The sequence below is a fragment of the Pseudomonas sp. Irchel s3f19 genome, from assembly GCF_900187555.1.
GTDB classification, from domain to species: domain Bacteria; phylum Pseudomonadota; class Gammaproteobacteria; order Pseudomonadales; family Pseudomonadaceae; genus Aquipseudomonas; species Aquipseudomonas capeferrum.
Genome location: NZ_FYDW01000001.1, coordinates 644,803 through 760,145, shown reverse-complemented (window position 1 = coordinate 760,145; position 115,343 = coordinate 644,803). Strand labels below are relative to the sequence as shown.

General features: G+C 62.2%; 103 protein-coding genes, 5 tRNA genes and 1 pseudogene (2 of these 109 only partly in view). 79 read left to right on the top strand and 30 right to left on the bottom strand.

What is annotated here, in order from left to right; all coding sequences use genetic code 11:
* On the top strand, positions 1-97 hold the 3' end of the coding sequence (locus CKW22_RS03445; RefSeq protein ID WP_033699602.1) for an NAD(P)H nitroreductase. The gene continues 461 nt to the left of window position 1, outside the view; only the last 97 of its 558 coding nucleotides appear in the window; its start codon lies off the left edge, out of view; it ends in the stop codon at positions 95-97.
* A gap of 39 nt (positions 98-136) precedes the next feature.
* Here the strand turns inward: CKW22_RS03445 and CKW22_RS03440 are convergent, their stop codons facing one another.
* The 5 genes from CKW22_RS03440 to CKW22_RS03420 form a co-directional block, all read right to left on the bottom strand.
* Entirely contained in the window at positions 137-1,474 is a 1,338-nt protein-coding gene (locus CKW22_RS03440; protein ID WP_033699601.1) for a HAMP domain-containing sensor histidine kinase, read from the bottom strand.
* 60 nt (positions 1,475-1,534) lie between these two features.
* Complete coding sequence (locus tag CKW22_RS03435; RefSeq protein ID WP_033699600.1) at positions 1,535-1,951, bottom strand: Spy/CpxP family protein refolding chaperone; 417 nt, start codon at positions 1,949-1,951, stop codon at positions 1,535-1,537.
* A 141-nt stretch (positions 1,952-2,092) separates the two neighbouring features.
* The gene (locus tag CKW22_RS03430) at positions 2,093-2,770 is read right to left on the bottom strand and encodes a response regulator transcription factor (protein ID WP_033699599.1); all 678 of its coding nucleotides are present in this window, start codon (positions 2,768-2,770) and stop codon (positions 2,093-2,095) included.
* A 145-nt stretch (positions 2,771-2,915) separates the two neighbouring features.
* Positions 2,916-3,215, bottom strand: a complete 300-nt coding sequence (locus tag CKW22_RS03425) for a YciI family protein (RefSeq protein WP_033699597.1) — start codon at positions 3,213-3,215, stop codon at positions 2,916-2,918.
* Position 3,216: 1 nt separating this feature from the next.
* Positions 3,217-3,810 (bottom strand): septation protein A, encoded by a 594-nt coding sequence (locus CKW22_RS03420; RefSeq protein WP_033699595.1) that lies wholly within the window; start codon positions 3,808-3,810, stop codon positions 3,217-3,219.
* Positions 3,811-3,877: 67 nt separating this feature from the next.
* Here CKW22_RS03420 and CKW22_RS03415 point away from each other — a divergent pair, with 67 nt between their 5' ends.
* From CKW22_RS03415 to CKW22_RS03390, 6 genes are all read left to right on the top strand, one after another.
* Positions 3,878-4,738 carry a PHP domain-containing protein gene (locus CKW22_RS03415; RefSeq protein ID WP_095063753.1) on the top strand — a complete coding sequence of 287 codons (861 nt, stop codon included), beginning with the start codon at positions 3,878-3,880 and terminating at the stop codon, positions 4,736-4,738.
* Between the two features lie 13 nt (positions 4,739-4,751).
* A complete protein-coding gene (locus tag CKW22_RS03410) occupies positions 4,752-5,381 on the top strand; it encodes an L-threonylcarbamoyladenylate synthase (protein ID WP_033700191.1) in 630 nt (209 codons plus the stop codon).
* Positions 5,382-5,473: 92 nt separating this feature from the next.
* Positions 5,474-6,232: a ScpA family protein gene (locus CKW22_RS03405; protein WP_162181148.1), complete on the top strand. Its 759-nt coding sequence runs from the start codon at positions 5,474-5,476 to the stop codon at positions 6,230-6,232.
* The gene (scpB, locus tag CKW22_RS03400) at positions 6,219-7,004 is read left to right on the top strand and encodes an SMC-Scp complex subunit ScpB (RefSeq protein WP_033699591.1); all 786 of its coding nucleotides are present in this window, start codon (positions 6,219-6,221) and stop codon (positions 7,002-7,004) included. Before CKW22_RS03405 ends, scpB begins: the two co-directional genes overlap by 14 nt.
* Before the next feature lie 275 nt (positions 7,005-7,279).
* Positions 7,280-8,410, top strand: coding sequence for a 23S rRNA pseudouridine(2605) synthase RluB (gene rluB, locus CKW22_RS03395; protein ID WP_033699590.1), 1,131 nt, complete (start codon positions 7,280-7,282; stop codon positions 8,408-8,410).
* Positions 8,411-9,052: 642 nt separating this feature from the next.
* On the top strand, positions 9,053-10,474 hold the full coding sequence (locus tag CKW22_RS03390; RefSeq protein WP_077068546.1) for an amino acid permease: 1,422 nt from the start codon (positions 9,053-9,055) through the stop codon (positions 10,472-10,474).
* A gap of 78 nt (positions 10,475-10,552) precedes the next feature.
* Here the strand turns inward: CKW22_RS03390 and CKW22_RS03385 are convergent, their stop codons facing one another.
* Positions 10,553-11,437, bottom strand: coding sequence for a LysR substrate-binding domain-containing protein (locus tag CKW22_RS03385; protein WP_033699588.1), 885 nt, complete (start codon positions 11,435-11,437; stop codon positions 10,553-10,555).
* A 151-nt stretch (positions 11,438-11,588) separates the two neighbouring features.
* Between CKW22_RS03385 and CKW22_RS03380 the strand changes: the two genes are divergently transcribed.
* Complete coding sequence (locus CKW22_RS03380) at positions 11,589-14,609, top strand: FAD-binding and (Fe-S)-binding domain-containing protein (RefSeq protein WP_095063752.1); 3,021 nt, start codon at positions 11,589-11,591, stop codon at positions 14,607-14,609.
* Positions 14,610-14,668: 59 nt separating this feature from the next.
* On the opposite strand, the gene CKW22_RS03375 is transcribed toward CKW22_RS03380, so the two are convergent.
* From CKW22_RS03375 to phhA, 6 genes are all read right to left on the bottom strand, one after another.
* Positions 14,669-15,871, bottom strand: a complete 1,203-nt coding sequence (locus CKW22_RS03375; RefSeq protein ID WP_047583456.1) for an MFS transporter — start codon at positions 15,869-15,871, stop codon at positions 14,669-14,671.
* Between the two features lie 103 nt (positions 15,872-15,974).
* Complete coding sequence (locus CKW22_RS03370) at positions 15,975-19,463, bottom strand: deaminase domain-containing protein (RefSeq protein ID WP_143500695.1); 3,489 nt, start codon at positions 19,461-19,463, stop codon at positions 15,975-15,977.
* A gap of 90 nt (positions 19,464-19,553) precedes the next feature.
* Complete coding sequence (locus CKW22_RS03365) at positions 19,554-20,174, bottom strand: hypothetical protein (RefSeq protein ID WP_095063750.1); 621 nt, start codon at positions 20,172-20,174, stop codon at positions 19,554-19,556.
* Between the two features lie 151 nt (positions 20,175-20,325).
* Entirely contained in the window at positions 20,326-20,454 is a 129-nt protein-coding gene (locus tag CKW22_RS27750) for a hypothetical protein (RefSeq protein WP_077068497.1), read from the bottom strand.
* A 232-nt stretch (positions 20,455-20,686) separates the two neighbouring features.
* Entirely contained in the window at positions 20,687-21,043 is a 357-nt protein-coding gene (locus tag CKW22_RS03360; RefSeq protein ID WP_033699581.1) for a 4a-hydroxytetrahydrobiopterin dehydratase, read from the bottom strand.
* Between the two features lie 37 nt (positions 21,044-21,080).
* Complete coding sequence (phhA, locus tag CKW22_RS03355; protein WP_095063749.1) at positions 21,081-21,869, bottom strand: phenylalanine 4-monooxygenase; 789 nt, start codon at positions 21,867-21,869, stop codon at positions 21,081-21,083.
* A 251-nt stretch (positions 21,870-22,120) separates the two neighbouring features.
* Here phhA and CKW22_RS03350 point away from each other — a divergent pair, with 251 nt between their 5' ends.
* A complete protein-coding gene (locus tag CKW22_RS03350) occupies positions 22,121-23,680 on the top strand; it encodes a sigma-54-dependent phenylalanine hydroxylase transcriptional regulator PhhR (protein ID WP_033699577.1) in 1,560 nt (519 codons plus the stop codon).
* 80 nt (positions 23,681-23,760) lie between these two features.
* On the opposite strand, the gene CKW22_RS03345 is transcribed toward CKW22_RS03350, so the two are convergent.
* Positions 23,761-24,015: a DUF2790 domain-containing protein gene (locus tag CKW22_RS03345; RefSeq protein ID WP_095063748.1), complete on the bottom strand. Its 255-nt coding sequence runs from the start codon at positions 24,013-24,015 to the stop codon at positions 23,761-23,763.
* Positions 24,016-24,131: 116 nt separating this feature from the next.
* A complete protein-coding gene (locus tag CKW22_RS27210; RefSeq protein ID WP_143500693.1) occupies positions 24,132-24,389 on the bottom strand; it encodes a hypothetical protein in 258 nt (85 codons plus the stop codon).
* Between the two features lie 32 nt (positions 24,390-24,421).
* Between CKW22_RS27210 and acs the strand changes: the two genes are divergently transcribed.
* The 13 genes from acs to astE all read left to right on the top strand — a co-directional run bounded on the left by acs (position 24,422) and on the right by astE (position 38,933).
* Positions 24,422-26,383, top strand: coding sequence for an acetate--CoA ligase (gene acs / locus CKW22_RS03340; RefSeq protein WP_033699574.1), 1,962 nt, complete (start codon positions 24,422-24,424; stop codon positions 26,381-26,383).
* Between the two features lie 499 nt (positions 26,384-26,882).
* Positions 26,883-27,668 (top strand): ABC transporter substrate-binding protein, encoded by a 786-nt coding sequence (locus CKW22_RS03335; RefSeq protein ID WP_033699573.1) that lies wholly within the window; start codon positions 26,883-26,885, stop codon positions 27,666-27,668.
* Positions 27,669-27,756: 88 nt separating this feature from the next.
* Positions 27,757-28,446, top strand: a complete 690-nt coding sequence (locus tag CKW22_RS03330) for an ABC transporter permease (RefSeq protein ID WP_033699572.1) — start codon at positions 27,757-27,759, stop codon at positions 28,444-28,446.
* Positions 28,443-29,141: an ABC transporter permease gene (locus CKW22_RS03325; protein ID WP_033699570.1), complete on the top strand. Its 699-nt coding sequence runs from the start codon at positions 28,443-28,445 to the stop codon at positions 29,139-29,141. Before CKW22_RS03330 ends, CKW22_RS03325 begins: the two co-directional genes overlap by 4 nt.
* 22 nt (positions 29,142-29,163) lie before the next feature.
* The gene (locus CKW22_RS03320) at positions 29,164-29,928 is read left to right on the top strand and encodes an ABC transporter ATP-binding protein (RefSeq protein ID WP_033699569.1); all 765 of its coding nucleotides are present in this window, start codon (positions 29,164-29,166) and stop codon (positions 29,926-29,928) included.
* A 102-nt stretch (positions 29,929-30,030) separates the two neighbouring features.
* Positions 30,031-31,011 carry a transcriptional regulator ArgR gene (gene argR, locus CKW22_RS03315; RefSeq protein WP_095063747.1) on the top strand — a complete coding sequence of 327 codons (981 nt, stop codon included), beginning with the start codon at positions 30,031-30,033 and terminating at the stop codon, positions 31,009-31,011.
* Between the two features lie 264 nt (positions 31,012-31,275).
* Positions 31,276-32,496, top strand: coding sequence for an acetylornithine transaminase (locus tag CKW22_RS03305; protein ID WP_033699566.1), 1,221 nt, complete (start codon positions 31,276-31,278; stop codon positions 32,494-32,496).
* Positions 32,497-32,638: 142 nt separating this feature from the next.
* Positions 32,639-33,658, top strand: coding sequence for an arginine/ornithine succinyltransferase subunit alpha (gene aruF, locus CKW22_RS03300; RefSeq protein WP_047583454.1), 1,020 nt, complete (start codon positions 32,639-32,641; stop codon positions 33,656-33,658).
* An 86-nt stretch (positions 33,659-33,744) separates the two neighbouring features.
* Positions 33,745-34,773 (top strand): arginine N-succinyltransferase, encoded by a 1,029-nt coding sequence (gene astA / locus CKW22_RS03295; RefSeq protein ID WP_033699564.1) that lies wholly within the window; start codon positions 33,745-33,747, stop codon positions 34,771-34,773.
* A complete protein-coding gene (gene astD / locus CKW22_RS03290) occupies positions 34,774-36,237 on the top strand; it encodes a succinylglutamate-semialdehyde dehydrogenase (protein ID WP_095063746.1) in 1,464 nt (487 codons plus the stop codon). It begins immediately after the preceding gene.
* Between the two features lie 23 nt (positions 36,238-36,260).
* Positions 36,261-37,610, top strand: a complete 1,350-nt coding sequence (gene astB / locus CKW22_RS03285; RefSeq protein ID WP_033699562.1) for an N-succinylarginine dihydrolase — start codon at positions 36,261-36,263, stop codon at positions 37,608-37,610.
* A gap of 14 nt (positions 37,611-37,624) precedes the next feature.
* Complete coding sequence (locus tag CKW22_RS03280) at positions 37,625-37,915, top strand: topoisomerase II (protein WP_033699561.1); 291 nt, start codon at positions 37,625-37,627, stop codon at positions 37,913-37,915.
* Between the two features lie 10 nt (positions 37,916-37,925).
* Positions 37,926-38,933: a succinylglutamate desuccinylase gene (astE, locus tag CKW22_RS03275; protein ID WP_033699560.1), complete on the top strand. Its 1,008-nt coding sequence runs from the start codon at positions 37,926-37,928 to the stop codon at positions 38,931-38,933.
* 5 nt (positions 38,934-38,938) lie between these two features.
* Here astE and CKW22_RS03270 read toward each other — a convergent pair whose 3' ends face one another.
* Positions 38,939-39,775 (bottom strand): hypothetical protein, encoded by an 837-nt coding sequence (locus CKW22_RS03270; protein ID WP_095063745.1) that lies wholly within the window; start codon positions 39,773-39,775, stop codon positions 38,939-38,941.
* Positions 39,776-40,199: 424 nt separating this feature from the next.
* Between CKW22_RS03270 and alaS the strand changes: the two genes are divergently transcribed.
* From alaS to mgtE, 8 genes are all read left to right on the top strand, one after another.
* Positions 40,200-42,824, top strand: coding sequence for an alanine--tRNA ligase (gene alaS, locus CKW22_RS03265; protein WP_156310963.1), 2,625 nt, complete (start codon positions 40,200-40,202; stop codon positions 42,822-42,824).
* A gap of 83 nt (positions 42,825-42,907) precedes the next feature.
* A complete protein-coding gene (locus tag CKW22_RS03260) occupies positions 42,908-44,143 on the top strand; it encodes an aspartate kinase (RefSeq protein ID WP_033699557.1) in 1,236 nt (411 codons plus the stop codon).
* 163 nt (positions 44,144-44,306) lie between these two features.
* On the top strand, positions 44,307-44,495 hold the full coding sequence (gene csrA, locus CKW22_RS03255; protein WP_003254503.1) for a carbon storage regulator CsrA: 189 nt from the start codon (positions 44,307-44,309) through the stop codon (positions 44,493-44,495).
* A gap of 72 nt (positions 44,496-44,567) precedes the next feature.
* Positions 44,568-44,658 (top strand) — tRNA-Ser (locus CKW22_RS03250).
* 107 nt (positions 44,659-44,765) lie between these two features.
* A tRNA-Arg gene (locus tag CKW22_RS03245) sits at positions 44,766-44,842 on the top strand.
* A 72-nt stretch (positions 44,843-44,914) separates the two neighbouring features.
* Positions 44,915-44,991, top strand: a tRNA-Arg gene (locus CKW22_RS03240).
* Between the two features lie 73 nt (positions 44,992-45,064).
* Positions 45,065-45,141, top strand: a tRNA-Arg gene (locus CKW22_RS03235).
* Positions 45,142-45,542: 401 nt separating this feature from the next.
* A complete protein-coding gene (mgtE, locus tag CKW22_RS03230) occupies positions 45,543-46,985 on the top strand; it encodes a magnesium transporter (protein ID WP_033699555.1) in 1,443 nt (480 codons plus the stop codon).
* A gap of 96 nt (positions 46,986-47,081) precedes the next feature.
* Here the strand turns inward: mgtE and CKW22_RS03225 are convergent, their stop codons facing one another.
* Positions 47,082-47,408, bottom strand: a complete 327-nt coding sequence (locus CKW22_RS03225; protein WP_033699552.1) for an Arc family DNA-binding protein — start codon at positions 47,406-47,408, stop codon at positions 47,082-47,084.
* Between the two features lie 72 nt (positions 47,409-47,480).
* Between CKW22_RS03225 and CKW22_RS03220 the strand changes: the two genes are divergently transcribed.
* The 3 genes from CKW22_RS03220 to CKW22_RS03210 all read left to right on the top strand — a co-directional run bounded on the left by CKW22_RS03220 (position 47,481) and on the right by CKW22_RS03210 (position 48,550).
* On the top strand, positions 47,481-47,744 hold the full coding sequence (locus tag CKW22_RS03220; RefSeq protein WP_077068496.1) for a hypothetical protein: 264 nt from the start codon (positions 47,481-47,483) through the stop codon (positions 47,742-47,744).
* A gap of 12 nt (positions 47,745-47,756) precedes the next feature.
* On the top strand, positions 47,757-48,386 hold the full coding sequence (gene phnN, locus CKW22_RS03215) for a phosphonate metabolism protein/1,5-bisphosphokinase (PRPP-forming) PhnN (RefSeq protein WP_033699550.1): 630 nt from the start codon (positions 47,757-47,759) through the stop codon (positions 48,384-48,386).
* 87 nt (positions 48,387-48,473) lie between these two features.
* Positions 48,474-48,550, top strand: a tRNA-Arg gene (locus tag CKW22_RS03210).
* Positions 48,551-48,574: 24 nt separating this feature from the next.
* Here CKW22_RS03210 and CKW22_RS03205 read toward each other — a convergent pair.
* The 5 genes from CKW22_RS03205 to CKW22_RS03185 all read right to left on the bottom strand — a co-directional run bounded on the left by CKW22_RS03205 (position 48,575) and on the right by CKW22_RS03185 (position 52,931).
* Positions 48,575-48,901: an AzlD domain-containing protein gene (locus CKW22_RS03205; RefSeq protein WP_033699548.1), complete on the bottom strand. Its 327-nt coding sequence runs from the start codon at positions 48,899-48,901 to the stop codon at positions 48,575-48,577.
* Positions 48,898-49,641, bottom strand: a complete 744-nt coding sequence (locus tag CKW22_RS03200; protein ID WP_095063743.1) for an AzlC family ABC transporter permease — start codon at positions 49,639-49,641, stop codon at positions 48,898-48,900. The genes CKW22_RS03205 and CKW22_RS03200 overlap by 4 nt, the downstream gene beginning before the upstream one ends.
* A gap of 128 nt (positions 49,642-49,769) precedes the next feature.
* Positions 49,770-50,714: a dihydrodipicolinate synthase family protein gene (locus CKW22_RS03195; protein WP_371856380.1), complete on the bottom strand. Its 945-nt coding sequence runs from the start codon at positions 50,712-50,714 to the stop codon at positions 49,770-49,772.
* A gap of 37 nt (positions 50,715-50,751) precedes the next feature.
* A complete protein-coding gene (gene abaF, locus CKW22_RS03190; protein WP_033699544.1) occupies positions 50,752-52,125 on the bottom strand; it encodes a fosfomycin efflux MFS transporter AbaF in 1,374 nt (457 codons plus the stop codon).
* Positions 52,126-52,310: 185 nt separating this feature from the next.
* On the bottom strand, positions 52,311-52,931 hold the full coding sequence (locus tag CKW22_RS03185) for a GntR family transcriptional regulator (protein ID WP_095063785.1): 621 nt from the start codon (positions 52,929-52,931) through the stop codon (positions 52,311-52,313).
* Positions 52,932-53,210: 279 nt separating this feature from the next.
* Here CKW22_RS03185 and CKW22_RS03180 point away from each other — a divergent pair, with 279 nt between their 5' ends.
* Entirely contained in the window at positions 53,211-54,245 is a 1,035-nt protein-coding gene (locus CKW22_RS03180) for a sensor domain-containing diguanylate cyclase (protein ID WP_052040681.1), read from the top strand.
* Positions 54,246-54,317: 72 nt separating this feature from the next.
* On the opposite strand, the gene lpdA is transcribed toward CKW22_RS03180, so the two are convergent.
* From lpdA to CKW22_RS03160, 4 genes are read right to left on the bottom strand one after another with little or no spacing between them, the layout of a single operon-like run.
* Entirely contained in the window at positions 54,318-55,697 is a 1,380-nt protein-coding gene (gene lpdA / locus CKW22_RS03175; protein ID WP_095063741.1) for a dihydrolipoyl dehydrogenase, read from the bottom strand.
* A gap of 2 nt (positions 55,698-55,699) precedes the next feature.
* Positions 55,700-56,986 (bottom strand): dihydrolipoamide acetyltransferase family protein, encoded by a 1,287-nt coding sequence (locus CKW22_RS03170; protein ID WP_033699540.1) that lies wholly within the window; start codon positions 56,984-56,986, stop codon positions 55,700-55,702.
* A complete protein-coding gene (locus CKW22_RS03165) occupies positions 56,987-58,045 on the bottom strand; it encodes an alpha-ketoacid dehydrogenase subunit beta (RefSeq protein ID WP_095063740.1) in 1,059 nt (352 codons plus the stop codon).
* 1 nt (position 58,046) lies between these two features.
* Entirely contained in the window at positions 58,047-59,279 is a 1,233-nt protein-coding gene (locus CKW22_RS03160) for a 3-methyl-2-oxobutanoate dehydrogenase (2-methylpropanoyl-transferring) subunit alpha (RefSeq protein ID WP_047583445.1), read from the bottom strand.
* 197 nt (positions 59,280-59,476) lie between these two features.
* On the opposite strand from CKW22_RS03160, the gene bkdR reads away from it, so the two are divergent.
* From bkdR to CKW22_RS03145, 3 genes are all read left to right on the top strand, one after another.
* Positions 59,477-59,962 (top strand): Bkd operon transcriptional regulator BkdR, encoded by a 486-nt coding sequence (gene bkdR / locus CKW22_RS03155; protein WP_027593063.1) that lies wholly within the window; start codon positions 59,477-59,479, stop codon positions 59,960-59,962.
* A 291-nt stretch (positions 59,963-60,253) separates the two neighbouring features.
* Positions 60,254-61,495, top strand: coding sequence for a glutamine synthetase family protein (locus CKW22_RS03150; protein WP_177447935.1), 1,242 nt, complete (start codon positions 60,254-60,256; stop codon positions 61,493-61,495).
* Between the two features lie 127 nt (positions 61,496-61,622).
* A complete protein-coding gene (locus CKW22_RS03145) occupies positions 61,623-62,963 on the top strand; it encodes an MFS transporter (RefSeq protein ID WP_033699534.1) in 1,341 nt (446 codons plus the stop codon).
* A gap of 72 nt (positions 62,964-63,035) precedes the next feature.
* Here CKW22_RS03145 and CKW22_RS03140 read toward each other — a convergent pair whose 3' ends face one another.
* The 5 genes from CKW22_RS03140 to flgA all read right to left on the bottom strand — a co-directional run bounded on the left by CKW22_RS03140 (position 63,036) and on the right by flgA (position 66,364).
* Entirely contained in the window at positions 63,036-63,614 is a 579-nt protein-coding gene (locus tag CKW22_RS03140) for a hypothetical protein (protein ID WP_095063738.1), read from the bottom strand.
* 185 nt (positions 63,615-63,799) lie between these two features.
* On the bottom strand, positions 63,800-64,543 hold the full coding sequence (locus CKW22_RS03135) for a flagellar brake protein (RefSeq protein ID WP_033699532.1): 744 nt from the start codon (positions 64,541-64,543) through the stop codon (positions 63,800-63,802).
* A gap of 79 nt (positions 64,544-64,622) precedes the next feature.
* Positions 64,623-65,090, bottom strand: coding sequence for a flagella synthesis protein FlgN (locus CKW22_RS03130; RefSeq protein ID WP_033699531.1), 468 nt, complete (start codon positions 65,088-65,090; stop codon positions 64,623-64,625).
* A gap of 50 nt (positions 65,091-65,140) precedes the next feature.
* Positions 65,141-65,455 carry a flagellar biosynthesis anti-sigma factor FlgM gene (flgM, locus tag CKW22_RS03125; RefSeq protein ID WP_033699529.1) on the bottom strand — a complete coding sequence of 105 codons (315 nt, stop codon included), beginning with the start codon at positions 65,453-65,455 and terminating at the stop codon, positions 65,141-65,143.
* A gap of 156 nt (positions 65,456-65,611) precedes the next feature.
* Positions 65,612-66,364 carry a flagellar basal body P-ring formation chaperone FlgA gene (gene flgA / locus CKW22_RS03120; protein WP_033699528.1) on the bottom strand — a complete coding sequence of 251 codons (753 nt, stop codon included), beginning with the start codon at positions 66,362-66,364 and terminating at the stop codon, positions 65,612-65,614.
* A 77-nt stretch (positions 66,365-66,441) separates the two neighbouring features.
* Between flgA and CKW22_RS03115 the strand changes: the two genes are divergently transcribed.
* From CKW22_RS03115 to fliI, 42 genes and pseudogenes are all read left to right on the top strand, one after another.
* Entirely contained in the window at positions 66,442-67,371 is a 930-nt protein-coding gene (locus CKW22_RS03115; RefSeq protein ID WP_033699526.1) for a chemotaxis protein CheV, read from the top strand.
* Positions 67,372-67,422: 51 nt separating this feature from the next.
* A complete protein-coding gene (gene cheR / locus CKW22_RS03110) occupies positions 67,423-68,250 on the top strand; it encodes a protein-glutamate O-methyltransferase CheR (RefSeq protein ID WP_047583440.1) in 828 nt (275 codons plus the stop codon).
* 488 nt (positions 68,251-68,738) lie between these two features.
* Positions 68,739-69,146 (top strand): flagellar basal body rod protein FlgB, encoded by a 408-nt coding sequence (gene flgB, locus CKW22_RS03105; RefSeq protein ID WP_033699522.1) that lies wholly within the window; start codon positions 68,739-68,741, stop codon positions 69,144-69,146.
* 2 nt (positions 69,147-69,148) lie between these two features.
* Entirely contained in the window at positions 69,149-69,592 is a 444-nt protein-coding gene (gene flgC / locus CKW22_RS03100) for a flagellar basal body rod protein FlgC (RefSeq protein WP_095063737.1), read from the top strand.
* Positions 69,593-69,604: 12 nt separating this feature from the next.
* Positions 69,605-70,306, top strand: a complete 702-nt coding sequence (gene flgD, locus CKW22_RS03095; RefSeq protein ID WP_095063736.1) for a flagellar hook assembly protein FlgD — start codon at positions 69,605-69,607, stop codon at positions 70,304-70,306.
* Between the two features lie 27 nt (positions 70,307-70,333).
* A complete protein-coding gene (gene flgE / locus CKW22_RS03090; RefSeq protein WP_095063735.1) occupies positions 70,334-71,656 on the top strand; it encodes a flagellar hook protein FlgE in 1,323 nt (440 codons plus the stop codon).
* A 60-nt stretch (positions 71,657-71,716) separates the two neighbouring features.
* Positions 71,717-71,908: a hypothetical protein gene (locus CKW22_RS27745; RefSeq protein ID WP_077068494.1), complete on the top strand. Its 192-nt coding sequence runs from the start codon at positions 71,717-71,719 to the stop codon at positions 71,906-71,908.
* A gap of 158 nt (positions 71,909-72,066) precedes the next feature.
* Positions 72,067-72,807, top strand: a complete 741-nt coding sequence (locus tag CKW22_RS03080; protein WP_033699512.1) for a flagellar basal body rod protein FlgF — start codon at positions 72,067-72,069, stop codon at positions 72,805-72,807.
* Between the two features lie 46 nt (positions 72,808-72,853).
* On the top strand, positions 72,854-73,639 hold the full coding sequence (gene flgG, locus CKW22_RS03075; RefSeq protein ID WP_033699511.1) for a flagellar basal-body rod protein FlgG: 786 nt from the start codon (positions 72,854-72,856) through the stop codon (positions 73,637-73,639).
* A 48-nt stretch (positions 73,640-73,687) separates the two neighbouring features.
* Entirely contained in the window at positions 73,688-74,383 is a 696-nt protein-coding gene (flgH, locus tag CKW22_RS03070) for a flagellar basal body L-ring protein FlgH (protein ID WP_033699509.1), read from the top strand.
* A gap of 12 nt (positions 74,384-74,395) precedes the next feature.
* On the top strand, positions 74,396-75,505 hold the full coding sequence (locus tag CKW22_RS03065; protein WP_033700185.1) for a flagellar basal body P-ring protein FlgI: 1,110 nt from the start codon (positions 74,396-74,398) through the stop codon (positions 75,503-75,505).
* 9 nt (positions 75,506-75,514) lie between these two features.
* The gene (gene flgJ / locus CKW22_RS03060; protein ID WP_047583436.1) at positions 75,515-76,669 is read left to right on the top strand and encodes a flagellar assembly peptidoglycan hydrolase FlgJ; all 1,155 of its coding nucleotides are present in this window, start codon (positions 75,515-75,517) and stop codon (positions 76,667-76,669) included.
* A gap of 12 nt (positions 76,670-76,681) precedes the next feature.
* Positions 76,682-78,724, top strand: a complete 2,043-nt coding sequence (gene flgK, locus CKW22_RS03055; protein ID WP_095063734.1) for a flagellar hook-associated protein FlgK — start codon at positions 76,682-76,684, stop codon at positions 78,722-78,724.
* A 13-nt stretch (positions 78,725-78,737) separates the two neighbouring features.
* The gene (locus CKW22_RS03050; RefSeq protein ID WP_033699504.1) at positions 78,738-80,300 is read left to right on the top strand and encodes a flagellar hook-associated protein 3; all 1,563 of its coding nucleotides are present in this window, start codon (positions 78,738-78,740) and stop codon (positions 80,298-80,300) included.
* A gap of 210 nt (positions 80,301-80,510) precedes the next feature.
* Positions 80,511-80,776: pseudogene (locus tag CKW22_RS03045) on the top strand (MFS transporter); the annotation flags it as partial.
* 363 nt (positions 80,777-81,139) lie between these two features.
* Complete coding sequence (locus tag CKW22_RS03040; protein WP_095063733.1) at positions 81,140-82,069, top strand: ketoacyl-ACP synthase III; 930 nt, start codon at positions 81,140-81,142, stop codon at positions 82,067-82,069.
* 305 nt (positions 82,070-82,374) lie between these two features.
* A complete protein-coding gene (locus CKW22_RS03035) occupies positions 82,375-83,817 on the top strand; it encodes a flagellin (RefSeq protein ID WP_095063732.1) in 1,443 nt (480 codons plus the stop codon).
* A 76-nt stretch (positions 83,818-83,893) separates the two neighbouring features.
* Positions 83,894-84,247: a flagellar protein FlaG gene (locus tag CKW22_RS03030; protein ID WP_033699500.1), complete on the top strand. Its 354-nt coding sequence runs from the start codon at positions 83,894-83,896 to the stop codon at positions 84,245-84,247.
* Positions 84,248-84,330: 83 nt separating this feature from the next.
* A complete protein-coding gene (fliD, locus tag CKW22_RS03025; RefSeq protein ID WP_095063731.1) occupies positions 84,331-85,716 on the top strand; it encodes a flagellar filament capping protein FliD in 1,386 nt (461 codons plus the stop codon).
* Between the two features lie 128 nt (positions 85,717-85,844).
* Positions 85,845-86,246 (top strand): flagellar export chaperone FliS, encoded by a 402-nt coding sequence (fliS, locus tag CKW22_RS03020; RefSeq protein WP_033699497.1) that lies wholly within the window; start codon positions 85,845-85,847, stop codon positions 86,244-86,246.
* Between the two features lie 15 nt (positions 86,247-86,261).
* Positions 86,262-86,555 carry a hypothetical protein gene (locus CKW22_RS03015; protein WP_033699495.1) on the top strand — a complete coding sequence of 98 codons (294 nt, stop codon included), beginning with the start codon at positions 86,262-86,264 and terminating at the stop codon, positions 86,553-86,555.
* Positions 86,556-86,723: 168 nt separating this feature from the next.
* On the top strand, positions 86,724-88,199 hold the full coding sequence (gene fleQ / locus CKW22_RS03010; protein WP_033699493.1) for a transcriptional regulator FleQ: 1,476 nt from the start codon (positions 86,724-86,726) through the stop codon (positions 88,197-88,199).
* A gap of 239 nt (positions 88,200-88,438) precedes the next feature.
* Entirely contained in the window at positions 88,439-89,209 is a 771-nt protein-coding gene (rfbF, locus tag CKW22_RS03005; RefSeq protein WP_033699490.1) for a glucose-1-phosphate cytidylyltransferase, read from the top strand.
* Positions 89,200-90,267, top strand: a complete 1,068-nt coding sequence (gene rfbG, locus CKW22_RS03000; protein WP_095063730.1) for a CDP-glucose 4,6-dehydratase — start codon at positions 89,200-89,202, stop codon at positions 90,265-90,267. The genes rfbF and rfbG overlap by 10 nt, the downstream gene beginning before the upstream one ends.
* Entirely contained in the window at positions 90,260-91,585 is a 1,326-nt protein-coding gene (rfbH, locus tag CKW22_RS02995) for a lipopolysaccharide biosynthesis protein RfbH (protein WP_095063729.1), read from the top strand. Before rfbG ends, rfbH begins: the two co-directional genes overlap by 8 nt.
* Entirely contained in the window at positions 91,585-93,114 is a 1,530-nt protein-coding gene (locus CKW22_RS02990) for an N-acetylneuraminate synthase family protein (RefSeq protein WP_095063728.1), read from the top strand. Before rfbH ends, CKW22_RS02990 begins: the two co-directional genes overlap by 1 nt.
* A 1-nt stretch (position 93,115) precedes the next feature.
* A complete protein-coding gene (locus tag CKW22_RS02985) occupies positions 93,116-94,945 on the top strand; it encodes a thiamine pyrophosphate-binding protein (RefSeq protein ID WP_033699484.1) in 1,830 nt (609 codons plus the stop codon).
* Positions 94,945-95,580, top strand: coding sequence for an HAD family hydrolase (locus tag CKW22_RS02980; protein ID WP_033699482.1), 636 nt, complete (start codon positions 94,945-94,947; stop codon positions 95,578-95,580). The genes CKW22_RS02985 and CKW22_RS02980 overlap by 1 nt, the downstream gene beginning before the upstream one ends.
* Positions 95,577-96,611 (top strand): class I SAM-dependent methyltransferase, encoded by a 1,035-nt coding sequence (locus CKW22_RS02975; RefSeq protein WP_256577278.1) that lies wholly within the window; start codon positions 95,577-95,579, stop codon positions 96,609-96,611. Before CKW22_RS02980 ends, CKW22_RS02975 begins: the two co-directional genes overlap by 4 nt.
* Entirely contained in the window at positions 96,598-97,641 is a 1,044-nt protein-coding gene (locus CKW22_RS02970; protein ID WP_095063726.1) for an NAD-dependent epimerase/dehydratase family protein, read from the top strand. Before CKW22_RS02975 ends, CKW22_RS02970 begins: the two co-directional genes overlap by 14 nt.
* The gene (locus CKW22_RS02965; protein ID WP_095063725.1) at positions 97,638-98,981 is read left to right on the top strand and encodes a polysaccharide pyruvyl transferase family protein; all 1,344 of its coding nucleotides are present in this window, start codon (positions 97,638-97,640) and stop codon (positions 98,979-98,981) included. The genes CKW22_RS02970 and CKW22_RS02965 overlap by 4 nt, the downstream gene beginning before the upstream one ends.
* 160 nt (positions 98,982-99,141) lie before the next feature.
* Positions 99,142-100,224: a class I SAM-dependent methyltransferase gene (locus tag CKW22_RS02960; RefSeq protein WP_256577277.1), complete on the top strand. Its 1,083-nt coding sequence runs from the start codon at positions 99,142-99,144 to the stop codon at positions 100,222-100,224.
* Positions 100,225-100,229: 5 nt separating this feature from the next.
* The gene (locus CKW22_RS02955; protein ID WP_241380841.1) at positions 100,230-101,171 is read left to right on the top strand and encodes an FkbM family methyltransferase; all 942 of its coding nucleotides are present in this window, start codon (positions 100,230-100,232) and stop codon (positions 101,169-101,171) included.
* Positions 101,168-102,574 carry a glycosyltransferase family A protein gene (locus CKW22_RS02950; protein WP_095063724.1) on the top strand — a complete coding sequence of 469 codons (1,407 nt, stop codon included), beginning with the start codon at positions 101,168-101,170 and terminating at the stop codon, positions 102,572-102,574. The genes CKW22_RS02955 and CKW22_RS02950 overlap by 4 nt, the downstream gene beginning before the upstream one ends.
* Before the next feature lie 79 nt (positions 102,575-102,653).
* Complete coding sequence (locus CKW22_RS02945; RefSeq protein WP_095063723.1) at positions 102,654-107,516, top strand: glycosyltransferase; 4,863 nt, start codon at positions 102,654-102,656, stop codon at positions 107,514-107,516.
* A 133-nt stretch (positions 107,517-107,649) separates the two neighbouring features.
* The gene (locus tag CKW22_RS02940; RefSeq protein WP_033699472.1) at positions 107,650-108,870 is read left to right on the top strand and encodes a PAS domain-containing sensor histidine kinase; all 1,221 of its coding nucleotides are present in this window, start codon (positions 107,650-107,652) and stop codon (positions 108,868-108,870) included.
* Complete coding sequence (locus CKW22_RS02935) at positions 108,867-110,231, top strand: sigma-54 dependent transcriptional regulator (protein WP_033699471.1); 1,365 nt, start codon at positions 108,867-108,869, stop codon at positions 110,229-110,231. The genes CKW22_RS02940 and CKW22_RS02935 overlap by 4 nt, the downstream gene beginning before the upstream one ends.
* 258 nt (positions 110,232-110,489) lie before the next feature.
* Entirely contained in the window at positions 110,490-110,822 is a 333-nt protein-coding gene (gene fliE, locus CKW22_RS02930) for a flagellar hook-basal body complex protein FliE (protein WP_095063722.1), read from the top strand.
* 15 nt (positions 110,823-110,837) lie between these two features.
* The gene (gene fliF / locus CKW22_RS02925) at positions 110,838-112,616 is read left to right on the top strand and encodes a flagellar basal-body MS-ring/collar protein FliF (RefSeq protein WP_033699468.1); all 1,779 of its coding nucleotides are present in this window, start codon (positions 110,838-110,840) and stop codon (positions 112,614-112,616) included.
* Positions 112,609-113,628: a flagellar motor switch protein FliG gene (gene fliG, locus CKW22_RS02920; protein WP_027593031.1), complete on the top strand. Its 1,020-nt coding sequence runs from the start codon at positions 112,609-112,611 to the stop codon at positions 113,626-113,628. The genes fliF and fliG overlap by 8 nt, the downstream gene beginning before the upstream one ends.
* Positions 113,629-113,798: 170 nt before the next feature.
* Positions 113,799-114,569, top strand: coding sequence for a flagellar assembly protein FliH (fliH, locus tag CKW22_RS02910; RefSeq protein ID WP_047583665.1), 771 nt, complete (start codon positions 113,799-113,801; stop codon positions 114,567-114,569).
* Positions 114,559-115,343, top strand: partial view of a flagellar protein export ATPase FliI gene (gene fliI, locus CKW22_RS02905; RefSeq protein WP_033699466.1) — the 5' portion only. It continues 574 nt past the right edge of the window; 785 of the gene's 1,359 nt are visible here — the first part of the coding sequence; the start codon lies at positions 114,559-114,561; its stop codon lies off the right edge, out of view. Before fliH ends, fliI begins: the two co-directional genes overlap by 11 nt.

Here is a 115,343-nt window from a genome sequence, read left to right as displayed (position 1 = left end):
GTTGATCGGTTACCTGTATGTCGGCACGCCGGTGAACGAGCCGCGTACGGCGCCAGTGCTGGAGACTGCTGATTTCGTCAGTGCCTGGGGTGAGTAACCGCTGAGAATGCTGGGGCGCGTAGCGGCCCCGGCAATCTCAAACCATAACCTCCGTTACAGGTAACTCCAGCCTGGCCACAAACCCGCCCTGCGGATGATTCGCCAATACCAGGCTGCCGCCATGGCGCTCCGCCGCCTTGCGCGCAATCGCCAGCCCCAGCCCATGCCCAGCTGCTTGCTGCCCCGGCGCACGGAAGAACGGCTCACCCAGCTGCGCGAGGTACTCTACCGCTACCCCAGGCCCATGGTCGCGTACTGTCAACACGATACGGTCCTGCTCACGCTCGGCGCTGATTTCGATCGGCTGCCCGGCCGGGTTGAAGCGCAAGGCATTGCGCAGCAGGTTGTCCACGGCGCGCTCGATCAGTGTTGGCCAACCCTGCAAGGTCAGCCCTGCTTGCGCCTGCAGCCGCACCTCCTGCTCCGGTGCGCTGAGCAACGCATCCTTGCGCACGCCGCCCAGCAAGGCGTTGAGGTCGACCGGCTCGGCGTGGGCCTGCTCGGCATCGACGCGGGCCAGGGCGAGGATTTCGCTGATCAGGTCTTCGAGCCGGTCGCATTCACGGGTTAGCCGTGGCCACAAGGCCTGGCGCTGCTCGGGCTCGGCACGCTCGGCCAATGCCAGGGCAATGCGCAGCCGTGCCAACGGTGAGCGCAGTTCATGAGACACATCGCGCAGCAACTGGCGCTGGCTGCCGATCGTACTCTGCAGGCGGGCGCCCATCTTGTTGAAGTCGTTGGCCAGTACCCCGAACTCATCGCGGCGGGCGGCCAGGCGGGCCAGGCTGTTCTGCTGGTAGCTGGTTTGGCCGAGGTCGTGCACGGCGCTGCGCAGGCGGCTCAAAGGGCGGGTGATGGACAGGGTCACCAGCAGGCTGAACAGGGTCAGCACCACCAGGGCGATGCCCAGCGCACTGAGCGGCCAGAGCAGGCTCTCGCGGTGCCAGGCGTCCAGCTCAGGGTGGGGGATGCGGTAGATCAGCAGGTAGGTTTCACCACTGTAGGGGCTGGTGTATTCCTCGGTCAGACGGCGCCACGGCAGGCGCCGCTCGTCATTGTGCTGGCGTGCCTCGAACGCGGCGGCGCGGCGTGGGAAGGTACCAGGCACGACGGCGTCGCCGCTGTCGTCGAGCACCTGCACGTCGATCTTGAAGCGTTGCTTGCGGCGTTCGAGAAAGTGCTGCGCCGAGTCCATGCCTTCCTGTTCGTAGTGCTTGGCCCAGTGGCTGGCCAGGGTGTTGAGGCCCGGGTGGCGGCTGAGGATCCAGGCGTCCTGGTTGAGCATGTGGCCGAGCAGGATCGACAGGCCCGCAACCAGGGTAATGGCCAGCCAAAAGCTGGCCAGGATGCGCCAGAACAGTGAACGCAAGTGCACCTCCTGCAAACGGGAAAAGCCCGGCCCGCAGGGGTGCGGGCCGGGCGTGGGGCGGACAGCTTACTGGGCCTTGCCGCCTTTTTCAGCTTTCCAGGCCTGGAACTCTTGCCATTCGGCTTTCTTCGCGGCGCGTTCTTTTTGCAGCTCGTCGAACTGCTTCTGTTGCTCAGGCTTGAGCAGGCCGCGGACCTGGCTGTCGGTCTTGTCGCGGCTGGCCTTGAGTTCGTCCTTCATGGCCTTCTGGTCGGCGGCCGGCAGCTTGGACAGGTAGCGCTCGGTGATGTCGCGGCGTTGCTTCATCTGCTCGCCCATCAGCTTGCCAATCTGCTGGCGCTGGTCGCGGCTCAGGTCCAGTTGGGCGAAAGGCGCATCACCGCGATGATGCGGGCCGTCGTGACGCGGGCCGCCTTCAGGCATGGCCATGGCCACGGTCGGCAGGGCGGCGGCGAACATCAGGGCGATAAGGGTCTTGCGCATGGTGTCTCTCCTTTCATAGGCCGGTGGTTACCGGATGAGCACAGTCTACGCAGCTGACCGTCAAGGGCGGTCAGGGGAGGGTAAAGGCTGGGTAAAGATGAGTTGCCGAGCGTGTTGGGGCTGCGAGGCGGCCCCGGCACGTCACAGGCTGTAGTAATAGCCGCGGCTGCGCAGCGCAACGATGCGTGGGCGCCCATCGGCATGCGGCCCGATCTTCTTGCGCAGGTTGCTGACATGCATGTCCAGGCTGCGGTCGTACAGGGTCAGCTTGCGGCCCAGGCCGATCTGCGCCAGTTCCTGCTTGTCCAGCGGCTCGCCCGGCTGGCGCAGCAGGGCTTCGAGGATGCGGCTTTCGGACAGGGTCAGGGTCATCTCGCGGCCATCGATGCTGGCCACGCCACGTGCCGGGCTGTAGACCAGGTCGCCGATCTCTACCTGGGTGGTGGTGGCTGCCGGGTGGCTGCGGCGCAACACGGCGCGCAGGCGGGCCGTGAGCTCGCGCGGGTCGCAGGGTTTGGCCAGGTAATCGTCGGCGCCGAGCTCAAGGCCGAGGATGCGGTCCAGGGGTTCGCCCCGTGCCGAGAGCATCAGCACAGGCAGGTCGGCATGTTCGCTGCGCAATTGCTTGAGCAGTTCCAGGCCGCTGCCGTCTGGGAGCATCACATCCAGCACCACGGCGGCCGGGGCATGTTCGGCCAGGGCCTGGCGTGCGCTCAGGCCATCGTGGCAGGCGCGGACGGTAAACCCTTCCTGGGTCAGCCAGCTGCCGAGCAGCTCGCACAGCTCCTGGTCATCATCAATCAGTAACAGCTCGCTCATGACTCACTCAATTCAACCATTGACGGCGAGTATTCGGCCCGCCAGTGGCAAAGATACCGCAGACTGATGGCAAGCGTATAACCGCCAGTACCGCGCGGCCCTGTGGGTGCGGCTTTACCCGCGAAAAGGGCCGCGCGGTGTCGGGTCAAGGCAGGACTTGCTTGAAGGGTTTGACGATGACGTTGTCGTACACGCCCGCAGCAATATACGGGTCGGCATCGGCCCAGGCCTGTGCCGCAGCCAGGGAGTCGAACTCGGCCACGATCAGGCTGCCGCTGAAACCGGCTTCACCTGGGTCGTTGCTGTCGATGGCCGGATGTGGGCCTGCCAGCACCACGCGGCCTTCGGCCTTGAGCTGCTGCAGGCGCTCGATGTGTGCCGGGCGGGCAGCCAGGCGCTTTTCCAGGGAGTTTGCGACGTCGCTGGCGATGATGGCGTAGAGCATGTCAATCCTTGGGTTTGGAGGTAGTAGGGTCGTCGTGCAGGTGGCGTGACAGGTACACACCCTGGGCCACCAGGAAGATCACGGTCATGCCCAGGCTGCCGAACACCTTGAAGTCGACCCAGAAGGCCTGGAAGGTGAAGGCGACGAACAGGTTGGCCGCACCGCAGACCAGGAAGAAGCAGATCCAGGCCAGGTTCAGGCGGGCCCAGATGGCATCGGGCAGGGTCAGGGCGTGGCCCATGATGCGCTTGATCAGCACTCGGTCGCCGATGAAGTGGCTGCCGGCGAAGGCCAGGGCGAACAGCCAGTTGACCACCGGCGCTTTCCATTTGAGGAAGGTTTCGCTGTGGAAGGTCAGGGTCAGGCCGCCGAACACCAGGCAGGCGATCAGGGTCAGCCATTGGCCCTTTTCCAGCTTGCGCTGGCGCAGGAACAGGGCACCGTAGACCACCAGGGAGCTGACGATGAGCATGGCCGTGGCGCTGTAGATACCGCCGAATTCGAAGCTGTGGCCGGCAACCTCCAGAGGCCGCGGGTCGAGCTTGTAGACGATGAAGAACAGTAGCAACGGGATGAAATCGATGAATTGTTTCACAATGGCAGCCAGAATCGGGATGTGACGGCATAATAACAAACATCGATTCCAGCGAAAGCGCTCCTCCATGAATGTTGATCTGCACTGTCACAGCACGGCCTCCGACGGCGCCCTGTCGCCCACGGTCCTGGTCGCCCGGGCCCATGAGCACGGGGTGCAAACGCTGGCACTCACCGACCACGACACCCTCGAAGGGCTGGCCGAAGCGCGCCAGGCCTGCCGCGAGCGCGGCATGCACTGGGTCAGCGGGGTAGAGCTGTCGTGCACGTGGGGTGGGGCGACCATCCATGTGCTGGGGTATGACTTCCCCCTCGACGCACCGCCGTTGCTCGAAGCCATCGAAGCCCTGCACCGTGGCCGCTGGCTGCGTGCCGAGGAAATCGACAAACGGCTGGCGGCCAAGGGCATGCCCGGCGCGCTTGAGGGTGCCAGGGCCGTGCAGCAAGCGTTGGGCGACAGTGGCAACGCCCCGGCGCGCCCGCACTTTGCCGAGTTTCTGGTGCGTGCCGGTCACGTCAAGGATCGCGGCGAAGCGTTCCGCAAGTGGCTGGGCGCCGGCAAGCTGGGTGACGTCAAGCAGCACTGGCCGACCCTGGATGAAACTGTCTCCACGCTGCGCCAGTCCAACGCTTGGGTAAGCTTGGCGCATCCGATGCATTACGATCTGACCCGCAGCAAGCGCAGACGGCTGATTGCCGACTATATTCAGGCAGGCGGGCAGGCGCTTGAGGTGGTCAACGGGATGATGCCGGCCGAGCAGGTGGGCACGATGTCCATCCTCACCCGTGAGTTCGGCCTGCTGGCAAGCGCTGGCAGTGACTTCCACGGCCCCGGCACCTGGGGCGAAATCGGTGCCTACCGGCCTTTGCCCGAGGACCTGCCACCTCTGTGGCGCCGATTCAGCCATGAACAGCCTTTGGCGGTATGAACAGGAAGACTACGTGAGCCAATTTTTCCAGATACATCCGGAGAATCCGCAGCAGCGGCTGATCCGCCAGGCGGTGGAGATCATCCGCAAGGGCGGGGTGGTGGTCTATCCGACCGATTCGGCCTATGCGCTGGGTTGCCAGATTGGCGACAAGGGCGCGGTGGAGCGCGTACGGCGCCTGCGTGGCCTGGACAAGACCCACAACTTCACCCTGATGTGCTGCGACATGTCGCAACTGGGGCTGTATGCCAAGGTCGACACCGTCACCTTCCGCCTGCTCAAGGCGCATGTGCCGGGGCCGTACACCTTCATTCTCAACGGCACCCGTGAAGTGCCGCGCCTGCTGCTGCACGAGAAACGCCGCACCATCGGCCTGCGCGTGCCGGACCACGCCATCACCCTGGCGCTGCTGGCTGAACTGGGCGAGCCACTGATGAGTGTCAGCCTCATCCTGCCGGGCGACGACCAGCCGATGACCGACCCCTACGCGATCCGTGAGCGGCTGGAGCATCATGTGGACCTGGTGATCGACGGCGGTTTCGGTGATCTCAAGGCATCGACCATCATCGACCTGTCCGGCGACGAGCCCGAGCTGATCCGCGAAGGTTGTGGCGACCCCACGCCATTCATGGTCAATGCGTGAGCCAGGTGGAGGCGCCCGAGGCGCCGGCCGAGGAGGCCGAGTCGCCTCAACAGTTGCAACTGGCCCTGGTCTATGGCGAAGCCCTGACCGAGATGCCGGTAGACCTGTACATCCCGCCGGATGCGCTTGAAGTCATTCTCGAGGCGTTCGAAGGCCCGCTGGACCTGCTGCTGTACCTGATCCGCAAGCAGAACATCGATATCCTCGACATCCCGGTGGCGGAGATCACCCGCCAGTACATGGGCTATGTCGAGCTGATGAAGAGCGTGCGCCTGGAACTGGCAGCCGAGTACCTGGTCATGGCGGCCATGCTGGCCGAGATCAAGTCGCGCATGTTGCTGCCCCGCTCGGCCGAGATCGAGGAGGAAGAGGGCGACCCGCGCGCCGAGCTGATCCGCCGCTTGCAGGAATACGAGCGCTTCAAGGCCGCTGCAGAAGGGATCGATACACTGCCACGGGTGGGTCGCGACATTGTCGTGCCGCGCCTGGAAGCACCGCAGGCCAAAGTGCGCAAGCTGCTGCCCCAGGTGAGCCTGGAGGAGCTGCTGGTATCGATGGCCGAGGTGATGCGCCGCAATGACCTGTTCGAAAGCCACCAGATCACCCGCGAAACGCTGTCTACCCGTGAGCGCATGAGCCAAGTACTCGAACGCCTCAAGGGCGGGGCCTTCGTGCCCTTCGTCGAGCTGTTCGGTGCAGAAGAGGGCAAGTTGGGCGTGGTGGTGACGTTCATGGCGATTCTTGAGCTGGTGAAGGAATCACTGGTCGAACTGGTGCAGAATGAGCCTTTCGCCGCGATCCACGTCCGGCTTCGCGCCGAGTTTGTTGAAGAACCTGATGAACCTGAATGAACCCCGCGACCTGGCGTCGCTGATCGAAGCTTTTTTGCTCGCTTCGGGCAAGCCGCAATCCCTTGAGCGCTTGTACGAGCTGTTCGAGGAGGCCGAGCGCCCGGAGCCCAAGGTGTTCAAGAAGGCCCTGGAAGTGCTCGGCAAGTCCTGCAGCGGGCGTGCCTTCGAGCTCAAGGAAGTAGCCACCGGCTATCGCCTGCAGATCCGCGAAACCTTTGCCCCTTGGGTTGGGCGCCTGTGGGAGGAGCGGCCGCAGCGCTATTCCCGTGCGCTGCTCGAAACCATGGCGCTGATTGCCTACCGCCAGCCCATCACCCGTGGCGAGATCGAGGACGTGCGCGGCGTGGCGGTGAACAGCAATATCATCAAGACCTTGATGGAGCGCGAGTGGATTCGCATCGTGGGTTATCGCGAAGTGCCGGGGCGGCCGGCGATGTTCGCCACCACCAAGGCATTTCTCGACCACTTCAATCTCAAGAGCCTTGAGGAGCTGCCGGCATTGGCCGAACTGCGCGAGATGGAACCGGAGCCGTTGCTCGACCCAGATGACGCGCCAGTACCTGCGCACCTGCAGGCGCTGGCCGATGCCAGCCTTGGCGAGGGCGAAGCCGAGGCCGAGGTGCCGAAGGATGAGACCAGCTTCCGCAGCCTGCTGGTGGAGCTGGATGCGATGGAAGAGGGGCTGAAGACCGATTTCGATGATTTGCGTGAAGAAGAGGACGTGGTTGAACCCGAGGCTTCACTGGAGGACGAGGGCAAGTTGCAGACCTGAGGCTTATGCTGGCAGTACCGGCCTCTTCGCGGGGGCAAGCCCGCTCCTACAGGTTGGCCGCTCACCGTCAGAGCCCACAAACCGGTGGGAGCGGGCTTGCCCCGCGAAGAGGCCCGCACTGACAGCGCAAAACCACTGGGCAGAAAACCCTGCCGGCCCCCGCAAAACCCACTACGCTCGAGTGCGTTCCTGATACTAACCGCGTATGATGCGCGGCCCTTTGGCGCGTTCGTCGCCAAGACCCCTTTTTCATTCCTACACCGGGAGGTGCCCAGATGAGTGAGCAAGACCTGCAAAACACCGAAATTACCCCTCCATCCGGCGAAAAGCTGCAGAAAGTACTGGCGCGCATTGGCGTCGGTTCGCGCCGTGACGTCGAGGCCTGGATCAGCCAGGGCCGCATCAAGGTCAATGGCGTGGCCGCCACCCTCGGCCAGCGCGTCGACCTGCACGACGCCATCGCTGTCGATGGCAAGCTGATCAAGCGCGAAGAAGCCGCCGAGGCCACCCGCCGGGTAATCATGTACAACAAGCCCGACGGCGAGATCTGCACCCGTGACGACCCGGAAGGCCGCCCGACGGTGTTCGACCGCCTGCCGCGGCCGAAAGAAGGGCGCTGGATCAACATCGGCCGCCTGGACATCAACACCACCGGCCTGTTGCTGTTCACCACCGACGGTGAGTTGGCCAACCGCCTGATGCACCCTTCCTACGAGATGGACCGTGAGTACGCGGTACGTGTGCGGGGCGAGGTCGACGACGAGATGCTCGATCGCCTCAAGGCTGGCGTGATGCTCGAAGACGGCCCGGCCAAGTTCACCGACATCCAGAAGGCACCGGGCGGCGAAGGCTTCAACCACTGGTACCACTGCGTGGTGATGGAAGGCCGTAACCGTGAAGTGCGTCGCCTGTGGGAGTCGCAGGGCATGGTGGTCAGCCGCCTGAAGCGCGTGCGCTTCGGCCCGGTGTTCCTCAACTCGGACCTGCCGATGGGCCGCTGGCGGGAAATGACCCAGGGTGAAATCGACATCCTGGCCGCTGAAGTGGGCCTGCAGCCAGTTGCGCTGCCGACCTTGAACCTCAAGGCCAAGGACAAGATGGAGCGCATGCAGCGCAAGTCGAGCCGTCCGATGGGCCGTGGCGAGCGCGTGCGCAACCTGCGCCCTGCCAGCGAAGGGGCTACCGAGCGCCCAGCACGCCAACCGCGTGACAGCGCTGGTGAGCGCCCAGCCCGCCAACCGCGTGATACCACCGGTGAGCGCCCTGCGCGCCAGTCGCGTGACGACGCGCGTAAAGGCAACCGTGGCAGCGCGGTGGCCGAGCGCCCGAGCGAGATGCGCAAGCGTACCGCCAAGCCAGACGGCGACAAGCCGGCAGGCCGTGGTCGCGGCAAGCCGCGCGGTTGATCTGCAGCGCTAGATAAGAACCAGCCTCCGGGCTGGTTTTTTTTGCTTTGGATTCAGCGGGGGCACCTTAGGCTGTCGCCAAGATATTGAACAAAAAGAATTTTTCTGATGACTGGCAAGTTTTCAAACCGACCTGTAAAGAAATTTATACGGATGCAGGCAAAATACGCCCTGAATTTAGATTTCCCCTACCTGTGTAAACATAACTTGCCGCACCCGCGCGGCGAGGCACCCCTGTCGCTCACTCCCCCTATTGCCCAAACCCCCGCCGCACGCTGATATAGCGGCCATTGCCGTGTGCAAAAGCCCGCCCAGAGAGGCGTGCTGACAAAACAACAAATGGAGGCGCCATGTACGCCGATCACTTCGCCTTTCAAGGCTTTCACCACAGGAACGCTGCGTTTTTCCCCGGGGAAATGACGCAACGCGTTGACGCCTGCGCGCTTGCAGGGGTATACAGTGCGCCGCGTTTTACCTGTGACCCTCTTGCGTACCGCGCACTCTTGATCACACCCGGCTGACCCGCCCTGGCGGCGCCCGCGTTCAAGAAACCCAAGGTAACCACCTTGCCCATTCCGCTGCGCCACGAGCGCGGTGGGTCCGATTTCGTCACAGATAAAAACAATGCAGGTGACTTCGTTCATGAGTGGACAAAACATGCATTCAGGCGAGCTAAAGCGGGGCCTGAAGAACCGCCATATCCAGTTGATCGCCCTCGGCGGAGCGATTGGTACCGGCCTGTTCCTGGGTTCGGCAGGCGTGATGAAATCCGCCGGCCCGTCGATGATTCTTGGCTATGCCATCTGCGGCTTCATCGCCTTCATGATCATGCGCCAGCTGGGCGAGATGATCGTCGAAGAGCCGGTGGCCGGTTCGTTCAGCCACTTTGCCCACAAGTACTGGGGCGGCTTCGCCGGCTTCATGTCGGGCTGGAACTGTTGGGTGCTGTACATCCTGGTGGGCATGTCGGAGCTGACGGCGGTCGGCAAGTACATCCACTACTGGTGGCCAGAGATCCCGACCTGGGTCACGGCGGCGGGCTTCTTCCTGCTGATCAACTTCATCAACCTGATGAACGTGAAAGTCTTCGGCGAGGCAGAATTCTGGTTCGCCATCATCAAGGTCGTGGCCATCGTCGGCATGATCGGCCTGGGTGCGTACCTGCTGACCAGCGGTAGCGGTGGCCCCGAGGCGTCGGTTACCAACCTGTGGGCGCACGGCGGCTTCTTCCCGCATGGCGTCAGCGGCCTGGTGATGGCGTTGGCGTTCATCATGTTCTCCTTCGGTGGCCTGGAAATGCTCGGCTTCACCGCAGCCGAGGCCGACAAGCCGAGGACCGTGATTCCCAAGGCCATCAACCAGGTCATCTACCGCATCCTGATCTTCTACATCGGTGCGCTGGTCGTGCTGCTGTCGCTGACCCCGTGGGACAACCTGGTCGCCAGCATCGACGCCTCTGGCGGCAGCTACGGCAGCAGCCCGTTCGTTCAGGTGTTCTCCCTGCTGGGTAGCGATGTGGCCGCCCACCTGCTGAACTTCGTGGTCCTGACCGCAGCGCTGTCGGTGTACAACAGCGGTACCTACTGCAACGCCCGCATGCTGCTGGGCATGGCCGAGCAAGGTGACGCCCCGGCGGCCCTGGCCAAGGTCGACAAGCGCGGTGTGCCGGTGCGGTCGATCCTGGTGTCGGCTGCGGTGACCCTGATTGCAGTGCTGCTCAACTACTTCATTCCGCAGAATGCGCTGGAGCTGTTGATGTCGCTGGTCGTGGCGACCTTGGTGATCAACTGGGCGATGATCAGCTACTCGCACCTGAAATTCCGCCAGCACCTCGACCGCACTGGCCAGAAGCCGCTGTTCAAGGCGCTGTGGTACCCCTACGGCAACTACCTCTGCCTGGCGTTCGTGGTGCTGATCCTCGGCATCATGCTGCAGATTCCGGGTATCAATATTTCGGTGTATGCGATCCCGGTGTGGTTGTTGGTGATGTTCATCTTCTACATCCTCAAGCCCAAGCGTGATGCACAGGCCAATGGCACCGCTGCCGGTACTGTTGCCAAGTAAGCGCTGCAGGCGATAACGCAAACCCGATGTCAGGTCATTGGCATCGGGTTTTTTGTTGCCAATAAAGCAGTCAAAAACTCAGATCTGCTCGAGCAACCAGCTGCGAAACGCCCGCAACGACGGCAGCGCTTCATTGCGCGGCGGGTAGATCAGGTAATAGCTGCGCTGGCTGGCAAATGCTGCGCCGGGGCTGAACAGCTCGCCCTTGGCCAGCTCCTCTTGCACCAGAATCCGCGGCACCAGGCCAATGCCGATGCCGGCCCGCACCGCCTGGATCAGGTGTGAGGTCAGCTCGAAACTCGGCCCCAGGCGCATCGCCCGGTGCGGCAGCTGGTGATGCGAGAACCACTCGCCCCAGGCATGCGGGTTGTTGGCGACATTGAGCAGCACTTCCTCGCTAACCCGGGCGGGGCTCCAGCCATGCGGGTCGACGGCTGCCTCTGGCGGCAGGATCACCAGCAGCTCCTCGGCATGCAGGCGGTGGCAGATCAGCCCTGGCAGGTCGTGGCTCGCCACCCCGATGGCCGCATCAATCTCGCTGGTGTCGAAGTTGATCGCTTCGATCCGTGAATGGATATGCACCAACATGCCCGGGTGGGCGCTGTAGAACGCATGCAGCCGCGGCAGCAACCATTTCGAGCCGAAGGTGGGCAGGGTGGCCAAGCGCAGCGTGCCGACGCCCGACTGGTAGGCCAGCGCCTGCAGCGTGGCGCTGCGGATGCGCCCCAATGCCTCGCTCAGCTCGCGCTGGTACAGCCGGCCGACGTCGGTCAATTGCACCTGGCGGCCCTCGCGGCGAAACAGCGTCAGCCCCAATTGCTGCTCCAGCGCCTGCACCTGGCGACTGACGGCGCTCTGGGTCAGTGACAGTTCGGCGGCGGCGCGGGTGTAGCTTTCATGCCGCGCGGCGGCTTCGAATGCCAGCAGCAGTGACATGGACGGTGTCAGGTGGCGGTAATTCATTCATAAAAGTCATCGATAGCGGCAGGATTATCCGTTTGCCCCTGGCGCGAAAGTACAGGAACATTGACCTATTCGTCATCAGGTGTGAAACGACTCATGCCGGCGTGACAGGATTTCCGTGAATTAGCCCATATCAAGAGGCCATCCTTCGATGATCGCCCAGCTGCCGACCAGTGCACCGTCCGCGAACTACCCAGAATTCCTCGAAGCCCTGCGCAACAGCGGCTTCCGTGGCCAGATCAGTGCCGATTACGCTACCCGTACGGTGCTGGCCACCGACAACTCGATTTACCAGCGCCTGCCCCAGGCGGCGGTGTTCCCGCGTGACGCCGATGACGTGGCGCGGGTCGCCGCTCTGATGGGAGAGGCGCGCTTTGCGCAGGTCAAGCTGACCCCGCGTGGCGGCGGCACCGGCACCAACGGCCAGTCGCTGACCGACGGCATCGTAGTCGACCTGTCGCGGCACATGAACAGCATCCTCGAAATCAACGTCGAACAGCGTTGGGTACGGGTCCAGGCCGGTGTGGTCAAGGACCAGCTCAATGCCGCGCTCAAGCCCCATGGGCTGTTCTTCGCGCCTGAACTGTCCACCTCCAACCGCGCCACGGTCGGCGGCATGATCAACACCGACGCCAGCGGCCAGGGCAGCTGCACCTACGGCAAGACCCGCGATCACGTGCTCGAATTGCACAGCGTACTGCTCGGCGGCGAACGCCTGCACAGCCTGCCCATCGATGACGCCGCGCTGGACCAGGCCTGCGCCGCGCCGGGGCGGGTTGGCGAAGTCTATCGGGTGGCCCGCGAAATCCAGGAAACCCAGGCCGAGCTGATCGAAAGCACCTTCCCCAAGCTCAACCGCTGCCTGACCGGTTACGACCTGGCGCACCTGCGCGACGAGCAGGGGCGCTTCAACCTCAACAGCGTGCTGTGCGGTGCCGAAGGGTCGCTGGGTTACGTGGTCGAAGCCAAGCTCAATGTACTGCCGATCCCGAAATACGCGGTACTGGTCAACGTCCGCTACACCAGCTTCATGGATGCCCTGCGTGACGCCAATGCCTTGATGGCGCACAAACCCTTGTCGATCGAAACCGTCGACTCCAAGGTACTGATGCTGGCGATGAAGGACATCGTCTGGCACAGCGTCGCCGAATATTTCCCCGCCGACCCCGAGCGCCCGACCTTGGGTATCAACCTGGTGGAGTTCTGTGGCGATCAGCCTGACGAGGTCAATGCGCGGGTGCAGGCGTTCATCCAGCACCTGCAAAGCGATACCAGCGTCGAGCGCCTTGGGCACACCCTGGCCGAGGGCGCCGAGGCCGTCACCCGCGTCTACACCATGCGCAAACGCTCGGTGGGCCTGCTTGGCAACGTCGAGGGCGAGGTGCGCCCGCAGCCATTCGTCGAAGACACGGCAGTACCGCCAGAGCAACTGGCCGACTATATTGCCGACTTCCGCGCGCTGCTCGACGGCCATGGCCTGGCCTATGGCATGTTCGGCCACGTCGACGCCGGCGTGCTGCACGTGCGCCCGGCGCTGGACATGAAAGACCCGGCTCAGGCCGCACTGGTCAAGCCGATTTCCGATGCCGTGGCGGCACTGACCCAGCGCTATGGCGGGCTGCTTTGGGGTGAGCACGGCAAGGGCCTGCGTTCGGAGTACGTGCCCGATTACTTTGGCGAACTGTACCCGGCGTTGCAGCGCCTCAAGGGTGCATTCGACCCACGCAACCAGCTCAACCCCGGCAAGATCTGCACACCGCCAGACAGCGCCGAAGGCCTGACCAAGGTCGATGGCGTGACCTTGCGCGGTGACCTCGACCGCACCATCGACGAGCGCGTCTGGCAGAACTTCAGCAGCGCCGTGCACTGCAACGGCAACGGCGCCTGCTACAACTACGACCCCAACGACGCCATGTGCCCGTCGTGGAAGGCCACCCGTGAGCGTCAGCACTCACCCAAGGGCCGTGCCTCGTTGATGCGTGAATGGTTGCGCCTGCAAGGTGCAGCGGATATCGATGTACTGGCGGCAGCGCGCAACAAGGTGTCCTGGCTCAAGGGCCTGCCGGCGCGGCTGCGCAACAACCGCGGGCGCGACCAGGGGCAGGCAGACTTCTCGCACGAGGTCTACGATGCCATGGCCGGTTGCCTGGCGTGCAAGTCGTGCGCGGGGCAGTGCCCAATCAAGGTCAATGTGCCGGACTTCCGCTCGCGTTTCCTCGAGCTCTACCACGGCCGCTACCAGCGCCCGCTGCGTGATTACCTGATTGGCTCGCTGGAGTTCACCATCCCGTACCTGGCGCATGCGCCGGGGCTGTACAACGCGGTAATGGGCTCGAAGTGGGTCAGCAGGCTGCTGGCCGACAAGGTCGGCATGGTCGACAGCCCGTTGATCAGCCGTTTCAACTTCCAGGCCACCTTGACCCGCTGCCGCGTCGGCGTGGCCAGTGTGCCGGCCCTGCGCGAGCTGACGCCGGCCCAGCGTGAGCGCAGCATCGTGCTGGTGCAGGATGCCTTCACCCGTTACTTCGAGACGCCGCTGCTGGCTGCCTTCATCGACCTGGCTCACCGCCTGGGCCACCGGGTATTCCTGGCGCCATACAGTGCCAACGGCAAGCCCTTGCATGTGCAGGGCTTCCTGGGGGCCTTCGCCAAGGCGGCGATCCGCAACGGTACCCAGCTCAAGGCCCTGGCCGATTGCGGCGTGCCGCTGGTGGGGCTGGACCCGGCCATGACCCTGGTGTACCGCCAGGAGTACCAGAAGGTGCCGGGCCTGGAAGGCTGCCCGAACGTACTGTTGCCGCAGGAGTGGCTGATGGATGTGCTGCCCGAGCAGGCGCCGACCGCACCCGGCAATTTCCGCTTGATGGCCCACTGCACCGAGAAAACCAACGTACCGGCCAGCACCCGGCAGTGGGAGCAGGTGTTCGCACGCCTGGGCCTGAAGCTGGTGACCGAGGCTACCGGTTGCTGCGGCATGTCCGGCACCTACGGGCATGAAGCGCGTAACCAGGCGACTTCACGGACCATCTTCGAGCAGTCCTGGGCGACCAAGCTGGACAAGGAAGGCGAGGCGCTGGCGACAGGTTACTCGTGCCGCAGCCAGGTCAAGCGCATGACCGAGCGGCAGATGCGTCATCCGCTGGAAGTGGTGTTGCAGTGCGCACAGCGGTAAACCTGTAAGGCCCTCTTCGCGGTGTTACCCGCGAAGAGGGCAGTCCAGGCCTTGCAAGCTCAAGCATCCTGGGCCTGTTTGCGGCCATGTCGCGCCTGCCGATACAGGTACAGGCTCAACACCAGCCCGCACCCCGAAGCCCCCGCCGCAAACAAGAACATCGAAGCAAACCCGAACCCCGCCGCCACCGCGCCCACCAACGGCCCGGTAATGCCCAGCGACAAATCGATGAACAGCGAATACGCACCTACCGCCGCCCCGCGGTTGGCCGCCGACACCTGGTTCACCGCCTCGACCCCTAGTGCCGGGAACACCAGCGAGAAGCCAAAACCACTGAGCGCCGCCCCGGCCAATGCCAGCTCGGCGCTGGGCGCCAGCCACAGCATCAGCAGGCCAAGCGTCTCCACCGCCAGGCAGGCGATCGCCACCCTGAAGCCGCCCAGCCGGTTGATCAGGTTGCCGAACAGCAGCCGCGCACAGATGAAACTGGCCCCGAACAGGCTCAGGGTCAGTGCCGCATTCGCCCAGCCACGGCTGGCGTAGTACAGGGTGATGAAGGTGGCGATGGTGCCAAAGCCGATCGAGCCCAGTGCCAGCCCCGAGCCATGCGGGAACACTTTGCCCAGCACCCGCAGGAACGGCAGGCGCACCCCGCTGACCACTGGCGCGGCGCGCTTCGGCCAGGCCAGCAGCAGGCCGAGCACGCACAACAGGATGATGCTTGCGCCCATGCTCCACAGCCCCAGGCTCTTGACCATCAGCACACCCAGTGGGGCGCCGATGGCCAGCGCGCCGTAGCTGGCGATGCCGTTCCAGGAAATCACCTTGGCCGTGTTTTCGGCGCCAACTCGGCCGATCCCCCAACCAATCGCGCCAGAACCCACCAGGCTTTCGGCGCTGCCCAGCACCAGGCGGCCGACCAGCAGGCAGGTCAAACTCAGCCAGGGCAAGTGGGTGAGGAAGGCGCAGGCCAGCATGAATACGCCGCTGAGCCCGCATCCGGCCAAGCCGTACATCACTGCCTTCTTGCTGCCGAGGTTATCGATGATGCGGCTGGCCGTAGGGCGGCTGAGCAATGTGGCCAGGTACTGCACACTGATCACCAGGCCGGCGATCACGGTGCTGAAGCCCAGGTCGTTATGCACATAACCCGGCAGCACGGCCAGGGGGATGCCGATATTCAGGTAGCCGATGAACGTGAAAAGGACGATGGACACCACCTGCGCGGTGATCGCAAGGTGTGACGTGGATTTGGCGGGCATGGCAGATCCATTGGGCTAGACGGGCGAGAACGGTGTAATCATATCCACCCTGGCCCGGCCTGTGGGCAGGTCTTTGATGAACAAGCCTGCCCACGGCGCACGGTTACTCCTTGTAGTCCACCAGCCAGCTGACACTGAAGGATGCCTTGCCGTAGTCCAGTCGCAGCCGCGGCAGCACGTAGCCTCCGCATGAGCGGCAGGTACTGAACAGGGTGAAGACGTCGATGCTGCGCACGCTGGCGTGCGTGGCAAGCAGGTCGTCGTTGAGCACTGTGGCGATCAAGCGTTCGGAGTCCAGGTGCCTATGATGCTCGACGATATTCAAGTGGTCGGGGCGACGCAATGTGGGCAGCTCAGTAAAGCGGGGGGACGGTGGCTGGCCCTCCATGCGCGCGCGTGCATCGATGTAGGTCACGCGTGTGTGCGGTTCGGCTGGCGGTGTTGGTATGCCTACCTTGCGGTTTTTCCAGCCACCGGACAGCGAAAAGTAGACCCGGCGGCTGCCATCTTCCAGTGTCGCGGTGGCGAAAGCCAGGTTAGCACCAGGCAAGTGTCGGCGAAGTTGCAGCGCGCCAGCTTCGCTGAGTAGTTCGGCCACGCTCATCGGCATGAAGGGTGCGTCGGTGCCGGTGGCGGGCAGCAAGGTGTTGAGGACAAGGGCTACGTGATCCTGCTCAGTCAGCGCGGCTTGGCGCAGTGGCCGCCAGGCGGGAATGATTTCCCGGTTCAGACCTGCCAGGTTGAGCTTGGCGACACCGGTGAGGGCATCCTGGGCGGTGGGAGCCGTGAGAATGCTCTTGGCGTATTCCGGCAGCATGCGCGCCTCGGCGGCATCGAGTACTTCCTTGAACACGCTGGGCGCGGGCGGGTGGCTGGCGCGGCTGTGTTCAAGCCAGTCGCGCAGGAGGGCGGTCAGGTTGTCGATGTCACGCTGCAGATTGGGGCGAGTCGCGACGATCCGGTAGGTTTCGCTGACCTGCAGATAACGTTCGATCATCTTGTCGTCGCACACCCGCGACAGGGTTTGTCGCGTGCTGGAGGGTGGCGTGGGCAGGTCACCTGGCCGCAATGTACCGGCTGCAAGCGCGTTCAACTGGCGTGCTTGCCAGGGCGATATCACCCACTGCGCTGCATAGAAGACGCCGACATCGGCCTCGACGATTATCCAGTCGCGGCTTTGCCACGCGATGATTGCCGCCCTCAACGTGCGGCGGTCGGGCACGGTTCTGGCCAGCCCGCCCAGGCGCACCGGTGGGCAGACGCGGGCGATCAGTTGCACTTGGGCGGCTGAAAACGTTTCGGGCAAGCCAAACCAGAATTCCGCCAAAGGGTCGGCAGTGATGCGTCGGTGGTAAACCGGGGGGGTGATGATGCCCAGGCGAACCCGAGCCTCCAGTGCCTTTATCGGGGCGAGCGGTTTGGACGACTGGCCGGTGTAGTTCACCACCTTGCCCTCATGCACCATGGCCTGTGTCCAGGCGTCAAACCGGCTGTCGCCTCCGTGCATGCGTATGGGCGCAGGCTCGATACGCACATGCTGGAAAGCATGGCTTACCTGCTGGCCGAACAGGGGGGTATGCGCTTCGTTGGCGGCCGGGGAGAAGCTCAAGGCGATATGCCTGTCACCTTCGTTACGGTACGGCGCGTTTTGCAGGGTTGGGGCAGGTGCAGACGACAACTTCTGGTTGTCGATGCGGCGAAGCGTGTTGCTGAGTTCGCCGGGGTGATGGCGATAGATAGCGCCGTTGATGAGTGTATCCACGTGGCCATCGCTCCTGGCAATTGACAGGGGGCGGGGATGGCCTTGCCACGCCAAAGGTGCATCCGGCGGTGTCAGGCGGTCGCGCATGAACTGGCCGGGGGTCAGGCCGGGCGGGGGCGGCTGATCGAGCCTGAAGTTGTCCGGCCAAGTGGCATGAGTGGGAAGTTCAGGCTGACTGTGCCAGCGCCTGGGCCCAACGGTTCGGGCATAAACCGCAGGCGGCAATTCGGATAACTCGGACCAGCGCCTGGCTGATTTGACCAGCCCTAGGCGCATCGCCTGAGCGGCTTGGCTGTTGGCAGCGGACAGGCGCGCCAGTGGGTTGGCTGCGCGGCGGATCGCACGGGTTGCCGAGCCTGCGCCGGCTGCCAGGTCCAGTATGCAACTCACTGCATCTTGCCCGTTCTGGGCATCGATGCACGCAGCCCCCGGCACAGTGTGTTTGATCAGCTTCCACAGGTAACCCCAGTTGCTGGTTTGGCGCTTTTCGGCAAGAAATGCCTCGTGTCGCGTGGCGCCTTTGCTGACGGCATGCAACGCTGCGCTGTTACCTAGCCCGACGTATTGGACGTAGGCGTTGGTCAGAGCCTCCAGTCTGTGCTGCGCCGGCGCTTGGATGATGGTGCTCAGGCTGGAATGGAACGTGGCGACATCCCAGGTAGGGGGCGCTTCGTTATAGGCCTGATAGGGCAGTGTCACGATGTCCGAGAGGCGGTGGGCGGCAGCCGAGGGGATGGCGCGCTCGTGCCATGTCAAGCGCTGCGGGAACAGTTCCAGCAACGTGTGGTCGTGTTCACCTTGCAACAAAACCAGCATGCCCAGTGTGCCTACCTCTTGCTGCCAGTGTTCCTCGGGGCTGTCACCATAGGGCGGGACCGGGTCAGGTTGCCGATAACGTGGCCAGGTCGCGGCGTAACAGGTCCACGGGCCTTCGCGCAGTGCCTGCAGATAATCTTCCGGTAGATGCCTGAGCAGCCGTTGCATCAGGCCTTCATGGAGTATTCGGGCTGAGGCCAGCCAGCGGTCAAATGCCTCTTCGAACCATTGCGTGACGTCTGGTAGGCCTTTCGCGCTGTAGCGGGTTTGTAGATCGAGATACGCTTCAAGGTGAAGCTGGCCATCGGCATTGTGCCCGGCCGGGTCGATGTTGGCCGCCTCCAGCAACCTGCACGCTTCGGCAATGCGGTCTGGCCGCTGCTGCAGTTGCGCCACATCCCAGGCAATCAGGTAGTGATCGTAGACCGTGCGCCATTGCTGGGCCGACCACGGCGGCATGTACGCGATGTGACCTTGCAGCGGCCCCCACTGGGCGAGCGTGTCGCGCAGGGCTTCACTGCTGCCAGCGGAGTCTTCGACGGTCTGGCTGAGTATCTGCTCTGCCTGTTCATGGCTCAGCGGGCGCTGCAGGTCGCGCAGCAGCATGACCCCTTGGCGCAGAATGGCCCAGTTCAGGTCGGGTCGATAAGGTATCGCTGTGGGGGTGTCGTCGAGCAGCAGTTCGGGGGCGAAATGGCGCAGCAGTAACTCGGCGGCCAGTTCAGCAACGGCGGGGCGGCAGCCGAGGCTTGCCTGCACACTGTTGGTCAGGTCCAGGCGTATGTCGGCATAGGGCAGCCTCTGGTTCTGCGGGTTGAACAGTTCGAAGTCCAATACATAGCCGGCACGTCGCGCATGCGGTGGGTAGAGCCAATCGGTCATGGCCTGCTCGGCAAGGTCACGGCTGTTGATTGCCTCGGGCAATTGCAGGGCTTGTGCCAGGCGAGCGGCCCACTGGCTGAAAGCTTGGGCGTGCAGCAATGCATCCAGTACATGGGCGACGGGGGCATTCAATGCTGCACCCGGCAAGGTGACTTTGCCGTATTGGTTGGGCTCATGGCCGGCTTCGCGTTCACGCAGGGTCGGGGGGCGATAGCGCAGCCCCTAGTAGTAGACGTCTGCCTCAAGTGTCGCGAAAAGGTGCTCGGCTGGGTTGGTGCCTGCCGGGGTGGCCAGCAGGTGGTGTGACAAGGCATTGAGGTCCAGGGCATGCGCCAGTTCCACTGTCGTTACCGGCGCAAGGGGTGGCGGGGCCTCGTCGGGCAGGTCGTTGTGAAGCAGCAGGGTCGCCATGAGGAAGGCGTCACGGCGCTTGTGGCAAAGGTGCCTGGCCCAGAGTGTCTGGGCCAGGCTGCAGCTTTGATAGGCAGCGGCACCCGATGGGCCAGTAAGGTCGTCGGGAAGTGCCCGTGCCACCAAGGTTCTGAAAAAATAGGCACACTCGCCGGTGGCCAAGGGTGTGGCTGGCGGGCGTTTGAAAAAGGCGTTGAGGTGGCTCGCGGCTGCCTGGCTGGCAAATGCCTGGTTCAGGGCCTTGCGCAACTCATGGTCCTGGAGCTGACGCGGAAACAGGTCGTCGAAGTCGAATGCCCGGTCAAAGTGCAGGCTCAGCGAAGTCTTCAGGTCGAGGGGGCCGGACGTATCATTCGCCAGCAGGATGTCCTGGGCAGTGATCGCCTCTATGCGGCGGCGGTACTCGTCGGGAGCGGGGGAGGGTGAATGCATGGTGCAATCTCCGGTAAGGGAGCCGCAACGATGCATAGCCTGGCAGGTGAGCGGGGGGTAGCAGGCTACTGCCTGAGGCTGAACGGTGTGAAAACGTGTTGACCGCGGTGGCCCGCAGGTCAGCCGTTTTCACACAGTTGTGATGCGCGGTTTATTCCTGATCAGCGCTGGATTGATCGTCACCATCCTGGTCGACGGCAGGCGTCGGCTCGGCGTGGACGGAAACGGTTTGCTCTTCTGGGTTCAGGCTTGGGAAGGGAAGATTCGGGATTTCATGCATCTCGTCGTTCCTCGCAAGTGTGAGTGAAAAGGCTGCGCCAGGCGCGTTTAGGGCTTCGGAAAGCTGGGGCAGGATACAGCAGTCTGGATGACAGTTTGAACTTTTTCCCGTTCGCTTGTCGGGTTTACGGGCGAATAACGGACATTTGTCCTACAAAAAAAACGGGGCCGCTGTGCCCCCCTTCGCGCCGGAACGCCGTATAGGGGGGGCACAGCGGCCCCGTCTTCAGGTGTTACTTGCGGCCTTCAGCCGACTCGGCAACCTTGTCGGTACGCGCGCACATGATGAAGTCGTTGCGGTGCAGGCCCTTGATCGAGTGGCTCCACCAGGTCACGGTGACTTTGCCCCACTCGGTCAGCAGGCCAGGGTGATGGCCTTCGGCTTCAGCGATTGCACCCACGGCGTTGGTAAAGTCCAGGGCATGCTTGAAGTTCTTGAACTTGAACACGCGCTCCAGCTCCATGTGGCCGTCGCGCACTTCGATGTTCCAGTCCGGGATTTCGCGAATCAGCTCCGCCAGTTCCTCGTCGCTGACTTTCGGTGCATCGGCGCGGCAGGCTTCGCAATGGGCTTGGTTCAAGGCATTCATGATTACTTTTCCGGTTCGAGTTGTTATCAGGGTGGCTTCAGGCAGCAACCTTGGGTGGAAACTTGGGGGCGTGCAGGCCCAGCTGCATGGCCTGCTGAACCATGCCCATGATGTCTTCATGGGCCAGGTCGAACAGCCGCTTGAGGTTGGGCAAGACGAAATACAGCGGCTGCAGGATGTCGATGCGGTACGGCGTGCGCATCGCCCCTATCGGGTCGAACGCCTGGTGTTCCGGTTCATTCGACAGGCTGTAGACCGTTTCTTTCGGCGAGGAAAGGATGCCGCCGCCATAGATCTTCTGACCTTGCGGGGTCTCCATCAGGCCGAACTCGATAGTCATCCAGTACAGGCGTGCCAGGTACACGCGCTGCTCTTTGCTCGCGGCCAGGCCGAGTTTGCCATAGGTGTGGGTGAACTCGGCGAACCAGGGGTTGGTCAGCAGCGGGCAGTGGCCGAAGATCTCGTGGAAGATGTCCGGTTCCTGCAGGTAGTCCAGTTCTTGCGGGGTGCGGATGAACGTGGCAACCGGGAAGCGCTTGCTGGCCAGCAATTCGAAGAAGGTCTGGAAGGGGATCAGTGCCGGTACGCGGGCGACCTGCCAGCCAGTGGTGGCGCCCAGCACCTTGTTGACCTCGCCCAGTTGCGGGATGCGGTCGTGGGGCAGCTTGAGCTGGTCGATGCCGTCCAGGTATTCCTGGCACGCACGGCCTTCGATGACTTTCAGCTGACGGGTGATCAGCGTATTCCACACCGCATGCTCTTGCTGCGGGTAGTCGATAAAACCATGCGCATCGGGCTCGCGTGCCACGTATTGCGTCTGTTTCATGTGGCTCTCCTGGTGAGGGCTTTTCTTGTTATGTGCTTACCCTAGGAATATCCCCTCATCCGGCAATTTGCACCGGGGCGCGTGCTTCTGTCAGGTGATGGGTTGGCGGCTATTCGTAACGAAAATTTTACAAAACGACGCGAGTGACGGAAAATCCGGGGCATAGGGCTGATGGTTTACCTGTTTTTGTCAGCTTATCTTTACGAATTTTCCGCGCCCAGGTGAAAAACATCGGCGCTTAGAGAGCTCTCATGCGTATCAAAGTGCATTGCCAGAACCGCATCGGCATCCTTCGCGACATCCTCAACCTGTTGGTGGAGTACGGCATCAACGTGCTGCGCGGCGAGGTGGGGGGGGATCATGGCAATGCCATCTACCTGCACTGCCCGAACCTGATCAACCTGCAGTTCCAGGCCCTGCGGCCGAAATTCGAGGCCATTGCCGGAGTGTTCGGCGTCAAGCGCGTGGGGCTGATGCCCAGTGAGCGTCGGCACATGGAACTGAATGCGTTACTGGGCGCGTTGGACTTCCCCGTGCTGTCGATCGACATGGGCGGCAGCATCGTTGCCGCCAACCGCACGGCGGCGCAGTTGCTCGGGGTGCGGGTCGATGAGGTGCCGGGCATGCCGCTGGCGCGTTATGTCGAAGACTTCGACCTGCCCGAACTGGTGCGGGCCAACAAGTCGCGCATCAATGGTTTGCGGGTCAAGGTCAAGGGCGACGTGTTTCTCGCCGATATCGCGCCGTTGCAATCCGAGCATGACGACAGCGAGGCGCTGGCCGGCGCGGTGCTGACTTTGCACCGCGCCGACCGTATCGGTGAGCGCATCTATAACGTGCGCAAGCAGGAGTTGCGCGGCTTTGACAGTATCTTCCAGAGCTCGCGGGTGATGGCGGCGGTGGTGCGTGAGGCGCGGCGCATGGCGCCCCTGGATGCACCCTTGCTGATCGAAGGCGAGACGGGCACCGGTAAAGAGCTGCTGGCGCGCGCCTGCCACTTGGCCAGCCCGCGTGGGCAGTCGCCGCTGATGGCGCTCAATTGCGCGGGGTTGCCCGAGTCGATGGCCGAGACCGAGCTGTTCGGCTACGGCCCGGGTGCCTTCGAAGGGGCGCGGGCCGAAGGCAAGCTGGGGCTGCTGGAGTTGACGGCTGGCGGTACGCTGTTTCTCGATGGGGTCGGGGAGATGAGCCCGCGGCTGCAGGTAAAGCTGCTGCGTTTTCTGCAGGACGGTTGCTTTCGCCGGGTAGGCAGTGATGAAGAGGTGTACCTGGATGTGCGGGTCATTTGCGCGACCCAGGTGGACTTGTCCGAGTTGTGCGCACGCGGCGAGTTCCGCCAGGACCTGTATCACCGCCTCAATGTGTTGTCTTTGCACATCCCGCCCTTGCGTGAGTGCATGGATGGGCTGGAAGGGCTGGTGCAGCACTTTCTCGATCAGGCCAGCCGACAAATTGGCTGTGCGTTGCCACGCCTACTGCCGGCAGCGATGGATAAACTCAGCCAGTACCACTGGCCCGGTAATGTACGGCAACTGGAAAACGTATTGTTCCAGGCGGTTTCGTTATGTGAAGGCGGCGTGGTTAAAAGCGAGCATATTCGTTTGCCGGATTATGGCGTGCGTCAACCGCTGGGGGAGTTTTCCCTGGAAGGGGACCTTTCGCAGATTGTCGGGCGCTTTGAAAAGGCCGTACTGGAAAGTTTGATGGGGGAATTTACAAGTAGCCGCGCATTGGGCAAACGATTGGGTGTTTCGCACACGACCATTGCCAACAAGTTGCGCGATTATTCGCTGGGCAAGACGCCAGAATAATAGTCGTCGATGTAAGTTTGAATGGCGTGTGGCAGCGGGTTTACCCGCGAAGGGCCCCAGCGGGGCCCTGATCTCAAGGGTTAGCCGTTAGAGCAGCCATTCCCCATCACGCGGTATTCAAGAATGTGCGTCTGGCCCTTGGAGTCCTCGTAGGTCATGCGGGCGGGCACGACTTCACAGACGTTGGGCACTTCGCTCATGGAGATGACGCGGGCAATGTCCAGGTGCTGCGAATATCTGTACTGTTCAACCGGAATCTGCTCGGCATCGTTTGCTTCGCCGGCCATTGCCGCGCCGCAAAGACTGCCAAGTACCAATACCAGTAAAGCTTTCATTTTCTATTTACCTGTCTAAGGTCGTGAGGGGGTGCGCGGCGTGTGTAACGCCGCACGTGCTGCGGGTTTTAACTATCGAAGTAGAGGGGGATTAACGCTTGCCTTCGTGGGGGCTGTTACCAGAAGTTAATCGCCTTGCCGTTGTTGGCGAGATGAATTTTAGGGGGGCGGCTTGCGCTGAAACAGTAGGCCTTTTGATAAAGTGTTTTGACAGAATCTGTAACAATCACCCCAAAAGCACCCTGCTTTTTTCGGGCCAGGGCTACGAGCCGCGAGCTAGAGCGCTCTGCTCGTACGTCAGTACCAAATTCGGCCGCTTTACTACCAACGTCGAATGGCTTTTGTCGCTCTGGTACAGTTACAAACGGTTCCATACAAAAACAACTATTACACCGAGGTAACACAGATGAGTGCGGCTCCACTGTATCCCGTTCGTCCCGAGGTTGCGGCCACTACCCTGACCGACGAGGCCACCTACAAGGCCATGTACCAGCAATCGGTGATCAACCCGGACGGCTTCTGGCGCGAGCAGGCCCAGCGTCTGGACTGGATCAAGCCGTTTACCAAGGTCAAGCAGACCTCCTTCGATGACCACCATGTCGATATCAAGTGGTTTGCCGATGGCACTCTGAACGTTTCCTCCAACTGCCTGGACCGTCACCTTGAAGAGCGTGGCGACCAGTTGGCGATCATCTGGGAGGGCGATGACCCTTCCGAGCACCGCAACATCACCTACCGCGAGCTCCACGAGCAGGTCTGCAAGTTTGCCAACGCCTTGCGTGGCCAGGACGTGCACCGCGGCGACGTGGTGACCATCTACATGCCGATGATCCCCGAGGCCGTGGTCGCCATGCTGGCCTGTGCCCGCATCGGTGCAATCCACTCGGTGGTATTCGGCGGCTTCTCCCCCGAGGCGCTGGCCGGCCGAATCATCGACTGCAAGTCCAAGGTGGTGATCACCGCCGACGAAGGTTTGCGCGGCGGCCGTCGTACCCCGCTCAAGGGCAACGTCGACCTGGCCCTGACCAACCCTGAAACCAACAGTGTGCAGAAGATCATCGTGTGCAAGCGCACCGGTGGCGAGATTGCCTGGCACCAGCACCGCGACATCTGGTACGAAGACCTGATGAAAGTGGCTTCCAGCCACTGCGCGCCGAAAGAAATGGGTGCCGAGGAAGCGCTGTTCATCCTTTATACCTCCGGCTCCACCGGCAAGCCCAAGGGCGTGCTGCACACCACGGGGGGTTACCTGGTGTATGCCGCGCTGACCCATGAGCGGGTGTTCGACTACCGCCCGGGTGAGGTCTACTGGTGCACCGCAGACGTGGGCTGGGTCACCGGCCACAGCTACATCGTCTACGGCCCGCTGGCCAACGGCGCAACCACCTTGCTGTTCGAGGGTGTGCCGAACTACCCGGACATCACCCGGGTGTCGAAAATCATCGACAAGCACAAGGTCAACATCCTCTACACCGCGCCTACCGCGATTCGCGCCATGATGGCCGAAGGGCAGGCGGCCGTTGACGGCGCCGATGGTTCCAGCCTGCGCCTGCTGGGTTCGGTCGGCGAGCCAATCAACCCCGAGGCATGGAACTGGTACTACAAGGCGGTCGGCAAAGAGCGTTGCCCGATCGTCGATACCTGGTGGCAGACCGAAACTGGCGGCATCCTGATCAGCCCGTTGCCAGGCGCCACCGGCCTCAAGCCGGGTTCGGCAACCCGTCCGTTCTTCGGTGTGGTGCCGGCGCTGGTGGACAACCTGGGCAACCTCATTGATGGCGCCGCCGAAGGCAACCTGGTGATCCTCGATTCCTGGCCGGGCCAGTCGCGTTCGCTGTATGGCGATCACGACCGTTTCGTCGACACCTACTTCAAGACCTTCCGTGGCATGTACTTCACCGGTGACGGCGCGCGCCGCGACGAGGATGGTTACTACTGGATCACCGGCCGTGTGGATGACGTGCTCAACGTGTCCGGCCACCGCATGGGCACTGCCGAAATCGAAAGTGCCATGGTTGCCCACGCCAAGGTTGCCGAGGCGGCCGTGGTGGGTGTGCCGCACGACATCAAGGGGCAGGGCATCTATGTCTATGTCACCCTCAATGCCGGCGTGGAGCCCAGCGAGCAACTGCGCCTGGAGCTGAAAAACTGGGTGCGCAAGGAGATCGGGCCGATTGCTTCGCCGGACGTGATCCAGTGGGCGCCTGGGCTGCCGAAGACCCGCTCGGGCAAGATCATGCGGCGTATCCTGCGCAAGATCGCCACGGCGGAGTACGGCTCATTGGGGGATATCTCGACCCTGGCCGACCCGGGTGTGGTGCAGCATCTGATCGACACGCACAAAGCGATGAACCTGGCTTCGGCGTGATGCGCAGGGGGTTGTAGCACGCCCCCCCTCAGGCCCTGATAAAAACCCCGCTCGGGCAACCGGCGGGGTTTTTGCTTTACTGTTACCCGACATTCATCGGTAACTCTTCTGTCACCTTGGGTGATCGCAAACGGGGCGCGAGGAAACAGTTCGGCCCACTTTCGGTGCATTTTTGCAGGCATTTTTGCCTGGGTGGTACGCTGCACTTGCCGTGACACAAGGCTTTGCCAATAATAGGCCCAGTATTTGCTAGTTCAATGGGTTCTAATTCTTGCGCTCTTGCATATCTTGCAATGGCTGTCAACATCGCCCGCAGCGGTTTCAAGCGCTTCTGTAAGTAGTTGTCGCTTTGAAGAAATATCGACTACCGGGCTGTCGTTAAAATGCCACTCACTCGCTCGTGGTCTCCGACCGACCCTGCGCGGCTCGCGTTGTACCCATTCGCATATCGGGCAGCCGTTACCTGCCTTGTATTGCCCCGTACCGATGGAGTTACCTGATGAAGAAGCTCGCACTGCTTGGCGCCCTGGCGCTGTCCGTGTTTTCCCTTGTGTCGCAGGCCGATGAAAAACCATTGAAAATCGGTATCGAAGCCGCCTACCCACCCTTTGCCTTCAAGCAGCCCGACGGCAGCATTGCCGGTTTCGACTACGACATCGGCAATGCCCTGTGTGAAGAGATGAAAGCCAAGTGCACCTGGGTCGAGCAAGAGTTCGACGGCCTGATCCCGGCACTGAAGGTGCGCAAGATCGACGCGATTCTGTCGTCCATGTCGATTACCGAAGACCGCAAGAAGTCGGTCGACTTCACCAACCGCTACTACCTGACCCCAGCACGCCTGGTGATGAAGGAAGGCACCACGGTCAGCGACAGCCTGGGCGAACTGCAGGGCAAGAAGATCGGCGTGCAGCGCGGCTCGATCCATGACCGCTTCGCCAAGGAAGTGCTGGGCGCCAAAGGTGCCACCGTGGTTCCTTACGGCACCCAGAACGAAATCTACCTGGATGTGGCTGCCGGCCGCCTCGATGGCACGGTGGCTGACGCCACCCTGCTGGAAGACGGCTTCCTGAAAACTGACGCAGGCAAAGGCTTCGCCTTCGTTGGCCCAGCGTTCACCGACGCCAAGTACTTCGGCGACGGCATCGGCATTGCCGTGCGCAAGGGTGACAAGGCCAACGTCGACCGCATCAACGCGGCCATCGACGCCATCCGTGCCAATGGCAAGTACAAAGAAATCGAGAAGAAGTACTTCAACTTCGACATCTACGGTCCAGACTCGAACTAAGACGTCGGGTTTCACCTGTGCAATGGTGCAAACAGCAGAGGCTCTGAGGTTTGCACCATTTTTCATTCTTTAGGTCGAGGACCTCATCATGTTGAAAGGCTACGGGGCAGTCATCCTCGACGGGGCGTGGCTGACGCTGCAGCTCGCCCTGTCGTCGATGGCCCTGGCCATCGTGCTCGGCCTGATTGGCGTGGCGCTGCGCTTGTCGCCGGTGCGCTGGCTGGCCTGGTTGGGCGATATGTATGCCACGGTGATCCGTGGTATTCCGGATTTGGTACTGATCCTGCTGATCTTCTACGGTGGGCAGGACATCATCAACCGGGTAGCGCCGCTGTTTGGCTACGAAGACTACATCGACCTGAACCCGCTGGCTGCGGGCATCGGCACCTTGGGCTTCATCTTTGGCGCGTACCTGTCGGAAACCTTCCGTGGCGCCTTCCTCGGCATCCCCAAGGGCCAGGCCGAAGCCGGCGTGGCCTATGGCATGAGCAACCTTCAGGTGTTCTTCCGCATCCAGGTGCCACAGATGATCCGCCTGGCCATTCCGGGCTTCACCAACAACTGGCTGGTGCTGACCAAGGCCACGGCGCTGATCTCGGTGGTCGGCCTGCAGGACATGATGTTCAAAGCCAAGCAGGCGGCTGACGCCACCCGCGAACCCTTCACCTTCTTTCTGGCGGTGGCGGCCATGTACCTGGTACTGACCAGTGTCTCGCTGCTGGCCTTGAAGTATCTTGAAAAACGCTACTCGGTGGGCGTCAAGGTGGTTGAACTATGATCTTCGACTACAACGTGGTGTGGGAGGCCATGCCGCTGTACCTCGGCGGGCTGCTGACCACCCTCAAGCTGCTGGCGCTGTCGCTGTTCTTCGGCCTGCTTGCAGCGGTTCCGCTGGGCTTGATGCGGGTGTCCAAGCAGCCGCTGGTTAACCTCAGTGCCTGGCTGTACACCTATGTGATTCGCGGCACGCCGATGCTGGTGCAGCTGTTTCTGATCTACTACGGCCTGGCCCAGTTCGAAGCGGTGCGCGCGAGTATCTTCTGGCCGATGCTGTCCAGTGCCACCTTCTGCGCCTGCCTGGCCTTTGCCGTCAACACCAGTGCCTACACCGCAGAGATCATCGCCGGCAGCCTCAAGGCCACGCCCCATGGCGAGATCGAGGCAGCCAAGGCCATGGGCATGTCGCGCCTCAAGATGTACCGGCGCATCCTGCTGCCGTCGGCCTTGCGCCGGGCGCTGCCGCAGTACAGCAACGAAGTGATCATGATGCTGCAGACCACCAGCCTTGCCTCGATCGTTACCCTGATCGACATCACTGGCGCGGCGCGCACGGTCAATGCCCAGTACTACCTGCCTTTCGAGGCCTACATCACGGCGGGCGTGTTCTACCTGTGCCTGACCTTCATCCTGGTGCGCCTGTTCAAGATGGCCGAACGCCGCTGGCTCGGCTACCTGGCGCCGCGCAAGCACTGACCGCTCTGTGAGAATCGACAGCATGTACAAACTCGAAGTCCAAGACCTGCACAAGCGCTACGGCAGCCATGAAGTGCTCAAGGGCGTGTCCCTGGCGGCCAAGGCTGGCGATGTGATCAGCATCATCGGCTCCAGCGGTTCGGGCAAGTCGACCTTCCTGCGCTGCATCAACCTGCTCGAGCAGCCCCACGCCGGCAAGATCCTGCTCAACAACGAAGCGTTGAAGCTGGTCGCCGGCAAGGATGGCGCACTCAAGGCGGCCGACCCGCGTCAGTTGCAGCGCATGCGCTCGCGCCTGTCGATGGTGTTTCAGCATTTCAACCTGTGGTCGCACATGACTGCGCTGGAAAACGTCATCGAGGCCCCCGTGCACGTGCTCGGGATGAACAAGAAAGAGGCCCTGGAAAAGGCCGAGCACTACCTGGCCAAGGTCGGTGTCGCCCACCGCAAGGATGCCTTCCCGGGGCACATGTCCGGTGGCGAGCAGCAGCGCGTGGCGATTGCCCGTGCCCTGGCCGTGGAGCCTGAGGTGATGCTGTTCGACGAACCGACCTCGGCGCTCGACCCCGAGCTGGTGGGTGATGTGCTCAAGGTCATGCAGGCACTGGCCCAGGAAGGCCGGACCATGGTGGTGGTGACCCACGAGATGGGCTTTGCCCGCGAGGTGTCGAACCAGTTGATATTCCTGCACAAGGGCCTGGTGGAAGAGACCGGTTGCCCGCGCGAGGTGCTGGCCAACCCGCAATCGGAGCGGCTCAAGCAGTTCCTCTCCGGCAGCCTCAAGTAAAGAACGCTGCATCTTTGCACCAGAATAGGGCATGCTGCGCAGCGAGCGCAGCCTGACCCTGCGCCACAGACTCGAACGACCCCAGGTTTCGGACCGCACCCTATGACCACCCAGCGAATCGGTTTTCTCATCTGGCCCAGCACCAAGCCCTTGACCCTGGCGCTGGCCGAGGAAGTGTTGCAGGTGGCCCAGCGGGTGCATCCGGATGTGGTCTACGAATTGGCCTTTCTTCAGGCCGAGCCTGCCGTTGAGGGTGCCTGGCGCCTGCCGGGCGAGCCGTGGAATGGCCGCCTGGAGGGCTGTCAGAAGCTCTTGTTGATGGCCGACGAGCCACCGCAGGCCGTCGGCTCGGTGCTATCGACCGCGCTCAAGCAGCAGGCGCGAAGTGGTTGCGTGATCGGTGGCTTGTCTGCCGGTGTGTATCCGCTGGCCCAGCTTGGCCTGCTCGACGGTTATCGTGCGGCGGTGCACTGGCGCTGGCAGGACGATTTTGCCGAGCGCTTCCCCAAGGTCATCGCCACCAGCCACCTGTTCGACTGGGACCGTGACCGCCTGACCGCCTGTGGTGGCATGGCGGTGACTGATCTGTTGCTGGCCGTGCTGGCCCGTGATCATGGTGCGGAGCTGGCGGGGGCGGTGTCTGAAGAACTGGTGGTCGAGCGTATCCGCGAGGGGGGCGAGCGTCAGCGTATTCCGTTGCAGAACCGCCTGGGCTCCAGCCACCCCAAGCTGACCCAGGCCGTATTGCTGATGGAAGCCAATATCGAAGAACCGCTGACCACTGACGAGATCGCTCAGCATGTGTGCGTGTCGCGTCGGCAGCTGGAGCGCATCTTCAAGCAGTACCTGAACCGGGTACCCAGCCAGTATTACCTCGAGCTGCGGCTTAACAAAGCGCGGCAGATGCTGATGCAGACCAGCAAGTCGATCATCCAGATCGGCTTGTCGTGCGGGTTCTCCTCGGGGCCGCATTTTTCCAGTGCGTACCGCAATTTCTTTGGCGCGACGCCGCGTGAAGACCGCAACCAGCGGCGTAACAGCAGCCCGTTCGAGTTGAGTTCGGCGCCTGCCGAGAAGGGTTGACGCTTGTCTGACGGTGCAGGCCCCACGAATGGGTCGGTGCCGGCAGCATCCAATCCCGGTGTGAACACCCGTTCACCCAGCCACCCACTCCCGTTACACTGCGCGATTGCGACAGTGTTTGTCGCATTGCCGAAAGCCTGGGTAAAACAGGGTTTTGCGCTGTAACAAGTTGTCGCTTGGCCGCAAGGACAGGCGCCCATCAGTCCTTACAATCCCCCCATCGCTCGCCACTTCCAGGCCAGCGTTCCTCTTCAGGAGACTCAGATGTCCGTTGAGCAAGCCCCGGTGCAACGTGCCGATTTCGACCAGGTCATGGTCCCCAACTATTCGCCGGCGGCCTTCATTCCTGTGCGAGGCGAGGGTTCCCGAGTCTGGGACCAGTCGGGTCGCGAGCTGATCGACTTCGCTGGCGGTATCGCCGTCAACGCCCTGGGTCACTGCCATCCGGCACTGGTCAAGGCACTGACCGAGCAGGCCAACACCCTCTGGCACGTATCCAACGTATTCACCAACGAGCCTGCGCTGCGCCTGGCCCACAAACTGGTGGACGCGACCTTTGCCGACCGAGCCTTCTTCTGCAACTCCGGTGCCGAAGCCAACGAGGCCGCCTTCAAGCTGGCCCGTCGCGTTGCCCATGACCGTTTCGGCCCTGAAAAGCACGAAATCATCGCCACCGTGAACAGCTTCCACGGGCGCACCCTGTTCACCGTCAGCGTCGGCGGCCAGCCAAAGTACTCCGACGGCTTCGGGCCGAAGATCACCGGCATCAGCCATGTGCCGTACAACGACCTGGAAGCGCTCAAGGCACAGATTTCCGACAAGACCTGCGCCGTGGTGATCGAGCCGATCCAGGGCGAGAGCGGTGTGGTCCCGGCCGACAAGGCTTACCTGGAAGGCGCACGCAAGCTGTGCGATGAGCACAATGCACTGCTGATCTTCGACGAAGTGCAGACCGGCGTCGGCCGTACTGGTTCGCTGTACGCCTATCAGCACTACGGTGTCACCCCCGACATCCTGACCAGCGCCAAGAGCCTGGGCGGCGGTTTCCCGATCGGCGCCATGCTGACCACCACCGAGCTGGCCAAGCACCTGGCTGTCGGCACCCACGGCACCACCTATGGTGGCAACCCGCTGGGCTGCGCCGTTGCCTGCGCCGTGCTGGACGTGATCAACACCCCGCAAACACTTGCCGGCATCAAGGCCAAGCACGAGCGTTTCAAGGCCCGTCTGGATCAGATCGGGCAGAAGTACAGCCTGTTCACCCAGGTGCGTGGCGTTGGCCTGCTGATTGGCTGCGTGTTGACCGACGCCTGGAAGGGCAAGGCCAAGGACGTGCTCAACGCCGCCGAGAAAGAAGGGGTGATGGTGCTGCAAGCCGGCCCGGACGTGGTGCGTTTCGCGCCTAGCCTGGTGGTTGAAGACGCCGACATCGATGAAGGCCTGGACCGCTTCGAACGCGCCGTGGCCACACTGACCCAGGGCTGATAAGCCTGCGGTCCTGTCGTCGGCCCAGAAGGGGCCGGCGATACCTGAATTCCAGCGCGGGCGCGTGCTTGCAGTGTCAATCGCGCGCCCGCCGTTTTTTCGTGCCGCCATAAGCGGCCCGCTTTACCAAAGGAGTGACACCATGCTGGTGATGCGCCCCGCGCAAATGGCTGACCTGAACGAAGTGCAGCGCATGGCTGCCGACAGCCCCATTGGTGTCACCTCGCTGCCGGACGATTCTGCCCGTCTGGGCGACAAGATCGCCGCGTCGGAAACCTCCTTCGCCGCCGAGGTCAGCTTCAATGGCGAAGAAAGCTACTTCTTCGTGCTCGAAGACAGCGTCACCGGCAAGCTTGCCGGCTGTTCGGCCATCGTCGCCTCGGCCGGCTACTCCGAGCCGTTCTACAGTTTCCGTAACGAGACCTTCGTGCACGCCTCGCGCGAGCTGAAGATCCACAACAAGATCCATGTCCTGTCGCTGTGCCATGACTTGACCGGCAACAGCCTGCTGACCAGCTTCTACGTCTTGCCTGAACTGGTCGGCAGTGGCTGGGCCGAGCTCAACTCGCGTGGCCGCCTGCTGTTCATGGCCGCGCACCCGGAGCGCTTCGCCGACTCGGTGGTGACCGAGATCGTTGGCTACAGCGATGATCAGGGCGAATCGCCATTCTGGGATGCCATAGGGCGCAATTTCTTCGACCTCAACTACGCCGACGCCGAGCGCCTGTGCGGGTTGAAGAGCCGCACGTTCCTGGCCGAGCTGATGCCGCACTACCCGATCTATGTGCCGCTGCTGCCCGACGAAGCCCAGGAAGCCATGGGCCAGGTTCATCCGCGGGCGCAGATCACCTTCGACATCCTGATGCGTGAAGGTTTCGAGACCGAGCACTACATCGACATCTTCGACGGCGGGCCGACCTTGCATGCGCGGGCTTCGGGCATTCGCTCGATTGCCCAGAGCCGTGTGGTGCCGGTCAAGCTTGAAGATGCCCCGGTCAAGGGCGGGCGCCCGTACCTGGTGTGCAACGGCCAGTTGCAGGACTACCGTGCAGTGTTGCTGGAGCTCGACTGGGTGCCCGGCAAACCGGTCAGCCTGGGGCGCGATGCGGCCGACGCCCTGGGCATTGGTGAGGGTGGCAGTGTGCGTCTGGTTGCCGTCTGAGGCGCGAGCCTGCGCAGACAGCTCGTAACAGCAAGCTCGAAACGAAGCGTTTCGCGGTGGCAGAGGTCGCCGCTCAAGGAGATAGCATGATCGTTCGTCCCGTACGCAGCAGCGATTTACCCGCGCTGATCGAACTGGCTCGCAGCACCGGCACCACTGGGCTGACTACGCTGCCGGCCAACGAAGAACGCCTCGGGCATCGCGTGGGTTGGGCCGAGAAGAGCTTCCGTGGTGAAGCCGAACGTGGCGATACCGACTACCTGTTCGTGCTGGAGAATGACGAAGGCATGGTGGTGGGCATCAGCGCCATCGCCGGTGCCGTCGGCCTGCGTGAGCCCTGGTACAACTACCGGGTCGGCCTGACCGTCAGCGCCTCGCAGGAGCTGAACATCTACCGCGAGATCCCCACCCTGTTCCTGGCCAACGACCTGACCGGCAACTCCGAGCTGTGCTCGCTGTTCCTGCGTAGCGACTATCGCTCTGGCCTCAACGGCCGCTTGCTGTCACGCGCACGCATGCTGTTCATCGCCGAATTCCCGGAGCTGTTCGGCAAGAAGATTATCGCCGAGATGCGCGGCATGTCCGACGAGCAGGGGCGTTCGCCGTTCTGGGAAAGCCTGGGCCGGCACTTCTTCAAGATGGAGTTCAGCCAGGCCGACTACCTGACTGGGGTGGGCAACAAGTCGTTCATCGCCGAGCTGATGCCCAAGTTCCCGCTGTACACCTGCTTCCTGTCCGAGGCGGCGCGCAATGTGATCGGCCGTGTGCACACCGACACCGAGCCTGCGCTGGCCATGCTCAAGCAGGAAGGGTTCAGCTACCAAGGCTATGTCGACATCTTCGACGCCGGCCCTGCCATCGAATGTGAGACCGCGAAAATTCGCGCCGTGCGCGAAAGCCAGACCCTGGTGCTGGCGGTCGGTACCCCCGGCGATGACGCGACGCCTTACATCATCCACAACCGCAAACGCGACGACTGCCGCATCACGGCCGCGCCCGCACGCCTGGCGGCAGGCACCCTGGTGGTCGACCCGCTGACCGCCAAGCGCCTGCGCATGGGGGCTGGCGACAACGTGCGGGCCGTGCCGCTGTCGGCTAGCCGGGAGGCCCAGTAAATGACCACCCATTACATCGCCGGCAACTGGCAGGCCGGCCAGGGCGCCGCCCTGCAATCGCTCAACCCGGTGAGCCAGGCCGTAGTCTGGGAAGGGCAGGGTGCCGATGCCAGCCAGGTTGATGCCGCCGTGCGGGCTGCTCGCCAGACCTTTCCGGCCTGGGCACAGCTGAGCCTGGAAGCGCGTATCGACGTGCTGGAAAAATTCGCTGAACAGCTGAAGCAGCATGCCGAGGCGCTGGCGCATTGCATCGGTGAAGAAACCGGCAAGCCGCTATGGGAGTCGGCGACCGAAGTCACCAGCATGGTCAACAAGGTGGCGATTTCGGTGCAGAGCTACCGCGAGCGGACCGGCGAAAAAAGTGGCCCGCTGGCCGATGCCACCGCCGTGTTGCGGCACAAGCCACATGGTGTGGTGGCGGTGTTCGGGCCTTACAACTTCCCGGGCCACTTGCCCAATGGGCATATCGTGCCGGCACTGCTGGCGGGCAACAGCGTGGTGTTCAAGCCCAGCGAGCTGACGCCCAAGGTTGCCGAGCTGACCGTCAACTGCTGGATCGCTGCCGGCCTGCCCGCCGGTGTGCTCAACCTGGTGCAGGGCGCGCGCGAAACCGGTGTGGCGCTGGCGGCCAACCCGGGGATCGACGGGCTGTTCTTCACAGGCTCCAGTCGCACCGGCAACCTGCTGCACCAGCAGTTCGCCGGGCGCCCGGACAAAATTCTCGCGCTGGAGATGGGCGGTAACAACCCGCTGGTGGTGGACGAGGTCAAGGATCTCGACGCTGCGGTGTACACCATCATCCAGTCGGCATTCATTTCCGCTGGCCAGCGCTGCACCTGCGCGCGTCGCCTGCTGGTGCCGCAAGGGGCCTGGGGCGATACGCTGATCGCGCGGCTGGTCGAGGTGTGCAGAAGCATCACGGTGGGCGCATTCGACCAGCAGCCAGCGCCGTTCATGGGCTCGGTGATATCGCTGCAGGCGGCCCAGGCGCTGCTTGCAGCCCAGGCCTACCTGGTGGGCAAGGGCGCCGTGAAGTTGCTGGAGATGACCCAGCCGCAGGCCGACGCCGCACTGCTGACGCCTGGCATCCTCGATGTCAGCGCCGTTGCCGGGCGCCCTGACGAAGAGTTCTTCGGCCCGTTGCTGCAGGTGATTCGCTACACCGACTTCGATGCCGCCATCGATGAGGCCAACAACACCCAGTACGGCCTGGCCGCCGGGTTGCTCTCCGACTCCCGCGCGCGCTACCAGTATTTCTGGCTGCGCAGCCGGGCGGGCATCGTCAACTGGAACAAGCAGCTGACGGGTGCCGCCAGCAGCGCGCCGTTCGGTGGCGTCGGCAACAGCGGCAACCACCGCGCCAGTGCCTACTACGCAGCCGATTACTGCGCTTACCCCGTGGCCTCGCTGGAGACCGCCAGCCTCGCCTTGCCGGCAACCCTGACGCCGGGCGTCACCCTATAACAAACGGTCTCGGAGCCTAGCCGATGAAATCCTACGAAGTGAATTTTGATGGCCTGGTGGGGCCAACCCACAACTATGGCGGCTTGTCCTACGGCAATGTGGCTTCGCAGAGCAACAGCCAGCAGTCGTCCAACCCGCGCGAAGCCGCGCGCCAGGGCCTGGCAAAAATGAAGGCCCTGGCCGACATGGGCTTCAAGCAGGGTGTGCTGGCCCCGCAGGAACGGCCAGACGTGGCCGCGTTGCGCCGCCTGGGCTTCTCAGGCAGCGATGCCGAGGTGATCCAGCGCGCAGCCAGGGAAGCCATGCCCTTGCTGGTCGCCAGTTGCTCGGCGTCGAGCATGTGGGTGGCCAATGCCGCCACGGTCAGCCCCAGTGCCGACACGGCCGATGGTCGCGTGCATTTCACGGCCGCCAACCTCAACTGCAAGTACCACCGCAGCATCGAGCACCCGACCACCAGCCGTGTGCTGGGTGCGATGTTCGCCGATGACAGGCACTTCGCTCACCACCCGGCGTTGCCGGCGGTGGCGCAGTTCGGCGACGAGGGTGCGGCCAACCACACACGCTTCTGCCGTCGCTACGGCGAAGCGGGCGTCGAATTCTTCGTCTACGGCCGCAGCGCGTTCGACAGCCGCTACCCCGCGCCGCAGAAGTACCCGGCGCGCCAGACCCTGGAAGCGTCCCAAGCCGTGGCCCGGCTGCATGGCCTGAGCGACGACGGCGTGGTCTACGCTCAACAGAACCCGGCGGTGATCGACCAGGGCGTGTTCCACAATGACGTGATTTCGGTGGGTAACGGCGAGGTGCTGTTCTACCACGAAGACGCCTTCCTCGAGACCGATGCGGTGCTTGGCCAGCTGCAAGCTAAACTGGCCAGTAAGGGTGGCAACTTCCAGGCCATCCGTGTGCCGCGTGCGGCAGTGGCGGTGGAGGATGCGGTGCGTTCCTACCTGTTCAACAGCCAGCTGCTCAGCCGCGATGACGGCTCCATGCTGTTGGTGGTGCCGGAAGAATGCCGGAGCAACGAGCGGGTCTGGGCTTATCTTGGCCAGTTGACCCAGCAGGGCGGCCCGGTAAGCGAGGTCAAGGTGTTCGACCTCAAGCAAAGCATGCAGAACGGCGGAGGCCCTGCTTGCCTGCGTCTTCGCGTAGCGTTGAAGGAATCGGAACTGGCGGCGGTCAATCCAGGCGTTATCATGACCGCGCCGCTGTACGACACGCTGCTGCAGTGGGTAGACAAGCATTACCGCGACCGCATGGGCGAAGCGGACCTTGCCGACCCGCAGTTGTTGGTCGAATGCCGTACGGCACTGGATGAGTTGACTCAGATTCTGCAATTGGGTTCGGTCTATCCGTTCCAACGCCAACCTTGAAGAGAGACTAAGTAATGACCGATGCCCTGCGCCTGATCCTCGAAGACGAAGACGGCACCCAGCTGGAAACTTCCTGCACCCGCTTTGCCGTTGTCTGGCAAGGCAAGGAAGTGTGGATTCAGCAGGACGGCCGCGGCCAGTTGCTGATTGGCGTGGACGTCGAGGAAGACGACACCGAGTACGCCAACCTGCTGCTGCGCCCGATGGCCACCAACCTGGTCAGCCTGCAGCTGGAGATGGAGCCGGCCGAAGTCGCTGACGGCGACGATCACGTCCATGGCCCCGACTGCGGCCACCAACACTAAGGAAGTGCCTATGCTCGCCCTCGGCAAATTGCTTGAGCTGACCTTGACCGATCACGAACCGGCCGAGAAGACCCAAGTTACACCCAAGGGCGTGCGTTTGCGCTGGCTGGGGGAGGGCGCACTCGAAGTGCGCCCGACCGAGGCTGAAGATTGCGGGCTCGACCTGCTGTTGTCGGCCGGCATCCATGGCAACGAAACAGCGCCGATCGAATTGCTCGAACGGCTGCTGCATGGCGTGGCCAATGGCAAGATCAAACCGTGCGCGCGGGTGTTGTTCCTGTTCGGTAACCCGGCGGCCATCCGCAAGGGCGAGCGCTTCATCGAGCAGGACATCAACCGCCTGTTCAATGGCCGTCACGAGCTTTCCAGTGGTTTCGAGGCGCTGCGCGCCGCGGAGCTTGAGCAGTTTGCCCGGGTGTTCTTCAGCAAGCCCGAGCGCTTGCGCTTGCATTACGACCTGCATACCGCCATCCGTGGTTCGAAGATCGAGCAGTTCGCCCTGTACCCGTACAAGGAGGGGCGCAAACATTCTCGTCGAGAGCTGGCGCGCCTGGCGGCAGCCGGCATGGAGGCGGTGCTGCTGCAGAGCAAGTCGTCCATCACCTTCAGTGCATTCACCTATGAGCAGCTCGATGCCGAGGCGTTTACCCTGGAGTTGGGCAGGGCGCGGCCGTTCGGGCAGAACGAAGAGGTCAATCTGGACAAGCTGGAAAAGCGCCTGATCCAGATCATCGAAGGCACCGAACCCGAGGCGCAAGACTCGCTCGATGGCCTGAAACTGTTCAGTGTCGCCCGCGAGATCATCAAGCACAGCGAGGGCTTCCGCCTGCACTTGCCGGCGGATATCGAAAACTTCTCCGAGTTGAGCAAAGGTTACCTGTTGGCTGAAGACCTGGCCGAGATGCGCTGGGTAGTCGAAGAGGAGGGTGCGCGCATCATCTTCCCCAACCCCAAGGTCAGGAATGGCCTCAGGGCAGGGATTCTCATCGTGCCTGATGAAGGGCGTAGTCTGTCCTGAACCGGTCAGTCGGCTGACGTTGGGGCAGGGGCCCGCATGTCTGGTGCCAGTGCGTCATAGGCCTGCTGCAGGATTCTCGCCAACGTGGTCAGTCCGTCGAGGCCGCTAGCGTCATAGGGGTCGTAAAGCATAGCGGTGTAGCTGCCCGGCAGCAGATGTGAATACTTGGCAGGGATCACGCGTTGCAGGTCAAACCCCGGGCCCTGTTGCGGCGGCCCGGCATGGCGCTGCATGAGCACGATATCAGGCACGCTGGCGTACTGTTGGCGCGCTGTATCCAGAAGCCGCTTGAGTTCGGGGTAGCCCGGCAGAAGGGCCAGCTGTTCGAAGACGCGTGCCAGGAACTGTGGGGTGCCGTAGAGGTACAGGTTTTCGATGGCGGTGATTTCAAAATGCCTGTCCGGGTCGGCGCTGGCGTCAATGCGCAGCGGGCACGTGACGCCATCGCCAATCGTTTCTGGCAGCGCTGTGCCCATGAACAGCAAATGAAGCCGCTGCTCAGGTGAGGCCTGCTGAATGATGAAAGACTCGCCTTCGACTTCCAGGGTGATATCGCTACCCTGGCTCAATTTCACATTGGCGGTACTCAACCAGACCAGAATCTCGTCCAGGTTACCGACGCTTTCCTCGTCATCGATGGCCTCGATGACCCTGCGCTGAAAATGTACCAAGGGCGCCTTGTAGAGATCGAACAGTTCGTAATTGAAATACACCCGAGAGACGCCGAGCCCTGAAGGCGACGGGTTGTCATAGCCGATTGCTTCATCCATTTCGCCGAAACCGGCGCCTTTGCTTCTGTCATTACCGTCCACGCGCTGCGCAGTTACTGCATTGGTAGTCATGTGCATGTGCTCTGGGAAAATGGCTGGCCAGACTAGGTATGAACGCAGGACACAGGGCGCTACACAAATAGCGCTGAGACATTCTTCAGCGTGCTATGCAGGGTGCCGCTTGCGGGTCGGCGCGGCCAACCCGCCGCCAGTGAGAGAGTCGGTTTGGATCCGATTTCAGATGAAAACCTTTTAATTCACCGTCTATTCCATTTTCCCTTCCCTTCGGCCGTAATGGGCTTGCCAGTGGCGAAAGGCTGCAATTAGCATCCGGTCATGTCATTTTCGTTTGCAACCGCCTGAAAACCGTCTAATCGACGTTTTCCATCGCATAAACACACTGCACCGAGCTTGCAGGACCGATATAATGCGGCCCTTTGCCGTCGTTTCGTCGACGCGTTTGCCCACCAGGGCCGCCGTTTCCGTGGAAGAACCTATGAAAAGCGCAGAAATCCGTGAAGCCTTCCTTCGCTTCTTCGAGGAGCAGGGGCATACCCGAGTCGCCTCCAGCTCCCTGATTCCGGGCAATGACCCGACCCTGCTGTTTACCAACGCCGGCATGAACCAGTTCAAGGACTGCTTCCTCGGCCAGGAAAAACGCGCCTACACCCGCGCGGTCAGCAGCCAGAAGTGCGTACGCGCCGGCGGCAAGCACAACGACCTGGAAAACGTCGGCTACACCGCGCGTCACCATACGTTCTTCGAGATGCTGGGCAACTTCAGCTTCGGCGACTATTTCAAGCGTGACGCGATCACCTACGCCTGGACCTTCCTGACCTCGGACAAGTGGCTTAACCTGCCCAAGGAAAAGCTCTGGGTTACCGTGTACGCCACCGATGACGAAGCCTACGACATCTGGACCAAGGAAATCGGCGTGCCGGCCGAGCGCATGGTGCGCATCGGTGACAACAAAGGCGCCCCCTACGCGTCCGACAACTTCTGGACCATGGGTGATACCGGCCCATGCGGCCCCTGCACCGAGATCTTCTACGACCACGGCGCCGACATCTGGGGCGGCCCACCCGGCTCCCCGGAAGAAGACGGCGACCGTTACATCGAGATCTGGAACAACGTCTTCATGCAGTTCAACCGCACCGCCGATGGCGTCTTGCACCCGCTGCCAGCCCCGTCGGTAGACACCGGCATGGGCCTGGAACGGGTCAGTGCGGTACTGCAACATGTTCACTCGAATTACGAGATCGACCTCTTTCAGAACCTGCTGAGCGCGGCGGCCAAGGCCATCGGTTGCAGCAATGACAGCCAGGCGTCGCTGAAAGTGGTCGCCGACCATATCCGTTCTTGCGGCTTCCTGATTGCCGATGGCGTGCTGCCGTCCAACGAAGGCCGTGGCTACGTGCTGCGCCGCATCATCCGCCGCGCTTGCCGCCACGGTAACAAGCTGGGTGCCAAGGGCAGCTTCTTCTACCAGATCGTTGCCGCGCTGGTGGCCGAAATGGGTGAAGCCTTCCCTGAACTGAAAAGCCAGCAGGCGCATATCGAACGCGTGCTCAAGGCTGAAGAAGAGCAGTTCGCCAAGACTCTGGAGCAAGGCCTGCGTATCCTCGAACAGGACCTGGCGCAACTGCAGGGTGACGTAGTCCCGGGTGACGTGGTGTTCAAGCTGTATGACACCTACGGTTTCCCCATGGACCTGACCGCCGACATCGCCCGTGAACGCGAGCTGACCATCGACGAAGCCGGTTTCGAGCGCGAAATGGACGCCCAGCGTGAGCGTGCCCGCTCTGCCAGTGCCTTCGGCATGGACTACAACAGCCTGGTCAAGGTCGACACCGCCACTGACTTCGTGGGCTATACCACCACCGAAGGCCAGGCCAAGGTCATCGCCCTGTACAAGGACGGCCAGGCCGTCGAGCAACTGGGCGAGGGCGAACAGGGGGTAGTGGTCCTCGATCGCACGCCGTTCTACGCCGAGTCCGGTGGCCAGGTCGGTGACTGCGGTTACCTGCAGGCTGGCGCCGTGCGCTTCGACGTGCGCGACACCACCAAGACCGGCGGTGCCTTCCTGCACCACGGTGTGGTGGCCAGCGGAGCGCTGAGCGTGGGTGCCGAGGTCGAGGCCAAGGTCGATGCCGAAGTGCAGCACGCCACTTCGCTGAACCACTCGGCCACCCACCTGCTGCACGAAGCGCTGCGCCAGGTGCTGGGCGACCACGTACAGCAGAAGGGCTCGCTGGTCGACAGCCAGCGCCTGCGTTTCGACTTCAGCCACTTCGAGGCGGTCAAGCCAGAGCAGATCAAGGCGCTGGAAGAGATCGTCAACCGTGAAGTGCGCCGCAACACCGAGGTGCTGACCGAGGTGACCGACATCGAAACCGCCAAGCGCAAAGGCGCCATGGCCCTGTTCGGCGAGAAGTACGGCGACACCGTGCGTGTGCTGAGCATGGGTGGCGATTTCTCGGTGGAGCTGTGCGGTGGTATACACGCCAAGCGCACGGGTGATATCAGCCTGTTCAAGATCATCAGCGAAGGCGGCGTGGCCTCTGGCGTACGTCGTATCGAAGCGGTTACCGGCGCGGCTGCGCTGGCCTACCTGAACGCTGCCGAAGAGCAGGTCAAGGAAGCCGCGCAACTGGTCAAGGGTAATCGTGACAACCTGATCGACAAGCTGTCGGCTGTGCTCGAGCGCAACCGTCAGCTGGAGAAGCAGCTGGAACAGCTGCAGGCCAAAGCCGCCAGCGCCGCCGGGGATGATCTCTCCAACGCGGCCGTTGAGGTCAAAGGTGCCAAGGTACTTGCCGCTCGCCTGGATGGGCAGGATGGCAAGGCCCTGCTGGCCCTGGTCGATCAGCTGAAGAACAAGCTCGGCCACGCAGTGATCCTGCTGGGCAGCGAGCATGAGGGCAAGGTCGTGCTGGTGGCCGGCGTGACCAAAGACCTCTCCAGCCAACTCAAGGCTGGCGATCTGATGAAACAAGCCGCAGCAAAAGTGGGTGGCAAGGGCGGTGGCCGTCCGGACATGGCCCAGGGTGGTGGCGTCGACGTCGCTGCGCTGGACCAGGCCCTGGCGCTGGCCGTGCCGTTCGCAGAGCAGGGACTTTGAGATGAGGGGGCCGGCGGGTAGTCGCCGGCCCCTTCATGTTGGATTGTTTTTTGGGGCCCTGTATGGGCTGAGGCACCATTGAAATGGCGTTGATCGTACAGAAATTTGGCGGCACCTCTGTCGGTTCCATCGAGCGGATCGAGCAGGTAGCCGAAAAGGTCAAGAAACACCGTGAGGCAGGCGACGACCTGGTGGTTGTGCTGTCGGCCATGAGCGGTGAAACCAATCGCCTGATCGATCTGGCCAAGCAGATCACCGATCAGCCGGTTCCACGTGAGCTGGACGTGATCGTGTCGACCGGTGAGCAGGTCACCATTGCCCTGCTGACCATGGCCTTGATCAAGCGTGGTGTGCCAGCGGTGTCCTACACCGGCAATCAGGTACGCATTCTGACCGATAGCTCGCACAACAAGGCGCGCATCCTGCAGATCGACGACCAGAAGATTCGTAACGACCTCAAGGAAGGGCGCGTGGTCGTGGTTGCAGGCTTCCAGGGCGTCGACGAGCACGGCAGCATCACCACCCTCGGCCGTGGTGGCTCCGACACCACCGGCGTGGCCCTGGCGGCGGCGCTCAAGGCCGATGAGTGCCAGATCTACACCGACGTCGATGGCGTCTACACCACTGACCCGCGCGTTGTGCCGCAGGCGCAGCGCCTGGAGAAGATCACCTTCGAAGAGATGCTGGAAATGGCCAGCCTCGGCTCCAAGGTGCTGCAGATCCGTTCGGTGGAGTTCGCCGGCAAGTACAACGTCCCGCTGCGCGTGCTGCACAGCTTCAAGGAGGGTCCAGGTACCCTCATTACCATTGATGAAGAGGAATCCATGGAACAGCCGATCATTTCCGGTATCGCCTTCAACCGTGATGAAGCCAAGCTGACCATTCGCGGCGTGCCGGACACCCCGGGCGTGGCCTTCAAGATCCTCGGCCCGATCAGCGCCTCGAACATCGAAGTCGACATGATCGTGCAGAACGTTGCGCACGATAACACCACCGACTTCACCTTCACCGTACACCGCAACGAGTACGAGAAGGCGCAAAGCGTGCTGGAAAACACCGCCCGCGAAATCGGTGCCCGTGAAGTGATCGGCGACATCAAGATCGCCAAGGTCTCGATCGTTGGCGTTGGCATGCGCTCACACGCCGGCGTTGCCAGCCGCATGTTCGAAGCCCTGGCCAAGGAGAGCATCAACATCCAGATGATCTCCACCTCCGAGATCAAGGTGTCGGTAGTGATCGAAGAGAAGTACCTGGAGCTGGCCGTACGCGCGCTGCACACCGCGTTCGAGCTCGACGCTCCTGCCCGACAGGGCGAGTAAGGCGCTGCCTGGAAGGGCGCGGCTTGCCGCGCCCTTCGCGTTTCTGCTCGCCAGGCAGGCGCTTGCCCTGCGTGGCGAACAACCAGGGCCTGGGTCGTCGTCCACGGCCAGGCCCTGATACCCAAGACTGTTACCCCTGAAAGTTATGCGTAAGGAGAAAGCTATGTTGATTCTGACTCGTCGGTGCGCCGAGAGCCTGATCATTGGAGACGGCGAGATCACCGTGACGGTGCTTGGCGTCAAAGGCAACCAGGTGCGTATTGGCGTCAGCGCCCCTAAAGAAGTGGCTGTTCACCGCGAGGAAATCTACCTGCGGATCAAGAAGGAGAAGGATGAAGAGCCAAGCCTTTAATTTTTTTGAAGTTTTTTTCAAAAAAAGGGTTGCAAAGGTGAAAGAGGTTCTTTAATATTCGCCTCGTGTTGCGGTGAGGTGGCCGAGTGGCCGAAGGCGCTCCCCTGCTAAGGGAGTATACCTCATAAGGGTATCGGGGGTTCGAATCCCCCCTTCACCGCCATTATTCGCTTAGGGCGCTGTAATCGGTAAGAACGCTAAGTCGTTGAAATTAAACGAAAAAAGTTCTTGCCAAAATGATTCAGCGGCCTATAATGCGCGGCAAGACACGGACTCATAGCTCAGCTGGATAGAGTACTCGGCTACGAACCGAGCGGTCGCAGGTTCGAATCCTGCTGAGTCCGCCACTTTTGAAGTGGCTTTGCTTACAAGGCTACTTCAAACAACCAGTGGTAATCTGGTCTAAAACTACCCATTGCGGACTCATAGCTCAGCTGGATAGAGTACTCGGCTACGAACCGAGCGGTCGCAGGTTCGAATCCTGCTGAGTCCGCCACTTTTTGAAGTGGCTCTGCTTGCAAAGCTACTTCAGACAACCAGTGGTAATCTGGTCTAAAACTACCCATTGCGGACTCATAGCTCAGCTGGATAGAGTACTCGGCTACGAACCGAGCGGTCGCAGGTTCGAATCCTGCTGAGTCCGCCACACACAAACAAGAAGCCCGCTTATTCAAGCGGGCTTTTTGTTTTTCTGTTTCGCTGAATTGTCGGCGATGTCCAACTAAGCTTTTCTGTAATCGCTGGGGTGCCGCCAGAAGCTGGCGCGCCGCCTGCCAAGAAAACAAATGTGCTTCCTGATCCAGTACAGCCGTCGCACTGATAGCTTCGAGCGTTGTCCTAGCTTTATCTCGCAAACGATTGTTCTGGCCAAAAATTTAAGCGATCTGCCCGCCGAGGCAGTGTATGATTGCGCCCGTCAGCCCCGCCGGGGCTTGTGGAATACCACCATGGACTTACCCAGTAGTTACTCCTTAACAAGTTTCATACAGAAAGATCTGACCGATTGATTCCCCCGGCGTGCTCCGCTGCTGGGAGTGGAGCTCGCCTATGACTGAAGTAGAAGTAAAGAAAGCGCAAGAGAGCCTGCAGGATCGCCTGGCCCAGGTGGTCGAACTGCTGCAGCGTCAGCGTGTGGTCGAAGACCTCACCCACCGCCAGGAGGGTGCTCACCACGACCTGGTGGAAAACCTGGTCCACCGCCAGAACCTGGTCGAGCTGCAACGCAAGCTCGATGACCTGCACCCCGCCGACGTCGCCTACATCCTCGAAGCATTGCCCCTGGAAGACCGCCTGACGGTCTGGCAGCTGGTGCGCTCGGACCGCGACGGCGACATCCTGCTTGAAGTTTCCGATTCGGTTCGTCAGTCGCTGATCGCCGACATGGACGATCACGAACTGCTCGCCGCTGCCAAGGAAATGGACGCCGACGAACTCGCCGACCTGGCGCCGGAGCTGCCGCGCGACGTCGTTCACGAGTTGATGGAAACCCTCGATGCCCAGCAACGCGAGCGTGTGCGCTCGGCGTTGAGCTACGACGAGGAGCAGGTGGGTGCGCTGATGGACTTCGAGATGGTCACCATCCGCGAAGACGTCAGCCTCGAAGTCGTGTTGCGTTACCTGCGCCGCCTGAAAGAGTTGCCGAACCACACCGACAAACTCTTCGTGGTCGACTATGACGGCATCCTCAAGGGCGTGCTGCCTATCAAGCGTCTACTGGTCAATGATCCGGACAAGAAGGTGGCGGAGGTCATGGCGACCGACCCTGTGTCCTTCCACCCCGATGAAGATGCCTACGACGCTGCTCAAGCCTTCGAGCGTTACGACCTCGTATCCGCCCCGGTGGTGGACAAGAGCGATCGCTTGATCGGCCGTCTGACCATCGACGAAATGGTCGACCTGATCCGTGAGGAGAGCGAGAGCGAAGTGCTGAACATGGCAGGTCTGCGCGAAGAAGAAGATATCTTCGCTTCGGTCTGGCGTTCGCTGCGCAACCGCTGGGCGTGGCTGGCCATCAACCTGATCACGGCGTTCCTGGCCTCGCGCGTGATCGGCCTGTTCGAGGGGTCGATCGAGAAGCTGGTGGCGCTGGCTGCGCTGATGCCGATCGTGGCAGGTATTGGGGGTAACTCGGGTAACCAGACCATCACCATGATCGTGCGCGCCATGGCGCTGGACCAGGTGTCGCCAGGCAATACCAGTCGGTTGATGCGCAAGGAACTGGCGGTGTCGCTGCTCAACGGCCTGATCTGGGGCGGTGTGATTGGTGTGGTGGCGTTCTGGCTGTATGACAGCTGGTCGCTGGGCCTGGTGATGACCGCGGCGATGACGCTAAACCTGTTGTTGGCCGCGCTGATGGGCGTGTTGATCCCGATGACGCTGACGCGTCTGGGGCGCGATCCGGCGATGGGGTCGAGTGTGATGATCACTGCGGTTACCGACAGTGGCGGGTTCTTCATCTTCCTCGGGCTGGCGACGCTGTTCCTGCTCTGAACCCTGGCGTGTGGGGGCGGGTGAACCCGGCTCCCACAGGCAGAACCAAAAAAGCCAGCTTACGCTGGCTTTTTTGTACTCGATTGCAAGCTGACGTCAGGAAGCGTCTGCGGCCATTTCCACATCGTGAGCGATGAGGGCGACCAGAGCGTTCTGCTGTCGGTGCGACAGTTGGCGGAAGCGCTGCAGCAGCTCGCGCTCATGCAGGGACAGTTCAGGGCTGTCCAGGCGCATGCTCAGCTCGTCACCCAACGCACCTTCCTGGATAAGGCTCTGTTCCAGGCGCGCGATGATTTCGGAGTTCATGCTGCGGTGATGGTTGCGCGCTACCTCGGCAATGCGCTCACGCATCCCGTCTGGCAGGCGGACGACAAACTTGTCAGCAGTGCGGCTCGAATAAATAGCCTGTTTCAATGGGCGCATATAAATTGACCGGATTTTCTGGTTCAGGGGACGCGGTTGTCAAATTGGCCGCACGGGGGTGGAAGTACGACCGTGACGACGACAAAATGTTCAACCGACATGGAAAATTGGATGCTCATCTTGCCTCATGCTCGCCGTTTCCTTGGCGTCAATTCTGTGACAAATAGTGAGCTGGATAAAGGCTTTATGCCAGTACCAATTATCAGAAATGAGCACTGGTTTGAAAAGTTTTACCTGCCCCAACTTGCCCTGCCGTCATTCTTCTGCCGTCAAAAACTGGTAAAACGCAGCAAAAGGCCAAGAAAACACCTAGAATGCGCGGGTTTCCTTCCTTAGAGCATAGTGGCTATGCAACATGACGCAAGCGCTCGTCGATCAGCGACAGGCCGGCTGATATTTCTCATAGGACCCTCGGGTTCCGGGAAAGATTCCCTGATCGATGCCGCGCGCGAACAACTTGTTGCAGCCGGGGTGCAAATCGCCCGTCGCGTCATCACCCGTTCGGCCGAAGCCAAGGGTGAAGCTGCCCATGGCGTCACTGCCGAGCAGTTCGAAGCGCTGTGTGCCCAAGGTGCTTTCGCCATGCACTGGCGCGCCAATGGCCTGGGTTACGGCATCCCGCTACAGGTCGATCAATGGCTGCAGGCGGGCAGGCCGGTACTGGTCAACGGTTCCCGGGCCTACCTGAGCGAAGCGCGGCGGCGCTACCCAGACCTTCTGCCGGTGCTCATCGACGTGAAACCGCAGGTGCTGCGCGAGCGCTTGCTTGCCAGAGGCCGGGAGACCGCGCAAGAGATCGAGCAGCGCCTGGCACGTAACAGCGGGCTGCAGGCGGTCGCCGATCCGTCAGTGCATGTGTTGGACAACTCCACCACGCTCGAAGCGGCGGTGACCAGGTTGTTCAAACTGCTGCACGATGAAGGCGTGATTGCCGGGCCAGACGCGCCCGGCACCGGCCCGCAGAAAAGGATTACGTGAAAAAGGCCTGTTGCAGCATGACAAACGCCAGCATGCTGGTTAACATGCTGGCCGTCCAACCGTGCAGTGCTCACTGCCGGTGTTTGCGTCTCAGTAGCTCAATTGGATAGAGCATCCCCCTCCTAAGGGGAAGGTTGCAGGTTCAATTCCTGCCTGGGACGCCATTTCTTCACACCCTCCGCCAAAGCCTACAGCCCCCAGTGCTTCAACGCCCACAGCGCGCCCATGCCCACGCCCAGCGTCAGCAGCGTGCTGCGCGTGCGCCAGGCCACCAGGCCCGCGAGTATCGCGGCCGGTATCTGCGGGTTCAGCCAGTCGAAGTCGGCCTGCCGGTCAGGCAGCACCACGGCCGGCAGCACCAGTGCGGCCAGCACGCTGGCCGGCACATACGCCAGGGCGCGGCGAAACAGCGGCGGTATGCGCAGCACGGCGTAGAACTCGATGAACGACAAGCGCACCGCGAAGGTGCCCAGGCCGATCAGCAAGAAGGTCATCCACGGGGTCATTTCGCTCATGATGCTTCCTGTTCGCGGTTTTCATCAGCCACAGGCTGCACGGTTCTGCCTTTTTGCAGGCGCTCGAGGAGCAGGCCGGCGATGATCCCGCCCAGTGCACCCGCCAACAGGCCCAGGTTATAGGGCAGGTCTACCGCCAGCACGGCGAGTACACCACCGGTCAATGCCGCGCCAATGGTCGCCGGGCTGCGCAGGCTGGGGATCAGCAGCGCCAGGAACGACAAGGGGATGGCAAAGCCCAGGGACCAGTCTTCCGGGATGCCCGCGCCCAGGTATATGCCGGCCAGCACCGAGAGGTTCCAGCCGAACCACATGGTGATGGCCGTGCCGGCGTAGTAGTGGAAGGCGAAACGGCCCAGTTCCCCCGAGGCCATTTTCAACGAACACAAGGCAAAGGACTGGTCCGAAAGCAGGTAGGCCATCGGCCACTTGCGCCGCCGCGGCAGGTGGCCAAGGTGCGGGGCCAGGCTGGCGCTGTACATCAGGAAGCGGAGGTTGATCACCAGCGCCGTGACCACCATGGTTACCGGCAGGGCGCTGTTCTGCATCAACTGCATCACCACCATTTGCGCCGAGCCTGAATAGAACAGCAAGGTCATGCCGATGGCATCGGCGGGCGACAGGCCCATGCCGATGGCCGTGACCCCGGTGATCAAGCCGAACGGCACGACCCCGGAGGTCAACGGCAGGACGCTGTGGGCGCCCTGTCTGAACGCTTGGGTCGCGCTGGGGTACGGCATTTGAAGTCCTTGGCGGTGTCCGGGAGGGCGAGGGTTGCTGCCAAGGTAATGCCCGTGAAAGCTGGCCGCAAGGGTAGATCTTGCACACTGCCCCCCTGCCCAGGGGAAGGGGGCATGGCTGCGCGTTGTCAGTCTACGTTGTTGGCCGCCGACCAGTCGGCGTACCAGGCGCGGAACAGCGCGTACTGCTGTTCGGCATAGCGGCGCTGGGCGTCGGTCAATGCATCGGTTTCGTTGAAGTGCAGGGCGTATTCCGGGTTGCCGTTGACCACCATCAGGTGCTTGTAGTACAGCACCAGGTCGCAGCCTTCATCGAAGGACGACAGCACGGCCAGGGCCGCTTCCAGTTCCCCGGCAAGGCGCCGCGCTTTGGCATCGCCTTGGGCTGCACGTTTGGCCAGCGCCACCAGGTGCAGCACCTCGCGCGGCAGCGCATTGCCAATGCCGGTGATGGCGCCGGTGGCATTGCAGTTGACGAACCCGTGCACCACCTGGGTATCGACGCCCACCATCAAGGTGACGTCATCATCTTTGGAGGTGATGAACTCTGCGGCATAACGCATATCCGCAGCGCCGCCGAACTCCTTGAAGCCGATCAGGTTGGGGTGCTCGCGGCGCAGTTCGAAAAACAGGTCGGCGCGGGTCGCGAACCCGTAGTACGGGCTGTTGTAGATCACCGCCGGCAGCTGCGGGGCGGCATCGAGGATGGCCTTGAAGTGGGCCTTCTGGGCCACTGCCGACGCACCACGGGACAGCACACGGGGGATTACCATCAACCCCTGGGCGCCAACCTTCGCCGCATGGGCGGCATGAGCCACGGCTTCGCGGGAGTTGACCGCACCGGTGCCGACGATGGTCGGGATGCCGGCCGCTACCAGGCGTGCCACCCCCTCCTGGCGCTCTGCCTCGGTGAGCAGCGGCCAGTCGCCCATGGAGCCGCAATACACCACGGCGCTCATGCCGGCTTCGATCAGTTCGCGGCCTTTGCGCACCAGGGCGTCAAAATCGGGCTTGCGCTCGGGGGTGCACGGGGTCATCAGTGCGGGGATGGTGCCGGTGAAGATGTTGCTCATGGTCATTACCTCGAGGGTTATCGTTCTTGTTGGTCTGTCAGCGGTCGGCGGTGCGTGCCAGGGATTCTTCATCCACCGCCCGCAGCGACTTGCCACGTGTTTCCCTGGCACCGGCGACGGCAATGATCGAGATCACGGCGGAGGCCACCAGGTACCAGGCGATCGGCGTTGAGCTGTTGTATTCCTTCAGCAGGGTCACGGCGATCAGCGGCGCCAGCGAACCGGCCAGGATCGGCGCCACCTGGTAGCACAGCGACAGGGCGGTGTAGCGCACATGGGTCGGGAACAGTTCGGCCATCAGGGCGGAGTAGGGCGCGTAGGTCATCGACTCGATGGCCAGGCCCAGGGTGATGGCCGCCATGATCAGCCAGTCGTTGCCGGTGTCCATCATCGGGAAGCCGACGAAGCCCCAGAACGCGGTGAGCACGGCGCCGATCAGGTACACAGGCTTACGGCCGATGATGTCCGAGAGGTAGCCCATGAGCGGGATCATGAAGAAGTGCAGCAGGTGAGCGCCAAACATCAGCAGCAGGATCTCTGACGTGTCCTTGTGCACCACCAGCTTCAGGTAGGTGATGGAGAAGGTGACGACGATGTAGTAGAGGATGTTCTCCGCAAACCGGGCACCGATGCCGATCAGCACTTCGCGCCAGTATTTGGTGACCACCTCGACCACGCCCAGTTGCTGGCTTTCCACCCGCTGCTGGCGGGCCTGGGCTTCTTTGAAGATGGGCGCATCATCGACCCGGGTGCGGATCCAGTAGCCAATCAGCACCACCACGGCCGAGAACCAGAAGGCGACGCGCCAGCCCCAGTCGAGAAATTGCGCTTCGGACAGGTTGGTCGAGAGCAGCAGAAGGATGACCGTGGCAATCAGGTTGCCTGCCGGCACGCCCGCTTGCGGCCAGCTGGCCCAGAAGCCGCGACGGTTGTCCGGGCTGTGTTCGGACACCAGCAGCACGGCCCCACCCCATTCGCCGCCAAAGGCAAAGCCTTGGATCAATCTCAATACCACCAGCAGGATGGGGGCGGCATAGCCGATGCGTTCGAAGGTGGGCAGGCAGCCCATGAGGAAGGTGGTCACCCCGACCACGATCAGGCTGATCTGCAGCAAGTGTTTGCGCCCGACCTTGTCACCGTAGTGGCCAAATACCAGGCCGCCGATGGGGCGGGCGAGAAAGCCCACGGCATAGAGGGCGAATGCCGCGATGATGCCGTCCATCGCGCTGCCGGTCTGGCGGAAGAACAGTTGGCCGAAGACCAGCGCGGACGCGGTGCCATACAGGAAGAATTCGTACCACTCGGCAACGGCGCCCGCCATTGCGGCTGCCACCACGCGTTTGATGCCCGCAGGCGCCTTTTCTGCTGTGTTCGCGGCACTCACTGATGCCGCAGTTGTGGGTGTGGTCATCGTTTTGCACTCCGATACGTATTATTGGAAGAAGGAGTAGGCAGTTCGGCATCGTTGGGTGCCGTCCATTCCTTATATTGTATTTCGTATACGATATCTAGATAAGCAAAAACGAAGCCAAGGACAGGCGGTCGCGGGCGGGCGGCGCTCGCTATACGCCACCCTAAAAATCAAGGCAGGGCTGCTCAGTTATGGGGCAGATGATCGTAAAGGCTTTGGCACACCCCATTGATGTGCGTCTCGATCAGCCGGGCAGCCAGCTCCACGTCCCGTGCGCGGCAGGCGGCGACAATGTCGCGATGCTCGTGATCCGCGCGGTCCTTGCCGGCCGACAAGCTCATCTGCATGCGCAGATAGCGTTCGACCTTGTCATGGATGGAGCGAATCAGGCCGATCAGGTAGGGGCGTTTTGCGGGCTCGTACAAACACGCATGCAGCGCCCAGTTGAGGTCGGCCCAGCGGCCGATATCGTCCTCGCCGATGAACTCCGCGCAGATGGCTTCGGCACGGGCAAAGTGCGCTTCGGTCATGTTGGGGATCGCCAGGCGAATCGCCTTCACCTCCAGCAGCACCCTGACCTCGAACATCTGCGCCAGCTCAGGCTCGGAAATGCGCGTAACCAGGGCACCACGGTTGCGATGAAAGTCCACCAGGCCTTCCGCTTCAAGGCGTTTCAACGCCTCGCGCACCGGAATCTTGCTGACATTGAAGGCCTGCGCCACCTCGTCCTGGCGCACCGGTTCGTCTTCGGCGAGCTGCCCCGAGATGATCGCCTCGCGCAGGTGCTTGGCGATGATTTCGGACATCGAAGGTGTGGCACCCAGGTTGGTAGCTTTGAACGACGGCAGCGGCACGGGATTTTCCAGCAATCAGGCTTTGTGGATATCTTATACGAAACGCAATGCCAGCCAAACCAGCCGCCGCCGCGAGGCCCATCGAGAAATAGCCCTTGGTACTATTCCGGTTGCACCCTGGCGGGCATATGCTTGCCCGTCAGCGGCATTGCCTTGCCGCCTGCGGCACCTATCAAAACTGTCGGCAGCTCTTGACCGGGGCGCAGTTGCTGGACATCAGGGAGAGCGTCCATGAGTCACAACACCAGGCCGGCACCCGCCGGCTTCAGTGAGCAGCAGCTGCATACCTTGTTCGAATTGATCAGCGACGGCATCTGGGACTGGAATGCCAACACTGGCTACGTCTATCGCAACCCGGGTTGGTACGCCATGCTCGGCTACGCCAGCCATTCCATGGCCAACTCGGTGCTGACCTGGGAAAGCGTGATCCACCCGGAGGACTATCCGCGGGTAATGGCGCACTTCGAGGCCTACATCACCCAACGCAACGAGCGCTACCTGATCGAGTACCGATGTCGTTGCCAGGATGGCAGTTATCTGTGGGTCGAAGACAGCGGCTACATCATCGCCCGCAACAGCGACGGCTCGGTGGCGCGCATGCTTGGCGCCCACCGCAACATCGATGCCGGCAAGCGGCGGGTAGCGCAGCTTGAGCAACAGAACCTGTCGCTGGAAAGCCTGGTGGCCGAACGCACCCGTGAGTTGTCCTGGGTCAACCAGCAGTTGCAGCGCCAGCTGGATGAAAACCGCGAACTAGCCGAGCGCGATGCGTTGACCCGGATCGCCAATCGCTATCGGCTGGACAAGGTGCTGCAGCAGGAATGCGAGCGGAGCCAACGCTTCCGCCAGCCGTTGTCGCTGATTGCCATGGACGTGGACGACTTCAAACCGATCAATGACCGCTATGGCCATGCCCGTGGCGATGCGGCGCTGGTCCAGGTGGTCGACAACCTGCGTACCTGCCTGCGCGAATATGACCTGCTGGCGCGTTGGGGCGGCGATGAGTTCGTCATTGTGCTGCCGCAGACGCTGCTGGACGAGGCGCTTGAAGTGGCTGCAAGGTTGCGCCAGGTGATGGAGAAGGTGGAGCCGGTCGGCGAGTGTCGCCTGACCATGAGCTATGGGGTGGTGCAGTGGCAGGAAGGTGATGCGCCGGATGACCTGCTGGCCCGTGCCGATAAGGCCCTGTACCGGGCCAAGGGGGCGGGCAAGAACGCGATAGCGGATGACCTGACTGCGCTTGCAGAACAACACGGATCTTGCTGATTTAGCGGGTGCCTGAGGGGAGCGGTTTTACCCGCACCCCCAGGGACTCAATCGGCCTGAGCCCTTTCAGCGTCAGATATGCAGGGCGTGGCCCAGCGCACGCAATGCCGCTTCCTGGACCGCTTCACCCAACGTCGGGTGGGCGTGGATGGTGCCCGCGATATCTTCCAGGCATGCGCCCATTTCCACTGACTGGGCAAAGGCCGTGGACAATTCCGAAACGGCCACGCCCACCGCCTGCCAACCCAGGATCAGGTGATTGTCGCGGCGCGCTACCACGCGCACGAAGCCGGCTTTGGACTCAAGGCTCATGGCCCGGCCGTTGGCGGCGAACGGGAACTGCGCGACGATGCAGTCAAGGCCCTGCTGGCTGGCCTGCTCAGGCGTCTTGCCGACCACCACGATCTCCGGGTCGGTAAAGCACACCGCAGCGATTGCGCTGGGTTCGAAGCGCCGTGCCTTGCCAGCGATGATCTCGGCGACCATCTCGCCCTGGGCCATGGCCCGGTGCGCGAGCATCGGTTCACCGGCCACGTCGCCGATGGCCCAGACATTGTGCATGCTGGTCTGGCAGCGCTCGTCAATGACGATGGCGGCGCCGTTCATCTTCAGCGCCAAGGATTCCAGGTTGAAACCCTGGGTGCGGGGGCGGCGGCCCACGGCCACCAGTACCCGGTCGGCTTCCAGGCGCAGTTGCTCGCCCTGGCCGTCACGGGCCAGCAGGCAACCATTGTCGTAACCCTCGACGCTATGGCCCAGGTGCACGGCGATGCCCAACTTCTTCAGCGCCTCGGCCACCGGGGCAGTCAGTTCGCTGTCGTAGGTTGGCAGGATGCGCTCGCGTGCTTCCACCACGCTCACCTGTGCGCCCAGCTTGCGGTAGGCGATACCCAGCTCCAGGCCGATATAGCCACCGCCTACCACCACCAGGTGCTGCGGCAAGGCCGCCGGTGCCAGTGCCTCGGTCGAGGAAATGATCGCCCCGCCCAGCGGCAGCATCGGCAGTTCGACGCTGTTGGAGCCTGTAGCCAGCAGCAGGTGCTCGCACTGGATGCGCTGGCCATCGACGTCGACATGCTTGCCGTCGAGGATCTTCGCCCAGCCGTGGATCACCTTGACCCCGTGCTTTTTCAGCAAGGCCGCAACCCCACTGGTCAGGCGGTCGACGATACCGTCTTTCCAGGCCACGCTCTGGGTGATGTCCAGGCGCGGCGCGCTGACACTGATGCCCAGTGCCGACGGCGCGGTGTACCGCGAGGTCTGGTGAAACTGCTCGGCGACATGGATCAATGCCTTGGACGGAATGCAGCCGACGTTCAGGCAAGTGCCGCCCAGCGCCTGGCCTTCGACCAGCACGGTGGGGATACCCAGTTGCCCGGCGCGGATGGCGGCCACATAGCCGCCAGGGCCGCCGCCGATGATCAGCAGGGTGGTTTCGATAGTCTGTTGCATGCTCACTCCACGAACAGGCAGGCGGGTTGTTCAAGCAGGCCACGCACGGCCTGGATGAACAGCGCGGCATCCATGCCATCGACCACCCGGTGGTCGAACGAGCTGGACAGGTTCATCATCTTGCGCACGACGATCTGGCCGTCGATCACCATCGGCCGCTCGACCATGCGGTTGACGCCGACGATCGCCACTTCCGGGGTGTTGACCACCGGCGTACTGACGATGCCGCCCAACGCACCGAGGCTGGTCAGGGTGATGGTCGAGCCGGACAGTTCTTCGCGGCTGGCCTTGTTGCTGCGCGCGGCAGTGGCCAGGCGCGAGATTTCGCTGGCATTGCCCCACAAGTTGCCGGCTTCGGCATGGCGCAGCACCGGCACCATCAGGCCGTTGTCACCCTGGGTGGCGATGCCCACATGCACCGCGCCATGGCGGGTGATGATCTGTGCTTCGTCGTCATAAGTGGCGTTGATCTGCGGGAAGTCGCGCAGGGCCACGACCAGGGCGCGGACCAGGAACGGCAGCAAGGTCAACTTGCCACGGCTGTCGCCGTGCTTCTGGTTGAGCTGCTGGCGCAGGGCTTCCAGGGCGGTGACGTCGATTTCCTCGACATAGCTGAAGTGCGCGACCCGGCGCTTGGCGTCCTGCATGCGCTGGGCGATCTTGCGGCGCAGGCCGATGACTTGCACCTGCTCGCTGTCGGTACGCTTGGCGTAGCCGCTCGGGGCTTGCCCGGCTGCGGTCTGCGGTTTGCTCATGAAACCGTCGAGGTCTTCGTGCAGGATGCGCCCGGCCGGGCCGCTGCCGTGCACGTAGCGCAGTTCGATACCGGCATCCAGCGCACGTTTGCGCACGGCCGGAGAGGCCAGTGGCTTGTCGCCGGCCTGGCGCGGCACGATGGGCGCGGCGGTGTGGGGGGCTGCGCCCTGGCAGGCGGGCGCTGGCACTGCGGCACGCGGTTGCGGCGTGCTCGCGACTGGCGCGACAACTGCCTCGGCCGGCTTGGTGTCGGCCGGCTTGCCCTGCGGCGCGTCGACATGGTTGCCGCTGCCCTCTACTTCGATGCGGATCAGCTCGCTGCCGACCGCCATCACTTCACCCGGCTGGCCACCCAAGGCCAGCACCTTGCCGCTGACCGGCGAAGGGATTTCCACGGTCGCCTTGTCGGTCATGACATCGGCCACTACCTGGTCCTCGGCGATCACATCGCCGACCTTGACGAACCACTCGACCAACTCGACCTGTGCGATGCCTTCGCCAATGTCCGGCATCTTGATGACGTGCGTGCCCATTCAGACCTCCATGACCCGTTTCAATGCCGCACCAACCCGCGAAGGCCCTGGGAAGTAAGCCCATTCCTGTGCGTGGGGGTAGGGGGTGTCCCAGCCGGTAACGCGCTCGATCGGCGCTTCGAGGTGATGGAAGCAGTGTTCCTGAACCAGCGACACCAGCTCGGCACCGAAACCACAGGTACGGGTGGCCTCATGCACCACCACGCAGCGGCCGGTCTTCTTCACCGACGCGACGATGGTTTCCAGGTCCAGCGGCCACAGGCTGCGCAGGTCGATGACTTCGGCGTCGACGCCGGTCTCCTCGGCGGCCACCTGGGCCACGTAGACCGTGGTGCCGTAGGTCAGCACGGTGACATCATTGCCCGGGCGGGTGATCGCCGCCTTGTCCAGTGGCACGGTGTAATAGCCATCCGGCACGGCGCTGTGCGGGTGCTTCGCCCAGGGCGTCACAGGGCGGTCGTGGTGGCCGTCGAACGGACCGTTGTAGAGGCGCTTGGGCTCGAGGAAGATGACCGGGTCGTCGCATTCGATCGAGGCGATCAGCAGGCCCTTGGCGTCATAGGGGTTGGACGGCATGACCGTGCGCAGTCCGCACACCTGGGTGAACATCGCCTCCGGGCTCTGGCTGTGGGTCTGGCCGCCGTAGATACCACCCCCGCACGGCATGCGCAGGGTCAGCGGCGAGATGAACTCGCCGGCCGAGCGATACCGCAGGCGGGCCATTTCCGAGACGATCTGGTCGGACGCAGGGTAGAAATAGTCGGCAAACTGGATTTCCACCACCGGGCGCAGGCCGTAGGCACCCATGCCCACGGCGGTGCCGACGATACCGCTTTCGGAGATCGGCGCGTCGAACACGCGCGACTTGCCGTATTTGTTCTGCAGGCCTTCGGTGCAGCGGAACACGCCGCCGAAGTAACCGACGTCCTGGCCGTAGACCACGACATTGTCGTCACGCTCAAGCATGATATCCATGGCCGAGCGCAGGGCCTGGATCAGGGTCATGGTAGTGGTGGCCATGGCGGTTTCCGGGTTGATGCTGTTGTTATGGTCGTTCATCTCAAACCCCCAGTTCCTGGCGTTGACGGCGCAGGTGTTCGGGCATTTCCTTGTACACGTCCTCGAACATCGAGGCTGCGCTCGGGATGTGGCCGTTGGCCAGGGTGCCGTACTGTTCGGCTTCCTTCTGCGCCGCGATGACCGCAGCTTCGAACTCGGCGGTGACGGCCTGGTGTTCTTCCTCGGACCAGTGGCCGATCTTGATCAGGTGCTGCTTCAGGCGGGCGATCGGGTCGCCCAGCGGGAAGTGGCTCCAGTCATCGGCGGGGCGGTACTTGGACGGGTCGTCGGAGGTCGAGTGCGGGCCGGCACGGTAGGTGACCCACTCGATCAGGCAAGGTCCCAGACCACGGCGGGCGCGTTCGGCAGCCCAGCGCGAGGCGGCGTAGACAGCGACGAAGTCGTTGCCGTCGACGCGCAGCGAGGCGATGCCGCACCCTACGCCACGGCCGGCGAAGGTGGTCGATTCACCGCCAGCAATCGCCTGGAAGGTGGAGATCGCCCACTGGTTGTTGACCACGTTGAGGATCACCGGCGCGCGGTACACATGGGCGAAGGTCAGGGCGGTGTGGAAGTCCGACTCGGCAGTGGCGCCGTCGCCGATCCAGGCCGAGGCGATCTTGGTATCGCCCTTGATCGCCGAGGCCATGGCCCAGCCGACCGCCTGCACGAACTGGGTCGCCAGGTTGCCGCTGATGGTGAAGAAACCTGCCTCGCGCACCGAATACATGATCGGCAGTTGGCGGCCCTTGAGCGGGTCACGCTCGTTGGACAGCAGCTGGCAGATCATCTCCACCAGCGACACGTCGCGGGCCATGAGGATGCTCTGCTGGCGGTAGGTGGGGAAGCACATGTCGGTGCGGTTCAGCGCCAGGGCCTGGGCGCTGCCGATGGCTTCCTCGCCCAGGCTCTGCATGTAGAAGGACATCTTTTTCTGGCGCTGGGCAACCACCATGCGGCTGTCGAAGATACGCGTCTTGAGCATGGCGCGCATGCCTTGACGCAGGACCATTGGGTCGATGTCCTCGGCCCACGGGCCAAGTGCGTCGCCATGCTCGTCCAGCACCCTGATCAAGCTGTTGGACAGCTCGGCGGTGTCGGCAGCGTCGACGTCGATCGAAGGTTTACGGGCAATACCTGCATCGTTCAGACGCAGGTAGGAAAAATCGGTCTGGCAGCCTGGCCGGCCGGTTGGCTCGGGCACATGCAAACGCAGGGGGGCGTACTCGTTCATGCTTTTTACGCTCGCTCGAATGTTGTTTTTGTGAGCTCTGAAGCGGCCGCCGCTGAGTACCGGCTCGTGACTGGCAAGTCAGCGTCCCCTACATCTTAGTGGCACGGCAGAAGAATATTTCTCTCAAGTTGGTTGCCTTTGCCGACGGGCGCAGATAAACATTCCGCATAAACACAAAAAACCGGTGAATTTGTCTCATGCGCAAACTCGATCGTACCGATATCGGCATTCTCAACAGCCTTCAGGAAAACGCCCGCATCACCAATGCAGAGCTGGCGCGTTCGGTTAACCTGTCGCCCACCCCCTGTTTCAACCGGGTCAAGGCCATGGAGGAACTTGGGGTGATCCGCCAGCAGGTGACCTTGTTGTCACCGGAGGCGCTGGGGCTGGATGTGAATGTGTTCATCCATGTGAGCCTGGAAAAACAGGTGGAGCAGTCGCTGCACCGGTTCGAGGAGGAGATCGCCGAGCGCCCCGAGGTGATGGAGTGCTACCTGATGACCGGCGACCCGGACTACCTGCTGCGGGTGCTGTTGCCGAGCATTCAGGCGCTGGAGCGGTTTCTCGATTACCTGACGCGGTTGCCGGGAGTGGCGAACATTCGCTCGAGTTTTGCCTTGAAGCAGGTGCGCTACAAGACCGCCTTGCCGTTGCCGGCCAATGGCATGACCCTGCGCGAATAAAGGGTTGCCAGTGCTGGCCTCTTCGCGGGACAAGCCCGCTCCCACACCGATGAATCAAAGAGCAACAGGGTACCTGTGGGAGCGGGCTCGCCCCGCGAAGAGGCCGGCACTGGCAACCCAATAGGTGCTTGATATTTTAAACACCCCCAGCCTATGTTGTTGTCAGCCATAACAACAAGGACACGCGTCATGACCACCGCAGGCCAGAGCACCCTCGCCGAACACCTTCACGGCATCGATGAAATCGAATGCGTCACCCCTGACCTCAACGGTGTGCCGCGCGGCAAAGTGATGACTGCCGAGGGCTTCCTCGAAGGCCGGCGTCTGCAGATGGCCCGTGGCGTGCTGTTGCAATGCATCATGGGCGGCTACCCGCCGGCAAGGTTCTACGGCAGTGATGACGGCGACCTGGCGCTGGTGGCCGAGCCCACGCAAATTCACCACCTGCCCTGGAGCGAGGATGGCCGCGCCCTGGCCATCTGCGACGCCAACGAACTGGATGGCAGGTCGTCTGCGTTGTCCACTCGCGGCCAGCTCAAGGCGGTGATCGCCCGCTACGCAGCCTTGGGCCTGGCCCCGGTGGTGGCAACCGAACTCGAATTCTTTGTCTTTGCACCCAACACCGACCCCGTGCAGCCCTTTCTGCCGCCCCTGGGCAAGGATGGCCGCCGGGAGCTTGGCCATTCGGCGTTCAGTGTCAGCTCCAACAATGGCTTGCGGCCGTTCTTCAACGAGGTCTACCAGTGCATGGCAGCGCTCGGCCTGCCACGTGACACCTTCATGCACGAGATGGGCATCAGCCAGTTCGAGATCAACCTGTTGCACGGTGACCCGCTGCTGCTGGCCGACCAGACCTTCCTGTTCAAGCACCTGCTCAAGGAAGTAGCGCTCAAGCATGGGCTGACCGTGGTGTGCATGGCCAAGCCCCTGGCCAAGACCCCCGGCAGTTCCATGCACATTCATCAGAGCCTGGTGGAGATCGGCAGCGGGCGTAACGTGTTCAGCGATGAGCAGGGACAGCCGACCGCCACCTTCCTGCACTTCATCGGTGGCCTGCAGGCGTGCATGGCGGACTTCACCGCGTTGTTTGCGCCCAATGTCAATTCCTACCAGCGCCTGTGCCACCCGTACGCCTCGCCCAACAACGCCTGCTGGTCCGAGGATAACCGCGCGGCGGGCTTGCGCATACCGGCCAGCGCGCCCGTGGCCCGGCGCGTGGAAAACCGCTTGCCCGGCGCCGATGCCAATCCGTACCTGGCGATTGCCGCAAGCCTGGCTGCCGGGTTGCACGGCATCGAGCAACGCTTGCAGCCGGCGCCGGCCATCCAGGGTGAGTTCGAGGTGCCAGAGCACCTGAGCCTGCCGTGCACCCTGCACGCAGCACTGCAGCGCCTCAAGCGCAGCGCGCTGGCGCGGGAACTGTTCGGCAACGAGTTCATCGAAGGCTACGTTGCCAGCAAGACGCTGGAGCTGACCGACTTCTTCGACGAGATCACGCCGTGGGAGCGTCGGGTGCTGGCAGCACAGGCCTGATCGCGACACAACCGCTACTGGACGCGTCCCCTGCACGCTATTTCGCAGGCAAGGGACTGCGCTGCAACACAATTGCTTTTATGCTTGCCAGGCCAACGCCACCTGACCAAGGAGCCCGACGGGACGTATGCGAAACATCTGGAAGCCGTTTCAGTCGCTGTATTTCGCTGCCTTGATGATGCTTATCGGCTCAGGCCTGCTCAGTACCTACCTGGCACTGCGCCTGGCGGCCGACCATGTCGACAGCTTGTGGGTCGGTGCGTTGATGGCGGCCAACTACTTCGGCTTGGCCGTGGGCGGCAAGGTCGGCCACCGGCTGATCGGCCGGGTAGGGCACATTCGCGCGTATGCCACCTGCGCCGGTATCGTCTGCGCGGCGGTGCTCGGCCATGGCATGACCAATTGGTTGCCGGCCTGGGTCGGGCTGCGGATGGTGGTCGGCCTGGGGATGATGTGCCAGTACATGGTCATCGAAAGCTGGCTCAACGAACAGGCCGATGCCAAGCACCGCGGTGCGGTATTCAGTGGCTACATGATCGCCTCCTACCTGGGGTTGGTGCTCGGCCAGCTGATTCTGGTGGTGCACCCCGAGCTCGGCCCTGAACTGCTGATGCTGGTCGCCATGTGCTTCGCCCTGTGCCTGGTGCCGGTGGCGATGACCCGGCGCATTCACCCGGCGCCTTTGCGCCCGGCCCCGATGGAGCCGAAGTTCTTCATCAAGCGGGTGCCGCAGTCGTTGAGCACGGTGCTCGGTTCGGGCCTGATCGTCGGTTCGTTCTACGGCTTGGCGCCGCTGTACGCTTCCAATCAGGGGCTGTCCACCGAGCAGATCGGTCTGTTCATGGGTAGCTGCATCTTTGCCGGGCTGCTGGTGCAGTGGCCGTTGGGCTGGCTGTCCGACCGCTACGACCGCGCGTTACTGATCCGCAGTGCTGCCGTGGGCCTGGCGGTGGCCTCTGCGCCGCTGGCCCTCTTGCCCAGCGTGCCGCTGGAGTTGCTGTTCGGTATCGGCTTTGTCATTTCATTATTGCAGTTCTGCCTGTACCCCTTGGCAGTTGCGTTCTCCAATGACCACGTGGAGAGCGAGCGGCGGGTCTCGCTGACCGCCATGCTGCTGGTCACTTATGGTGTGGGCGCTTGTATCGGCCCTCTGGCGGCGGGCGTATTGATGAAAGTGCTGGGCGCGCAGATGCTGTATGCGTTCTTCACGTTCTTCGCGCTGGTGCTGGTGTGGCGCATTCGGCCGAAAGCGGTCACCGGGCTGCACCAGGTGCAGGACGCGCCGCTGGGCCACGTGGCAATGCCGGCGGCCGGTTCGCCGTTGTCGGCAGCGCTCGACCCACGGGTCGATGAGCAGACGGTGCAGGATGTGATGCAGGCGCCGGTGGCGGCGGAGGATACGGAAGCGGACCAAGGCTCGGTAGAGCGCGAAGCCAAGGCGCAACCTGAAGTCGACAAGTCTGTGTGAGGTCAGGCCGCCCAGCGTTGAAGGCCGAATGAGCCGTATCCGTCGCTGGGCGTCGCGGTGACTCACCGCCAATCACAACACCTTGATGGCGTGCAGGTGGAATTTCAGTATCGTTCCGTCCTTGGTGCCTGCGTGCAAGAACCAGTGACGGAGTGTCTCGAATCGGTCTTTGTAGACCGACAGAACCTGCGAGACCCGATGGCCGTCTTTGTCACGTAAGTAAAACTCGACGTCTTCGGTGCCCGTCAGGTTGCCGTCCCATTTGTCGAGTAATTCAATCTTCCATTGATCCTGGAAGAAGGGGGCCTTGTTCAGGAGCACCGAAGGATTGAGTCCGCTGGTGAGCTCATGTGTCAGCCCGTACCCATACATACCCAGCCAGCCGTTGCTGTTTTGCTCAAGCCTTGCGTTATTGAACTTGGCGTCTGCGGTGCTGTTGATTCGATAAATGAGGCGGTTCGCCGTTTCTTCGATGAAGGTGAATTTGAATGTGAGCGGTTTGAAACTGACTGAATCACCTCGTTCGTCGTCGGTACACAACCAGCCGTCCTGGTTTGCAGCAAAAGGCGGATAGGCCCAATAAGGTGTATCAACCACCCCGATCCGGCCAAACTGGCTATGCAATTCTGCGGTAAATGTGGAACGAATCATGCGCTGTCTGCTCCTCTGACCCGCCCAGCCGGGCGGTACAAAACCACATTAAGCAGCCGACAAAACAGCGGTAAGCGGGAAACCTTGCTGGTCAGCAAGCCCGGTTGCCCGCATGCAAGGTCGGGTAATGGGCGCCAACAAAAACGCCACCCGTTTGGGTGGCGTTGGCGCATCAGGCGATGACCTCAATAGTCGTCTTTATCGAACCGTCGCGCTTCACGCTGCAACTGGTAGACGAAGCTTTCGATCTTGCGTTGCGCCTGGCCGTTGAGGTTATGGAAGCGCACGCCGGCGAAGGTGGTGTTGATACGCTCCTCGAAGTGCAGGTGGCGCAGCTCGACCATGGTGTCGATCAGGCCCAGCGGGTTGCCGGCCTTGAAGCGCTCGTACACCTGGCCCAGTTGCAGGCGGTCCTCGACGTTGCCTTCGAAGCGCAGCTTGCAGCCGGTGGCAGAGATGTCCAGCAGCTTGCCGCGCAGGGCACCGTTGCCTTTGAGGTGGGTGCCGTCGAGGATGACATCGACCAGCTGCGACAGCTTCAACGCAGCGCGAAAGGCGTTGCGGCGCTGGTGGTAGGTCATTTCTTCCGGCATCGCGCCGCGGTAGCAGCGGTGGCCGTCGACTTCGCTGATGGTCAGCGGGGCAGTGCATTCCCAGGCGATGCGCACGCCATCGTGGAAGCCTTCGACGCGGAACGGTTCGCCGTTCTCGATGAATTTTTCGCCGTCGCGGGGGATCATTTCGTCCAGCGCCAGGGTATTGCTGTCGCGGTCAACATTCACCACGTAGCTCTGGAACCGCTGGTTGCGATCATGGAAGGTGATGATCAGGGGGTCATGGCTTTCCTGCAGCTGTCGCAGGTTGGCTGCGATCTCCAAAGGTGTACTCAGCACCTTCGGCGGCTGCGGGGCATCGGCTTCATTGAACACGGCTAATCAATCTCCAGGCAAAAACGACACACGCAAGTAACGGCATTTTGCCAGTATGTTCCGTGCCTTGATAGAAGTATCACACTTGGCTGAGGGCGCGCGGCTTGGCCAGCAGCGAGGTGCCGCCACGGCTGTCGTAGAGCGACGGAGAATCGCCACCCATGAGGATTCTGATCTGGTTGTTGGTGACGTGTTGCTGCACTTGGATGATGCGCCCGTTGGTCTCGTTGATCTGCTGGCAGGTGTCCATCAGTTGCGAGAGCATATCGAGCCGTTGCAGCATTGTTTCGCCATGCTGCGACTGCGCTGCCACTGCCTGCACACCGGCGCGGTCGGCGCTAAGGCCGAGGCCGGTGAGCAACTGGCTGCGCCGCTGCCCATGCTGCTCGAGCAAGATGATCAATGACTGCTTGCGGGCCAGGATCTGTTCCAGCAGCGCCATCTCGCGGCCATGCAGGGCGACCGCTTCTTTATGAAGGAGGTCGAGCAGTTCCTGCATCGGGGCGATGTCATCTTCGATCAGTTGCAGCAAGGTGGTGTCGTGCATGGCTAACTCTTGGCTTTGTTAAGCGTCCGTGAAGTCAGCGCGCCGAACGGTCAGCGCTGGGCTTCGAAATCGAGCAGTTTGCTGGCGACCCGGCCGGCATCGACCTGGTAGCTGCCATCGGCGATCGCCTGTTTCAACTCGGCCACGCGGGCACTGTTGACCACGGGCTGTTCGCGCAGCGTGTCGCTGATCTTTTGCAACTGCTGTGCCTCTTGGCTGAGGTGTACGGCTTCTCCGCTGGCGCTGGTGCTTTTAGGCGCTTCCTGGCTCGCGCCGGGCTTTTCGGCGGTGCCGGGCGCGGCATTGCCGCGAACGCCGCCCGTGACGGACGGAGAGTTATTCAAACGACTGAAGTCGATGACCATGATCAGAAACCTCTGGGTATTTGGACGCTTGCCTTGTTTTCGGCCAACCCGAAAGAAACTTTAGGCACAAATGCATAGCCGCCTGTCAGCAAGCTCGCGAACCCGTGTTCTGACACAGTTTAGGAAAAGCGGTTCCACACTGCCAGCGCAATCCTGCTACATCGTCACCTCGACCTGGCCGGGGCCGGTCACGCGGGCCTTGATCACCCGTTTAGAGTTGAGGTTGCGCACCCGGATCTGTTCACTCAGGCCACCCTTGCTCAGCGCTTCGCCTGGCATGCGCACGCTCAGGCTGCCGCTGCGGGCGATGATCACCACGTGGTCGCCCTTGCGCACCACTTCGGCTTGCTCAAGGTGCTGCGGGGTGAGCACCTGGTCGATGACCGTAGGGCGCAGCATCTTCATGCCCACCGCCTGGTCCAGCTCGCTGAGAAAGCCCTGGCCGAGGGTGCCGACATCACGCTCGCGCAGGGCCACGTCACCTTCGCCGACCACGTTGTCACGCTTGAGCGGGCGGGTGACCACCACCACATCGCGAAACAGCCGCACCGTTGCCGGCACAAACACGGTCCACGGTGCCGCACTGTCGCAACGCACCCGCACCGTGACCCGTCCCAGTGGCTGCGCGGGGCTTTCCAGCGAAGCGTCCAGCGGCTGGCTGCACAATGGCATGCGCAAGCGCGGGTCGAGGGTGCTGACCTGGATCTCGTAACGGCCGACGGTTTGGGTGGTGGCCAGATAATCTTCTACGGTGAATTCAAGAAACCCTTGGGTGACACCGATAAGCTGTTCAGGCAAGGTAAACGCGTCCGCCAGCGTGCGAACGCCGGGCGCCAGCAGGCACAGCGTGGCCAGCGAGCCAGTCAGCAGGTGCGTCAATCGTCGGAAAAATGTCGTTTTCGTGTACATGGCGCTCAAAAAAGCAAAGCCCGTGCCGACTCGGTACCTGATTTGCAACGAAAGGCTGAAACGTAAAGGAGTCTGGCATGGCGGGTGTTATGGATTCGGTCAACCAGCGCACACAGCTGGTGGGGCAGAATCGCCTGGAATTGTTGCTGTTTCGCCTCAATGGCGGCCAGCTCTACGGCATCAACGTGTTCAAGGTCAGGGAGGTGCTGCAGTGCCCTGCGCTGACCGTGCTGCCCAAGTCCCACCCGGTGGTGCGCGGCGTGGCCAACATTCGCGGGGCGACCATCCCGATCCTCGACCTGTCGATGGCTACTGGTTTGGCGCCACTGCAGGAGGACACGCGCAACAGTTTTGTGATCATCACCGAGTACAACACCAAGACCCAGGGCTTTCTGGTGCACTCGGTCGAGCGCATCGTCAACATGAACTGGGAAGAAATCCATCCGCCACCCAAGGGCACCGGCCGTGACCACTACTTGACTGCGGTCACCCGGGTGGATAACCGCATGGTCGAGATCATCGACGTGGAAAAGGTGCTGGCCGAAGTGGCGCCGTCGTCCGAGCAGGTGTCTGCCGGTGTGGTCGATGCCGAGGTGCAGGACAAGGCCGTGTTGCTGCGGGTGTTGACCGTCGACGATTCGTCGGTGGCGCGCAAGCAGGTCAGCCGCTGCCTGCAAACCGTCGGCGTCGAAGTGGTGGCGCTCAACGATGGCCGCCAGGCGCTCAACTACCTCCGGCAATTGGTGGAGGAGGGCAAAAGGCCGGAGGAAGAGTTCCTGATGATGATCTCGGACATTGAAATGCCAGAAATGGACGGTTACACGCTGACCGCGGAGATCCGCAGCGATCCGCGCATGCAAAAATTGCACATCGTCCTGCATACTTCGCTGTCCGGGGTATTCAACCAGGCGATGGTCAAGAAAGTCGGCGCCGATGATTTCCTGGCCAAGTTCAAACCGGACGACCTGGCGCAGCGCGTGGTCGACCGGATCAAGGCAACACATTGAAGCAGCCGGGAGCACGCTCCCGGCACCAGCGATTGAAAAGAGGCGGCAGTAGTGTCTACGGGTAATTTGGATTTCGAACAGTTCCGGGTCTTCCTGGAGAAAGCCTGTGGCATCCTGCTGGGCGAGAATAAGCAGTACCTGGTCTCCAGCCGTCTCAACAAGCTGATGGAGCAACAAGGTATCAAGAGCCTGGGCGAGCTGGTGCAGCGCATCCAGACCCAGCCGCGCAGCGGTTTGCGCGAACAGGTGGTCGACGCGATGACGACCAACGAGACCCTGTGGTTCCGTGATACCTACCCGTTCGAGGTGCTGAAGAACAAGGTCATCCCCGAGTTCATCAAGAACAACCCGGGCCAGCGCCTGCGCATGTGGTCGGCGGCCTGCTCGTCGGGGCAGGAGCCGTACTCGATCTCGATGGCTATCGATGAGTTCGAGCGCAGCAACCTGGGCCAGTTGAAGATGGGCGCGCAGATTGTCGCGACCGACCTGTCCGGGACCATGCTGACCAACTGCAAGACCGGCGAATACGACAGCCTGGCGATTGCCCGCGGCCTATCGCAGGAGCGCCTGCAGCGCTACTTCGACCCCAAGGGGGCGGGGCGTTACGCGATCAAGCCGGCCATTCGCAGCCGCGTCGAGTTCCGCTCGTTCAACCTGCTCGACAGTTACGCGAGCTTGGGCAAGTTCGACATCGTGTTCTGTCGCAACGTGTTGATCTACTTTTCGGCCCAGGTCAAGAAAGACATCCTGCTGCGTATCCACAGCACCCTCAAGCCGGGCGGGTACCTGTTCCTTGGCGCCTCCGAGGCGCTGAACGGGTTGCCGGACCATTACCAGATGGTGCAGTGCAGCCCGGGGATTATCTACCAGGCCAAGTAGGGTTTGCCTTGAGGGTTGTGGCGCCTATGAGATCGAGCGCCGCCCGCGCGGCGCATCGCGACGCAAGGCCGCTCCTACATTTGTTTCGGGCCAGTGAGGTCTGTGGCATTTGCGCGCGGCCGCCTTGTTGGTCCGGCTCGCTATCGAGGCAGGCCCCAGAGGGGGGCGCGCCAATACCTCAGGAATAATTGGCCCGAAACAAATGTAGGAGCGGCCTTGCGTCGCGATGCGCCGCGCGGGCGGCGCTCGGTCTCATAGGCGCCACACCGCTATCGCCAAGCACGTCAATTTTTTGTTTTGCCGCCCATGCCGACCGGCAATTGCCGCTTGCGCCCCTTCAAGCGGAAGACCTTTGCCGCTTTTCTGGCATCACCCTGACAGCATTCCGTCTTGCTAGCCCGTATTTCCGGGCCTTTCCGCTGGTTGGCACAGCCCTTGCTATGCCTTGCTCAACGACACTCCGGTCAACCTTCGAAGGTTTCCCCGACATGAGCATCAGCTTCGACAAGGCGCTTGGCATTCACGAAAAGGCCCTGGACTTCCGCGCCCAGCGCGCCGAAGTGCTGGCCAACAACATCGCCAACGCCGACACGCCCAACTACAAGGCGCGTGACATGGACTTCTCCTCGGTGCTCGCCGCCGAAAGTGAAAAACAGCAAAGCGGCCGCTTCGCTCTGGACCGGACCAACAGCCGGCACATCGAGGCCGATGGCCTGGCCCTTAGCGACGAGGCGCTCAAGTACCGCACGCCGCTGCAGCCGTCGATCGACCAGAACACCGTGGACGCCCAGATCGAGCAATCGAACTACACGGAAAACGCCATCGGTTTCCAGGCCAGCTTCACCTTGCTCAACAGTAAATTCAAAGGGCTGGTTTCGGCCCTGCGCGGAGAGTAACCATGTCCCTATCCAGTGTCTTCAACATTGCCGGCAGCGGCATGAGCGCGCAAAACACTCGCCTCAACACCGTGGCCTCGAACATCGCCAACGCCGAGACCGTGTCGTCGAGCATCGACCAGACCTACCGCGCACGCCATCCGGTATTCGCCACCACCTTCCAGGACGCGCAAGGCGGTACCAGCCAGTCGCTGTTCGAGGGCCAGGGCGAAGCCGGGCAGGGCGTGCAGGTCAAAGGTATCGTCGAAGACCAGAGCAACCTGGAAGCGCGCTACGAGCCCAACCATCCGGCGGCGAACAAGGACGGCTACGTCTACTACCCGAACGTCAACGTGGTCGAGGAGATGGCTGACATGATCTCTGCCAGCCGTGCGTTCCAGACCAACGCCGAGCTGATGAACACCGCCAAAAGCATGATGCAGAAAGTCTTGACCTTGGGTCAGTGATAGGAAGCCGACATGACCACGACCAATTCCACCAGTGACGTCGGCAGCGCGTACCTGACCTCGCTGCAAAAGCAGACCAGCAAGACCGACAGCAGCACCGGCGCTGCCGGCAGTGCGCTGGGCAAGGATGCGTTCTTGCAGTTGCTGGTAACGCAGATGAAAAACCAGAACCCGCTCGACCCGCAGGAAAACGGCGAGTTCGTGGCGCAGCTGGCGCAGTTCAGCAGCCTTGAAAGCATGCAGACGCTCAACGAAACGGTGAACTACATCGCCGGTTCGTTCCAGTCGTCCCAGGCCTTGCAGGCCTCGTCGCTGGTTGGGCGCAACGTGATCGTCCAGACCGACAAGGCCGTGGTCGACACCAGCAAGGAGCTCAAAGGCTCGGTCAACCTGACCTCTTCGAGCACCGCCACGTCCGTCGGTATCTACGACAAGGACGACAAGCTGGTGCGCACCCTGGACCTGGGTACCAAGGCTGCGGGCAAGGCTGACTTCACCTGGGATGGCAAGGGTGAGGATGGCGAGGTACTGGCGGAGGGCACTTACACCTTCAAGGCCACTGCCAGCATCGATGGCAAGGCCACGGCCATGACGACCAACCTGCCGGCCACGGTCACCAGCGTGACCATGGGTAGCAATGGCGCGGAAATGACGCTCAACCTCGCCGGGCTGGGCAGTATCGCGCTTTCCAAAGTTCAAAGCATTGGCATTTAGGGCCTAACCCAACGACAGGAGTAGCACATGTCTTTCAATATCGGCCTTAGCGGCCTCTATGCAGCAAACAAGGCCCTGAACGTTACCGGCAACAACATTGCCAACGTCGCCACCACTGGCTTCAAATCGTCGCGCGCCGAGTTCGCCGATCAGTATTCCAACTCCATCCGCGGTACCAGCAGCGGCAAGAATGCCATCGGCAGCGGTGTGAAGACTGCCGCTGTTTCGCAGCTATTCACCCCGGGCAACATCAATGCCACTGGCCAAGCGCTGGACTTGGCCATCGATGGCAACGGCTTCTTCGCCCTCAGTGACAATGGCTCGAAGATCTATACCCGTGCCGGCGCGTTCTACAGCGACAAGGAAGGCTATGTGGTCAGCGCGTCGGGCGGCAATCTGCAAGGCTATGCGGTGGATGAAAACGGCAAGGTCATTCAGGGCGTGCTCACCGATCTGCAAATCGATACCTCCAACCTGACGCCGAACCCGACCGGGCGTATTGCCGAAACCGTCAACCTCAACTCCAGCGCCGCCGCGCCGACCGAGACGCCGTTTGACCCGACCAATGTCAAGACCTACAACTTCACGTTCAACACTGATGTTTATGACAGTCAGGGCAATGCGCACCAGCTGAACCAGTACTTCGTCAAAGATGCCGCCAGCAACTCATGGACCATGTACAGCACTGTTGATGGTCGCAATCCGGCTGACCCGACGTCCACCACGGCGCTGGTCAACAAACTGCCATTCAAGACCGACGGCACCCTGGATACTGCCGCGATGACCGTAGGCCCGGTGGCGGGCGGCATGACCATCGCCGCCAACAAGACCTTCACTCTCGACGGGTGGGTTCCAGCACAGAAAAACGCTGCAGGCGCTTGGTCTGCCAATGGTGCTACCGCACATGACGGCGGAGTTAACTTGGACATGCTCGGTACTACCCAGTACAACGCAGCGTCTGCGGTCACTGCCAAGACACAAGACGGTTTCGCCACGGGTGAACTGTCCGGCTTGACCGTGGATCAAGGTGGCTTCTTGTTCGCCAACTTCACTAACGGCCAGAACAAAGTGATCGGCCAAGTAGCCATTGCCAACTTCGCCAACTTGCAGGGCCTGACTCCGATCGGCGGCACCAGTTGGAAAGAGTCCTACGCATCGGGTGTGCCGGTCATCGGCGCGCCAGATACCGGCACCCTCGGCCAGATCGCCGGTGGTGCGCTGGAAGATTCCAACGTTGACTTGACCGGCGAGTTGGTCAACCTGATCAAAGCGCAGAGCAATTACCAGGCGAACGCCAAGACCATCTCCACTGAGAGCACCATCATGCAGACCATCATCCAGATGACCTGATGGTGAGCGTTGGGTGGCGATTGGGTTTGGCACAAACCCTGGCCTGGGCAGGAGTGCGATATGAAAAAGCTGTGGGTTCTAGCCCTTGTGTCTGTGCTGGGAGTTGCTATGGCGGCTTACGCTGCGCCGGCTCCTTTCTATCTCTGGCAAAGTCTTGCCACCGGGCGCTATATGTGCTCGGCGAACAACCCAGGGTCGGGCTGGGCCCGCTTTTCAGGGCCTTACAACAATGCAGGCTGCCGGGACTATTGACGGGCAGCCGGCTACCGTTGGCCTGAATACGCCGACAAACTGACACTTCCCTGACACCGGTGCGTGGAAAGCCCCAATTCAAGGGGCTTTAAAGCTGGTTCGATTATTGCTTGATGCTCGCCAGTGACAGCGCGGCAGGTACGCGCAGAGGAGATGCTGTGGACAAGATGCTTTACGTGGCCATGACCGGCGCCAGCCAGAACGCGCTGGCGCAGAAGGCCCATGCCAACAACCTGGCGAACATTTCCACCAACGGCTTCCAGCGCGACCTGGAACAGGCGCGCTCGATGCCGGTGTTTGGCGACAGCTTTCCGGCGCGCGCCTTTGCCATGACCGAGCGCCCGGCCACTGACTTCAGCGAAGGCCCGATGATCGAGACCGGTCGCGAGCTGGACGTCACCGTGACCGGCAAGGGCTTCATCGCCGTGCAGGCCCCGGACGGCAGCGAAGCCTACGTGCGCACCGGCAGCCTGAACATCGATGCCCTGGGCGTGCTGCGTGCCGGCAACGGCATGCCGGTGATCGGCAACGGTGGCCCGATTGCCATCCCCCCGGAGCAGAAGGTTGAAGTGGGCGCCGACGGCACCATCAGCATCCGCGCCATGGGTGAAGACCCGCGGGTAATGGCCGAGGTCGACCGTATCAAGCTGGTCAACCCCGACACCAAAGGCCTGACCAAGGGCCTGGACGGCATGATCCATACCAGCAATGGCCAACCGGCCGACGCCGACGTCAATGTGCGCGTGGTGTCGGGCTTCCTGGAAGGCAGCAACGTCAACGCCGTCGAGGAAATGACCTCGGTGCTGGCGTTGTCCCGTCAGTTCGAGCTGCACGTCAAGATGATGAACACGGCCAAGGAAGGCGACGAAGCCATGGCGCGTGTTTTGCAAATCGGCTAATCACATTTGAACGGGTGCCGTAAAACAGGCGCACGAGGAGAACAGCATGCTTCCGGCTCTTTGGGTCGCTAAAACCGGCCTGTCCGCCCAGGACACCAACCTGACGGTCATTTCCAACAACCTGGCCAACGTCTCGACCACCGGCTTCAAACGTGATCGCGCCGAGTTCCAGGACCTGCTCTACCAGATCAAGCGTCAGCCTGGCGCCCAGTCGACCCAGGACAGCGAGCTGCCTTCGGGCCTGCAAGTGGGTACCGGTGTGCGCATTGTCGGCACCCAGAAGAACTTCACCGCCGGCAGCCTGCAGACCACCGAAAACCCGCTGGACATGGCGGTCAACGGCCGTGGCTTTTTCCAGATTCTGCAGCCCGATGGCACGGTTTCCTACACCCGTGACGGCACCTTCCACCTGAACTCCGATGGCCAGATCGTTACGGCCAACGGCTTTGCCCTGGAGCCTGCGGTGGTCGTGCCGAACGACGCGCAGACCTTCACCGTCGGCCAGGATGGCACCGTGTCGATCACCACTGCCGGCAACCCGGCGGCCCAGGTCATCGGCAACATCCAGACCGCTGACTTCATCAACCCGACCGGCCTGCAGGCAATCGGCGACAACCTGTTCCTGGAAACCGCCGCCAGCGGTGCGCCGCAAGTCGGTACCCCAGGCCTGAACGGCTTCGGCACCACCCTGCAGCAGACCTTGGAAAACTCCAACGTCAGCACCGTGGAAGAGTTGGTGAACATGATCACCACCCAGCGTGCCTACGAGATGAACTCCAAGGTCATCTCCACCGCCGACCAGATGCTGTCGTTCGTCACCCAGCAGCTGTAACACCCTGAACCTGATCCACGTAGCCCAGTTACACCGTGAGGTAGCGTCATGAATCGTCTGTTGTCCGTCTTCGCCCTGGGGGGGGCGGTGTTGCTGGCAGGTTGCGTCGCGCCGACGCCCAAGCCCAACGACCCGTACTATGCGCCGGTGTTGCCGCGCACCCCGTTGCCGTCGGCGGCCAACAACGGTTCGATCTACCAGGCCGGTTTCGAGCAGAACCTGTACAGCGACCGCAAGGCGTTCCGGGTCGGTGACATCATCACCATCACCCTCAACGAGCGCACCTCGGCCAGCAAGAACGCCGGTTCGCAGATCCAGAAAAACAGCAAGGCCGACATCGGCCTCAGCTCGTTGTTCGGCAGCACACCCAACACCAACAACCCGTTCGGCGGCGGTGACCTTTCGCTGGAGGCCGGCTACAGCGGCGAACGTGCCACCAAGGGCGACAGCAAGGCCACCCAGGGCAACACCCTGACCGGTTCGATCACCGTGACCGTGGCCGAAGTGCTGCCCAACGGCATCATCGCCGTGCGCGGCGAGAAGTGGCTGACCCTGAACACCGGCGAAGAGCTGGTGCGCATTGCCGGCATGATCCGCGCCGACGACATCGCCACCGACAACACCGTGCCGTCCACCCGCGTGGCCGATGCGCGCATCACCTATTCGGGGACTGGCTCGTTTGCCGATGCCAGCCAGCCCGGGTGGCTGGACCGCTTCTTCATCAGCCCGCTTTGGCCTTTCTGAGTACGGATGACCATGTTCAACGTGAGGCAGCTGATTGCCGCAACCCTGCTCCTGTCCTGTGCCTTCGCGGCCCAGGCCGAGCGCTTGAAGGACATCGCCAGCATCTCTGGCGTGCGTTCCAACCAGTTGATCGGCTATGGCCTGGTGGTGGGGCTCAACGGCACGGGTGACCAGACCACCCAGACGCCGTTCACCCTGCAGACCTTCAACAACATGCTGTCGCAGTTCGGCATCAAGGTGCCGGCCGGTTCCGGCAACGTGCAGTTGAAAAACGTCGCGGCGGTGTCGGTGCATGCCGACCTGCCCGCCTTCGCCAAACCCGGCCAGGTGGTGGACATCACCGTTTCGTCGATCGGTAACTCCAAGAGCCTGCGCGGCGGCAGCCTGCTGCTGACCCCGCTCAAGGGTATCGACGGCAACGTCTACGCGATCGCCCAGGGCAACCTGGTGGTCGGCGGCTTCGATGCCGAAGGCCGCGATGGCTCGAAGATCACCGTCAACGTTCCGTCGGCCGGGCGTATCCCGGGCGGCGCCAGCGTCGAGCGGGCCGTGCCGAGCGGGTTCAACCAGGGCAACAGCCTGACCCTGAACCTCAACCGCCCAGACTTCACCACCGCCAAGCGCATCGTCGACAAGGTCAACGAACTGCTCGGCCCGGGCGTCGCCCAGGCCTTGGACGGTGGCTCGGTACGTGTCAGTGCGCCGATGGACCCAAGCCAGCGGGTGGATTACCTGTCGATCCTGGAAAACCTCGAGATCGACCCGGGCCAGGCAGTGGCGAAAGTCATCATCAACTCGCGTACCGGCACCATCGTCATTGGCCAGAACGTCAAGGTGTCGCCGGCCGCGGTGACCCACGGCAGCCTGACCGTGACCATTACCGAAGACCCGATCGTCAGCCAGCCGGGGCCGTTCTCCAATGGCCAGACTGCCGTGGTGCCACGCTCGCGGGTCAACGCCGAGCAGGAAGCCAAGCCGATGTTCAAGTTCGGCCCGGGGACCACGCTGGATGAAATCGTCCGCGCGGTGAACCAGGTTGGCGCGGCGCCCAGCGACCTGATGGCGATCCTCGAAGCCCTGAAACAGGCCGGCGCCTTGCAAGCCGACCTGATCGTGATCTGAGGACGCAGGATGAACAGCAAAAGCCTGGTATCCGGCAGCGTCGACAGCGGCGCCTACACCGACCTCAACCGCCTCAACTCGCTCAAGCACGGCGACCGCGACAGCGAAGCCAACGTGCGCAAGGTGGCCCAGGAGTTCGAATCGCTGTTCATCAGCGAAATGCTCAAGGCCTCGCGCAAGGCCAGCGATGTGCTGGCCGCCGACAACCCGATGAACACCGAGACGGTCAAGCAGTACCGCGACATGTATGACCAGCAGCTGGCGGTGAGCATGTCCCGCGAGGGTGGCGGTATCGGCCTGCAGGACGTGCTGGTGCGCCAGTTGACCAAGAGCAAGAGCACGGCAGGCGCCAGCAGCCCGTTTGCGCGCGGCGAGGGCAGTGGCCCGGCGCTGTGGGGCAACAAGGTGGCTGAGCCGGTGCATGCCACCGAGTCGGGTGCCACCCGCAACGACGTAGCGGCCCTCAATGCGCGGCGCCTGGCGCTGCCGAGCAAGCTCACCGACCGCCTGCTGGCCGGCATCGTGCCGTCGGCCGCGACCAGCAACGGCGCCGCCGTGCCGGCCCGTGACGGCCAGCAAGTGGCCAAGGCCTTTGCCGTGCCGGAAAACGGCCTGCGCATTGTCGGGCGTGCCGTGGCCCAGCCGCCGCTGGCGCCGAACAAAGCCTTCAGCGACAGCGACACGTTCGTGGCGACCATGCTGCCGATGGCCGAGCAGGCCGCCAAGCGCATCGGTATCGACCCGCGCTATCTGGTGGCCCAGGCGGCGCTGGAAACGGGCTGGGGCAAGTCGGTCATGCGCAACACCGATGGCAGCAGCAGCCACAACCTGTTCGGCATCAAGGCCAGTGGCAACTGGCAGGGCGAGCAGGCGAGGGCGATCACCAGCGAATTCCGTGATGGCCAATTCGTCAAGGAAACGGCGGCGTTCCGCTCGTACGATTCCTACCAGGACAGCTTCCATGACCTGGTGAATCTGTTGCAGGGCAATTCCCGCTATCAAGGTGCGCTGGACGCGGCCGATAACCCTGAGCAGTTTGCAAGAGAGCTGCAAAAGGCAGGTTATGCGACTGACCCGGGCTATGCGAAGAAGATCATCAGCATCGCCCAGCAAATGCAAGCAACCCCTCAATACGCCATGGCTGGCAGAACCACGAATCTATAAAAGGACTAAATCATGTCGAGCCTGATTTCGATCGGCCTGAGTGGCCTGAGTGCCAGCCAGGCGGCATTGTCGGTTACCAGTAACAACATCGCCAACGCCGCCACCAGTGGCTATTCGCGCCAGCAGACGATCCAGGCCGCAGGGGCCTCGCATAACATCGGCGCGGGCTTTCTCGGTACCGGTACTACGCTGTCGGACGTGCGCCGTATCTACAGCGCTTACCTGGACAACCAGCTGCAGACCGCCACCTCGCTGCAGGCCGACTCGGTCGCGTTCCAGGACCAGATCACTAGCGTCGACAAGCTGCTGGCTGACCGCGACACCGGTATCAGTTCGGTCCTTACCGCGTTCTTCTCGGCCTTGCAGACGGCGGCGGCCAAGCCCGGCGACGTTGCTTCGCGGCAGTTGCTGCTGACCCAGGCGCAGACCTTGAGCAACCGCTTCAACGCGGTGTCCAACCAGCTCACCCAGCAGAACGAAACGATCAACTCGCAGCTCGATACCATGGCGGGGCAGGTCAACAAGCTCACGGCCAACATCGCCGAGTACAACAAGCAGATCTCTGCAGCGACGGCCACCGGCAATACCCCCAACAGCCTGCTGGATGCGCGCAGCGAAGCGGTTCGCCAGCTCAACGAGCTGGTCGGCGTGACCGTGCAGGAGCGCGACGGCAACTACGACGTCTACCTGGGCAGCGGCCAGTCGCTGGTCACCGGCAACAAGGCCAACACCCTGTCGGTGCAGCCGGGGGTTGCCGACAAGAGCCAGGCCAGCCTGCGCATCAACTATGAGTCGTTCAGCTCTGACGTGACCTCGGTGGTGAGCGGTGGCGCGATCGGCGGCCTGCTGCGCTACCGTCAGGACGTGCTGACGCCGTCGATGAACGAGCTCGGCCGCGTCGCCCTGGTAGTGGCTGACAGCATCAACAGCCAGCTGGGCCAGGGCCTGGATGCCAATGGCCAGTTCGGCAGTTCGCTGTTCTCCAGCATCAACAGCGCTACCGCCATCGCCCAGCGCAGCCTGGCGTCGTCGAACAACAGTGCAGGGTCTGGCAACCTGAATGTGAGCATTGCCGACAGTGGCGCGCTGACCACCTACGACTACGAGGTGAAGTTCACCAGCGCCAACCAGTACAGCGTGCGCCGCTCCGACGGCACCGACATGGGCAGCTTCGACCTCAATGCCGACCCGGCACCGGTGATCGATGGCTTCAGCCTGGCGCTGAAAGGCGGTGGCCTGGCGGCAGGCGACAGCTTCAAGGTAATCCCCACCCGTGCGGCGGCAGGCAGCATCACCACTGCCCTGACCGATGCCAACAAGTTGGCGTTCGCCGGGCCGATCAGCGCCGCAGCGGGTAGCGGCAACAGCGGCACCGGCACCATCACCCAGCCTACCCTGGGCGAATCGCTGGACATCTACGGCGGTGCCGATACCGCGTTGATCCAGCAGTCGATTCGCAACTCGATGCCGGTACGCGTGGTGTTCGACGCCGCCAACGGTGGCTCCCAGGGCTACAAGCTGTTCGATGCCAAGGGCACTCAGATCGGCACCGGCAGCGTGGTGCCTGGCCAGGACAACAAACTGGCCGTGGCCGTACCCATGCTCGATGCGGCGGGTAATCCAATCCTCGATGGCAGCGGCAACCCGCGCACCTTCAGTGTCGAAACCACGATCGGCGGCAGCCCGGCGGCGAATGACAGCTTTACCCTGTCGTTCAACGCCGACGGCAAGGCAGACAACCGCAATGCCACGGCACTGCTCGACCTGCAGACCAAGTCGACGGTGAACACCGGGTCTGGTGGCGGCACCAGCTTCACCTCGGCCTATGCCTCGCTGGTCGAGCGTGTGGGCGCCAAGGCCAGTCAGGCTGCCATCGACACCACCGCGACCGAGGCGGTCATCAAGTCCGCCAGCGAGAGCCGCAGCGCGGTTTCCGGGGTCAACCTCGATGACGAGGCGGCGAGCCTTGTGAAGTTCCAGCATTACTACACGGCGTCGTCGCAGATCATCAAGGCGGCGCAAGAAACCTTCAGCACCCTGATCAATGCTTTGTAAGGAGTAGACTCTCGTGCGTATTTCCACTGCTCAGTTCTACGAGTCCAGCGCCACTAGCTACTCCAAGAATTTCTCTGGCATGAACAAGACCAACGACCAGGTCACCTCGGGTATCCGTATCCAGACGGCGGCCGATGACCCGGTCGGCGCAGCGCGCCTGCTGCTGCTGCAACAACAGCAGGCACTGCTGGACCAGTACGGCGGCAACATCAATACGGTGAGCAATGCCCTGCTGCAGGAGGAGAGCGTGCTCTCCACCGTCAACGACGCCATGCAGCGCGCCAGTGAACTGGCGATCCGTGCGGGTGGGCCTGGGGTCACCGACTCCGACCGCGTGGCCATCAGCACCGAGCTCAAAGAGATCGAAGCCAACATCTTCGGCCTGCTGAACTCGCGCGATGCCAATGGCGACTACATGTTCGGCGGCTCCAAGAGCACTTCGCCACCCTATGTGCGCAACTCCGACGGCACCTACAGCTACCACGGTGACCAGACCCAGCTGAGCCTGCAGGTGTCCGACACCCTGAACCTGGCGACCAACGATACCGGCTTCAGCGTATTCGACTCGGCCAGCAACAAGAGCCGCACCCAGTCGACGCTCTTGGTGCCGGCCACCGACGATGGCGTGGTCGGAGTGTCGCCAGGCTTGATGACCTCGAGCAGCAGCTATAACAACAACTTCACTGCAGGCCAGCCCTACAAGCTGACCTTCACCAGTGCGACCCAGTACGTGATCACCGACAGCACTGGCCGCGATATCACCGCTGAAACCGCCACCAACGGTCACTTCGACAGTAACACCGAAGGCGCCAACCGCATCGCCTTGCGTGGCGTCGAGTTCGAAATCACGGTCACGCTGGAAGAGGGCGCCGATGCCGACGCTTCGGTGGCGGGGCGCGAGTTTTCCCTGGCGGCGCGGCCGGATTCGTTCAACACCACCCGCAGCGCCGGCAACACTTCCAGCGCCCAGGTCACCAGCAGCACCGTAAGCGACGAGGCGGCCTACCGCAGCACGTTCCCCAGTAACGGTGCGGTGATCAAGTTCACCGGGCCCGGCAGCTACGAGTTCTACGCGCAGCCATTGACGGCTGACAGCAAGCCTGTGGCTACCGGTACGTTCACGGCGCCAGCCTTGACGGTGGCGGGTGTGACCTACCAGGTTTCCGGTTCGCCGGAGGCGGGTGACCAGTTTGCCGTTACCGCCAACACTCACCAGAACCAGAACGTACTGGAAACCCTCAGCCAGCTGCGCGCTGCGCTGGATACGCCGGTCACGGGCACAGGCCAGGCCAACTCGCTGAAGGATGCTGCGGCTTCGGCCATCGCCAACCTGGCCAGCGCCCGTGAGCAGGTCGATGTCACCCGAGGTTCGATCGGTGCCCGTGGCAACTCGCTGGAGATCCAGCGCCAGGAGAACACCAGCCTGGGCCTGGCCAACAAGACCACCCAGAACGCCATCGGCAACACGGACATGTCGCAGGCTGCGATTACGCTGACCTTGCAGCAAGCCATGCTCGAAGCCTCGCAGCTGGCTTTCTCGCGCATTTCCCAGTTGAGCCTGTTCAACAAGCTCTGATCCGCTGCTGCCCCTACAGGCTCGCACAATCCTTGTAGGAGCGGCCTTGCGTCGCGAAAGGGGCGCGTAGCGGCCCCGACGATTTTTGCTGCGCCACAGAACCTGGGGCCGCTGCGCAGCCCATTCGCGACGCAAGGCCGCTCCTACTAACGGCCACTCAGCAGCCCAGGGGCAACGCCACGCCAATCACGGCGAACAAAGTCCCGCAGCATGCTGGCGCCGGTGGCGCTGCTGATCGGGCTTACTTCGCCTGGCTTCAGCGTGATCGGACTGGCGCTGACAGGCGTGCTGTTGGGCTTCGCGGTACAGATGAACCCGGTGTACATGACCAGCATCTTCCGGGCGGGGCGTTGGGCTCGGCGGTGGCCAGTGCGCTGTTTGCCGAGTTCGGCTGGCAGGGGGTAGCGCTGGTGAGCGCCGGGTTGCCCGGGGTGGCGCTGATCGTGTTCCTCATCCAGGCCCGGCGGGGTTTGTAGGAGCGGCCTTGCGTCGCGAAAGGGGCGCGTAGCGGCCCCGGCGATTTTTGCTGCGCCACAGAACCTGGGGCCGCTGCGCGCCCCCTTCGCGACGCAAGGCCGCTCCTACGGGGATCTGTGCCTGCCTGGTCACTCCTCGAATTCCTCAGTCTCCACGCCCGGCGCACGGCTTTCGTAGCATTTCAATGTGACCAATGAGTCAAAACGCTCATCTTCCCTGTATTCTATGCAGCAGCTGTTGCAGCATTTTGTTACCGGTGCGCAGGCGAGCTCTGCTTTCAACCCTTGGCGGTGACGCTCCGGTATTTGGCGCCCTCAATTCATCGAGTGGTGGTCTTTGGCTGTTTTCATTGGGAAGCCAGAATGATTGGCATCAAAAGCATCGCGAGTTACGTGCCCACCGCTGGCCTGGACAACTATGTCCAGGGTGCGAAGTTCGGCAAGGACGAAGAGTTCATGTTCGGCAAGATCGGCGCGTCGTTCTTGCCGCGCAAGGCCGAAGAGCAGGAAACCTCCGACCTGTGCGTAGAGGCCGCCCAGGCCCTGTTCGCCAGCAACCCTGACCTTGATCCGCAGTCGATCGATGCGCTGATCGTGGTCACGCAGAATGGTGATGAAGAGGGCCTGCCGCACACCGCTGCCATCGTCCAGAGCAAACTTGGCCTGTCTACCCGCGTGGCGGCGTTCGACGTGTCGCTGGGCTGCTCCGGCTATGTGTATGGCTTGTATGCGATCAAAGGCTTCATGGAAGCGGCAGGGCTGAAGAACGGCTTGCTGATCACCGCCGACCCGTATTCGAAGATCGTCGACCCGGAAGACCGCAACACCACCATGCTGTTCGGCGACGCCGCCACCGCCACCTGGATGGGTGAAAACGCGGTGTGGAACTTGGGTGAAGCGCGTTTCGGTACTGACGGCTCCGGTGCCGAGCACCTTAAAGTCACTGACGGCAAGTTCTTCATGAACGGCCGCCAGGTGTTCAACTTTGCCTTGGTCAAGGTGCCGGCGCACCTGCACGAACTGCTGGATGCCAGTGGCCTGACGTCGGCGGATATCGACGCCTTCTGTATTCACCAGGGCAGTGCGGCGATTGTCGATGCCGTGGCCCGGCGCTTCGAAGAGCAACACCCGGAGAAGTTCGTCAAGGACATGCTGGAAACCGGCAACACCGTGTCCTCCAGCGTGCCGCTGCTGTTGCAGAAGCACATGCTTGACGGCAGCTGGAAGCGTGTGGCGATCAGCGGCTTTGGTGTGGGCTTGTCGTGGGGTTCGGCCATCCTGTATCGCGACTGATTGCTCGCAGACCCCAAAAAAGCGCCCGGCGGCCACCGCCTGGCGCTTTTTTTATGCCTGCAGAAAAACCGCTCTCGTGGTGGTGTTGCAAGCCGTTATCTGGCGCATTTCATAAGGTTTTTGACGCCAATAAAATGCCCTTAAGCCCTTGATTTTCCGAGGGTGGCCGCTTGCCAGTATTTTTTTTTCGAAAAAGCCCTCAAGCAACCCGCGCACCCGACGATAACTATTACGAAGGTTCTCTAGGCCAAGCCGGCGGTTGCCAAGGCCGGAAGCCGCAGTACCCATCCAACGAGGATTTCGTCATGGCTTTAACTGTAAACACCAACATTGCGTCGATCACTACTCAGGGCAACCTGACCAAGGCTAGCAACGCTCAGACCACTTCGATGCAGCGTCTGTCCTCGGGTCTGCGTATCAACAGCGCTAAAGACGACGCTGCTGGCCTGCAGATCGCCAACCGTCTGACCAGCCAGATCAACGGCCTGGGCCAGGCTGTTAAGAACGCCAACGACGGTATCTCGATCGCCCAGACCGCTGAAGGTGCGATGCAGGCTTCGACCGACATCCTGCAAAAAATGCGTACCCTGGCCCTGTCCTCGGCTACTGGCTCCCTGAGCGCCGACGACCGTAAGTCGAACAACGACGAATACCAGGCGCTGACCGCTGAGCTGAACCGTATCTCGGAAACCACCACCTTCGGTGGCCAGAAGCTGCTGGACGGTTCGTACGGCACCAAGGCCATCCAGGTCGGCGCCAACGCCAACGAAACCATCAACCTGTCCCTGGACAACGTTTCCGCCAAGAGCATCGGCTCGCAGCAGGTCAAGTCGGGCACCATCTCGCCTACCGCCAGCGGCGTTGCCGCAGCCGACCTGGTTGTCACTGGCAACGGTCAGAGCAAAACCGTCAGCTACGATGCCGGCTCCTCGGCCAAAGACATCGCTGCCAAACTCAATGGCTCGATCGGTGGCCTGACTGCTACTGCCAGCACCGAAGTCAAACTGGCTGTTGCCAGTGGCGCTGCAGCTACTCCAGCCAACTTCGACCTGACTGTAGGCGGTAGCACCGTCAGCTTCATCGGTGTTAAGGACACCGCAAGCCTGGCTGATCAGTTGAAGTCCAACGCCGCCAAGCTGGGTATCAGCGTCAACTATGACGAATCGACCAAGAGCCTGTCGGTCAAGTCGGACACTGGCGAGAACCTGGCCTTCACCTCCAAAGCTGGCGCAGACGCCATCTCGGTGGGTGCACGCAACGGCAGCGGTGATTTCCCAGGTACTCTGACCACGCTTTCCGCTACCCTTAACGACAAATCGACTGTCACTGGCCAGATTTCTCTGGACTCCGCCAAAGGTTACTCGGTCGCTAACGGTGCAACCGGTACGGGTGCTACTGACCTGTTCGGCGCGGCGTCCAAGTCCTCGGATAAAACCACCATCGCTGATACCGATGTTACCGACGCCGTCAACGCCCAGAACGCTCTGGCCGTCATCGACAAGGCCATTGGTTCGATCGACAGCGTCCGTTCGGGCCTGGGTGCTACCCAGAACCGTCTGCAAACCACCGTCGATAACCTGCAGAACATCCAGAAGAACTCCACCGCTGCCCGCTCCACCGTGCAGGACGTGGACTTCGCTTCGGAAACTGCCGAGCTGACCAAGCAGCAGACCCTGCAGCAGGCTTCGACTGCGATCCTGTCGCAGGCTAACCAGCTGCCATCTTCGGTCCTGAAACTGCTTCAGTAATTCAGGCGCCTGAGTAAAGGGTGAAAGGGCGCGTTTACGTGCCCTTTCACCCTTTTTGGCATGAGGAGTTCGAAACATGGACATGAATGTCAAGCTGAGCCAGGTGTACCCGTCTGTGTTACCCCAGGCGCCAGTCGCTGACCGGGACCCGGTAGTGCCTGCCAAAGTGCAGGAGGCTGCTGCTGCCCCCGACAGTCAGCCGCACTCGCGCGAAGACCTGGAGAAGGCGGTTGGCGAGATTCGTGATTTCGTCCAGTCGAGCCAGCGTCAGCTGGACTTTTCCATTGATGATTCCACTGGGCAGGTTGTGGTCAAGGTGATCGCCACCCAATCAGGTGAAGTGATTCGCCAGCTCCCGTCGGAAACAGCGCTGAAGCTTGCACAAAGTCTCAGTGAAGCCGGCAGCCTGCTGTTCACTGATCAGGCATAGGCTGGCATGATTTTTGTTGCTGTTATCTATTTGATGGATTTATCCGCCAAGGATCCGGCAGCTACTGAACAAGGAGAGCAATGATGGCAGGTACAACAGTCAGCGGTATTGGCTCGGGCATTGATACCCAGGCGATTGTCGATTCCCTGGTAGCCGCGCAGAAGGCGCCGAAGCAGGCGCAAATCAATACCCAAACGCTGAAGGCAACCACCACGTTGTCCTCTATCGGCAAGATTCAGTCGGCCCTGGATGCCTTCCGCGGCGCCTTGACCAACATGACCGACACCAACAGCTTCGGCGGTTTGAGCCTGAAGTCTTCGGATGAGAAGGTCGCGACCGTCACCATGGGTACCGGTGCTGCCAACGGTTCGTTCAAGTTGATTGTCGACAAGTTGGCGACTGCTTCGAAGATCTCGACCAAGGTCTATGCGAACGGCGCGGGCTCGGTAGTCAATGCCGGTAGCACCCCGACCACCTTGACCATTCGTCAGAATGACAAGAACTACGATCTGAGTGTTCCTGCCGGCGCAACACTGCAGCAGGTGCGCGATAACATCAACAGCCAGTTCGGCGTGGCGGGCCTCAGCGCCAACGTGCTGACGGATGCCAATGGCTCGCGTTTGATCATCACCTCGACCAAGATGGGTGAAGGTTCCGACATTACGCTGCTGGGCGATTCAGGCATCGATACGGGCTATACCGTTGTCGATGAGCCGGCCGACGCTGAGTACACGCTCGACGGCATTGCCATGAAGTCCAAGACCAATGACATCACCGATGCCGTCAGTGGTCTGAACATCAAGCTGATTGGCACTTCACCGAAAAACGCTACCTCTGGCGAAGTGACCGCTACCATCCTTTCGCTGAGTACCAGTTCCACGACGCTGAAGTCGGGCCTCAAGGGTTTCATCGATACCTACAATGCCTTGCTCAATGTCATGAACGCAGAAACCAAGGTCACCAAGAATGCCAACGGCACCATGACCGCCGCGGCGCTGACCGGTGACGCCGCGATGCGCACCTTGATGTCCTCCATTCGTGAGGAGCTCAATGCGGTGTCGGGCAAAGGTACCTTGAAATCGCTCGCGGCCTTCGGTGTCACCTCGGCCCAGGATGGCGGTGCGCTGAGCCTGGACGACAAGAAATGGGACAAGGTTGCCTCGACCAATGCGGCAGACCTGACCAGTATTTTCAATGGCAAGGACGGCTTGCTGGCGCGCCTGCAGAAGGTCACCGAGCCATTCGCCAAAGCCGCCACTGGCTCCCTCGCCGAGCGCTCCAAGACCCTGAGCGAGAGCCTGACCAAGCTCAAGAGCGAGCAGGACTCGCTGGATGCCCGTATGGAAGCCCTGCAGAAAAGCCTGCAGGACAAGTACAACAACATGGATACCCTGGTCACTCAGTTGCGTCAGCAGCAGAGCTCGGTGCTGAGTACCCTCAACGCACTGAACAAATCGAGCGACGATTGATCAGTGGGCGGTGCGTGAAGCCCGGGCGTGACGCCCGGCTTCATGTCATCGGCCGGTAAAGTTTTCCGCCTTTTGCCCGATACAGGGAATATCACCCCCCTTTAGCCTGCCCGTCACGAGGTCGCAAGATGAATCCCATGAGAGCCCTTCGTCAGTACCAGAAGGTCAATTCCCATGCCCAGATTTCCGAAGCCACGCCGCATCGCCTGGTGCAGATGCTGATGGAGGGTGGCCTTGATCGCATGGCTCAGGCCAAGGGTGCAATGGCCCGTGGCGACATCGCGGAAAAGGGGCTGATGCTCGGCAAGGCGATCGACATCATCATCGGCCTGCGCGATGGGTTGTTGCCTGAAAAGAGCGAAAACCCGGAGTACGTCGAAAAGCTCGACGCCCTTTACGTCTATATGACCAACCGCTTGATGCAGGCCAACGTCGACAACGATGCCGGCATTATCGACGAAGTTGCCCAGCTGCTGATTACCGTGAAAAGCGGTTGGGACGGCATCGCCGACGCCCAGCCCGCCAGCTGACGGAAGGAGATTACCGTGACCGCACTGCAACGCCTCGATGACACCTGTGATGCCCTGATCGGCGCCTTGGGTGAACGTGACTGGGATGCCATTGCCAAGCTGGATGTGGCGTGCCGCGCGTGCATCGACGAGGTACTGGAAACCCACGCGATGGACCAGGTGTTGCTGCGCGGAAAGTTGGAAGGGGTGCTGCGGGTCTACCGCAACCTGATCGATGTGACAACCGGTGAACGCCAGGCAATTGCCGAAGAGATGATGCAGATCAACCAAGCGAAAAATGCTTCGAAGGTTTATCATCTGTTCAGTTAATATGCGCACAACTGAATAAAAGGCGCCATAAATTTGACTGTTTGGGCCTTTTTGACTTTACTAGTGGCTGTTTTCGAATTTCAGACGTCCGAACACTGACCATTCAGTCGGAATGATGTCGAGCATGCCCTTGCAGGGCGCCGATATGACTAGGGAAGTTGCTATTGCATGTGGCGTGAAACCAAGATTCTGCTGATCGATGACGACAGCGCGCGCCGCCGCGACCTTGCGGTGGTGCTGAACTTTCTCGGCGAAGAAAACCTCGCTTGCTCAAGCCAGGACTGGCAACAGGCGGTCGAGACGTTGTCCTCGAGTCGTGAAGTGCTGTGCGTGCTCATCGGCGCTGTAAACGCTCCGGGCAATCTCCTAGGGCTCGTTAAGACAGTGGCGGGTTGGGATGAGTTCCTTCCTGTTCTGCTTTTAGGTGAAATTTCTTCTGCCGAGCTCCCGGAAGACCTTCGTCGCCGGGTACTGTCCAACCTGGAAATGCCACCAAGCTACAGCCAGCTGCTGGATTCGCTGCACCGTGCCCAGGTCTATCGCGAGATGTACGACCAGGCCCGCGAGCGTGGCCGCCAGCGCGAACCCAACCTGTTCCGCAGCCTGGTCGGCACCAGCCGTGCCATCCAACACGTGCGGCAGATGATGCAGCAAGTGGCCGATACCGACGCCAGCGTGCTGATTCTGGGTGAGTCCGGCACCGGCAAGGAAGTGGTGGCGCGCAACCTGCACTACCACTCCAAGCGCCGCGAAGCGCCGTTCGTGCCGGTCAACTGCGGCGCGATCCCGGCCGAGCTGCTCGAAAGCGAACTGTTCGGCCACGAGAAGGGCGCCTTTACCGGGGCGATCACCAGCCGTGCCGGGCGTTTCGAACTGGCCAACGGCGGTACCCTGTTCCTCGACGAAATTGGCGACATGCCGTTGCCGATGCAAGTCAAGCTGCTGCGTGTGCTGCAGGAGCGTACGTTCGAGCGCGTGGGTAGCAACAAGACCCAGAGTATCGACGTACGCATCATCGCTGCGACGCACAAGAACCTCGAGAGCATGATCGAGGACGGCACCTTCCGCGAAGACCTGTACTACCGGTTGAACGTGTTCCCCATCGAGATGGCGCCGCTGCGTGAGCGGGTAGAAGACATCCCGTTGCTGATGAACGAGCTGATTTCGCGCATGGAGCACGAAAAGCGCGGCTCGATCCGCTTCAATTCGGCTTCGATCATGTCGCTGTGCCGCCACGGCTGGCCCGGCAATGTGCGCGAGCTGGCCAACCTGGTCGAGCGCATGGCGATCATGCACCCGTACGGGGTGATTGGCGTGTCCGAGCTGCCGAAAAAATTCCGCTACGTCGATGACGAAGACGAGCAGATGGTCGACAGCCTGCGCAGTGACCTGGAAGAGCGCGTGGCAATCAATGGCCACGCGCCGAACTTCAGCAACCCTGCGATGCTGCCGCCTGAAGGGCTGGACCTGAAAGACTACCTCGGTAGCCTGGAACAGGGCCTGATTCAACAGGCGTTGGACGACGCCAACGGTATCGTTGCGCGCGCGGCTGAACGTTTGCGCATTCGCCGTACTACGCTGGTGGAGAAGATGCGCAAGTACGGCATGAGCCGCCAGGGCGGCGAGGACCAGGCGGAGGATTGACGCCTGGGCCGGGGTTTTCGCCTCGGTTTTTCTGTCGCCCATTAGTTGAGCGCCGCCCATGCGACGCTCGATTTCCTCCCTGTCACACATCCCAAGCCCTGCCTCGATTCCCTTCGCCTATAAAACCGATTCCGCAGCGAATGCCAGCATAAAGCAGGCATGCGTTTTGCTTTGCATAGCATAAAGGGCCAGGGGTCAGTTTTTTGTCACCCCTCCGACCAATGCGGACAAACAGCATAATGAAAGCAGTCATTCTGGCCGGTGGGCTGGGCACACGCATCAGCGAAGAATCCCACCTGCGCCCAAAGCCGATGATCGAGATAGGCGGCAAGCCGATCATCTGGCACATCATGAAGATCTACTCGCACTACGGTATCAACGACTTCGTCATTTGCCTGGGCTACAAGGGCTATGTGATCAAGGAGTACTTCGCCAACTACTTCCTGCACATGTCGGACGTCACCTTCGACATGGCGGAAAACCGCATGGATATCCATAACCGCCACGCCGAACCTTGGCGGGTGACGCTGGTGGATACCGGGGAAAACACCGCCACCGGGGGCCGCCTGAAGCGTGTCCGCGACTATGTTGGCGATGAAACCTTTTGCCTGACTTACGGCGATGGTGTGTCCGACGTCGATATCCCCCAACTGATCGACTTCCACCGGCAGCACGGCAGGCTGGCCACGGTTACCGCCGTGCAGCCGCCGGGGCGTTATGGCGCGCTGGATGTGCAGGGCGAGCAGGTACGTGGCTTCCAGGAAAAACCCTTGGGCGACGGCGGCTGGATCAATGGCGGCTTCTTCGTGCTGGAGCCGGCCGTGCTCGATTACATCGAAGGTGACGACACCACCTGGGAATACGAGCCGCTGCGTCGTCTGGCCAAGGAGGAGCAGCTGATGAGCCACCTGCACCGTGGCTTCTGGCAGCCGATGGACACCCTGCGTGATCGCATGCTGCTTGAAGAACACTGGAAAAACGGCGAAGCAGCATGGCAGCTATGGCGCTGAACCCGGCATTCTGGGCTGGGCGCCGAGTCCTGCTGACCGGGCATACCGGCTTCAAGGGCGGCTGGCTGGCCGTCTGGCTGCGCCAGCTTGGCGCCGAACTGCGCGGCTTTGCCTTGCCTGCCGCGACCACGCCATCGTTGTGGCAGGCCGCGCAGCTGCAGCAGCAGATAGCCGGCGATTTCGCCGATATCCGTGATGCTTCGGCCCTGGCTCGTGCCTTGAAGGATTTCCAGCCGGAGGTGGTGCTGCATCTGGCGGCTCAGCCTCTGGTGCGCGAATCCTATCGTGCGCCAGGCGACACCTACGCAACCAACGTCATGGGCACGCTCAACCTGCTGGAGGCCGTGCGTGCCACGCCTTCGGTACGCGCGGTGCTGGTGGTGACCACCGACAAATGCTACGACAACCGCGAATGGCCCTGGCCTTACCGGGAACAGGACGCCCTAGGCGGCTTCGACCCCTATAGCAGCAGCAAGGCCTGTGTCGAACTGCTGTGCGCGAGCTACCGCGATTCGTTCTTGCGTACCACCGGCGTGGCCCTGGGTACGGCGCGCGCTGGCAATGTGCTAGGGGGCGGGGACTGGTCTGCCGAGCGCTTGCTGCCGGATATCTTGCGTGCCTGGGAGGATGGCCAAGAGGTGATCTTGCGTTATCCCGATGCGACGCGCCCCTGGCAGCACGTACTCGACCCGCTGATGGGCTATCTGCAGCTGGCGCAGGGCTTGCTGACCGATGCCGAGCGACACGCCGCAGCGTGGAACTTCGGCCCTGACAGCGCAGGGCTGGCCAGCGTCGGCGAGATCGTCCGGCGCCTTGCCGAACGTTGGCCAGGCGAGGCGCGCTGGTCGGTTGCCGGCGATGCCCAGCCGCACGAAGCCGGCCTGCTGGCGCTGGACTCCAGCAAGGCGCGGCAGATGCTTGGCTGGTCGCCCCGCTGGTCGCTGGATGACACCCTGAAACAGACCCTGGACTGGCATCTGGCCTGGCGCGCAGGGCGTGATATGAACATCGTTACCCGCGAGCAGATCGCGGTTCACCAAGGCGGATCCCATGAGTGACAGTACGGCGCAGCAGTTGCGCCAACAGATTGCCGAACTGGTCGGGCGCTATGCCGATCTGCAGATGGCGCCGAAACCCTTCGTGGCGGGGCAGAGCAGCGTTCCGCCTGCCGGCAAGGTGATCGGCGCGGGCGAACTGCAGGCGATGACCGAGGCCGTGCTGGATGGCTGGCTGACCACCGGGCGCTTCAACGAAGCGTTCGAGAAGCGCCTGGCCAAGTACCTGGGCCGTCGCTGCGTACTCACCACCAACTCGGGTTCGTCGGCCAACCTGCTGGCGTTTTCCGCGCTGACCTCGCCACGTCTCGGCGACCGCGCGATCAAGCCCGGCGACGAAGTGATCGGCGTTGCCGCCGGTTTCCCGACCACCGTCAACCCGATCCTGCAGTTTGGCGCGGTACCGGTGTTTGTCGATGTCGAGATGGGCACCTACAACATCAACCCGGCGCTGATCGAAGCGGCCATCGGCCCGAAGACCAAGGCCATCATGCTCGCCCATACCCTGGGCAACCCTTTCGACCTGGGCGTGATCCGCGCCCTGTGCGACAAGTACGGCCTGTGGCTGATCGAAGACTGCTGCGATGCCCTGGGCTCCACCTATCAGGGGCGCATGGTCGGCACCTTCGGCGATATCGGCACGCTCAGCTTCTACCCGGCGCACCACATCACCATGGGCGAGGGTGGGGCAGTGTTCACCGACTCGCCGTTGCTCAAGCGCATCATCGAGTCGTACCGCGACTGGGGCCGCGATTGCTACTGTGCGCCCGGCGAAGACAACACCTGCAGCAAGCGTTTCTGCTGGAAACTGGGTGGCCTGCCGCAAGGCTACGACCACAAGTACACCTACTCGCACCTGGGCTACAACCTGAAGATCACCGACATGCAGGCCGCCTGCGCGCTGGCGCAGATGGACCGGGTCGATGATTTCGTCGCTGCGCGTAAACGCAACTTCGGCTGGCTCAGCGAGCGTCTGGCCAGCTGTGCAGACCAACTGATCCTGCCGCAGGCCACCCGCGACAGTGACCCCTCCTGGTTCGGCTTCCCGATTACCCTGCGCGACGGCAGCGGCGTGAAGCGCCTCGATCTGTTGCGTTACCTGGATGAACAGGGCGTGGGTACCCGCCTGCTGTTCGCTGGCAACCTGACGCGCCAGCCTTACATGCAGGGGCTGAACTACCGGGTTTCCGGCGAACTGCCGGTCACCGACAAGATCATGAACGACACGTTCTGGATCGGCCTCTGGCCGGGCTTGAGCGATGACCATCTGGAACATGCGGCCAGTCACATCGAAACCTGGCTCAATCGAGGAACCCACTGATGAGCACTGCCTCTTCCGCCAACACCGGTACGTTGTTCGACAAACCGCTGTTCATCCTCGAAATGGCCAACAACCACATGGGCGATGTGGCGCATGGCGTGGCGCTGATTCGCGCATTTGCCGAGGTGTGCAAGGCGTTCCCGTTTCGCTTTGCCTTCAAGCTGCAATACCGTGACCTGGATACCTTCATTCACCCGGCGATGCGCGGCCGTGACGATGTGAAGTACATCAAGCGTTTCGGCGAGACACGTTTGTCCCGTGAGCAGTTCGATACCCTGGTGGCGGAAATCCGTGCCAACGGCTTCCTTTGCCTGTCCACGCCGTTCGATGAGGCATCGGTAGGCGTGATCGAAGAGCAGGGGCTGGATGCGATCAAGATCGCCAGTTGCTCGATGAGCGACTGGCCGTTGCTGGAACGCGTGGTACAGACTCAGCAGCCGCTGATCGTCTCCACGGCCGGTTCGACCCTGGATGAGCTCGATCGTCTGGTCAGCTTCCTGGCCCACCGGGAAAAGAGTTTCGCCATTCTGCATTGCGTAGGGGAGTACCCGACCCCGGATGCCAACATGCACCTGTCGCAGGTGGATTTTCTGCGTCGGCGCTACCCTGACGTGCGCGTGGGCTTTTCCACCCATGAAAACCCGGACAACACCGATATCGTCAAGATCGCGCTGGCCAAGGGCGCGCGTATTTTCGAGAAACACGTCGGCTTGCCCACCGAGCAATTCCCCATCAACGCCTACTCGGCAAGCCCTGAGCAGGTTCGGCGCTGGCTGGAAGCGGCGCAATATGCCTTGTTGCTGTGTGGTGAAGGCGAGCAGCGTCTGCCGGTGAACGAGCGTGAACGCGACAGCCTGCGCTCCCTGCGTCGTGGTGTGTTTGCGCGCAGGCCCATTGCCGCGGGTGAGGTGGTGCAGGCAGACGACGTGTATTTTGCCTTCCCGCCGCAAGACGGGCAGGTCACTGCCAACGACTGGTCGAAGTACGCCACCTTCACTGCCCAGGCGGATATCCCTGAGCATGCCGCACTGAGCACGCAGAACAGCACGCGGCGTGATGTGCGTGACAAGGTCTGGGCGATTGTCCAGCAAGTGCGCGCACAGTTGAGCGGCAGCCATGTAGTGGTGCCGGGGCGGGTCGACCTGGAGATCTCCCACCACTATGGCCTGGAGCAGTTCGACGAAATCGGTTTGACCATGCTCACGGTGGTCAATCGCGGCTACTGCAAGAAACTGCTGATGCTGCTGCCAGGCCAACAGCACCCTGAGCAATACCACAAGCGCAAGGAAGAAACCTTCCACGTCCTGCATGGCGAGCTGACGCTGCAGTTGGACGGGGTAAAGCGCGTCTGCCGTCCGGGCGATGTGGTCACCGTCGAGCCGGGTGTTCGCCATGCCTTCCACAGCGAGAGTGGGGCCATTATCGAAGAGCTGTCCTCCACGCATTTCAGCAATGATTCGTTCTATACCGACGAAGCGATCAATGCCAATCGCGATCGTAAAACCCTCTTGAGCTATTGGATGGACTGACGTGCCAAGCCCCTATCGTGTTGCAGACTACATTGCTGACTTCATTGCCGATCTGGGTGTGAAGCACGTCTTCCTGTTGCCAGGCGGAGGTGCCATGCACCTCAACGACGCGGTCGGCAAGCACCCCAACCTGGATGTGGTGGCCTGCCACCATGAACAGGCCGCCGCGATTGCCGCCGAAGCCTACTGCCGGATCAACGAGAACATCGGTGTGGCGATGGTCACCACTGGCCCGGGAGCGACCAATGCGGTGACTGCCGTTGCCGGTGCCTGGATCGAGTCGGTGCCGTTGCTGGTCGTCTCCGGCCAGGTCAAGCGTGCCGACCTGCTGCGTGGCGCGCCACTTCGGCAGAAGGGCGTGCAGGAAGTGGATATCGTCAGCGTGGTCGAGCCGATCACCAAGTATGCGGTGACCGTCCAGCAGCCAGAAGACATCCGCCGCGAGTTGGAGCGCGCTGTCTTTGTAGCGCGAGATGGCCGTGCCGGCCCGGTATGGATCGACGTACCGCTGGACGTGCAGGGCGCGCCGATCGATGCCGACAGCCTGGTGGGCTGGGACGAGGCCACAGCACCCGTTGCAGCGCTGGACGCGGCAACGCTGGAGCAGATCCGCAGCTTGCTTGACGGTGCCCAGCGGCCGCTGATCCTCGCCGGCCATGGCGTTCGCTTGAGCGGTGCGGCTGCAGCCTTCCGTGATTTGATCGAAAGCATGGGCGTGCCGCTGGTGACGACCTGGAATGCAATGGACCTGCTGCCTCACGAGCACCCGCTGTATGTCGGTCGCCCAGGCGTGGTAGCGCTGCGTGCACCGAACTTCGCAATACAGAATGCCGATCTGCTGATCACCATCGGCTGTCGTCTGGACAACATCATCACCGCCTATGCGCCGCGCGACTTTGCGCGCAACGCACGCAAGATCGTCGTGGATGTGGATGCCAACGAGATCGCCAAGCTCGACATGGACATCGATGTCGCCGTTACCCGCGATGCCGCCAGCTTCATCGAAACACTGGCCGCTTCGCTGAAAGGTGCCTCGTTCAACCGCCCGCAATGGTTGGCACGTTGCCGCGACTGGAAGTCACGCTATGGCGTCAATGACGGCAAGCCTTTCGCGGCCAGCGGGCCAATCAGCCACTTCCAGTTTGCAGACGCGCTTTCCAACGCCGTGCCGGAAAATACCCTGGTCAGCACCGGCAGCTCGGGGTTGGCGGTCGAGGTCTTCTACACCGTGTTCCGCAATCGCCCAGGCCAGCGTGTATTCCTGACCTCTGGCCTGGGCGCCATGGGTTACGGCCTGCCCGCTGCGATTGGTGCGTGCTTCGCCAACGGCAGCAAGCCGATGGTGGCGGTGGAGAGCGATGGCAGCCTGCAACTGAATATTCAAGAGCTGGCCACGCTGCGCGGGTTCAACCTGCCGATCTGCCTGGTGGTGATGAACAACGGCGGTTATGCCTCGATTCGCAACACCCAGCGCAACTACTTCGAAAGCCGCTATGTCGGCACCGGCCCCGAGGCGGGCTTGTGGATGCCGGACCTGGAAGAACTGGCACGTGCCTACCACTTGCCGTTCAAGCGCATCAGCGATGCCGCCGAGCTGGAGCAGGGCCTGGCCGAGGCCGTGCAAATGCCGCGTCCGATGATCGTGGAAGTGGTGTTGATGAAAGATGAGGCGTTGAGCCCGAAGGTTGCGGCAATTCCGCAGGCGGATGGCTCGATGACCTCGATGCCGCTGGAAGACATGAGCCCCTTGCTGCCGCTGGCGGTATTGGAGGAAGAAATGGCTGGCAACATCGCCCCGGTATCGCGCCAGGTTCGGCAGCAGGTCAATTGATGAAACGCCACGTCCTGTTCGACTTTGACGGCACCTTGGTGGACTCGGCGCCGGCCATTCTTGTCTGCTTTACCCGTGTGCTGAAGGCGCACGGGCTGCAGGCCATGCGCCCCATAGACGCCAGCCTGATCGGGCCGCCCTTGCGCCAGACGCTGGCGACACTGAGCGGCAGTGACGACGCAGCATTGCTGGATGCCCTGAGCGCCTCGTTCAAGGACATTTACGATTCCGAAGCCTGCCTGGAAACACCGGCCTATGCGGGTTGCCAGGCGATCTTGGAGCAGCTGCGCGAGCAAGGCTTCAGTCTGTCCATCGCGACCAACAAACGTCTGCTGCCGACCCAGCGCATCATTGCGGCATTGGGTTGGCAAGGGCTGTTCAGCGACGTGTATGCCAGTGACTCCTACCCTGATCGCTACACGGACAAGGCCGGCATGATCGCTGCCTTGCTGGGGGATGGCGGCATTGCCGCGCAATCGGCCCTTTACATTGGCGATACCGTCGCAGACGGTCGTGCAGCGGCGGCCAATGGTGTCGAGTTCTGGCCAGTCGCTTGGGGTTATGGTCAATTTGCCAGTCATGAGCAGCCATTGCCTTCGCCGCAACAGTTGCTGGAACGCCTGGTGCGCGCATGAACACAGCCGCTACAGCCAACACATGCCCCTGCTGCGCAACGGTCGAGCGCGTATTGCCCCGCCCGCAATACACCGCTTGCCGGCTGTGTGGACATCGTTGGCGGATGCCGATGGACGAGGCGGGCTACTATGAAACGCTGGTCGCTCGTAACGATCTGAACACGCCTTGGTTCAAGCGCAAGATGCGTGAACGTGTCGCCGCGGTATCCGACTTGCTGAAGACAGGCAAGGAACGCGTGCTCGAAGTCGGCTGTGCGGAAGGTGAACTCGGGCGCGAGATCAAGGCGCGCTTTGCCGTCACCTATGAGGGTGTGGAGTTGTCGCAGGACAGGGTGCTGGCGACGCAGAAACTTGACCGCGTATTCCACACGCCAGCCAGCGAGATTGAGGCAACGCCGTACCAGTTGATCGTGTCCTTCCATGTGCTGGAGCATATTGCTCGACCCGAGCAGGAGCTTGCGGCCTGGGCGAGCCTTCTGAGTGCGGACGGGCGTGTGCTGATCGAGGTGCCGAACCAGGCCGGGCATCCGCTGCTGGCCAGTGATCGCAATCCCGAGCACCTGCACCAGTTCACCCCGGCGTCGCTGGCCCTGCTGCTCGCACGTTGCGGCTTTACCTGCGAAGCGTTGTCCGTGGGGCATTACGAATCGCCGGTCTACTCGGACTCGGTGCGCCTCGTCGCCCGCCTGCAGCCTGCGGCTGAGCAGCGCGAGCAGCGTCTGCTGCAGCGTTTTCGTGAACAAACCGGCGGCCCGTTCCTGGTGTACGGCATTGGCGGCGACTACCTCAATTATCTGGCACCGATTGCCGAGTCGCTGGATATCCACGCCCTGCTGGACTCATCAGAAACCAAATGGGGGCAGCGCCTGGGTAAACACGTGGTGTGTGCCTACGATCCGCAAGCGCACGCGGAGTTGCCCATCCTCATCTGCTCCATTCGCTTCGCCACGGACATCCGTCAGCACCTGCTTGACCTTGGGATTGCAGCGCAGCGCATCATTGGCCTGGATAGCATCTATGAAAACGCCTGATCCCGTTCTCGCTGCGGACTTGAGCGGGATGCTCGCAGCCCTGCTGCCCTGGGAAGCCCTGCACGGCCGTCATATTCTGGTCACTGGCGCCTCGGGCTTCATTGGTGGGCATGTCGTCGAAGCCCTCGTCTGGCTCAATCGGCGTCAGCCTCAGGCGAAGGTGCACGTGTACGCCCTGGCGCGGGACCTGGCAAAACTGCGTCAGCGCATGCCCTGGCTGGATATTCCAGGCGAAGTGACGCCTCTGATCCAGGATGTCACCCAGCCCTGCGGCCTTGCTGCACCGCTGGATTTCATCGTCCATGCCGCCAGCCCTGCCAGCCCCAAGGACTATCTGCAACGGCCGGTCGATACGATCCGTGCCAATACCGATGGCACCCGGGCACTGCTTGAGCTGGCCCGGGACAAGCAGGCACGTTTTCTGTTTCTCAGCAGTGGTGCGGTGTACGGCGACAACCCTTGGCAAACCGATGCGATCGCGGAAGGTGATTTTGGCCGGGAAGACCCGTTGGCTCCACGGGCCTGCTACGGCGAGAGCAAGCGCTTGGCCGAAACGCTGTGCCAGGCCTACCACACCCAATACGGTGTGGATGCCAGGATTGCGCGGATTTCCCATTGCTATGGGCCGGGTATGCGGCTGGACGATGGCCGGGCGATCTCCGATCTGCTTGCCGATGTCCTTCACAACCGGGATATCCAGCTGGATTCCGATGGAAGCGCCTCGCGTCCGTTCTGCTATGTCTCCGATACCGTGCTCGGGCTGTTCCACATCCTGTTCCGGGGCGAAGCGGGCCATGCCTACAACGTCGGTGAAACGCAGGAAACCAGCATCCTGGAATTGGCCGGAAAGTTGATTGCCTCAGCCGGTAAGGCAGGGCAGCTCACGGTCAGGCCGCAGGCGCGCAGTGGCCCGGCACCTGCCGTGAGAAACGCCGGGCATTTCAATATCGACAAAATTCGCGCTTTAGGGTGGGCGCCACTCACACCTTTGGATGTGGGTTTGTCCCGACTCTTGCAGGCCCATACATGACCGCTCCCGATTCGCGTCCGACACTCATTGGTTACCTCCCTCCGCCTGAGGGCATTAGAAAGACCGGGGCCAACTACCAATATCATTCTCAATTCATCAATATTGGGGATATTGTTTACGCTCATGCCGGCGCCATGTTGACCTCGGGGCGTCATGTTGAGGCGTGGAATTTTCGGATGACCGCAGAAGAGGTCAATGAACGATTTTCCAAGGTGATATTTTTCATTCCTTGCAGAATTGCGCCGCCTCCGTATGACCAGGATGGTTACCCTTACGCGTACGTCACGGACTTTATCGAGAAACTGAAAATTCCTTTTTTCAGTCTTGGTGAATCCATTCAAGCCAGGGAGTACGATTATCAGCCCGGCTTCCACAAGCAGCTTTCTCCTGCCGTGGTTCGCTACCTGAGTGTGATTGCCGATCGGTCACCGGTGGTGGGGACGCGCGGTTATTATTCAGCGGACGTGCTGAATAGCCTCGGGATCAAGAATGCCGTTCCTTTAGGCTGCCCGTCCCTCTACCTGAATGGCCCTTCGCTGCGTACGTCCTTGCTGGAGGTGCCGCACAACCCTGAAAAGGTTGCGGTGTGCTACTCGAACTATCAGGGCAATCGTCATAGCCGCATCGACGACGTTCTGCGCCTGGCCAGTCAGCACGATTATTACTATGTCGAGCAGGTCTTTGGCCTGCTTGCGCAGGCGCTCTATTACCCCGGGAAGGTCAGCGCGGCTGATATCCATGCGGCGCGGCGTTTCTATAAAGACTTGGCGCCTGTGCTGGCCTTGTTGAAACAAAAGCGCGTTCGCTACTTTACAAACTATAGCCTGTGGAAGGCATTCCTCGGCTCGATGGATTTTGTGTTCGGTGCCCGCATGCATGGTTTGACGCCGGCGCTGCATGCCGGGAAGCCTGCCGTGTTCATTGCGCACGATTCGAGGGTGCGGGAAATGTGCGAGTTCTTCTCACTGCCGTTTGTGGCGGAGCATGAGCTACCCGCGTCAATGGATATCAACTTCTTCTTGTCACGCTGTGACTACACCGCGACGCTTTCGCGGTATCAAGATGCCTATGCGCGATTCGTTCAGACGCTGCGCACGCTTGGGCTCGACGGCAATATCGATGCAGCGGGTTCGATTATTGATAGTTGGGAACCTGAGCCTGACGTGCAGGTGGCCAGCGAGGAGCGCGTCCCGCGTTACTCACCCGAAGAAATGTTCAACCTGGAGCAGCAACTTGCTATTTGCGCCGGGATTCCGGACGAGACCTTTTTGAAGCTTGCCCAGATCAGTGATATTTCCCAACGTTGGTACCGTTCTCGTCTCAATACACAGGCGGGTTAAAACCGCTTTATTTGGCCAGTTATTGTTGCGTCTTTCGGTTTTGGCAAGGCCGTTCGTAAAGTTCAGGGTAGGCGATATGAGAGCGTGTGAAATTTGTAGCGGAAGCCATCTAGAGCAACTGCACCGTCAGCATTTTCTGTTCCCGGGGCTTCCCCAGGCCGTGCATTACGATGTGGTGGCCTGTCGCACCTGCGGTTTTGCCTACGCCAGCGACATTCCGGATCAGTCGGCGCTCGATCAGTTCTATCAGAACGTCGAGCATCACCTGCATACCGACCTGCCGCCCGGGTTGGCGCGTATTCACGGGGATTTCTTCCACTTCGTCCAGCAACATGCAGACCTGGCAAGCGATGCTCGCATTCTCGATATCGGTTCGGGCATGGGGCATTTCCTTGCACATTTCAAACAGGCAGGCTTCCAGCGCTTGCTCGGTATGGAGCCCAGCCCGGCTGCAGCCAAGCTGGCGCACGAAATCTACGGGGTGGAGATCAGAAGCGCGACCGTGGATGCTTTCGTCACTGAAGAGCGCTTCCAGTTGATCAGCCTTTGCGGCGTGCTGGAGCATATTGCCGACCTGCGCAACAGCATGGCCAAGATTGCGGCGCTGCTGGCGGACGATGGTTATCTGTTCATCGCGGTTCCCGATGCCGAGGCCTTCGGCAAGACGCCGCCGGCTGAGCCCTTCCTCGAGTTTGCGCTGGAGCACATCAACTTCTTCAGTGCCGTCAGCCTGGACAACCTGCTGGCTGCCAGCGGCTTCGAGAAAGTGACGGTCATCTCCCAGCACAACGATTTCTACGACAACCATTACCTGCTGGCCATGTACCGCAAGACGACCAAGGCAGCGAAGCGTTTCACGCTTGATGCTGTGGCGGCTGCCAGCCTGCTCAGTTATGTCGAGCTGTCGCGGCAGGTATTGCGCCCGGTGGAAGCGCTGGCCGAGCAACTGGAGGCCAGTGCCGAGCCGGTGCTGATCTGGGGCGCTGGCGCGCTTACCAGCCGGTTGCTCTGCGATACCCGGCTGGGCAAGGCCAATATCTGCGGCATCGTCGACCGGAACAGGAACCTGCAGGGCAAACCCCTGCTCGGTGTGACCATTACCGGCCCCGATGAGCTGGCGCAGCACCAGGGGGCCACTGTGTTCATTGCCAGTACCACTTACGCTGCAGAGATCCGCGACACACTGATCCAGCAACATGACTGGCGCGGCAGAATCCTCAGCCTCGCCACCGGAGCCAGGTAATGCCGATGAACACGCTTAACCACATCCGTGCGGCCTACGAGGCCGGGGAATCTGCCAAGCAGGATTACATCGAGGCCATCCACGTACGGCACGCCAGCCTGTTCGAGTACCCCGAGTTCCTCGCCGGTACCGACGTGGAGTCTCTGCGTATCCTGCCGGAGGGCGTCTTCGTGCGTTCCCGCTCGCAGCAGATCGAGTTGTTTCTCGACCCCCAGGACCAGCACCTGGTGCCCTGCACCCTGATGAACTTCCGTGCCTATGAAACACTGGAAACCGAGTTCCTCAAAGCCATCACCCCGGAAAACGGGGTGGTTCTAGACATCGGCGCCAATTGCGGCTGGTATGCCCTGGCGCTGGCACGGCACTGCCCCTCGGCGCGGATTCACGCCTTCGAACCGATTCCGCATACCCATGAGATTCTAGAGCGCAACATCCGCCACAACGGCTTGTTCAACATAGAGGCGCACCGGCTGGCCTTTTCGAACCAGCAGGCGACGCTGGAGTTTCTCTACACGCCCAACTGTTCCGGCGCCACTTCCCAGGTGCTGGCCGGGCAACCGGGCAGCCAGGAAAGCCTGCAGAAGGTGTCCTGCCCGGCCACGACGCTGGATAGCTTCTGCGCGCAGCATGAGCTGGCGCCGCAGATCATCAAGTGCGATGTAGAGGGTGCGGAGTTGATGGTGATCCAGGGCGGCGAGGCGATGCTCGCTCGCCATAAGCCGGTGATTCTGATCGAGCTGTTGAGGAAGTGGGCCAGGCAGTTCGACTACCACCCCAACGAGGTGGTGGAGCGGCTTGGTCGTATCGGCTATCAGGCCTTTACCCTGAGCAAAGAGGGGCTGCACCCCTGCCCGGGCATTGACGAGCAAACCCAGGAAACCAACTTCGTCTTTGTGCACGAGCAGCAGCACCGTCAGATCGCCGACCTGCTGCGGTCCATGCCATGAACCCAGCCATTCCGCCGCTGACCGTTGCTCTGCTGACTTACAACCGACTGGACTACCTCAAGCAGTCCCTCGCTGCCGTGCTCGGCCAGAGCTTCGAGGATTTCGAGCTGCTGGTTCTCGACAATGGCAGCAGTGACGGGACGGCGCAGTTCATTCTGGGCCTGCAGGACCCGCGAATTCGTTACGTCAGGAACTCGCGCAATGTTTCCACCGTGGAGTTCAACTGCCGTTCGGCTTATCACCTCGCCCTGGGGCGACGGGTGATCGTCACCCATGACGACGACGTCATGGAGCAAGACATGCTGGAACGGCAGATGCGCTTCATGGATGGCCACCCCGAGGTGCGGCTGGTGTGGACGCGCGTCAGCGACATTGATCAGGATGGCCATGCGCTGGTCGGGGGCAGCACCGTGCCTGACGCGGAGCGAATTTTCGCGCCCGGGGAATACATCAGCAGTTTCCTCAAGGAGCGGCTATGGCCGATGCCCAGCGGTGTGATGCTGGAGCGCGCCGTACTGCCCAAGTTGTATGCGGTACACGCGTGCCTCGGCGAGGCGGCTGCGCGCAAGAAAACCCTGGAGACGGCGGGCATCGAGGACGTGCTGATGCCGGCGCGCATCAATCGCCGGCATGCCATCGGCTACCTTGACCAGCCCTTGCTGCGCCGTCGGGTGCATACCCAGCAGTTCTCCCATGCGGCGAGCCTGTCGCTGCCTGGGGTCGCCCTCTATCGAGACCTGAAGCACATCGCCAAGGGCGTTCCCGGGCTGGAGGCAGAAACCCTGCATTTCGATGCCTTCACGGCGCGCTTCTTTATTCAGGAAGCCATTACGACCCAGCCCGCGAGGGCGATCAACAACGGCATTTTGAAGAAGATTGGTAAAACGGCCGACGGCCTGCAGCGCAACATGGCATTGGCCCCCGACGCCTTTCTGGCGGGCCTGCCTGTGTTTCTGCTGGCCCAGCTTCTGTCGCTGGGCGAACCGGCGTGCCAACTGAACACGCTGTCGGCCTCCGGGCATGCCAGCGCTACCGAGAAACTTCTGAGCTGGGCGCGCAAAGTCACCGCAACGCCACGCTCGAGCATCCTGGCCGGCCTGGAGGGGCGCAGGATCATCATCTTCGGTAGTGCCTTCATCGCCGCGCTGCTGATTCTTGAAGCCGAGAAAAACGGCGATCAGGTCGTTGCCTGTATCGATTCCAACATCAATCGCCAGGGCAGAGAAATGCTGGGCGTACCCATTCAGCCCTTGGCCTGGATGAGTGAGCACGTGGAAGAGGGCGATGTCGTGGTCATCAGTTCCGAGCGGGATCATGAACATTACATTGAAGCGCTTATCCATCAGCACCTCAGGGCAGCGGCACGCGTCGTGTCCTGGAAGGACCTGACGGCATCTGCGTGATTCACGACATACAGGCTACGTGCCGACAGGCGCCGTGTCGCTTGACGCAAGCGAGCAACCATTTTTGGGAAGTGACAGCATGACGAATTGGGCTTTGATCGCAGGTGGGCGTTGTGCCGGGCAACCTTGGCGAGTACGGGTAGCTGGGTTTTGCCTGGAAGATCAGCAGGCATTCCTGCTGTCCGATGCGGACTGGGAAGGCTTGCAGCGCAAATTGCCGCTGCAGCCCCTGACGGTGTATGGCTTGAGCAACGGGCTGTTGTTCGAGCGGGCTACTGATGCCGCAGGAGAGGCCGATGGCGTGCTTCTGATTGCCCACCCTCGTCAGGCCCAGGCGGTGTGCGAGTTGCCGTCAAAAGCACAGCGATATCTGCTATTAGGTAATGCCGAGCAACGGGAGGCGCTGCAAGAAGAAGCCGCCTTCAGCAAAATCCTTGTCCCGGCAAAGGAAGGCCAGCCCAGTACTTCGCTGGTCTGCCTGGATTACCTGAAACTTCCCGATGCTGACGCATCCGACTCGCAAGCGTGGCCAATCACCCGAGATACGGAAGATCGCGACTACTCCAGGAACTACCATTGTTCGGCAGACTACTGGCTGTACAAGGTAACCACCGCAATCGCTGATGATGCCGCTGCGGTACGGCACATCGAGCCCCTGCTGAGTGTCGTGATCCCGACCTACAACCACGGGCGTTACCTTGGCCAGTGTGTCCAGTCGGTACTCGACCAGGGCGTGGACGATATCGAGATCCTGGTGTTGGACAATGCGTCCACGGACGACACCACCGAGGTAATGGCGGCATTCGCGGGCAACCCGAGCGTGCGTTACATCCGTAACCGATACAATTTCGGCCCAGGCTACAACTGGCGCAATGGTTTGCGTATCGCACAGGGGCGGTACTTCACGTTCCTTTCCGCCGACGATTTTTTCAACCCGGGCCACCTGTCGCGCCTGTTGCCTACGCTGGAAAGCCAGCCCCATGTGGCGGTTGGCTATACCGGCATTCGCTGGGTCAATGGCGCTGGGCAGGCGTTGAACCAGCCTCGTCATCCCGGTTACCGCAACGGCGATTATGTCGGTGGGCGCAATGAAGTCGCTGACCTGCTGATTTTCGACAGTTACATGACACCGTCGGCAGTGATCTACCGGCGTGAGGCATTTTGTCAGGTCTGGAGTCCAGGCAAGACGTACGGTGCCGGTGACTGGGAGATGGTCGTGCAGATGGCGGAGCGTTACCCCGATTTCGCCTATGTCGATATGCCCGGTGTCAGCTATCGCTGGCACGGTGCGCAGGAGTCGAACCAGTTCTACGCCTCCGTTGAGCCATTGATCGGGCACCTTGCCATTGTCGAGGGGGTATTCGAGCGCAATGCGCAGCATCACCTCTACGGGCGTGAGCGCGAGGTGGCGGCGCACCTCGAACGGCGTCTGGAGCAATACCCTGGCGAGCAGCATTCCGAGTTGGGTGCCCGGGCGCGCCAGCTCTGCGAGCGTTTGGAAGGGCAGGCGCGGCGGCAAGAAACGACGTTGTTCTCGATTATCGTGACGACCTACAACCGCCCGCAATTGCTCAGCGATGCGCTGAACAGCATTGGCCACCAGTCTTTCAAGGACTTCGAGGTCATTCTGGTCAATGACAACGGCGACCCGGTCGAGTCGCTGCTGGCTGATTACGATTTCCCTGTCACGTACATCCGCCAAGGCCGTAATCGCGGCCCTGCCGCTGCCCGTAACACCGCTTTGCACCTGGCCCGTGGTCGGTATGTCGTTTATCTGGACGACGACGACCTGTTCCTGCCTGGTCATCTCGAAGCATTGGCCAACGCGCTGGCGGCTCACCCCGACAGCGTGGTGTATACGGATGCGGTGTTCATTCAAGAAACGATCACGGCGGGCGAGAGGGCCGAGGTGGCGCGTGAGCAGCGCTACCCCCACGAGGCGTACTCCCGCGAACGGTTGCTGGTCAACAACTACATCCCGGTCAACACCTTTGCCTGCCCACGTGCGCTTGCGCTGGCCGTAGGGGGCTTCGACGAATCACTGACAGGTCTGGAGGATTGGGACTTCCTCATGCACTTATGTGCTCGAAGCGCTTTCCACCATGTTCGTGATGAGACGGTGCAAGTGCGCATGCGCCGGGATGACAATGCCCCTGCACGACGTTCGGAGCAGGCACTGCAAGATTACCCTGCGCTGTATCGTGAGTTGTATGCACGCCATGCCGACTGTGGCAGTGATGAAGTCAAGCGCGGGCGCCAGCAAATGCTGGAGCATCTGGGCGAAAAGCCCAAGTCATTGACACTGCAAGACTGGCTGGCCGAACGCGTTCCGGATGCCATGCAGAGCCGGCTGATCGGGCAGCGCCTGCAAGCCCATCAGGGTGGGCCTGTAATCGGGGTCATCGTGGTGGACGCTGAAGGGCATGCGGATGCCTTGAAAGCATCGCTGCAAAGCTTGAGCAGCGATAACTGCCTTTACCCCACAGTGAAAGTCATCGCGCTGACGCCGGGGGAGGCACCCTCAACTTCGGCCCAGGGCAAACTGCAGTGCCTGCGTTTGAGCGACGCCAGCCTCAGCGACCAGCTCAACCAGGCAGTTCTGGCGGGTGAGTTCGACTGGTTCATGCTGGTAGAGGCGGGCGTTGAGTTCACTGCCAGCGGCCTGCTGATTGCCGCGCTTGATCTGCTGGCAGCGCCTGGCTGTCGGGCCGTTTATGGTGATGAAGGTTTGCGTGGCGATGGCGCGGAAATGGGCGCTGCGCTGCGCCCTGACCTCAACCTTGATCTTCTTCTGAGTTTGCCGGCGAGCCTGTCACGCCACTGGTTGTTCAACCGTCAGGTGTGGCTGGACATGGGCGGCTTCCGCCAGGAGGCAGGCCAGGCGTTCGAGCTGGAGTACATCCTGCGCCTGATCGAGGCCGCCGGTTTCGAGGGGCTGGGGCATATCAGCGAGCCGTTGCTGATCAGCGATGCGCAGACGCTGCGCGACTGCCCGGACGAGCGCGAGGTCATTCAGCGCCATCTGCATGCACGCGGTTTTCCGCAGGCTCGCGTCGAGTCGCGTCTGCCCGGGCGTTATGACCTCGACTACGGCGCCCCCGGTGATTTGCCGGTCAGCATCCTGATCCTGCTCCAAGGCAACAGCACGGAGCGGGCGCAGCGTTGCATGGAAACCATCCTGGAGAAGACGCCCCATCGAAACTACGAGGTGCTTCTGCTGGCGCGCAATGATGCCGGCCCAGCAGTGAGCAGCTGGCTCGATAGCGTTGCCCAGCTCGGCACCGATGCCATTCGTTGCTTGCGTTTCCCTGCCGGCATGGCGCCTGCGCACATGCGCAACCAGGCCGCCGAGCAGGCGCGTGGTGAGTTCCTGCTGTGGCTGGACGAGGGCGCTGCGGTGCTCGATAGCGACTGGTTGCAGCAGATGCTCAACCATGGCGTGCGCCAGGAAGTCGGCGTGGTGGGGGCCAAGCTGGTGGCGGGGGACGCTACCATCAGCCATGCCGGTTTCGTGCTCGGCCTGAACGGCCCGGTTGGCGAAGCCTTTGCCGGGCAGCCGCTGGATGCATCTGGCTACCTGCAGCGCCTGCAGGTCGACCAGAACTATGTCGCAGTGAGCGGCAAGTGCTTGCTGGTGAACAAGGGCCTGTTCCTTGAGGTGGGTGGCTTCGACGAGACACCCGAGCTGCAGCGCTGGGCGGATGTCGATCTGTGCCTGCGCCTGTCCCGTGCCGGCTACCTGAACGTGTGGACGCCGCGTGTGCAATTGCTGCTCAGCGAAGATGCGGCAACGCCGGCCAGCACCGAGGAAGAAGACGCCTTGTATGCCCGCTGGCTGCCGGCACTGGCGCGAGACCCGTTCTACAACCCGAACTTCTCGCTGTCGTCCACCAATGGCTTCGGCCTGGCGCCCACCCAGCTGAGCTGGCGACCGCTGTCGTCCTGGAAGCCGCTGCCGACGATCCTGGCCCATGCGGCGGACAGGCAGGGTTGTGGCAACTACCGGGTCATCCAGCCGCTCGATGCGCTCAGCCGCGAGGGGCTGGCCGAGGGGCTGCTGTCGTGGAATCACCTGGCACCAGGCGAACTGGAGCGCTACCAGCCGGACAGCATCGTCCTGCAGCGCCAGGTGGGCGACGAGCAGATTGAGCACATACGCCGGATGCACGCGTTTTCGCAGGCCTTCAAGGTCTTCGAGCTGGACGACTATCTGCCCAACCTGCCGATCAAGAGCGTACACAGGGCGCACATGCCCAAGGACATTCTGCGCTCCATACGTCGCGGCCTGGCCTATGTGGACCGCTTTGTCGTCTCTTCGCAGCCGCTGGCCGAGGCCTTTGCCGGCCTGCATGACGATATCCGGGTGGTACACAACACGCTGGATACCCGCTACTGGAAAGGCCTCAACGCCCAGCGCCGGCAGTCGCGCAAACCGCGTGTCGGCTGGGCGGGCGGCGCAAGCCACACGGGCGACCTGGAAGTGATCGCGGACGTGGTCAGGGAGCTGGCCAACGAGGTGGAGTGGGTGTTCTTCGGCATGTGCCCGGATAAGCTGCGGCCTTATGTGCATGAGTTCCACCAAGGCATTGCCTTTGAACACTACCCCGCGGCGCTGGCCAGAATGAACCTGGACCTGGCCCTGGCGCCCGTCGAGCAGAACCTGTTCAACGAGTGCAAGAGCAACCTGCGCCTGCTGGAGTACGGCGCCTGTGGTTTCCCGGTGATCGCCAGCGACGTACGTTGCTATCAGGGCTACAGCGACTTGCCGGTCACCCTGGTGAAGAACCGTTTCCGTAGCTGGGTAGAGGCCATCCGCATGCACCTTGCCGACCTGGATGCGACGGCGAAGGCGGGTGATGCACTGCGCGATGCGGTGCAGGGCGGCTGGATGCTCGAAGGCGACAACCTGAATCACTGGCGCAAGGCCTGGCTGCCGGATTGAGCCTGGCTGGCCTCCCTCGCCCATTGCGGGCGAGGGAGGCAGCGCATCCGAAAATCCCCATCTTCGGCACGGCTATTGCTACACCGCTGGCAACATACCGTTTTTATGACGGTCAGCCACGCGAGAGAGCACGATGCCCCAGGCCGCCCACGTTTCCCGAGCCCCCGATCCGCAGGGGCATGCCCTGATCGAGCAGGAAAGCCGACAGGGTGTCGAGCAAGCCTTCGCCCTGTTCAACCAGGTCTCCAGCCAGCTGAGCCAGTCCTACAGCCTGCTTGAAGCGCGGGTCAGCGAACTGAAGGGCGAGCTGGCGGTGGTCAGCGCCCAGCGCATCGCCGAACTCAGTGAAAAGGAACGCCTGGCCAACCGCCTGCAGAACCTGCTGGACCTGCTGCCCGGCGGGGTGATCGTGATCGATGGCCACGGCCTGGTGCGCGAAGCCAACCCGGCCGCCTGCGAACTGCTCGGCGAGCCGCTGATCGGCGAGCTGTGGCGCCAGGTGATTGCCCGCAGCTTCGCCCCGCGCAAGGACGACGGCCATGAAGTCTCGCTGCGCGACGGCCGCCGCCTGTCCATCGCCACCCGCTCGCTGGATGCCGAGCCCGGCCAGTTGGTGCTGCTCAACGACCTGACAGAAACCCGTCGCCTGCAAGACCAGTTGGCTCGCCACGAGCGCTTGTCGTCGCTGGGGCGCATGGTCGCCTCGCTGGCCCATCAGATCCGCACGCCCCTGTCGGCAGCCATGCTCTACGCCAGCCACCTGGCCGATAGCGAGCAAGACCTGAGCGTGGAAACCCGCCAGCGCTTCGCCGGTACCTTGAAGGAGCGCCTGCACGAGCTGGAGCACCAGGTGCGCGACATGTTGGTGTTCGCCCGTGGCGAGCTGCCGCTCGGCGATCGGGTGAGCCCCAAAGGGCTGTTCCAGGCCTTGCAGCAGGCCGCGCAGTCGCACGTGCAAGGGCATGCCGTGCGTTGGCAGTGCGACAGCCACCTGGGCGAGCTGCTGTGCAACCGCGACACCTTGGTCGGCGCCATGCTCAACCTGATCGAGAATGCCCTGCAAGCGAGCGAGGCGCCGGCGCGGCTCAAGGTGCACGTGTTCCGTCGCCAGCAGGTGTTGCACCTGTGCGTGAGTGACGCCGGCAGCGGTATCGACGCCGACGTGCTAGGCCGCCTGGGCGAGCCGTTCCTGACCACCAAGGCCACCGGCACCGGCCTGGGCCTGGCCGTGGTCAAGGCCGTGGTGCGGGCGCACCAGGGTACGCTCAGCGTGCGTTCCAAGGTCGGGCGCGGCACCTGCGTGCGAGTCGAGCTGCCGTTGATCGATGGGCAACTGGCGGAGGCGCACGGATGACCATCAAGGTGCTGCTGGTCGAGGATGACCGCGTGTTACGCCAGGCGCTCGGCGATACCCTGGAAATCGGCGGTTTCGCCTACCGCGCCGTGGGCAGTGCCGAAGAGGCACTGGAGGCTGTGCTGAGCGAGGCCTTCAGCCTGGTGGTCAGTGACGTGAACATGCCGGGTATGGATGGGCATCAGTTGCTGGCGCAGTTGCGCCGCCAGCAGCCGCAACTGCCGGTGTTGCTGATGACCGCGCATGCTGCGGTGGAACGTGCCGTGGAAGCGATGCGCCAGGGCGCAGCCGATTACCTGGTCAAGCCGTTCGAGCCCAAGGCGCTGCTGTGTTTGGTGCAGCGCCATGCTGCCGGGCGCGTGAGTGCGGTGGACGAGGAGGGGCCGGTAGCCTGTGAGCCGGCCAGCCGACAATTGCTGGAGCTGGCCGCGCGCGTGGCGCGCAGCGACTCGACGGTGCTGATCTCGGGTGAGTCGGGTACCGGCAAGGAAGTGCTGGCACGCTTCATTCACCAGCAGTCCCCGCGGGCAGCCCAGCCCTTCGTGGCGATCAACTGCGCGGCGATCCCCGACAACATGCTCGAAGCCACCTTGTTTGGCCATGAGAAGGGCGCTTTCACCGGCGCCATCGCGGCCCAGGCCGGCAAGTTCGAGCAGGCCGAGGGCGGCACCTTGCTGCTCGACGAAATCTCCGAGATGCCGCTGACGTTGCAGGCCAAGCTGTTGCGGGTGTTGCAGGAGCGTGAGGTGGAGCGGGTAGGCGGGCGCAAGCCGATCAGCCTGGACATCCGCGTGCTGGCCACCACCAACCGCGATCTGGCGGGCGAAGTGGCGGCCGGGCGGTTCCGTGAAGACTTGTATTACCGATTGTCGGTGTTCCCCCTGGCCTGGTGCCCGTTGCGCGAGCGCAAGGGCGACATCCTGCAACTGGCCGAACGCCTGCTGGCCCGCCATGTCGGCAAGATGAAGCATGCGCCGGTGCGCTTGTCTGCCGAAGCGCGGGCCTGCCTGCAGGCGTATGCCTGGCCGGGTAACGTGCGCGAACTGGACAACGCCTTGCAGCGGGCGTTGATCCTGCAGCAGGGCGGGGTGATCGAGGCGGCGGATTTTTGTCTGGCCGGCGCCATTCCATTGTCGGCGGGCGCGGCGCCTTCATTGCCCGAAGTGGCAGTCGAGGTGGGTGGCCTGGGTGATGACCTGCGCCGCCATGAGTACCAGACCATCATCGACACCTTGCGCGCCGAGCGTGGCCGCCGCAAGGAGGCCGCCGAGCGGCTGGGTATCAGCCCGCGCACCTTGCGTTACAAGCTGGCACAAATGCGCGATGCCGGGTTTGACGTCGAGGCCAGCCTTTTTGGCTGATAAGCCGCAGGTGCGGGTTATGTCGGGTGCGGCCTTTGTAGGAGCGGCCTTGTGTCGCGAATGGGGCGCGTAGCGGCCCCGGCGATTTTTGCTGCGCCACAGAACCTGGGGCCGCTGCGCGCCCCATTCGCGACACAAGGCCGCTCCTACAACGGCGCGTTAAATCAGAAGGGTGGCAAGGCTGGCACCTTTGTTGCTTTACACGAGCTATCCGCCGCATGAGTGTCAAAAAAATGCGGCCGCCGGAGAGAGAAGGTCATGAGCCAAGGTGTTGAATTCAATCGTCTGATGCTGGACATGCGGGCCATGCAGGCCGACGCCATGTCGTTGCCCAAGGTGTCCGTCGCGCCTGAGCTGGCGCCGGGCCAGAGCAGCTTTGCCGACATGCTCGGCCAGGCCATCGGCAAGGTGCATGAGACCCAGCAGGCCTCCACCCAGCTGGCCAACGCCTTCGAGATTGGCAAGAGCGGCGTCGACCTGACCGACGTGATGATCGCTTCGCAAAAGGCCAGCGTTTCCATGCAGGCGATGACCCAGGTGCGCAACAAGCTGGTCCAGGCGTACCAGGACATCATGCAGATGCCGGTTTGAGGACGGACGTAACCCATGGCTGAAGCAGTCGTCGACAACGCCCCCGCCAAGAGCGGCCAGCCAGCGTCCAAGCCGCCGCTGTTCGGTATGGCGTTTCTGGAAAACATCTCGCAGATGCCCATGCTGCGTCAGGTCGGCCTCATGGTCGGCTTGGCCGCGAGCGTGGCCATCGGCTTTGCCGTGGTGCTGTGGTCGCAACAGCCCGACTACCGGCCGCTGTACGGCAGCCTGTCGGGCATGGACACCAAGCAGGTCATGGAAACCCTGGCCGCTGCAGACATTCCCTACAACGTCGAGCCCAATTCCGGCGCTCTGCTGGTCAAGGCCGACGACCTCTCCCGTGCGCGCCTGAAACTGGCGGCCGCAGGCGTGGCACCGAGCGATGGCAATGTCGGTTTCGAACTGCTCGACAAGGAGCAGGGCCTGGGCACCAGCCAGTTCATGGAGGCCACCCGCTATCGCCGCAGCCTCGAAGGTGAACTGGCGCGCACAGTGTCCAGCCTGAACAACGTCAAGGGCGCACGCGTGCACCTGGCGATCCCGAAAAGCTCGGTGTTCGTGCGTGACGAACGCAAGCCCAGCGCCTCGGTACTGGTCGAATTGTACCCAGGCCGCGCGCTGGAAGCCGGGCAGGTGATGGCGATCGTCAACCTGGTCGCCACCAGCGTGCCAGAGCTGGACAAGTCGCAAGTCACCGTCGTCGACCAGAAGGGCAACCTGCTGTCCGAGCAGTTGCAGGACACCGCCCTGACCATGGCGGGCAAGCAGTTCGACTACAGCCGCCGCATGGAAAGCATGCTCACCCAGCGCGTGCACAATATCCTGCAGCCGGTGTTGGGCAATGACCGCTACAAGGCCGAAGTGTCCGCCGACCTGGACTTCAGTGCGGTGGAATCGACGTCCGAGCAGTTCAACCCGGACCAGCCGGCGCTGCGCAGCGAGCAGTCGGTCGACGAGCAGCGCGCCAGCAGCCAGGGCCCACAAGGCGTGCCGGGTGCACTGAGCAACCAGCCACCGGGTGCTGCCTCCGCGCCGCAAACCACCGCCGCAGCCGCCACCCCGGCCCCTGCCATCCAGCCTGGCCAACCGCTGGTGGATGCCAACGGCCAGCAGATCATGGACCCGGCCACCGGCCAGCCAATGCTCGCGCCGTACCCGTCGGACAAGCGTCAGCAGAGCACCAAGAACTTCGAGCTGGACCGCTCTATCAGCCACACCCGTCAGCAGCAGGGCCGCATGACCCGCCTGTCGGTAGCGGTGGTGGTCGACGACCAGCTCAAGGTCGACCCTGCTAGCGGCGAAGCCACCCGTGCGCCGTGGGGCGCCGAGGACTTGGCGCGCTTTACCCGCCTGGTGCAGGACGCGGTCGGCTTCGATGCCAGCCGCGGCGACAGCGTGACGGTAATCAACGTGCCGTTCGCCGCCGACCGTGGCGAAGAAATCGCCGACATCGCCTTCTATCAGCAGCCGTGGTTCTGGGACATCGTCAAGCAAGTGCTGGGCGTAGTGTTCATCCTGGTGCTGGTGTTCGGCGTACTGCGGCCGGTGCTCAACAACATCACCGGGGGCGGCAAGCAGGCTGCCTCGGATAGCGACATGGAGCTGGGCGGCATGATCGGTCTGGATGGCGAACTGGCCAACGACCGCGTCAGTCTGGGTGGCCCGACAAGCATTCTGTTGCCAAGCCCGAGCGAGGGTTACGAGGCGCAGCTCAACGCAATCAAAGGCCTGGTGGCCGAAGACCCGGGCCGCGTGGCCCAGGTCGTGAAAGACTGGATCAACGCCGATGAGTGATAACCGAGCCGTTACCGCCAAGCTGAGCCGTGTCGACAAAGCGGCGATCCTCCTGCTCTCGCTGGGCGAAACCGATGCTGCCCAGGTTCTGCGGCACATGGGGCCCAAGGAAGTGCAGCGGGTGGGTGTGGCCATGGCGCAGATGGGCAACGTGCACCGCGACCAGGTCGAGCAGGTGATGAGCGAGTTCGTCGACATCGTTGGCGACCAGACCAGCCTGGGCGTGGGCTCCGACGGTTATATCCGCAAGATGCTCAACCAGGCCCTGGGCGAAGACAAGGCCAACGGCCTGATCGACCGCATCCTGCTGGGCGGCAACACCAGCGGCCTGGACAGCCTCAAGTGGATGGAGCCGCGTGCCGTGGCCGATGTGATCCGCTACGAGCACCCGCAGATCCAGGCCATCGTGGTCGCCTACCTGGACCCTGACCAGGCCGGTGAAGTGCTGAGCAACTTCGACCACAAGGTGCGGTTGGATATCATCCTGCGCGTATCTTCGCTCAACACCGTGCAACCGGCAGCGCTCAAGGAGCTGAACCAGATTCTCGAGAAGCAGTTCTCGGGCAACTCCAATGCCGCGCGGACCACCTTGGGTGGTATCAAGCGTGCCGCTGACATCATGAACTTCCTCGACAGCTCGGTGGAAGGTGCGCTGATGGACTCGATCCGCGAGGTCGACAACGACCTGTCGGAGCAGATCGAAGACCTGATGTTCGTCTTCAACAACCTGGCCGATGTCGACGACCGCGGTATCCAGGCGCTGTTGCGCGAGGTGTCCTCCGACGTACTGGTGGTGTCGCTCAAGGGCGCCGACGAGCGGGTCAAGGACAAGATCTTCAAGAACATGTCCAAGCGTGCCTCGGAACTGCTGCGCGACGACCTAGAGGCCAAGGGGCCGGTGCGGGTCAGCGACGTGGAAACGGCGCAGAAGGAAATCCTCACCATCGCTCGCCGCATGGCCGAGGCTGGCGAGATCGTGCTCGGTGGCAAGGGCGCCGAGGAAATGATCTGATCCATCCTCGTGTAGGAGCGGCCTTGCGTCGCGAAAGGGCCGCAGAGCGGACCCGGCGATATAGGTTGCGACGCTGAAATCCAGGGGCCGCTTCGCAGCCCTTTCGCGACGCAAGGCCGCTCCTACACGGGGCCGCGTTGCTTGCAGATGGTTTTTGAGTACCTGAGAACATGTCCAGCAAAGAGCACCACCCCAGCGACCTGATTCGCGCCCGCGACCTCGAGGGCGTCGACGTCTGGGCGCTTCCCAGCTTCGACCCGCAGCCTGAGCCGCAACCCGAGCCTGAGCCGGAACCGGTAGCCATCGAGGAAGAAGTCGAGGAGGTACCGCTGGAAGAAGTCCAGCCGCTGACCCTCGAAGAACTCGAAGCGATTCGCCAGGAGGCCTACAACGAAGGCTTCGCCACCGGTGAGCGCGAGGGCTTTCACAGCACCCAGCTGAAGGTGCGCCAGGAGGCCGAACAGGCCCTGGCAGCCAAGCTGGGCAGCCTCGAGCAGTTGATGGCGAACCTGATGGAGCCCATTGCCGAACAGGACACGCACATCGAGAAAACCCTGGTGCACCTGGTCGCGCACATGACCCGCCAGGTGATCGGCCGCGAGTTGCGCAATGACTCCAGCCAGATCACCCAGGTGCTGCGCGAAGCCCTCAAGCTGCTGCCGATGGGCGCCGACAACATCCGCATCCATCTCAACCCCCAGGATTTCGAACTGGCCAAGGCCTTGCGCGAACGCCATGAAGAAAACTGGCGCCTGCTTGAAGACGAAGCCCTGCTGCCGGGTGGCTGCCGCATCGAGACGGCGCACAGCCGCATCGACGCCAGCATGGAGACGCGTATCGAGAAGGCCGTGGCGCAGTTGTTCGACCAGCTTCACGACCATTCCCTGCACCCGGCGCCAGCGGATATGTCCATCGACCTGGACCACCCCGATGCGCCTTGATCGCACCAGTTTCGGCAAGCGCCTGGGCAGTTACGCCGAGGCGATCGAACTGCCGGCGCAACCCATCGTCGAAGGCCGCCTGCTGCGCATGGTCGGCCTCACCCTGGAGGCCGAAGGCCTGCGCGCCGCAGTGGGCAGCCGCTGCCTGGTGATCAACGACGACAGCTACCACCCGGTGCAGGTAGAAGCTGAAGTCATGGGCTTTTCCGGCACCAAGGTGTTCCTCATGCCGGTTGGCAGCATCGTCGGTATCGCCCCCGGCGCACGGGTGGTGCCGCTGGATGACGGCGGCCGCCTGCCGATGGGCATGAGCATGCTCGGGCGGGTGCTGGACGGCGCCGGGCGCGCCCTCGATGGCAAAGGCGGCATGAAGGCCGAAGACTGGGTACCGATGGACGGCCCGGTCATCAACCCGCTCAACCGCGACCCCATCAGCGTGCCGCTGGATGTGGGCATTCGCAGCATCAATGGCCTGCTCACCGTCGGTCGCGGCCAGCGCCTGGGCCTGTTCGCCGGTACCGGCGTGGGTAAGTCGGTGTTGCTGGGCATGATGACGCGCTTCACCGAAGCCGAGATCATCGTCGTCGGGCTGATCGGCGAGCGGGGCCGCGAGGTGAAGGAATTCATCGAGCATATTCTCGGTGAAGAAGGCCTCAAGCGCTCGGTGGTGGTCGCATCGCCTGCCGATGATGCGCCGCTGATGCGCCTGCGCGCTGCCATGTATTGCACGCGTATCGCCGAGTACTTCCGCGACAAGGGCAAGAATGTGCTGTT

What these genes read in the sequence shown, in the direction of transcription:
- flgK (WP_095063734.1), top strand. Translation starts at nt 76,682, where the DNA reads ATGTCGAGCCTGATTTCGATCGGCCTGAGTGGCCTGAGTGCCAGCCAG.
- flgE (WP_095063735.1), top strand. Translation starts at nt 70,334, where the DNA reads ATGTCTTTCAATATCGGCCTTAGCGGCCTCTATGCAGCAAACAAGGCC.
- CKW22_RS03350 (WP_033699577.1), top strand. Translation starts at nt 22,121, where the DNA reads ATGCGTATCAAAGTGCATTGCCAGAACCGCATCGGCATCCTTCGCGAC.
- CKW22_RS02955 (WP_241380841.1), top strand. Translation starts at nt 100,230, where the DNA reads ATGAACACGCTTAACCACATCCGTGCGGCCTACGAGGCCGGGGAATCT.
- astD (WP_095063746.1), top strand. Translation starts at nt 34,774, where the DNA reads ATGACCACCCATTACATCGCCGGCAACTGGCAGGCCGGCCAGGGCGCC.
- CKW22_RS03405 (WP_162181148.1), top strand. Translation starts at nt 5,474, where the DNA reads ATGCCGGTAGACCTGTACATCCCGCCGGATGCGCTTGAAGTCATTCTC.
- CKW22_RS03035 (WP_095063732.1), top strand. Translation starts at nt 82,375, where the DNA reads ATGGCTTTAACTGTAAACACCAACATTGCGTCGATCACTACTCAGGGC.
- CKW22_RS03390 (WP_077068546.1), top strand. Translation starts at nt 9,053, where the DNA reads ATGAGTGGACAAAACATGCATTCAGGCGAGCTAAAGCGGGGCCTGAAG.
- rfbF (WP_033699490.1), top strand. Translation starts at nt 88,439, where the DNA reads ATGAAAGCAGTCATTCTGGCCGGTGGGCTGGGCACACGCATCAGCGAA.
- rluB (WP_033699590.1), top strand. Translation starts at nt 7,280, where the DNA reads ATGAGTGAGCAAGACCTGCAAAACACCGAAATTACCCCTCCATCCGGC.
- CKW22_RS03380 (WP_095063752.1), top strand. Translation starts at nt 11,589, where the DNA reads ATGATCGCCCAGCTGCCGACCAGTGCACCGTCCGCGAACTACCCAGAA.
- alaS (WP_156310963.1), top strand. Translation starts at nt 40,200, where the DNA reads ATGAAAAGCGCAGAAATCCGTGAAGCCTTCCTTCGCTTCTTCGAGGAG.
- abaF (WP_033699544.1), bottom strand. Translation starts at nt 52,125, where the DNA reads ATGACCACACCCACAACTGCGGCATCAGTGAGTGCCGCGAACACAGCA.
- CKW22_RS03160 (WP_047583445.1), bottom strand. Translation starts at nt 59,279, where the DNA reads ATGAACGAGTACGCCCCCCTGCGTTTGCATGTGCCCGAGCCAACCGGC.
- mgtE (WP_033699555.1), top strand. Translation starts at nt 45,543, where the DNA reads ATGACTGAAGTAGAAGTAAAGAAAGCGCAAGAGAGCCTGCAGGATCGC.
- CKW22_RS03320 (WP_033699569.1), top strand. Translation starts at nt 29,164, where the DNA reads ATGTACAAACTCGAAGTCCAAGACCTGCACAAGCGCTACGGCAGCCAT.
- CKW22_RS27745 (WP_077068494.1), top strand. Translation starts at nt 71,717, where the DNA reads ATGAAAAAGCTGTGGGTTCTAGCCCTTGTGTCTGTGCTGGGAGTTGCT.
- rfbH (WP_095063729.1), top strand. Translation starts at nt 90,260, where the DNA reads ATGAGTGACAGTACGGCGCAGCAGTTGCGCCAACAGATTGCCGAACTG.
- CKW22_RS03385 (WP_033699588.1), bottom strand. Translation starts at nt 11,437, where the DNA reads ATGAATTACCGCCACCTGACACCGTCCATGTCACTGCTGCTGGCATTC.
- CKW22_RS03145 (WP_033699534.1), top strand. Translation starts at nt 61,623, where the DNA reads ATGCGAAACATCTGGAAGCCGTTTCAGTCGCTGTATTTCGCTGCCTTG.
- CKW22_RS03280 (WP_033699561.1), top strand. Translation starts at nt 37,625, where the DNA reads ATGACCGATGCCCTGCGCCTGATCCTCGAAGACGAAGACGGCACCCAG.
- CKW22_RS03325 (WP_033699570.1), top strand. Translation starts at nt 28,443, where the DNA reads ATGATCTTCGACTACAACGTGGTGTGGGAGGCCATGCCGCTGTACCTC.
- CKW22_RS03130 (WP_033699531.1), bottom strand. Translation starts at nt 65,090, where the DNA reads ATGCACGACACCACCTTGCTGCAACTGATCGAAGATGACATCGCCCCG.
- CKW22_RS03345 (WP_095063748.1), bottom strand. Translation starts at nt 24,015, where the DNA reads ATGAAAGCTTTACTGGTATTGGTACTTGGCAGTCTTTGCGGCGCGGCA.
- fliS (WP_033699497.1), top strand. Translation starts at nt 85,845, where the DNA reads ATGAATCCCATGAGAGCCCTTCGTCAGTACCAGAAGGTCAATTCCCAT.
- argR (WP_095063747.1), top strand. Translation starts at nt 30,031, where the DNA reads ATGACCACCCAGCGAATCGGTTTTCTCATCTGGCCCAGCACCAAGCCC.
- CKW22_RS02935 (WP_033699471.1), top strand. Translation starts at nt 108,867, where the DNA reads ATGACCATCAAGGTGCTGCTGGTCGAGGATGACCGCGTGTTACGCCAG.
- scpB (WP_033699591.1), top strand. Translation starts at nt 6,219, where the DNA reads ATGAACCTGAATGAACCCCGCGACCTGGCGTCGCTGATCGAAGCTTTT.
- fliE (WP_095063722.1), top strand. Translation starts at nt 110,490, where the DNA reads ATGAGCCAAGGTGTTGAATTCAATCGTCTGATGCTGGACATGCGGGCC.
- CKW22_RS27750 (WP_077068497.1), bottom strand. Translation starts at nt 20,454, where the DNA reads ATGCATGAAATCCCGAATCTTCCCTTCCCAAGCCTGAACCCAGAAGAG.
- acs (WP_033699574.1), top strand. Translation starts at nt 24,422, where the DNA reads ATGAGTGCGGCTCCACTGTATCCCGTTCGTCCCGAGGTTGCGGCCACT.
- CKW22_RS03330 (WP_033699572.1), top strand. Translation starts at nt 27,757, where the DNA reads ATGTTGAAAGGCTACGGGGCAGTCATCCTCGACGGGGCGTGGCTGACG.
- CKW22_RS03040 (WP_095063733.1), top strand. Translation starts at nt 81,140, where the DNA reads ATGATTGGCATCAAAAGCATCGCGAGTTACGTGCCCACCGCTGGCCTG.
- CKW22_RS03335 (WP_033699573.1), top strand. Translation starts at nt 26,883, where the DNA reads ATGAAGAAGCTCGCACTGCTTGGCGCCCTGGCGCTGTCCGTGTTTTCC.
- phhA (WP_095063749.1), bottom strand. Translation starts at nt 21,869, where the DNA reads ATGAAACAGACGCAATACGTGGCACGCGAGCCCGATGCGCATGGTTTT.
- CKW22_RS03150 (WP_177447935.1), top strand. Translation starts at nt 60,254, where the DNA reads ATGACTGCCGAGGGCTTCCTCGAAGGCCGGCGTCTGCAGATGGCCCGT.
- flgA (WP_033699528.1), bottom strand. Translation starts at nt 66,364, where the DNA reads ATGTACACGAAAACGACATTTTTCCGACGATTGACGCACCTGCTGACT.
- CKW22_RS02940 (WP_033699472.1), top strand. Translation starts at nt 107,650, where the DNA reads ATGCCCCAGGCCGCCCACGTTTCCCGAGCCCCCGATCCGCAGGGGCAT.
- fliD (WP_095063731.1), top strand. Translation starts at nt 84,331, where the DNA reads ATGGCAGGTACAACAGTCAGCGGTATTGGCTCGGGCATTGATACCCAG.
- CKW22_RS03065 (WP_033700185.1), top strand. Translation starts at nt 74,396, where the DNA reads ATGTTCAACGTGAGGCAGCTGATTGCCGCAACCCTGCTCCTGTCCTGT.
- flgG (WP_033699511.1), top strand. Translation starts at nt 72,854, where the DNA reads ATGCTTCCGGCTCTTTGGGTCGCTAAAACCGGCCTGTCCGCCCAGGAC.
- astB (WP_033699562.1), top strand. Translation starts at nt 36,261, where the DNA reads ATGAAATCCTACGAAGTGAATTTTGATGGCCTGGTGGGGCCAACCCAC.
- astE (WP_033699560.1), top strand. Translation starts at nt 37,926, where the DNA reads ATGCTCGCCCTCGGCAAATTGCTTGAGCTGACCTTGACCGATCACGAA.
- CKW22_RS02945 (WP_095063723.1), top strand. Translation starts at nt 102,654, where the DNA reads ATGACGAATTGGGCTTTGATCGCAGGTGGGCGTTGTGCCGGGCAACCT.
- fleQ (WP_033699493.1), top strand. Translation starts at nt 86,724, where the DNA reads ATGTGGCGTGAAACCAAGATTCTGCTGATCGATGACGACAGCGCGCGC.
- CKW22_RS03205 (WP_033699548.1), bottom strand. Translation starts at nt 48,901, where the DNA reads ATGAGCGAAATGACCCCGTGGATGACCTTCTTGCTGATCGGCCTGGGC.
- fliH (WP_047583665.1), top strand. Translation starts at nt 113,799, where the DNA reads ATGTCCAGCAAAGAGCACCACCCCAGCGACCTGATTCGCGCCCGCGAC.
- CKW22_RS03115 (WP_033699526.1), top strand. Translation starts at nt 66,442, where the DNA reads ATGGCGGGTGTTATGGATTCGGTCAACCAGCGCACACAGCTGGTGGGG.
- CKW22_RS03170 (WP_033699540.1), bottom strand. Translation starts at nt 56,986, where the DNA reads ATGGGCACGCACGTCATCAAGATGCCGGACATTGGCGAAGGCATCGCA.
- CKW22_RS02980 (WP_033699482.1), top strand. Translation starts at nt 94,945, where the DNA reads ATGAAACGCCACGTCCTGTTCGACTTTGACGGCACCTTGGTGGACTCG.
- CKW22_RS03180 (WP_052040681.1), top strand. Translation starts at nt 53,211, where the DNA reads ATGAGTCACAACACCAGGCCGGCACCCGCCGGCTTCAGTGAGCAGCAG.
- phnN (WP_033699550.1), top strand. Translation starts at nt 47,757, where the DNA reads ATGCAACATGACGCAAGCGCTCGTCGATCAGCGACAGGCCGGCTGATA.
- CKW22_RS27210 (WP_143500693.1), bottom strand. Translation starts at nt 24,389, where the DNA reads ATGGAACCGTTTGTAACTGTACCAGAGCGACAAAAGCCATTCGACGTT.
- CKW22_RS03030 (WP_033699500.1), top strand. Translation starts at nt 83,894, where the DNA reads ATGGACATGAATGTCAAGCTGAGCCAGGTGTACCCGTCTGTGTTACCC.
- CKW22_RS03365 (WP_095063750.1), bottom strand. Translation starts at nt 20,174, where the DNA reads ATGCATTCACCCTCCCCCGCTCCCGACGAGTACCGCCGCCGCATAGAG.
- CKW22_RS03225 (WP_033699552.1), bottom strand. Translation starts at nt 47,408, where the DNA reads ATGCGCCCATTGAAACAGGCTATTTATTCGAGCCGCACTGCTGACAAG.
- csrA (WP_003254503.1), top strand. Translation starts at nt 44,307, where the DNA reads ATGTTGATTCTGACTCGTCGGTGCGCCGAGAGCCTGATCATTGGAGAC.
- CKW22_RS03435 (WP_033699600.1), bottom strand. Translation starts at nt 1,951, where the DNA reads ATGCGCAAGACCCTTATCGCCCTGATGTTCGCCGCCGCCCTGCCGACC.
- fliF (WP_033699468.1), top strand. Translation starts at nt 110,838, where the DNA reads ATGGCTGAAGCAGTCGTCGACAACGCCCCCGCCAAGAGCGGCCAGCCA.
- CKW22_RS02990 (WP_095063728.1), top strand. Translation starts at nt 91,585, where the DNA reads ATGAGCACTGCCTCTTCCGCCAACACCGGTACGTTGTTCGACAAACCG.
- CKW22_RS02950 (WP_095063724.1), top strand. Translation starts at nt 101,168, where the DNA reads ATGAACCCAGCCATTCCGCCGCTGACCGTTGCTCTGCTGACTTACAAC.
- CKW22_RS03270 (WP_095063745.1), bottom strand. Translation starts at nt 39,775, where the DNA reads ATGACTACCAATGCAGTAACTGCGCAGCGCGTGGACGGTAATGACAGA.
- flgJ (WP_047583436.1), top strand. Translation starts at nt 75,515, where the DNA reads ATGAACAGCAAAAGCCTGGTATCCGGCAGCGTCGACAGCGGCGCCTAC.
- bkdR (WP_027593063.1), top strand. Translation starts at nt 59,477, where the DNA reads ATGCGCAAACTCGATCGTACCGATATCGGCATTCTCAACAGCCTTCAG.
- astA (WP_033699564.1), top strand. Translation starts at nt 33,745, where the DNA reads ATGATCGTTCGTCCCGTACGCAGCAGCGATTTACCCGCGCTGATCGAA.
- CKW22_RS03200 (WP_095063743.1), bottom strand. Translation starts at nt 49,641, where the DNA reads ATGCCGTACCCCAGCGCGACCCAAGCGTTCAGACAGGGCGCCCACAGC.
- CKW22_RS03260 (WP_033699557.1), top strand. Translation starts at nt 42,908, where the DNA reads ATGGCGTTGATCGTACAGAAATTTGGCGGCACCTCTGTCGGTTCCATC.
- CKW22_RS03415 (WP_095063753.1), top strand. Translation starts at nt 3,878, where the DNA reads ATGAATGTTGATCTGCACTGTCACAGCACGGCCTCCGACGGCGCCCTG.
- flgB (WP_033699522.1), top strand. Translation starts at nt 68,739, where the DNA reads ATGAGCATCAGCTTCGACAAGGCGCTTGGCATTCACGAAAAGGCCCTG.
- CKW22_RS02975 (WP_256577278.1), top strand. Translation starts at nt 95,577, where the DNA reads ATGAACACAGCCGCTACAGCCAACACATGCCCCTGCTGCGCAACGGTC.
- flgM (WP_033699529.1), bottom strand. Translation starts at nt 65,455, where the DNA reads ATGGTCATCGACTTCAGTCGTTTGAATAACTCTCCGTCCGTCACGGGC.
- CKW22_RS03305 (WP_033699566.1), top strand. Translation starts at nt 31,276, where the DNA reads ATGTCCGTTGAGCAAGCCCCGGTGCAACGTGCCGATTTCGACCAGGTC.
- CKW22_RS03140 (WP_095063738.1), bottom strand. Translation starts at nt 63,614, where the DNA reads ATGATTCGTTCCACATTTACCGCAGAATTGCATAGCCAGTTTGGCCGG.
- CKW22_RS03375 (WP_047583456.1), bottom strand. Translation starts at nt 15,871, where the DNA reads ATGCCCGCCAAATCCACGTCACACCTTGCGATCACCGCGCAGGTGGTG.
- flgC (WP_095063737.1), top strand. Translation starts at nt 69,149, where the DNA reads ATGTCCCTATCCAGTGTCTTCAACATTGCCGGCAGCGGCATGAGCGCG.
- lpdA (WP_095063741.1), bottom strand. Translation starts at nt 55,697, where the DNA reads ATGCAACAGACTATCGAAACCACCCTGCTGATCATCGGCGGCGGCCCT.
- rfbG (WP_095063730.1), top strand. Translation starts at nt 89,200, where the DNA reads ATGGCGCTGAACCCGGCATTCTGGGCTGGGCGCCGAGTCCTGCTGACC.
- CKW22_RS03165 (WP_095063740.1), bottom strand. Translation starts at nt 58,045, where the DNA reads ATGAACGACCATAACAACAGCATCAACCCGGAAACCGCCATGGCCACC.
- flgH (WP_033699509.1), top strand. Translation starts at nt 73,688, where the DNA reads ATGAATCGTCTGTTGTCCGTCTTCGCCCTGGGGGGGGCGGTGTTGCTG.
- fliG (WP_027593031.1), top strand. Translation starts at nt 112,609, where the DNA reads ATGAGTGATAACCGAGCCGTTACCGCCAAGCTGAGCCGTGTCGACAAA.
- CKW22_RS03430 (WP_033699599.1), bottom strand. Translation starts at nt 2,770, where the DNA reads ATGAGCGAGCTGTTACTGATTGATGATGACCAGGAGCTGTGCGAGCTG.
- CKW22_RS03195 (WP_371856380.1), bottom strand. Translation starts at nt 50,714, where the DNA reads ATGAGCAACATCTTCACCGGCACCATCCCCGCACTGATGACCCCGTGC.
- CKW22_RS03185 (WP_095063785.1), bottom strand. Translation starts at nt 52,931, where the DNA reads ATGTCCGAAATCATCGCCAAGCACCTGCGCGAGGCGATCATCTCGGGG.
- CKW22_RS02970 (WP_095063726.1), top strand. Translation starts at nt 96,598, where the DNA reads ATGAAAACGCCTGATCCCGTTCTCGCTGCGGACTTGAGCGGGATGCTC.
- flgD (WP_095063736.1), top strand. Translation starts at nt 69,605, where the DNA reads ATGACCACGACCAATTCCACCAGTGACGTCGGCAGCGCGTACCTGACC.
- CKW22_RS03425 (WP_033699597.1), bottom strand. Translation starts at nt 3,215, where the DNA reads ATGCTCTACGCCATCATCGCCAGCGACGTCGCAAACTCCCTGGAAAAG.
- aruF (WP_047583454.1), top strand. Translation starts at nt 32,639, where the DNA reads ATGCTGGTGATGCGCCCCGCGCAAATGGCTGACCTGAACGAAGTGCAG.
- CKW22_RS03360 (WP_033699581.1), bottom strand. Translation starts at nt 21,043, where the DNA reads ATGAATGCCTTGAACCAAGCCCATTGCGAAGCCTGCCGCGCCGATGCA.
- CKW22_RS02965 (WP_095063725.1), top strand. Translation starts at nt 97,638, where the DNA reads ATGACCGCTCCCGATTCGCGTCCGACACTCATTGGTTACCTCCCTCCG.